The organism is Streptomyces sp. NPDC091271, assembly GCF_044757505.1.
GTDB lineage: Bacteria > Actinomycetota > Actinomycetes > Streptomycetales > Streptomycetaceae > Streptomyces.
Window position 1 is genome coordinate 486,751 of record NZ_JBIVVD010000003.1, and the last position, 106,252, is coordinate 593,002.

At 70.9% G+C, this 106,252-nt stretch carries 80 protein-coding genes, 3 tRNA genes and 4 pseudogenes; 50 read left to right on the plus strand and 37 right to left on the minus strand.

Annotated features, from left to right (window positions below; translation table 11 throughout):
* Nucleotides 1-340, plus strand: a pseudogene (locus tag ACIQM3_RS14025) (hypothetical protein); the annotation flags it as partial.
* A 182-nt stretch (nucleotides 341-522) separates the two neighbouring features.
* On the opposite strand, the gene ACIQM3_RS14030 reads toward ACIQM3_RS14025, so the two are convergent.
* A tRNA-Arg gene (locus tag ACIQM3_RS14030) sits at nucleotides 523-595 on the minus strand.
* A gap of 306 nt (nucleotides 596-901) precedes the next feature.
* Between ACIQM3_RS14030 and ACIQM3_RS14035 the strand changes: the two genes are divergently transcribed.
* From ACIQM3_RS14035 to ACIQM3_RS14065, 7 genes are all read left to right on the plus strand, one after another.
* On the plus strand, nucleotides 902-2,545 hold the full coding sequence (locus tag ACIQM3_RS14035; protein ID WP_401623500.1) for a dynamin family protein: 1,644 nt from the start codon (nucleotides 902-904) through the stop codon (nucleotides 2,543-2,545).
* On the plus strand, nucleotides 2,542-4,521 hold the full coding sequence (locus ACIQM3_RS14040) for a GTPase (RefSeq protein ID WP_401623502.1): 1,980 nt from the start codon (nucleotides 2,542-2,544) through the stop codon (nucleotides 4,519-4,521). The genes ACIQM3_RS14035 and ACIQM3_RS14040 overlap by 4 nt, the downstream gene beginning before the upstream one ends.
* Nucleotides 4,522-4,676: 155 nt before the next feature.
* A complete protein-coding gene (locus tag ACIQM3_RS14045) occupies nucleotides 4,677-5,102 on the plus strand; it encodes a single-stranded DNA-binding protein (RefSeq protein ID WP_401623504.1) in 426 nt (141 codons plus the stop codon).
* A gap of 293 nt (nucleotides 5,103-5,395) precedes the next feature.
* On the plus strand, nucleotides 5,396-6,769 hold the full coding sequence (locus tag ACIQM3_RS14050; protein WP_401624350.1) for a Cys-Gln thioester bond-forming surface protein: 1,374 nt from the start codon (nucleotides 5,396-5,398) through the stop codon (nucleotides 6,767-6,769).
* A 207-nt stretch (nucleotides 6,770-6,976) separates the two neighbouring features.
* On the plus strand, nucleotides 6,977-8,641 hold the full coding sequence (gene ettA / locus ACIQM3_RS14055) for an energy-dependent translational throttle protein EttA (protein WP_104785750.1): 1,665 nt from the start codon (nucleotides 6,977-6,979) through the stop codon (nucleotides 8,639-8,641).
* Nucleotides 8,642-8,646: 5 nt separating this feature from the next.
* Nucleotides 8,647-9,069: a thioesterase family protein gene (locus ACIQM3_RS14060; protein ID WP_362926592.1), complete on the plus strand. Its 423-nt coding sequence runs from the start codon at nucleotides 8,647-8,649 to the stop codon at nucleotides 9,067-9,069.
* Nucleotides 9,066-9,758, plus strand: coding sequence for a hypothetical protein (locus tag ACIQM3_RS14065; RefSeq protein WP_401623506.1), 693 nt, complete (start codon nucleotides 9,066-9,068; stop codon nucleotides 9,756-9,758). The genes ACIQM3_RS14060 and ACIQM3_RS14065 overlap by 4 nt, the downstream gene beginning before the upstream one ends.
* Before the next feature lie 84 nt (nucleotides 9,759-9,842).
* Here ACIQM3_RS14065 and ACIQM3_RS14070 read toward each other — a convergent pair whose 3' ends face one another.
* The 18 genes from ACIQM3_RS14070 to ACIQM3_RS14155 form a co-directional block, all read right to left on the minus strand.
* Nucleotides 9,843-10,799 carry an ATP-binding cassette domain-containing protein gene (locus ACIQM3_RS14070; RefSeq protein ID WP_401623508.1) on the minus strand — a complete coding sequence of 319 codons (957 nt, stop codon included), beginning with the start codon at nucleotides 10,797-10,799 and terminating at the stop codon, nucleotides 9,843-9,845.
* A complete protein-coding gene (locus ACIQM3_RS14075; protein WP_401623510.1) occupies nucleotides 10,796-13,567 on the minus strand; it encodes an ABC transporter permease in 2,772 nt (923 codons plus the stop codon). Before ACIQM3_RS14075 ends, ACIQM3_RS14070 begins: the two co-directional genes overlap by 4 nt.
* Before the next feature lies 1 nt (nucleotide 13,568).
* Nucleotides 13,569-16,898 (minus strand): FtsX-like permease family protein, encoded by a 3,330-nt coding sequence (locus ACIQM3_RS14080; RefSeq protein WP_401623512.1) that lies wholly within the window; start codon nucleotides 16,896-16,898, stop codon nucleotides 13,569-13,571.
* A gap of 149 nt (nucleotides 16,899-17,047) precedes the next feature.
* Nucleotides 17,048-17,452, minus strand: coding sequence for a globin (locus tag ACIQM3_RS14085; RefSeq protein ID WP_401623514.1), 405 nt, complete (start codon nucleotides 17,450-17,452; stop codon nucleotides 17,048-17,050).
* A 73-nt stretch (nucleotides 17,453-17,525) separates the two neighbouring features.
* Complete coding sequence (locus ACIQM3_RS14090) at nucleotides 17,526-18,992, minus strand: FHA domain-containing protein (RefSeq protein WP_401623516.1); 1,467 nt, start codon at nucleotides 18,990-18,992, stop codon at nucleotides 17,526-17,528.
* A 110-nt stretch (nucleotides 18,993-19,102) separates the two neighbouring features.
* Nucleotides 19,103-20,464, minus strand: a complete 1,362-nt coding sequence (locus ACIQM3_RS14095) for a VWA domain-containing protein (protein WP_401623518.1) — start codon at nucleotides 20,462-20,464, stop codon at nucleotides 19,103-19,105.
* A 143-nt stretch (nucleotides 20,465-20,607) separates the two neighbouring features.
* Nucleotides 20,608-21,969, minus strand: coding sequence for a protein phosphatase 2C domain-containing protein (locus ACIQM3_RS14100; RefSeq protein WP_401623520.1), 1,362 nt, complete (start codon nucleotides 21,967-21,969; stop codon nucleotides 20,608-20,610).
* A gap of 2 nt (nucleotides 21,970-21,971) precedes the next feature.
* The gene (locus ACIQM3_RS14105; protein WP_401623522.1) at nucleotides 21,972-24,701 is read right to left on the minus strand and encodes a tetratricopeptide repeat protein; all 2,730 of its coding nucleotides are present in this window, start codon (nucleotides 24,699-24,701) and stop codon (nucleotides 21,972-21,974) included.
* Entirely contained in the window at nucleotides 24,698-26,035 is a 1,338-nt protein-coding gene (locus tag ACIQM3_RS14110) for a hypothetical protein (protein WP_401623524.1), read from the minus strand. The genes ACIQM3_RS14105 and ACIQM3_RS14110 overlap by 4 nt, the downstream gene beginning before the upstream one ends.
* A 47-nt stretch (nucleotides 26,036-26,082) precedes the next feature.
* Nucleotides 26,083-27,123: a glutamate ABC transporter substrate-binding protein gene (locus ACIQM3_RS14115; RefSeq protein WP_401623526.1), complete on the minus strand. Its 1,041-nt coding sequence runs from the start codon at nucleotides 27,121-27,123 to the stop codon at nucleotides 26,083-26,085.
* Between the two features lie 11 nt (nucleotides 27,124-27,134).
* Nucleotides 27,135-28,526 (minus strand): hypothetical protein, encoded by a 1,392-nt coding sequence (locus ACIQM3_RS14120; protein ID WP_401623528.1) that lies wholly within the window; start codon nucleotides 28,524-28,526, stop codon nucleotides 27,135-27,137.
* 293 nt (nucleotides 28,527-28,819) lie between these two features.
* Nucleotides 28,820-29,788, minus strand: a complete 969-nt coding sequence (locus ACIQM3_RS14125) for an N-acetylglucosamine kinase (RefSeq protein ID WP_401623530.1) — start codon at nucleotides 29,786-29,788, stop codon at nucleotides 28,820-28,822.
* Nucleotides 29,779-31,044, minus strand: coding sequence for a 6-phospho-beta-glucosidase (locus tag ACIQM3_RS14130; RefSeq protein ID WP_401623532.1), 1,266 nt, complete (start codon nucleotides 31,042-31,044; stop codon nucleotides 29,779-29,781). Before ACIQM3_RS14130 ends, ACIQM3_RS14125 begins: the two co-directional genes overlap by 10 nt.
* A 5-nt stretch (nucleotides 31,045-31,049) precedes the next feature.
* On the minus strand, nucleotides 31,050-31,949 hold the full coding sequence (locus ACIQM3_RS14135) for a carbohydrate ABC transporter permease (protein WP_362937104.1): 900 nt from the start codon (nucleotides 31,947-31,949) through the stop codon (nucleotides 31,050-31,052).
* 1 nt (nucleotide 31,950) lies between these two features.
* A complete protein-coding gene (locus ACIQM3_RS14140) occupies nucleotides 31,951-32,949 on the minus strand; it encodes a carbohydrate ABC transporter permease (RefSeq protein WP_401623534.1) in 999 nt (332 codons plus the stop codon).
* Nucleotides 32,950-32,960: 11 nt separating this feature from the next.
* Nucleotides 32,961-34,301, minus strand: a complete 1,341-nt coding sequence (locus ACIQM3_RS14145; protein ID WP_401623536.1) for an ABC transporter substrate-binding protein — start codon at nucleotides 34,299-34,301, stop codon at nucleotides 32,961-32,963.
* Nucleotides 34,302-34,442: 141 nt separating this feature from the next.
* Nucleotides 34,443-35,603, minus strand: coding sequence for an ROK family transcriptional regulator (locus ACIQM3_RS14150; RefSeq protein WP_401623538.1), 1,161 nt, complete (start codon nucleotides 35,601-35,603; stop codon nucleotides 34,443-34,445).
* Between the two features lie 147 nt (nucleotides 35,604-35,750).
* Complete coding sequence (locus ACIQM3_RS14155; RefSeq protein ID WP_401623540.1) at nucleotides 35,751-36,815, minus strand: mechanosensitive ion channel family protein; 1,065 nt, start codon at nucleotides 36,813-36,815, stop codon at nucleotides 35,751-35,753.
* A 317-nt stretch (nucleotides 36,816-37,132) separates the two neighbouring features.
* On the opposite strand from ACIQM3_RS14155, the gene ACIQM3_RS14160 reads away from it, so the two are divergent.
* The 7 genes and pseudogenes from ACIQM3_RS14160 to ACIQM3_RS14190 form a co-directional block, all read left to right on the plus strand.
* Nucleotides 37,133-37,669, plus strand: coding sequence for an HNH endonuclease (locus ACIQM3_RS14160; RefSeq protein ID WP_104785722.1), 537 nt, complete (start codon nucleotides 37,133-37,135; stop codon nucleotides 37,667-37,669).
* A gap of 286 nt (nucleotides 37,670-37,955) precedes the next feature.
* Nucleotides 37,956-38,288, plus strand: coding sequence for a hypothetical protein (locus ACIQM3_RS14165; protein WP_401623542.1), 333 nt, complete (start codon nucleotides 37,956-37,958; stop codon nucleotides 38,286-38,288).
* Nucleotides 38,289-40,436: a 4-alpha-glucanotransferase gene (gene malQ, locus ACIQM3_RS14170; RefSeq protein WP_401623544.1), complete on the plus strand. Its 2,148-nt coding sequence runs from the start codon at nucleotides 38,289-38,291 to the stop codon at nucleotides 40,434-40,436.
* 38 nt (nucleotides 40,437-40,474) lie between these two features.
* Nucleotides 40,475-40,687, plus strand: a complete 213-nt coding sequence (locus ACIQM3_RS14175) for a hypothetical protein (RefSeq protein WP_015577166.1) — start codon at nucleotides 40,475-40,477, stop codon at nucleotides 40,685-40,687.
* 76 nt (nucleotides 40,688-40,763) lie between these two features.
* A complete protein-coding gene (locus ACIQM3_RS14180; RefSeq protein ID WP_401623546.1) occupies nucleotides 40,764-41,699 on the plus strand; it encodes a LysR substrate-binding domain-containing protein in 936 nt (311 codons plus the stop codon).
* 59 nt (nucleotides 41,700-41,758) lie between these two features.
* Entirely contained in the window at nucleotides 41,759-42,904 is a 1,146-nt protein-coding gene (gene alc, locus ACIQM3_RS14185; RefSeq protein WP_401623548.1) for an allantoicase, read from the plus strand.
* Between the two features lie 59 nt (nucleotides 42,905-42,963).
* A pseudogene (locus ACIQM3_RS14190) lies at nucleotides 42,964-43,194 on the plus strand (VOC family virulence protein); the annotation flags it as partial.
* 95 nt (nucleotides 43,195-43,289) lie between these two features.
* Here the strand turns inward: ACIQM3_RS14190 and pepN (ACIQM3_RS14195) are convergent.
* Nucleotides 43,290-45,878: an aminopeptidase N gene (pepN, locus tag ACIQM3_RS14195; RefSeq protein ID WP_401623550.1), complete on the minus strand. Its 2,589-nt coding sequence runs from the start codon at nucleotides 45,876-45,878 to the stop codon at nucleotides 43,290-43,292.
* A gap of 113 nt (nucleotides 45,879-45,991) precedes the next feature.
* Here pepN (ACIQM3_RS14195) and ACIQM3_RS14200 point away from each other — a divergent pair, with 113 nt between their 5' ends.
* From ACIQM3_RS14200 to ACIQM3_RS14210, 3 genes are read left to right on the plus strand one after another with little or no spacing between them, the layout of a single operon-like run.
* Nucleotides 45,992-46,492 carry a DUF1203 domain-containing protein gene (locus ACIQM3_RS14200; protein ID WP_401623552.1) on the plus strand — a complete coding sequence of 167 codons (501 nt, stop codon included), beginning with the start codon at nucleotides 45,992-45,994 and terminating at the stop codon, nucleotides 46,490-46,492.
* Nucleotides 46,493-46,539: 47 nt separating this feature from the next.
* Nucleotides 46,540-46,770 (plus strand): ribbon-helix-helix domain-containing protein, encoded by a 231-nt coding sequence (locus ACIQM3_RS14205; RefSeq protein ID WP_401623554.1) that lies wholly within the window; start codon nucleotides 46,540-46,542, stop codon nucleotides 46,768-46,770.
* Nucleotides 46,757-47,104 carry a type II toxin-antitoxin system PemK/MazF family toxin gene (locus ACIQM3_RS14210; protein WP_401623556.1) on the plus strand — a complete coding sequence of 116 codons (348 nt, stop codon included), beginning with the start codon at nucleotides 46,757-46,759 and terminating at the stop codon, nucleotides 47,102-47,104. Before ACIQM3_RS14205 ends, ACIQM3_RS14210 begins: the two co-directional genes overlap by 14 nt.
* 56 nt (nucleotides 47,105-47,160) lie before the next feature.
* Here the strand turns inward: ACIQM3_RS14210 and ACIQM3_RS14215 are convergent, their stop codons facing one another.
* From ACIQM3_RS14215 to pepN (ACIQM3_RS14230), 4 genes are all read right to left on the minus strand, one after another.
* A complete protein-coding gene (locus tag ACIQM3_RS14215) occupies nucleotides 47,161-48,189 on the minus strand; it encodes an aspartate-semialdehyde dehydrogenase (RefSeq protein ID WP_401623558.1) in 1,029 nt (342 codons plus the stop codon).
* 186 nt (nucleotides 48,190-48,375) lie between these two features.
* Nucleotides 48,376-51,684, minus strand: coding sequence for a S8 family serine peptidase (locus tag ACIQM3_RS14220; protein WP_401623560.1), 3,309 nt, complete (start codon nucleotides 51,682-51,684; stop codon nucleotides 48,376-48,378).
* 154 nt (nucleotides 51,685-51,838) lie between these two features.
* Nucleotides 51,839-52,846: a hypothetical protein gene (locus ACIQM3_RS14225; RefSeq protein ID WP_401623562.1), complete on the minus strand. Its 1,008-nt coding sequence runs from the start codon at nucleotides 52,844-52,846 to the stop codon at nucleotides 51,839-51,841.
* 171 nt (nucleotides 52,847-53,017) lie between these two features.
* The gene (gene pepN / locus ACIQM3_RS14230) at nucleotides 53,018-55,630 is read right to left on the minus strand and encodes an aminopeptidase N (RefSeq protein WP_401623564.1); all 2,613 of its coding nucleotides are present in this window, start codon (nucleotides 55,628-55,630) and stop codon (nucleotides 53,018-53,020) included.
* Between the two features lie 134 nt (nucleotides 55,631-55,764).
* On the opposite strand from pepN (ACIQM3_RS14230), the gene ACIQM3_RS14235 reads away from it, so the two are divergent.
* The gene (locus tag ACIQM3_RS14235) at nucleotides 55,765-56,415 is read left to right on the plus strand and encodes a DsbA family protein (RefSeq protein ID WP_401623566.1); all 651 of its coding nucleotides are present in this window, start codon (nucleotides 55,765-55,767) and stop codon (nucleotides 56,413-56,415) included.
* A gap of 41 nt (nucleotides 56,416-56,456) precedes the next feature.
* Here the strand turns inward: ACIQM3_RS14235 and ACIQM3_RS14240 are convergent, their stop codons facing one another.
* On the minus strand, nucleotides 56,457-56,729 hold the full coding sequence (locus tag ACIQM3_RS14240; RefSeq protein ID WP_401623568.1) for a DUF3253 domain-containing protein: 273 nt from the start codon (nucleotides 56,727-56,729) through the stop codon (nucleotides 56,457-56,459).
* Between the two features lie 88 nt (nucleotides 56,730-56,817).
* Here ACIQM3_RS14240 and ACIQM3_RS14245 point away from each other — a divergent pair, with 88 nt between their 5' ends.
* Together ACIQM3_RS14245 and ACIQM3_RS14250 are read left to right on the plus strand one after the other, a co-directional pair.
* Complete coding sequence (locus ACIQM3_RS14245; protein WP_401623570.1) at nucleotides 56,818-58,191, plus strand: MFS transporter; 1,374 nt, start codon at nucleotides 56,818-56,820, stop codon at nucleotides 58,189-58,191.
* Nucleotides 58,181-59,647 (plus strand): annotated as a pseudogene (locus tag ACIQM3_RS14250) (pyridoxal phosphate-dependent decarboxylase family protein); the annotation flags it as partial. The gene ACIQM3_RS14245 and the pseudogene ACIQM3_RS14250, both read left to right, overlap by 11 nt.
* Before the next feature lie 133 nt (nucleotides 59,648-59,780).
* On the opposite strand, the gene ACIQM3_RS14255 reads toward ACIQM3_RS14250, so the two are convergent.
* Entirely contained in the window at nucleotides 59,781-60,422 is a 642-nt protein-coding gene (locus ACIQM3_RS14255) for a superoxide dismutase (protein ID WP_393759367.1), read from the minus strand.
* 97 nt (nucleotides 60,423-60,519) lie between these two features.
* Nucleotides 60,520-61,581 (minus strand): glycerophosphodiester phosphodiesterase family protein, encoded by a 1,062-nt coding sequence (locus ACIQM3_RS14260; protein WP_401623573.1) that lies wholly within the window; start codon nucleotides 61,579-61,581, stop codon nucleotides 60,520-60,522.
* Nucleotides 61,582-61,707: 126 nt separating this feature from the next.
* Here ACIQM3_RS14260 and ACIQM3_RS14265 point away from each other — a divergent pair, with 126 nt between their 5' ends.
* Entirely contained in the window at nucleotides 61,708-62,160 is a 453-nt protein-coding gene (locus ACIQM3_RS14265) for a GNAT family N-acetyltransferase (protein ID WP_401623575.1), read from the plus strand.
* Here ACIQM3_RS14265 and ACIQM3_RS14270 read toward each other — a convergent pair.
* Nucleotides 62,075-63,346, minus strand: coding sequence for an MFS transporter (locus tag ACIQM3_RS14270; protein WP_401623577.1), 1,272 nt, complete (start codon nucleotides 63,344-63,346; stop codon nucleotides 62,075-62,077). The two genes, ACIQM3_RS14265 and ACIQM3_RS14270, sit on opposite strands and share 86 nt — an antisense overlap.
* A 60-nt stretch (nucleotides 63,347-63,406) precedes the next feature.
* Here ACIQM3_RS14270 and ACIQM3_RS14275 point away from each other — a divergent pair, with 60 nt between their 5' ends.
* Nucleotides 63,407-64,372, plus strand: coding sequence for an ArsR/SmtB family transcription factor (locus ACIQM3_RS14275; protein WP_401623579.1), 966 nt, complete (start codon nucleotides 63,407-63,409; stop codon nucleotides 64,370-64,372).
* A gap of 34 nt (nucleotides 64,373-64,406) precedes the next feature.
* Here ACIQM3_RS14275 and ACIQM3_RS14280 read toward each other — a convergent pair whose 3' ends face one another.
* Both ACIQM3_RS14280 and ACIQM3_RS14285 read right to left on the minus strand, forming a co-directional pair.
* Nucleotides 64,407-65,822 (minus strand): amino acid permease, encoded by a 1,416-nt coding sequence (locus ACIQM3_RS14280; RefSeq protein WP_401623581.1) that lies wholly within the window; start codon nucleotides 65,820-65,822, stop codon nucleotides 64,407-64,409.
* A 119-nt stretch (nucleotides 65,823-65,941) separates the two neighbouring features.
* Nucleotides 65,942-67,339 carry an amino acid permease gene (locus ACIQM3_RS14285; protein WP_401623583.1) on the minus strand — a complete coding sequence of 466 codons (1,398 nt, stop codon included), beginning with the start codon at nucleotides 67,337-67,339 and terminating at the stop codon, nucleotides 65,942-65,944.
* 257 nt (nucleotides 67,340-67,596) lie between these two features.
* Between ACIQM3_RS14285 and ACIQM3_RS14290 the strand changes: the two genes are divergently transcribed.
* Nucleotides 67,597-68,190 (plus strand): biotin transporter BioY, encoded by a 594-nt coding sequence (locus tag ACIQM3_RS14290; protein ID WP_033299369.1) that lies wholly within the window; start codon nucleotides 67,597-67,599, stop codon nucleotides 68,188-68,190.
* Nucleotides 68,191-68,201: 11 nt separating this feature from the next.
* On the opposite strand, the gene ACIQM3_RS14295 is transcribed toward ACIQM3_RS14290, so the two are convergent.
* Complete coding sequence (locus ACIQM3_RS14295; RefSeq protein WP_401623585.1) at nucleotides 68,202-69,488, minus strand: FAD-binding oxidoreductase; 1,287 nt, start codon at nucleotides 69,486-69,488, stop codon at nucleotides 68,202-68,204.
* A 90-nt stretch (nucleotides 69,489-69,578) separates the two neighbouring features.
* Nucleotides 69,579-71,024 carry an amino acid permease gene (locus tag ACIQM3_RS14300; protein ID WP_401623587.1) on the minus strand — a complete coding sequence of 482 codons (1,446 nt, stop codon included), beginning with the start codon at nucleotides 71,022-71,024 and terminating at the stop codon, nucleotides 69,579-69,581.
* Nucleotides 71,025-71,273: 249 nt separating this feature from the next.
* Between ACIQM3_RS14300 and ACIQM3_RS14305 the strand changes: the two genes are divergently transcribed.
* Together ACIQM3_RS14305 and ACIQM3_RS14310 are read left to right on the plus strand one after the other, a co-directional pair.
* Nucleotides 71,274-71,762 carry a ribose-5-phosphate isomerase gene (locus ACIQM3_RS14305; RefSeq protein WP_401623588.1) on the plus strand — a complete coding sequence of 163 codons (489 nt, stop codon included), beginning with the start codon at nucleotides 71,274-71,276 and terminating at the stop codon, nucleotides 71,760-71,762.
* 74 nt (nucleotides 71,763-71,836) lie between these two features.
* Nucleotides 71,837-72,658 carry an Fpg/Nei family DNA glycosylase gene (locus ACIQM3_RS14310; protein WP_401623590.1) on the plus strand — a complete coding sequence of 274 codons (822 nt, stop codon included), beginning with the start codon at nucleotides 71,837-71,839 and terminating at the stop codon, nucleotides 72,656-72,658.
* 22 nt (nucleotides 72,659-72,680) lie between these two features.
* Here the strand turns inward: ACIQM3_RS14310 and ACIQM3_RS14315 are convergent, their stop codons facing one another.
* On the minus strand, nucleotides 72,681-73,913 hold the full coding sequence (locus ACIQM3_RS14315) for a GNAT family N-acetyltransferase (RefSeq protein WP_401623592.1): 1,233 nt from the start codon (nucleotides 73,911-73,913) through the stop codon (nucleotides 72,681-72,683).
* A gap of 104 nt (nucleotides 73,914-74,017) precedes the next feature.
* Between ACIQM3_RS14315 and ACIQM3_RS14320 the strand changes: the two genes are divergently transcribed.
* Complete coding sequence (locus ACIQM3_RS14320) at nucleotides 74,018-75,163, plus strand: PP2C family protein-serine/threonine phosphatase (protein WP_401623594.1); 1,146 nt, start codon at nucleotides 74,018-74,020, stop codon at nucleotides 75,161-75,163.
* Nucleotides 75,164-75,333: 170 nt separating this feature from the next.
* Here ACIQM3_RS14320 and ACIQM3_RS14325 read toward each other — a convergent pair whose 3' ends face one another.
* Nucleotides 75,334-76,512: a cation:proton antiporter gene (locus tag ACIQM3_RS14325; protein WP_401623596.1), complete on the minus strand. Its 1,179-nt coding sequence runs from the start codon at nucleotides 76,510-76,512 to the stop codon at nucleotides 75,334-75,336.
* Between the two features lie 151 nt (nucleotides 76,513-76,663).
* Between ACIQM3_RS14325 and ACIQM3_RS14330 the strand changes: the two genes are divergently transcribed.
* Nucleotides 76,664-77,164, plus strand: coding sequence for an HD domain-containing protein (locus ACIQM3_RS14330; RefSeq protein WP_401623598.1), 501 nt, complete (start codon nucleotides 76,664-76,666; stop codon nucleotides 77,162-77,164).
* A 40-nt stretch (nucleotides 77,165-77,204) separates the two neighbouring features.
* Here ACIQM3_RS14330 and ACIQM3_RS14335 read toward each other — a convergent pair whose 3' ends face one another.
* Complete coding sequence (locus ACIQM3_RS14335; protein ID WP_401623600.1) at nucleotides 77,205-78,368, minus strand: acyltransferase family protein; 1,164 nt, start codon at nucleotides 78,366-78,368, stop codon at nucleotides 77,205-77,207.
* A 489-nt stretch (nucleotides 78,369-78,857) separates the two neighbouring features.
* Between ACIQM3_RS14335 and ACIQM3_RS14340 the strand changes: the two genes are divergently transcribed.
* Nucleotides 78,858-79,052 carry a hypothetical protein gene (locus ACIQM3_RS14340; protein ID WP_033299386.1) on the plus strand — a complete coding sequence of 65 codons (195 nt, stop codon included), beginning with the start codon at nucleotides 78,858-78,860 and terminating at the stop codon, nucleotides 79,050-79,052.
* 125 nt (nucleotides 79,053-79,177) lie between these two features.
* A complete protein-coding gene (locus ACIQM3_RS14345; protein WP_401623602.1) occupies nucleotides 79,178-79,525 on the plus strand; it encodes a DUF1330 domain-containing protein in 348 nt (115 codons plus the stop codon).
* Between the two features lie 57 nt (nucleotides 79,526-79,582).
* On the opposite strand, the gene ACIQM3_RS14350 is transcribed toward ACIQM3_RS14345, so the two are convergent.
* A tRNA-Gly gene (locus ACIQM3_RS14350) sits at nucleotides 79,583-79,656 on the minus strand.
* Between the two features lie 177 nt (nucleotides 79,657-79,833).
* Here ACIQM3_RS14350 and ACIQM3_RS14355 point away from each other — a divergent pair.
* From ACIQM3_RS14355 to clpX, 5 genes are all read left to right on the plus strand, one after another.
* Nucleotides 79,834-79,910, plus strand: a tRNA-Pro gene (locus ACIQM3_RS14355).
* Between the two features lie 150 nt (nucleotides 79,911-80,060).
* Entirely contained in the window at nucleotides 80,061-81,467 is a 1,407-nt protein-coding gene (gene tig / locus ACIQM3_RS14360) for a trigger factor (RefSeq protein WP_401623604.1), read from the plus strand.
* Nucleotides 81,468-81,752: 285 nt separating this feature from the next.
* On the plus strand, nucleotides 81,753-82,358 hold the full coding sequence (locus ACIQM3_RS14365; RefSeq protein WP_031091967.1) for an ATP-dependent Clp protease proteolytic subunit: 606 nt from the start codon (nucleotides 81,753-81,755) through the stop codon (nucleotides 82,356-82,358).
* 67 nt (nucleotides 82,359-82,425) lie between these two features.
* Nucleotides 82,426-83,109, plus strand: coding sequence for an ATP-dependent Clp protease proteolytic subunit (locus ACIQM3_RS14370; protein ID WP_031091966.1), 684 nt, complete (start codon nucleotides 82,426-82,428; stop codon nucleotides 83,107-83,109).
* A 156-nt stretch (nucleotides 83,110-83,265) separates the two neighbouring features.
* Nucleotides 83,266-84,564 carry an ATP-dependent Clp protease ATP-binding subunit ClpX gene (clpX, locus tag ACIQM3_RS14375; RefSeq protein WP_103516222.1) on the plus strand — a complete coding sequence of 433 codons (1,299 nt, stop codon included), beginning with the start codon at nucleotides 83,266-83,268 and terminating at the stop codon, nucleotides 84,562-84,564.
* Nucleotides 84,565-85,437: 873 nt separating this feature from the next.
* Here the strand turns inward: clpX and ACIQM3_RS14380 are convergent.
* A complete protein-coding gene (locus ACIQM3_RS14380) occupies nucleotides 85,438-86,445 on the minus strand; it encodes a hypothetical protein (RefSeq protein ID WP_401623607.1) in 1,008 nt (335 codons plus the stop codon).
* 533 nt (nucleotides 86,446-86,978) lie between these two features.
* Between ACIQM3_RS14380 and ACIQM3_RS14385 the strand changes: the two genes are divergently transcribed.
* The 15 genes and pseudogenes from ACIQM3_RS14385 to ACIQM3_RS14455 form a co-directional block, all read left to right on the plus strand.
* Nucleotides 86,979-88,235, plus strand: coding sequence for an RNA-guided endonuclease InsQ/TnpB family protein (locus ACIQM3_RS14385; protein WP_401623608.1), 1,257 nt, complete (start codon nucleotides 86,979-86,981; stop codon nucleotides 88,233-88,235).
* A gap of 35 nt (nucleotides 88,236-88,270) precedes the next feature.
* On the plus strand, nucleotides 88,271-90,889 hold the full coding sequence (locus tag ACIQM3_RS14390) for a valine--tRNA ligase (RefSeq protein ID WP_401623610.1): 2,619 nt from the start codon (nucleotides 88,271-88,273) through the stop codon (nucleotides 90,887-90,889).
* Nucleotides 90,890-91,013: 124 nt separating this feature from the next.
* Nucleotides 91,014-92,537, plus strand: a complete 1,524-nt coding sequence (locus ACIQM3_RS14395) for a bifunctional folylpolyglutamate synthase/dihydrofolate synthase (RefSeq protein ID WP_401623612.1) — start codon at nucleotides 91,014-91,016, stop codon at nucleotides 92,535-92,537.
* A gap of 3 nt (nucleotides 92,538-92,540) precedes the next feature.
* Nucleotides 92,541-92,909, plus strand: a complete 369-nt coding sequence (locus ACIQM3_RS14400) for a DUF4233 domain-containing protein (RefSeq protein ID WP_401623614.1) — start codon at nucleotides 92,541-92,543, stop codon at nucleotides 92,907-92,909.
* 85 nt (nucleotides 92,910-92,994) lie between these two features.
* Nucleotides 92,995-93,408, plus strand: a complete 414-nt coding sequence (ndk, locus tag ACIQM3_RS14405; RefSeq protein WP_014156293.1) for a nucleoside-diphosphate kinase — start codon at nucleotides 92,995-92,997, stop codon at nucleotides 93,406-93,408.
* Nucleotides 93,409-93,701: 293 nt separating this feature from the next.
* Nucleotides 93,702-94,721 carry a rod shape-determining protein gene (locus ACIQM3_RS14410; RefSeq protein ID WP_015577137.1) on the plus strand — a complete coding sequence of 340 codons (1,020 nt, stop codon included), beginning with the start codon at nucleotides 93,702-93,704 and terminating at the stop codon, nucleotides 94,719-94,721.
* Nucleotides 94,722-94,818: 97 nt separating this feature from the next.
* On the plus strand, nucleotides 94,819-95,877 hold the full coding sequence (gene mreC, locus ACIQM3_RS14415) for a rod shape-determining protein MreC (protein ID WP_401623617.1): 1,059 nt from the start codon (nucleotides 94,819-94,821) through the stop codon (nucleotides 95,875-95,877).
* Nucleotides 95,878-95,887: 10 nt separating this feature from the next.
* A complete protein-coding gene (mreD, locus tag ACIQM3_RS14420) occupies nucleotides 95,888-96,550 on the plus strand; it encodes a rod shape-determining protein MreD (protein WP_401623619.1) in 663 nt (220 codons plus the stop codon).
* 64 nt (nucleotides 96,551-96,614) lie between these two features.
* Nucleotides 96,615-98,789, plus strand: coding sequence for a penicillin-binding protein 2 (gene mrdA / locus ACIQM3_RS14425; protein WP_401623621.1), 2,175 nt, complete (start codon nucleotides 96,615-96,617; stop codon nucleotides 98,787-98,789).
* Complete coding sequence (gene rodA, locus ACIQM3_RS14430) at nucleotides 98,789-99,982, plus strand: rod shape-determining protein RodA (protein WP_401623623.1); 1,194 nt, start codon at nucleotides 98,789-98,791, stop codon at nucleotides 99,980-99,982. Before mrdA ends, rodA begins: the two co-directional genes overlap by 1 nt.
* 108 nt (nucleotides 99,983-100,090) lie before the next feature.
* Nucleotides 100,091-101,620, plus strand: coding sequence for a CHAD domain-containing protein (locus tag ACIQM3_RS14435; protein ID WP_401623625.1), 1,530 nt, complete (start codon nucleotides 100,091-100,093; stop codon nucleotides 101,618-101,620).
* A 50-nt stretch (nucleotides 101,621-101,670) separates the two neighbouring features.
* Entirely contained in the window at nucleotides 101,671-103,596 is a 1,926-nt protein-coding gene (locus ACIQM3_RS14440; protein ID WP_401623627.1) for a TIGR03960 family B12-binding radical SAM protein, read from the plus strand.
* Between the two features lie 180 nt (nucleotides 103,597-103,776).
* Nucleotides 103,777-104,910, plus strand: a complete 1,134-nt coding sequence (locus ACIQM3_RS14445) for a hypothetical protein (RefSeq protein WP_401623629.1) — start codon at nucleotides 103,777-103,779, stop codon at nucleotides 104,908-104,910.
* A gap of 122 nt (nucleotides 104,911-105,032) precedes the next feature.
* A complete protein-coding gene (locus tag ACIQM3_RS14450) occupies nucleotides 105,033-105,812 on the plus strand; it encodes a TIGR03936 family radical SAM-associated protein (protein WP_401623631.1) in 780 nt (259 codons plus the stop codon).
* A 229-nt stretch (nucleotides 105,813-106,041) separates the two neighbouring features.
* Nucleotides 106,042-106,252: pseudogene (locus ACIQM3_RS14455) on the plus strand (hypothetical protein); the annotation flags it as partial.

Genomic DNA, 106,252 nt, shown 5'->3' on the forward strand with positions numbered 1-106,252 from the left:
CTCGAACGCCGAGATCAACTCGATCGGTGAGGACACGGGTACGTGCCCGCCGGTGCAGAAGTCCGGTGAGGCGTCGGGTACGCCGAAGGACCCGGGCACGAAGTGCACGGACCAGGTCGATTACGCGGGCGACTCGCGCTCGAACGCCGAGATCAACTCGATCGGTGAGGACACGGGTACGTGCCCGCCGGTGCAGAAGTCCGGTGAGGCGTCGGGTACGCCGAAGGACCCGGGTACGAAGTGCACGGACCAGGTCGATTACGCGGGCGACTCGCGCTCGAACGCCGAGATCAACTCGATCGGTGAGGACACGGGCACCTGCCCGCCGGTGCAGAAGTAATCGCTGAGCGCCCCTGCCCCCCACCCCTGCCCGGTGACAGCCGGACAGCGCCGGACCGGCCCTCGCAACCGCCCGAGGGCCGGTCCGGCGCTTACGTTGCTGCTACGCACCGCTCGGTATCGTGCCTCTGCCCAGCGAAGAGGCCCTCCGGGGTGGAGGGCCTCACAGTGGTGCGCGTTATGCGCCCCCGGCAGGACTCGAACCTGCGGCCAAGCGCTTAGAAGGCGCCTGCTCTATCCACTGAGCTACGGGGGCCGGGTGTCCCGGAGGGCGCGGTTCAAGCCATCCGTGACCTTGCGGGGACAAGGATAGGGCTCAGATCACCTCGTCCCGGTTGCTTCACCTGCGTGGCACGATGTGGAGGTTCGGTGAAGCGAACCGATAATCGCAGGTGGGTGCGATTCGTGCATCGCTTTTGACGCCTCGCGCCCCGGGTGTTGTGCACTCGTTATGCCTGCGCCCCACTCGTCCCCTCTGTCCCCCAGGGTGGATCCGCCGCGCAGAGGGGCCTATACGCTTCAAAAAGGCGTCAAAATTGGGCATTCTTCACATGTGGTAACCATGGATGTACGGCCCCAGCTCATCGACGCACTTTCCGCCCTGCGCGACCGTGTCGCTGCCGTGCGTCTTCCACTTCCCCTGCCGGGGGCCCCGCGCGCCCGGCAGACGCGGACCGAACTGCTCGCCCAGCTCGACGACTACCTCGTACCCCGTCTCAAGGATCCCGAGGCACCCCTGCTCGCGGTGATCGGCGGATCCACCGGAGCCGGCAAGTCCACGCTCGTGAACTCGCTGGTGGGGTGCCGGGTCAGTGAGGCCGGTGTCCTGCGCCCGACCACGCGCACCCCCGTACTCGTCTGCCACCCGGACGACCACCACTGGTTCGCCGGGGTGCGGGTGCTGCCACAGCTGACCAGGGTGTGGCTGCCGCCGGGGCAGATCCCGGACCCGGACGGGCTCGACCACCTAGGGGGCGAGGGGGACCGGGACGACACCGTGCTGCGTGTCGAGACCGCGGCGACCCTGCCCCGGGGGCTGGCGCTCCTTGACGCCCCGGACATCGACTCCCTCGTCGTCCGGAACCGTGTCCTGGCCGCCGAGCTCATCTGCGCCGCCGACGTGTGGGTCATGGTGACCACCGCGTCCCGGTACGCGGACGCCGTGCCGTGGCATCTGCTGCGCACCGCCAAGGAGTACGACGCCTCCCTGGTCACCGTCCTGGACCGGGTGCCGCACCAGGTGATCGCCGAGGTGTCCCGGCAGTACGCCGCCCTGCTCACCCGGGCCGGCCTCGGTGATGTGCCCCGCTTCACCATCCCGGAGCTCCCCGAGTCCGCGGGCGGCGGCAGCGGGTTGCTGCCCACCACCGCGGTCGCCCCCCTGCGTGCCTGGCTCACGCACCGGGCACAGGACCCGGCGGCCCGTCAGCAGGCCGTGGGACGCACGGCGTCCGGGGTCATCGACTCGCTCAACGTGCGGATGCCCGAGCTGGCCGGCGCCGTCGCCGCGCAGTACGCCGCGGCCGTACGGCTGACCGGTGTGGTCGAGGAGGCGTACGGGAAGGAGCTGTCGCGCGTGCGACGGAGGCTCCGCGACGGCGCGGTGCTCGCCGGCGGCGCCCGCACCCGGTGGCGCGGATATCCGCTCTACAGCACCGCGGGGGAGCTGCTGGACGCACTCGTGGAGAGCCTGATCGCTCTGCTCCAGTGCGCCGTGGCGGCCTCCGACGAACAGATCCGCGCGGTCTGGCAGCGGGAGCCCGCCGCCGGGATCTTCCGGTTCGAGGACGCCGGCCGGGAGGCCGGCGGATGGGGGCCCGCCGAGGACATCCAGGGCCGGATCGCCATGGCCGTACGGCGCTGGCGGCGCGTCCTGGAGGAGCTGGCCGAGGAGGAGGCGCGGCTGCTCGAACGCAATGCCGCGCCCGACGCCGAGACGGTGGCCGCGCTGCTGGCCGCCGCCCTTCTCGGCGGCCGCCGCGCCAGGGGCGCCGGGGAGCAGCTCGCCGAACGGATCGGCGCCCAGGGGGCGCTGCGCCTCCGCGACAAGGGCGGGGCGCTGCTCACCGACTGCCTGGGCCAGGTCATGCACGGCGAGCGCGACCGGCGGCTCGCCCCGCTGGACGCGCTCGACGTCGCCCCAGAGCCGCAGGCCGAGCTCATCGCCGCGCTGTCCGTACTGCAGAAGGAGAGGTGGCAGCGATGACTGCCGTCACTGACCAGGGCCGGGACCACGGACAGGGACCGGAGCACGAGGGCGCGGAGAACGCCGGGCGGGACGACGGCAGGCGCTGGGACGACGGGCTCATCGCGCGGCGTGCCGCTGAGGCCGCGCAGGAGAGCGCGGAGGCCGAGCGGACTCCCCCGGACGACGAACCGGGACCCCAGGTCGAGGCGTACGGGCTGCCCGGCAGCCCGCTGCGGCCACGGCTGGACGCACTGCGCGAACTGGTCGGGCTCTCCCGCGCCCGGCTCGACGGGGACACCCTCGCCGAGGCGGGCCGGGTGCTCGACGAGGCGTCGGCGCGCCAACGGCTCTCCTCCAGGCACACGGTCGTCGCCGTCGCGGGGGCCACCGGCAGCGGTAAGTCCACGCTCTTCAACGCGCTCGCGGGCGTCCAGATCTCCGACACGGGGCTGCGCCGGCCGACGACCTCGGCCCCGATCGCCTGCAGCTGGACCGACGGCGCCGCCGGACTGCTCGACCGGCTGGCCATCCCCGGGCGGCTCCGGCGCAGGCCGGTGCAGGGCGGCACGGCGACCGACGAGGCGCTGCAGGGGCTCGTTCTCGTTGACCTGCCCGACCACGACTCGGCGGCGACCGGCCACCGTGAGCAGGTGGACCGGGTGCTGGCCCTGGTCGACGCGGTGATCTGGGTCGTCGACCCGGAGAAGTACGCCGACGCGGCCCTGCACGAACGCTATCTGCGGCCCCTCGCCGGGCACGCCGAGATCTCCTTCGTCGTGCTCAACCAGATCGACCGGCTGTCCGGCGAGGCCGCCGACCTGGTCCTGGACGACCTGCGCCGGCTGCTCGACGAGGACGGCATGGCGGTGGGGGAGCACGGAGAGCCGGGTGCCACCGTCATGTCCCTGTCCGCGCTCACCGGGGCCGGGGTGGGCGACCTGCGCGAGGTGCTCGGCAGGTTCGTCCAGGACCGTACGGCGGCGGCGCGCAGGCTCTCCGCCGACGTGGACGCGGCCGCCGCGCGGCTCCGGCCGGTGTACGTCGCCGAGGGGCGGCCGGGGCTCGGCGAGCGGGCCCGGGAGGATTTCACCGACCGGCTCTCGGAGGCCGTCGGCGCGGCGGCGGCGGGCCAGGCGGCGGAGCGCGAGTGGCGGAGGAACGCCGGGCGGGCCTGCGGGACGCCCTGGCTGCGGCTGTGGCGCTGGTACGAGTCCACCCGGCAGCTGGGCGGCGGTCTGGACCTGATGGCACAGGCTCTCGCACCGCCGGAGGAGGAGCTCACCGCCCGGCAGCGCGTGGAGCAGGCCGTACGGAAGCTGGCGGACGACGCGGTGGACGGACTGCCCACGCCGTGGGCGCAGGCCGTGCGCGAGACGGCGGTGAACGGGGCGAAGGGGCTGCCGGAGGCGCTGGACGAGCTGTCGCGGAACGCGCAGGCGGGAGCCGGTGGCCGGGGCCGCGGGGGCAACGCGGACACGGGGTCCGCTCCCGTGGGCCCGGGTGAGCAGGGCGCGGGCGGGGCGACCACGGCGGCGGGGCAGCGGAAGCGCGGCTCAGGTGCCGCCGGTTCCGGTTCTGGTTCCGTTTCCGTGGGCAGGGCCGGCGCGCCGGGCGGCCGCGTCGCCAGGCCGCCCCGCCCGGCATGGTGGCCCGCGGCGGTGCTCGCGCAGGCCTCGATGACGCTGCTCCAGATCTTCGGCGGACTGTGGCTGCTCGGCCAGATCGTGGGCGTGCTCGAACCCGGCCTGCTCACCCCGGCCCTGCTGATGCTGGCCGGAGTGGTCGGCGGGCCGCTCGTCGAGTGGTCGTGCGCGGCGGCGGCGAAGGGACCCGCGCGCCGGTACGGCCAGGAGGCGGAACGGCGGCTCCGCGAGGCCGCCGCCGGGTGCGGCAGGGTCAGGGTCCTCGACCCGGTCGCGGCGGAACTGGCACGGTACCGCGAGGTGCGGGAGCGATATGTGGCGGTGACGGAGTTGTCCACAACCGGCGGGTAATCCACAGGCATCGGCGGGATTCCCGTTTTCCGTCCAGCATGGTTCGCAGCGGATCAGACAGACGCACCGGATCGCACGTCATCGCACCGCATCGGTGCAGGGCGGACAGCGGGCCGGAAAGCGGACGGAATGCGGCAGGAATCGGGGGACCTGAAATGAACGAGACGTCGGTGACGCTGGTGGGAAACGCCGCGACAGCGGTGGACTTCCGGGAGACGGCCACGGGGCCCACGGCGCGATTCCGGTTGGCGGTGACGCCCCGGCGGTGGGACCGGGAGAAGCAGACCTGGACGGACGGCCGCACCAGCTTCTACACGGTGTGGGCGCGGCGGACGCTCGCGGCGAATCTGTCCGGCTCGGTCTCGGTCGGAGAGCCGCTCGTCGTGCACGGCCGCCTGAAGGTGCGCGAGGAGGAGCGGGACGGGGTGTGGAAGACCTCCGTGGACATCGAGGCCGTGGCGGTGGGGCACGACCTGACCAGAGGGACGGCGGCGTTCCGGCGAGTCGCCAGAGCCGACCCCGCGCTGACGACGCCTACGCATCGTCAGAAACCGGCCACGGAAATGGCATCGGTGTCCTGAAGAGGAGGGGGCGCGCCGAACAGGGCTATAACGATTACGAGTCGGAATGCTTATCTGACGGCATGACGGGCATTCCCGTTCGCTCGGCTCCTTACGATTCCCCCGTACTCATGCGGCACTTGAGTTTGCTGGCGGGGCACCTCCCACACGCACACCACGCGTGAAGGCCTCGCCCGGAGGGGAATTCTGTGATTTCTGTGTCTTCAGCCTTCACTTCGTCGTCCACGGCGGCGACGGAGGGCTCCCCAGCGGGCCGGAGCAAGGGCCGCGGTCTCGTCAGGGCAGCCGCCGCGATGCTGGCCACCGGGCTGGTCGCCGCGGGAACGATCGTCGGAGCGACGGCCGCCACGGCCGCGCCTGCGGACGATTCGGGCCAGCACCAGGGTGGTGCGGTCGCCGTACTGGACGGTCTGAAGACCTACGGCACCGCCCAGCTCAACACCGGTGAGGGCAAGAAGCCCCAGGAGCTGCCCGCCGGTCTGTTCGAGATGAAGGTCGACGGCGGCGGCACGATTCAGACCTACTGCATCGACTTCCACACGCCCACCAAGGACGGCGCGAAGTACCTGGAGACCCCCTGGGACCAGTCTTCGCTCGGCGCCAACGCGGAAGCCGGCAAGGTGCGCTGGATCCTGCAGCACTCCTACCCGCAGGTCAACGACTTCGCGGCGCTCGCCGAGAAGGCTGGTACCGGCCCGCTCGACGAGAAGACCGCCGCCGCCGGCACCCAGGTCGCCATCTGGCGCTTCTCGGACAAGGCCGACGTGACGGCCGAGGACGCGAATGCCGAGAAGCTCGCCGACTGGCTGGAGGCGAACGCCGAGAACGTCGCGGAGCCCAAGGCGTCCGTGGGGCTTTCTCCGGCCGCGGTCTCCGGCAAGGCCGGTGAGACGCTGGGTCCGATCACCGTCCACACCGACGCCGGCCAGGTCGCGGTGGCACCGCCCGCCGACGCCGCCGCCAGCGGGGTACAGGTCACCGACAAGGCCGGCAAGCCCGTCACCGAGGCCGCCGACGGATCCGACCTCTACTTCTCCGTCCCCGACGACGCCACCGACGGCTCCGCCTCGCTGACCGTCCAGGCCACCACGTCCGTGCCTGTCGGCCGGGTCTTCGCCGGACTCATCAAGAGCCAGACCATGATCCTCGCCGGCTCCAGCGAGTCGACCGTCTCGGCGACGGCGACCGCCACCTGGGCCGAGAAGGGTGCCGTCCCGGCGGTGACCGCGCAGAAGAACTGCGCCAAGGGCGGCGTCGACATCACCGCGAGCAACACCGGTGACGAGGCGTTCATCTTCGAGCTGGCCGGTACCGAACACACCATCCCGGCCGGTGAGACCCGCACGGTGACCGTCCCGGTCGGCGAGGACGAGGCCTACGACTTCACGATCACCGGCCCTGGCGGCTTCAGCAAGAACTTCAAGGGCGTCCTGGACTGCGAGACCGCCGGCACCCCCGCCCCGGGTGACGACACCACGACCCAGACCGGTTCCGAGCCGACGCCCGCGCCCGCCGCGAGCGCCCCGGGCACCGAGGGTGACCTCGCCGCGACCGGCGGTTCCAGCGCCACCCCCGTCATCGCGGGTGTCGCCATCGCCCTCGTCGTCCTCGGTGGCGGCGCGGTCTTCCTGCTCCGCCGGAAGAAGCCGCGGACCAGCGGTGAGTGACTGAGCACAGGCGCAGCGGGAATGCGCCGGTGAAGGGCCTGGTACGGACCTCCGTACCAGGCCCTTCGTGTTTCCCGGGCCCCTCGGGGCGGGCCGCCCCGAGGGGCCCGTCCCGTACCGGTGACCGGACGGGTTTCCGTCCGGGTGCGGACGTCAGGCAAGATGGGTGTATCTGCCCACACCTCTATTGCTGCCGGACGGTTTCTCTTGGCTGAGTACATCTACACCATGCGCAAGACGCGCAAGGCGCACGGCGACAAGGTGATTCTCGATGACGTCAACCTGAACTTCCTGCCCGGCGCGAAGATCGGTGTCGTGGGACCCAACGGTGCCGGTAAGTCCACGGTGCTGAAGATCATGGCCGGCCTGGAGCAGCCGTCCAACGGTGACGCCTTCCTGTCGCCCGGATTCAGCGTCGGCATCCTCATGCAGGAGCCGAAGCTCGACGAGAACAAGTCCGTCCTGGAGAACGTCCAGGACGGCGCCGCCGAGATCATGGGCAAGCTCAAGCGCTTCAACGAGGTCGCCGAGCTCATGGCGACGGACTACTCCGACGCGCTCATGGACGAGATGGGCAAGCTCCAGGAGGACCTGGACCACGCCAACGCCTGGGACCTCGACGCCCAGCTGGAGCAGGCCATGGACGCCCTGGGCTGCCCGCCCGGCGACTGGCCCGTCAACAACCTCTCCGGCGGCGAGAAGCGCCGTGTGGCGCTCTGCAAGCTCCTCATCGAGGCCCCGGACCTGCTCCTCCTCGACGAGCCCACCAACCACCTCGACGCCGAGTCGGTGAACTGGCTGGAGCAGCACCTCTCGAAGTACGCGGGCGCCGTCGTCGCCGTGACGCACGACCGGTACTTCCTGAACAACGTCGCCGAGTGGATCCTCGAGCTCGACCGCGGCCGCGCCCTGCCCTACGAGGGCAACTACTCCACGTACCTCGACAAGAAGGCCACCCGCCTCAAGGTCGAGGGCCGCAAGGACGAGAAGCGCGCCAAGCGGCTCAAGGAAGAGCTGGAGTGGGTCCGCTCCAACGCCAAGGGCCGGCAGACCAAGTCCAAGGCACGCCTCGCCCGTTACGAGGAGATGGCGGCCGAGGCGGACAAGATGCGGAAGCTGGACTTCGAGGAGATCCAGATCCCGCCGGGCCCGCGGCTCGGTTCCATCGTCGTCGAGGTCGAGAACCTCTCGAAGGCCTTCGGCGACAAGGTCCTCATCGACGACCTGTCCTTCACGCTCCCGCGCAACGGCATCGTCGGCGTCATCGGCCCGAACGGCGCGGGCAAGACCACGCTGTTCAAGATGATCCAGGGCCTGGAGACGCCGGACTCCGGCGCCATCAAGGTCGGCGACACGGTCAAGATCTCGTACGTCGACCAGTCCCGCGCCAACATCGACCCGAAGAAGACCCTCTGGGCCGTCGTGTCGGACGAGCTGGACTACATCAACGTCGGCCAGGTCGAGATGCCCTCGCGGGCGTACGTCTCCGCCTTCGGCTTCAAGGGCCCGGACCAGCAGAAGCCGGCCGGTGTCCTCTCCGGTGGTGAGCGCAACCGCCTGAACCTGGCGCTGACGCTCAAGGAGGGCGGCAACCTGCTGCTCCTCGACGAGCCCACCAACGACCTCGACGTCGAGACCCTGTCCTCGCTCGAGAACGCGCTGCTGGAGTTCCCCGGAGCAGCGGTGGTCATCTCCCACGACCGCTGGTTCCTGGACCGCGTCGCCACGCACATCCTGGCGTACGAGGGCGACTCCAAGTGGTACTGGTTCGAGGGCAACTTCGAGTCGTACGAGAAGAACAAGGTCGAGCGTCTCGGCGCGGACGCGGCCCGCCCGCACCGTGCCACCTACAAGAAGCTCACGCGAGGCTGATCGACTTGGCCCGTCACATCTACAGCTGCCCGCTGCGCTGGTCGGACATGGATGCCTTCGGCCACGTGAACAACGTGGTCTTCCTCCGCTATCTGGAGGAGGCGCGCATCGACTTCATGTTCCGGCTGGCGCCGGGGGACGGCTCGCCGTCCTTCGCCGGCGGGTCCGTCGTGGCCCGGCACGAGATCGACTACGTGCGCCCGCTGGTCCACCGGCACGCCCCGGTGACCATCGAGTCCTGGGTCACGAAGATCACCGCGGCGTCGCTGACGATCGCCTACGAGGTCAAGGACCCCGAGCAGGTGTACGTACGGGCGTCGACGGTCGTCGTGCCGTACAACCTGGCGGAGGAGCGGCCCCGGCGGATCACCGCCGAGGAGAAGCTCTTCCTGCAGGAGTACCTCGACCAGGAGCCCGCCGTCGCATGACAGTGCCTGTGCGGTCGGCGCGGTTCGCCGACGTGAGGGAGGCGGCCGATCTCGCCGCCTTCCTCGGCCGGCTCCTGCACTACGACCGGGCCGCCGCCGTCCGTCTCCAGGCGGGCGGCGGCGCGCTGGCCGTCTTCGGCCGGCCGCCGTCGTTCGAGGTCCTCGCGATCCGGACGGCCCGGCTGTCCGGCAGCCACGACTTCGACGTCACGGTCTCGGCCGGTGAGCTCCTCGAAGCGCTCGCCACGGAGGGGGCCGGCGAAGCGGTCTGTCCGCTGCCCGCGCCCGTCACCGGGCCGCCGTGGGCGGGGCTGCTGCCGCCGCGAAGCGGCTGGCAGGAGCGCCCAGGGCTGCCGGACCCCGTCGACCTGCGCGCCCGGCTCACCGACGCCGTGGCCGAGTTCCGGTCCCGTGACGCGGCGCTGCCCGAGGACCGGCGCACGCGGGCCGAACGCGACCTGATCGGCCACGACATCTGGTCCCGGACGGTCGGGGACACGGAGCTCCCGCTGCGCGCCGTCCACGCCGCCCAGTCCCTCGGCTTCCTCCGCCCGGCGCCCGATTTCCCCGTCGCGCTGTTCACGGCGGGATCCTGGCTGCGGCTGCGCACACCCTTCGGCTCGATCGCCCTGCGCGGTGCGGGCGGTGGCGGCCTCGGGGCGCTCGCCGTGACGGTCGGAACGGCCTGACCCGGACGGCCTGACCCGGACGGCTTGACCTGGACGGCCTGACCTGGACGGCTTGTTCCGACGGCCTGATCCGAACCCGGGCACCTACTCCTTCGGCGCGTCCGGCCACACCCCGATGTGGTCCTGCTCCAGCTCCAGCATCACCCGGTGCTCCATCCCCAGGGCCTCCGTGTAGTCGGCCGGCAGCTGCAGCCGCCCCGCCCGGTCGAGCATCGCGTACTCCCGCGCCACCTGGGACTCCTGCCCCGTCGCCGCGTCCACCTCGGTGCGCCGCAGCACCTCGGACGACGTACGGCCGTCGCGGATCGCGACCGTACGGCGCACCTCGCTCGCCACCGCCTGGTCGTGGGTGACGATGACGATCGTCGTGCCGAGCTCTTCGTTGGCACGCCGGAACGCGGCGAACACCTGCTCGCCGGTCGCGGAGTCCAGCTCACCGGTCGGCTCGTCGGCGAGCAGCACCGACGGATTGTTGGCCAGGGCCACGGCGATCGCCACCCGCTGCTGCTGGCCGCCGGACATCTGGGCGGGGCGGCGGTCGCGGCAGTCCGCGACCTCCAGCATCTCCAGCAACGACTCGGCCCGCGCGGCCCGTTCGCGGTTCCGGCCGCCGCCACGCAGCTGCATGGGGAGCGTGATGTTCTGTGCGGCGGTCAGGTACGACAGCAGATTGCGGGAGGTCTGCTGCCAGACGAACCCGACGACGTCGCGGCGGTAGCGCAGCCGCTCCTTCTGCCCCATCGTCAGCAGGTCGCAGCCCGCGACCTTCGCCGACCCGGCCGTGGGGACGTCCAGGCCCGCGAGGATGTTCATCAGGGTCGACTTCCCGCTGCCCGAGGCGCCGACCAGAGCCATCAACTCGCCTTCGGTGACCAGCAGATCGAGCCCCTGGAGCGCCTGCACCTCCACACCGTCCGTGGAGAAGATGCGCACCAGCCGGTCGCAGGCGATCAGGGCGTCGTGCCCGTACGAAGGCCGGTCACGGCGCGCCGCGGCCCGTCGTTCGAGTTCCGCCAGGGTGGTCTCTGTCGACGATGTCACCGGGTGTCTCCTGCCCTGAGTTCCTTGATCGATCCACGACGGCTCGCCCACCACGCCTGGACGCCGGCCACGGCTGCGGCGAGGACGACCACCCCGGCCGCCGGGAGTGCCAGCGACAGGAGGTCGGCCCGCAGCGATGCGGTGTGAGGCGTCGAGGGGGCGCCGCCGGCCAGTGCCAGCGCGCCCAGATCGACGCCCGGTGCCAGCAGGGCGATGGTCGCCCAGCCGACGAGGAGCCCGCCGAACGCGGCCAGCAGCGCCTGCGGCATCGCCTCGGACGCGAGCAGCCGTCTCCCCTGCCGCGTCGTGAGCCCCATGGTGCGCAGCCGGGCCAGGAGCGTGGTGCGCTCCGGGGCGGTCTGCAGCAGGGAGAGACCTACGGCGAGCAGCGCGTATCCGGCGCCCGCCACGACCGCGGCCCCGTAGATCCGTTCGGCGCCCGACTGCATCGGGGTGTCCACGAACCTCTCGCGCTCCGCCGACCGCAGCCGCACCCCGAACTCCGGCCCCTCGACGCGCGCTGCGGCCGTCAGCCGGCGTCCGTCGAGCGAGGAACCGCTGACCAGCAGGGTCGTGGGATCCGGCTGGGCGAGCCCCTTCGCGTCGACGATCAGGAACTCGGAGTCGCTCACGGCGGAGGTGCGCGTCAGCACCCCGGTGACCCGGACCCGGATGTCTCCCGCCTGCGACCGGATGGTGTGCGGCCGCTCACCGAGCCGCTCGCCGAGGGCGGGCGAGACGAGCGCGGGAAGCACCTTGTCCTGCCCCTCCGGTCCTTCCAGCTTGGCCACGGGGAAGGCCGGCAGCCCGGTCCCGCGCGCCAGTCGCGCGTACGACTCCGGATCGACGCCCATCAGCGTCGCGCGCTTCGTGTCCGACCTGACGTCCAGGCCGGCCGCCAGCGGGGTCCCGTACTCGATGCGTACGGGGGTGACGTCCTCGACGCCGTCCACCGCCCGCACCTCGCGGACGAAGCCTTCGGAGAGCGGGGAGAGCCCGCCCTCCGCGCTGATCCTGGCGTCCGCGCCGACGGCCCGCAGCGACGCCTCGTCACGGGCGTCCGCGACCCCCGCGAGCACCGAGCCGCCGAACGCGGCGGTGGTCAGCGCGATCAGCAGGGCCAGCAGGGGCAGCGTGCCGCTCGACGAGGCCCTGCCCGCGCGGGCCAGCGACAGGAAGCCGACCGCTCCGCGCAGCCGCGCCACGGGGCGGGCCGCGAGGCGCAGCGGCAGCGGATACAGCCGCACGAGTACGAGCGCGGCGATCAGCCCCACCAGGACGGGCGCGGCACTGACCAGAAGATCGGCGCCCGAGCCCGTCGACGTGCCACGGCGGCGCAGCGCGGCGACGGCGCCGACCGCCAGGACGAGCAGGGTCAGTTCGGCCACCGTACGACGCCGGGTGGGCCTGGCGTCCACCATGTCGTCGCGGGCGCCGTGCAGCAGCGGCCTGCGGTGGTTCAGGGCCGTACGGAGTGGCAGCGCCAGGCAGACGAGCACCGCGACGGCGGCCGCACCCGCCGCGGCGGGCAGCAACCGGGCCTCGCGGACGAGGAGGACGGCCAGCAGCAGCCCGAGAGCGGCAGCGGGCAGCACGGCCACCGCCGTCTCGGCGAGCAGCCGCCCGCCGATGCCCCGCAGTGAGCCGCCGCGGGAGCGCAGCAGGGCCAGCTCGTGGTGACGGCGCGCGCCGATCAGCGCGCCCGTCATCAGCAGGACGACCGCGGCCACCGCGCCGATCCCCACGGCGGCCACCGTGACCACGGGGCCGATGGCGGCGCGCATCGCCGTGTACGCGTCGAGGATCGCGTCCAGGTCCGTGGTGAGCGTCGTGACGGGTCCCACCAGGGCACGCAGCTTCAGCAGCGCCGGACCGTTCTCCAGCCCTGCGACAGCGTCCCGAAGCCGGGGCACGTCGGCCGCGGTGAGCCCGGAGGGGTCCGGGGCGAGACGCCAGTACAGCTCCGGCTCGCCCATCGTGTCGAGCAGCGCCGGCCCGGTGCCGGACGCCATGAGCAGCGTCCCCGTCCAGTAGAGGACCGGCGTCGGGGAGCCCGGGTCCTGCGCCAGGGACGGGGCGCGGTAGAGGGGATCGACCGACCAGTAGCCGCTCTCCGGGTGCAGCGGGGTCACGATGCCCGTGACACGTACGGTCAGCGGCTTCCCGCCCTGGGTGGGCACCGTCAGCGTGGAGCCCGGCTTCATCCTCAGCTCTCTCGCGGTCTCCTCGGTGACGGCCGCCTCCACCTCACCGGCGGCGGCGGTCACCTCGCCGTGGGAGGCGGGCCAGCGCCCGGCGGCCAGCTCGCTGTGCTCGCCGAGCGCCGACGGGACGGCGTAGTGGAGCTGGGGAGGCATCGCGTCGGGACGGGGCAGCCAGGCCTCCTCCGCGACGATCGGCTTCGTGGTGTGCACCCCGTAGGAGGAGAGCGGCAGGTCGGCCCGCACGGGGTCGGGAAGCGTCTTCACCAGCGCGCGGTCGATCCCGGCCAGGGACTCCTCCCGCATGGCCTGCTCCCGCACAGGACGCGGCGCGGCGAGCGAGGGCGGCGGAGTGACCACTTCGAGCACACTCTGCCCGGGCGCCGCCGTCGTGACGTCATGGCGCAGCGCTTTCGTCTCGTACACGTCCACGGAACGCGGGAACGCGGCGGCGAGGAAGGCGGTCAGGAACACCAGGACCGCGAGGGCGGCGGAGATACCGGGGGCGGTGCGCAGCCGCGTACGCACCCAGGGGGCGCAGGCGGCCGGGATCTTGGCGGCGTTCATGTCAGTTGTCCCCCTGGTGGCGCAGCGACACCGCGGGATCGGCGCGGCGCAGTGTGATCGCGGCGACGGTCAGCAGCGGCACCGCGGCGACCGAGGCGAGCAGGACCGCGACCTGTCCGGCCGGCAGCAGCACCAGTGCGTCCGGCACGGGCCTCGCGGCCTGCCCGGTCAGCACGACGAGCGGTACGACGGCCCTGGTGAGCACCGCCCCGAGGGCGAGCCCGATCAGCAGGGCGAGGGCGATCAGGACGCCCTGTTCGGCGGCCGCGGTCCGGGCCAGCCGGCGACGGGGCGCGCCCAGCGCGCGCAACACGGCGAATTCGGCGGCCCGTTCACGCTGCGAGCCCACGAGGCCGACGGCGAATCCGACCGCCGCCAGCGCGGCCGCCACCACGGCGACGGCCAGCAGCGCGGACTGCGGTCCCGCCCCCAGCGGGTCGTCCGCCAGCTCCTGCGCCACCTCGTCACGCACCCGCACCTGCGCCGGATCGGTGCCGGGCAGCGCGCGCAGCTCCGCCGCCACCTTCGGGCCGTCGCCGGGTGCGGCGCTCAGCCACCACTCGGTGGGCGCCAGGGTGGCACCCGCCCGGTGGGCGAGCACCTCCGACACCGCCTTCAGGTCCAGCAGCAGGCCCCCGCCCGGCTTCGCGGACGACTCCTCCGAGGCGTCCTCGGGCGCACCGGCAAACGCCCCGGGGCCGGTGGTCGGGAGCTGCCGCACCGACTTCACCAGCTTCACCCGGACCGTGTTGCCCGCCAGCGTGAGGTCGATCTCCTGGCCCGGCTTCGCCCCCGCGTACGTCAGATACGCATCGGTGGCCACCGCCTTCAGCACGGGGGCCGCGGGGCGGGCCGCGGTGATCCGGAGGGTGCCGACCGCGGCGCCGCTGCCCCAGAACGAGTCGTCCGGCAGGGTGGCTCCGGTGCCGTACCGGAACGACGGGGTGGCGCCCGAGCCGGCCACCTCCTGAACCGCCTCGCCGGGGCGGGTCTCGCTCCCTTCGGACACCGTCGTCCCGGCCGTCCAACGCACTCCTTCAGCAGCCGGCGCCGGCTCCTCATGCCCGTCCGTCGTGCGGGCCCGGAGCCTCGCCACGTCGACCAGCCGCTTCTCGGGGCGCACGGCGGGGACCTCCCCGTCCAGCTCGAAGCCGGTCACCGCCAGCTCACCGGCGGCGGACACGGGGAACGACACACTGTGCGCGCGGCCGTCGACGGCCACGGTCCCCGCCCCTATCCGGTACCCGACGCCGTAACGGTCCTCCAGCAGCACGCTCACCAGCGCCGTCGAGGAGGACGGGGACCTCCCGCCGGGCGCCGAGGTGTCACGGATCCGCAGATCGAACAGCACCCGCTCGCTGCCCTCGGGCAGGACCACCCCGGCCCGCGCGGTCCTCGGCGGCGCGATCGCGTCGAACAGCTCCTGCGCAGACGCACCGGACAGGTCCTCGCGCATCAGCATCCGCTCGTCCGCGTGCGCGGTGTCCAGGGCGAGGACTTCGGCGGTCCGGCCGCCGGAGAGATCGGCCGTCGTACGGAAGGCCGGAGCCGCCTCCCGAACGCCCGGAAGATCCGTGTAGGCGGCGGCCTTCGCCGGGTCGCCGGACAGCGCACCCACCATGCGCACCGACGCGCCCGACCTGAAGTCCGCCTGGTCACCCTGCGAACGGTCCCAGGACGCGCTCTGACCGATGGCCAGCATGCCCATCGCCACCGACAGGACCAGCAGCAGCACCGGGCCCGCGCCCCGGAGCGGCCGGCGGCTGAACTGCCAGCCCGCCAGCGCCGCGGACAGCCCCCGCCCGCCCGCCGCACGCCGCTCCGCGAGCCGGGCCGCGGGCGGCAGCAGACGCAGAGTCAGGACGGTGCCCGCGAGCAGGGCCAGCGCGGGGGCGGCGACCAGCAGCGGATCGATACCCAGGTCGCCCTCCCGGTCGCCGCTGAGCGCACCGCTTCCGGACGCCCCGGTCTGCCGGTCCAGCTGCCAGTACGCCACCCCGGCGATCAGCAGCAGCCCGATGTCGGCGCCCGCCCGCACCGGCGTGGGCAGCGTCGCGGCCCGGGCGCCACGACGGCCCCCTCCCGCCGCGAGGGCGGGCGCGACCACGGCGAGCGCGCACGCCAGCGCGACGGCGCCCGCCACCAGCCAGACCGTGCCGTCCACCCCGCCGTCGAGCCGCACCCCGATCCTGCCGAGCTCGCTGCGGGCGGCGAGCAGCCGGGTCAGCGGGCCGGCGAGCAGCGGCGCGACGACCGCGGCGGGCACCGCGAGCAGCAGTGCCTCGATCGCGGCCAGTGAGGCGATCCGGCCCCTGGACCCGCCCCGGGCCCGCAGCAGTTCGGTCTCGCCGCCTCGCTCGCTGCTCAGCAGCCTGGCCACGAGCAGCAGGGCGTACCCGGCGAGCAGGACCAGCTGCACGGCGACGATCATGATCGTGGAGCGGGACACCAGCAGCGCCCGGTCGATCTGGCCGATCACGGTCGGCAGCGAGGTCCGCACCATGGCACCGTCCCCGAGGACCGGGGAGGCGGACAGCGCCCTGGGCCCGTCCGTCGACGCCCGGCGCAGTGCCTCGGTCCGGCCGGTGGTCACCGCCCGGAAGTCGGCGGCGGCCAGCCAGGAGACCGGCCCGGCGCTGACCCGGCCGGAAGCCAGCACGGCGGGGTCGGCCAGCAGGGGGCCGTACGTGGTGAAGACGATCTTGCGGGCGCCGCGCCCGCCGAGCGGGTCCAGCTGCCAGTACGGGTCGTCCAGGTCGGACGCCTCGTACAGGCCGGTGATCTCGACCGGCAGCGACGTCTCCTTCAGCCGATCGGTGAGGGTGAGGCGGGAACCCGGCTTCAGCTTCAGCGCCTCGGCTGCGGCACGGGGCAGCGCGACCTGTACGCGTTCCTTCGCACCACCCGCCCCGGCGTCCGGCAGGCGCCCCGCGGTGAGTCGGATCCGGCTGCGGTCGAGCGAGGCGAGATGCGTCAGATCGGGCTGGTCGCGCCGCGCGGCGGGCGCCTGGAGACCGTCCGGCAGTGCGTACGCCCCCGAACTCTCCAGCTTCCGCACGGTCACCGGCAGCCCGTCGAAGGTGTCGCGGGCCGCCCGGCGCACCGCGGCGTCGGCCTCGCCCCGCTCCTCGCGGTCCACATCGGCGGAGACGAGGAGCGAGGCCTGCGCGGCGGAACGGTGGGTGAGCGTGTGCCGCAGAGCGGCGTCGCCTATGGAACCCGAGAACGCGGTGAGCGCGGCCAGCACACAGGTGGTGAGCAGCACGGCCAGGACTGCGGCGGCGAGCAGGAGCCGGTGCGCGCGCACCCGCAGAAGGACGAACCCCGTCACCTGATCCCCCGAACCCTCAGCAGCCGCACGCCCCCCGGCGTGTACCGGATGCTTTCAGAGTGCACGGGCTCCTGGAAACCGCTTGCGGGTGCACCTTGATGCGATCGTGACCGTTATGCGGCTCTGGAGTACCGGATTCCGCACATGGCTCAGCCGGCGGTATTGATCATCGACGCGGCCGCGTAGGTGAGGTACTCCCACAACTGCCGCTCCTGCTCAGGGGGGAGGCCCAGCTCGTCGAGGGCCACCCGCATGTGGCCGAGCCAGGCGTCGTGCGCCGCCCGGTCCACCTGGAACGGGGCGTGCCGCATCCGCAGCCGGGGGTGCCCCCGGTCGTCGCTGTAGGTGCGCGGTCCGCCCCAGTACTGCATGAGGAACAGGGTGAACCGTTCCTCGGCGGGGCCCAGATCCGCCTCCGGATACATCGGTCGCAGCAGCGGGTCGTCCGCGACGCCCTGGTAGAAGCGGTGGACCAGGCGCCGGAAGGTCTCCTCGCCGCCGACCTGCTCGTAGAAGGTCTGCTCCTGAAGCGTGTCGCGCGGAATCTCTGTCACCCGTCCATCGTCGCAGACACAGCGGCCGAGGTCAGGAGTCCTAGGACTCCTGACCCCGGCCGGCTCCGGCGGTTCAGTCGCGGCGGACCGTGATCGTGGTCCAGGCCCCCACGTGCACCTGGTCACCGTCCTGGAGCGGGACGGGGACATAGGGCTGGATCGGTTCCTCGGCGCCGTTGAGCGTGGTGCCGTTGGTGGAGTTCTGGTCGACCACGGCCCAGGTGCCGTCCGGCTGCTGCACCAGCACGGCGTGCTGGTGCGAGACGCCCGGGTCCTCCGGCGGCACGGCGAGATCGATGTCGGGGGACTCACCGGTGCTGTGCCGGCGGCGGCCGATGGTGATCTGGTTGCCGGTGAGCGGAAGGTGTTGCTCCGGGGAGTACGCGGGCAGGTTGAGCCCGGTCGCCTCGGGGCCGCTGCGCTGCATCATCGCCAGGAAGTAGTCACGGTCCGGGCCGATGACGGCCTTCCAGCTGACCGTCCCCTGGTCCAGGCCGCCCTGGGCGGGACCCTGACCGGGGAACTGCTGCTGCGGGGGGTGAGGCGCACGAGGTGCCTGCGGTGTCTGCGGGCCCTGCTGGAAGGCCTGCGGGTGCTGCTGCTGCGAGGGCGGCGGCAGCATCCAGTCGTCGTCGCCACCGGGCTGCGGCGCCTGCGGCCGCTGAGGCGCGGGCGGCGCGGACTGCTGCTGGAACGACGGCGGGGGAGGCGGCCCCTGCCGCTGCGGCTCGAACGGTGACGGCGGGCCACCCTGCTGACCGGGCCCCTGCGGGCCCTGGCCCTGCTGACCGCCGTGCTGCCCGGGACCCTGCTGTCCGGGGACCTGCTGGCCCGGCCGGCCCTGGGGATCGAACGGCGAAGGGGGACTCTGCGGCTCGAACGGCGAAGGAGAGCCCTGCTGGCCGGGACCCCGCGAGCCCGGGCCCTGGGAGCCGGGACCCTGCGAGCCGGGACCCTGCGAGCCGGGACCCTGCGGCCCGGGACCCTGCGGCCCCTGCGACTCGAACGGGGACGGCGACTGCTGCTGGAACGACGGCGGAGGCGGCGGCCCCTGCTGGAAGGAGGGCGGGGGCGGCGGCGGACCGGGGCGGCTGCCCTGGTCGGGCGAGAGCGGTTCGGCCGGCCGGTTCACCTGCGAAGGCCGGGAGCCCTGGTATTCGAAGGGGTCCCGCTGCTGCTGCGGCGGGCCCTGCTGTGCCTGGAAGCCGGGCGGCAGATTCAGGCCCGGCGCCGGGCCACCCGCGCCGCCCTGCGGGGCCAGCGGGGTGTACGACGTCGCCGTGTTCGTGAGGAAGTTCCAGCGGCACTCCTCGCAGTACGGCGCCATCGCCTCACGCGGGGTGCGGCACTGCGGGCAGAGCTCGGCCTGTGCGGTCGGCTCCCCGGTGCCGGGCACCGGGGGATAGCCGTAACCGGGTGCGGGCGGCGGGGGAGGCGGCGGGACCGCGCCCGTGGGCGCGCCCGTCCCGGCCATGCGGTGTCCGCAGACCTCGCACCAGTCCTCGGAACCCGACTGGTGTCCGTTCGGGCAGGTCGGCATGTCGGCGCTTCCCCCTCTCCTCGTCCGGCCCGGAGGCCGCCATGCTGTTCGGTGCACCGTCCGGTCGGCCGGGGCGGCTCTCCGTACGGTCGGTTCATGTCGTCCGTGCGCTATTTCTTGACGCGAACTGTCTTGGTCGAGCGCGTTTCGAGTGTCATCTCGTCCGCTTCCGCGACCCTCGCTTTCAGTCGCACAGTACCGGTCGCCGCGTCGACGACGTCGACCACCTTCGAAAGCAGTTTCGCAGTATCCGCGTTTCCGGAGCCCGACGCGAGCTGCACCGCCCGGCCCAGTTTGGCTGTCGCGCCGTCGAAGTCACCCGATTTACGGGCATCAAGTCCCTGCTGGATGACTTGTGCCAGTTCCGCCTGGCCTGTGTAGTGCGCCACCTGGGGGTTGATCGAGGTGGACGCGACCATGTCGTCCGTCCACACGGCTCGTACGAGCCCCTGGGAAAGGGTCTGCGGGGCGCCGCCGCCGGACGGTGGCGGCAGGATCAGCGAGACCCGGGCCGCCAGCATCTCCTGGCCGATCCCGGCCTCCGGGACCCTGACGCACACGTGGTAGTCCCGGGACTCGTCGCCCCAGGAACCGGTCGGGTAGTCGCCGGCGCGGGGCCCCGCCTCGGTGCGGCGGCCGCTCAGATCGGCGACCGTGGGAGCCACCTGCTTGACGAAAACGATCTCCACACCGACGGGCGTCCAGAGCCGCAGCGCCACGTCCGCGACCTCCTTGCCCATCGCGTTCTCCATCATCTGTGTGAAGTCCGCGGCCAGCCCCGCAGGATCAGCGACGATGTCCGCCGTGCCGAGCAGGGCGGAGGCGATCGCTGTGACCTCTTTCACCTCCCAGTCGGTGCCGACACCCCTCGCGTCGCACGTGAACCGGCCCGCACAGGAGTCCAGAGCGGCCCGCAGATCCTCCGGGGACTCGTGCTCGTTGCGTCCGTCGGTGAGGAGGATCCCGTGCCGGATGTCCACCTCGGCGGCCCCGAGCAGCCGGTCGGCCAGTCGCAGCCAGGTCCCGATCGCGGTGCCGCCGCCCGCGCTCAGCCGGCGCAGGGACTCCTTCGCCTGGGCCTTGGTCCCCGGGTCGGCCATCGCCAGCTGCCCGTTGCCCGGGTACACGTCCGTGGCCACGTGCGTCCCCGCGACCACGGCGAACCGCGTGCCGTCACGCAGGGTTTCGATGGCCGCCGCCGTCGCGTCGCGGGCGTTGCGCATCTTCGTCGGCGGGTAGTCCATCGAGCCCGAACAGTCGACCATGAGCACCACGGCGGCGTCCGGCGCCTGCCCCGGGAGGCGCCCCGGTGCCGGAACACCGTCGGCCAGCGGCACACCGCCGGTCGTTCCCCCGCCCGTGGAGGTCACGGTGACGATCGCGTTGACTTCGCGGCCGCCCTCGGGCAGGTATTCGTTCTGGTACACCTCGACGGAGAACTGCGGCACGCCGGACTTGGAGAAGTTGGCCATCTGATCGGCTCCTCGATGCTCCACATGTGTCGGAAGAAGACAGGTGGGCGGACAGAGTTCAGGGCGTAGGACGCGGGCACGGGACGAGAGGGGCGCGGGGACAGGGCGGAACGCCGGCCGGCAGCCGGCGGACCGCGAGCGGCTCAGGCCGATCCTGCCCCCGGCGCCGCCACGGCGAACGGCAGCAGCGCCACTGTTACGTTGTCGTGGCCCCCGCCGTCGAGGGCATGACCGACCAGCACCTGTGCGCCGTGCAGAGGCCGTTCGTAGGCGTCGGCCGGTACGGCCGCGGCCATCTCCGCCGCCGCCTCCGCGTAGTTCCACAGGCCGTCGGTGCACACCACCACCAGGCCGGGCCGGTCGGGCTTGAACGACGCGGTGTGCGGCTCCAGTTCGTACGCGTCGGCGCCGAGCCAGCCCGTGATGGCGTGGGCGCGCTCGTCGGCGTACGCCTCCGCCTCGTTCATCAGGCCGGTCGCCACCATCTGCGCCGCCCAGGAGTCGTCCTCCGTGAGCCGGGCCGGCGGGTGGGAGCGGTCCTCGGGGACCCAGTAGACACGGCTGTCGCCGACCCAGCCAACCACCAGCAGACCGCCCGCCATGATCGCGCCGACCAGGGTGCAGGCCGGGGCGTTCTGATGGCGGTGCTGATCGTGCTCCATCGCCTGACCGGAGTCCTGGGCCAGGGCGTTGACGGCCTCGGACGCGGCCAGGATCGCCTCGTGCATCGCCTGCTGCGCGTGTGTACCGCGCGGCAGCGACTCCAGCAGCGACTCGTTGGCGGCGCTCGCCGCCGCGGCCGATGCCTCGTCGGGGCGGCTCGCCGACGAGACGCCGTCGCACACGATGGCGACAACGGCCGGTGAACCGTCCGGCAGCGCGGTGGAGGACACCGCGAACGCGTCCTCGTTGCGGTGGTGGCGCAGACCCCGGTCGCTGACCGCGGCCACCGAGCCGAGCTCCTGCTCCATGTGGTCGCGCTCGCGGGGCTGGGCGTGGCCGCAGTTCTCGCAGTAGCCGTCGGTGTCCACCCGGCCCGAGCGGCAGGCCACACAGACCTTGGCACCGGACGCCACCCCACCGGCGGTGGCGTGCTCCGCGGTACGGGGATCGGGGGCGGCCAGTTCGAAGTCGCCTGCGGCGTCGGCCCGGGCGGTCCCCTCCGGGGCGTCCGGCTCGTCGTAGCGGACCGCCGCCCCCTCCGCGGCGGGCAGGGGCTTGCCGCCCGAGTCCACACCCGGGAGATCGGCCGGGCGGTGCGTGGGCGCCGGCAGGTCGGAGCTGTCCGTCTCGGAGGCGGAGGGCCATTCCACCGGGCCGCCGCCCGCAGGCGCACCCGCACCCTGGCCGGGCACCGTGATGGCGACCGTCGGACGGTCGGCGGGCGGCGCCGGCACGGCCGAGAGGTCGTACCCGCACGCCCCGCAGAACAGGTCGCCCTGCTCCAGCGGTTCCTCGCAGCTGGGGCACCCCGGCAAGGAGGCCTGCTGGTGGCTCTGTGACATCTTCACACCCAGGTCCGGGGGCGGAAACGGTTGGCCCGCTCCACCAGTTCGATCCTCTCGTCGCCCCGCTGCGCGAGCCGGGCGAGCATCCGGTACGAGCGTTCGAGGCCGAACCTGAGGCCCCGCTCGTCCAGCTCGCTGCCGAGCACCGCCCTCGGGCCCGCGGCTGCGGGGGAGGGCTGAGCCGACGGCTGAGCCGTGGGACTACCGGAGAGTACCCAGTCGAGCGCCGTGCCGAGTACCTCGGTCGACAACTGTTCACGTCTCACCGCGTCCAGGCCGTAGCCCTGCAGCGCGGTCACCTGGTCCGCGGCGGCCGACAGATCGTTGATCAGCGGCTCGTACGGGGCCCGTTCACGGAGCCGGGCCCGCACCGCGGCGACCCGGGCCGCCGTGTAGTGGATCGACGACTCGGGCACGGACTCCAGGGTGCGCACAGCGGCGGGCCGGTCGCCTGCGGCCATCTGCACCCGGGCCAGGCCGAACGCCGAGCTGACGAAGCTCGGGTCCGTCGCCCACACCAGGCGGTAGTACTCCGCGGCGTTGTCCAGCTGCCCCAGCACCTCCGCGCAGACACCCAGCGCGAGCTTCGGCGCGGGCTCGCCCGGGAAGGCGTCGTAGACCGCGTCGAAGGACAGCGCGGCGTTCTCGTTGTCACCGGTCACCAGCGAGGTGATCCCGCGGTACCAGACCACCCGCCAGTCGTCCTCGTGCTGGGCCTCCACGGCCGTCAGCGCCCGCACCGCGGAGTCGAGTTCGCTCATCTCCAGGCGGGCGCGGAGCTCCCGCAGCCGCGTCTCGAGCGAGGCGGCGGGCACCGAGTGCAGGGCGGAGATCAGCTCGGCGGGCGCCGACGCCATCACCCCGGCGAGGAAACCGGCGTTGGGGTCGTTCGGGTCGACCCGGGGCACGGGAAGGGCCAGCGAGGTCGCCCGCGCGTCGAACGCCGCGAGCCGGGGCCCCGCACCCGGGTACACGACAGGGAGCGCCCCCGGCCCCCGGACCGGCGAACGAGGCGCCGGAACAGCCGCCTGAGGCTGCGGATACGCCACCGCGCCGCCCCGGACATGGGTGTCGGGCGCGTACAGCGGAGCGGCGCCGGGCGGCGCGCCCTGCGGTGCGGGGGCGACCGCGGGGGCGGCCGTCAGCGACGGGGCGGGGAGCGTGGCCGCGGGGACGGCCGCAGCCGCCCGTCGGCGACCGAAGCGCCCCGCGCCACCGGACGGGCCCGTCCGGGCGCCGAGCCGCGACACGTCACCGCGCAGCTCCGCGAACAACGCCGTGTCCGTCACGCGCATTTCCGTACCGAACAGGGTCGAGAGCGCCGGGCGCGGACGCCCCGTCTGCAGGGCGACCACCTCCCGCAGCACACCCGTCAGCTGCTCCGCCATCTCCGCGGCCGAGGAGAACCGGCGGGCCGGATCCGGGTCCGTGGCCCGCACGAGGAGCCGGTAGAACGACTCGTACCTCCGGAACACGTCGATGTTGTCCGGGTCGGGAAGCGAGTCCACGAAGACGTTCGTGTACCCCTGGAAGTCGAAGGTCAGCACCGCGAGGGTCCGCGCGACCGTGTAGAGGTCGGAGGCGACGGACGGGCCGACCTCGGCCACCTCGGGCGCCTGGTAGCCGACGGTGCCGTAGATGGCGGACTCGTCGTCGTCCATCCTGCGCACCGCGCCCATGTCGATGAGCTTGAGCTGGTCCTCGGTCTGGATCGCGTTGTCGACCTTGAAGTCGCAGTACAGCACGTTGCGGCTGTGCAGGTGGCCGAGCGCCTCCAGCGCCTCGATGCCGTACGCGCAGGCCTGCTCCACCGGCAGCGGGTCCCGCTTGCCGACCGGTGTGCGGCGCTCGTTGGCGATCTCCTTGAGCGACTTCCCGCCGACGTACTCCATGACGATGTAGCCGTCCAGCGAACCGGTGCGCTGGTCCAGGTGTTCCACGAAGTTGTAGATGCGGACGATGTTGGAGTGCTCGATCTCCGCGAGGAAGCGCCGCTCGGAGATGGCCGCCGCCATGGCGTCCTGGTCCCCGGTGTCCAGCAGGCCCTTGAGGACCACCCAGCGGTCGGAGACCGCCCTGTCCACCGCGAGATAGACCCAGCCGAGCCCGCCGTGCGCCAGGCAGCCCGCCACCTCGTACTGCCCGTGCACGATGTCGCCGCCGCGCAGCTTGGGCACGAAGGAGTACGGGTGACCGCACTTGGTGCAGAACCCTTCGGTACGGCCTGGCCGCTCCCCACGGGACCGGCCCACCGGTGCACCGCAGTCGGAGCGCGAGCAGAATCGCTTCCGCTCGGGGACCTCGGGATTCTCCATCACCGCCGTGTGCGGGTCGGGCCGCGGCACGTCGGGCACGAGCACCAGGCCCGCGCCCAGCCTGCCGCGCCCGGAGGAGGAACCCGTCGAGACGCCCGAGGAACGCACCGACACCGAGCGGGACGTGGAGCTTCCCGACAGGGAACGGGAGAGCCGCCCGGAGACCGAGCGCCGGGAGGTCGACGAGCGGGACGAGGACCGCGCGGACGCCTGCGAACCGGTCCGCTGCGAGGTGCTGCTGCTTCCCCGGCCGCCCGCCGCCCTGCCGCCGCCCGCGATGCCGGTGGGCGGTGAACTCACCATGCCCGTCGGCGACACGACCGGCGCGAGGCCACAGGTGTCGCAGTACAGCTCGCCGCCGCCCATGTCCTCGTAGCTGCCCTCGCACGTCGGGCGCTGGCACTCCGTACTCATGATGTCTCCCCCTGTCCGTCGTACTCGCCCGGACGGCGCGGTGTCAGCAGTTCGGTGGCGGCCCGCTGGTAGCGCAGCACCGCCTGTTCGGCGACGCGCAGATCGCACGGGGCGCTCCACAGCATCCGGCGGGCCGCGTCGTACCGCTCGATGAGGAGCGGGTCCTCGGCCAGACCGTGCCGGGCCACCTTCGCCTTGTACGCGTCGAGCCTGCCGCGCAGCTCCGCACGGACCGCGAGCGGCGCCGTCACGGACGTCAGCGAGTCCCGGGCGCGCAGCAGCTCGTCCTCGGCCTCCCGCTCCAGCGAGTCCAGCAGCGGCGACAGCCGGTTCCACTGGGCGTGCCTGCGGTATTCGGAAGCGGCGGCCAGCCGTTCCTGCAGAGCGGTCGGCGGGCCGCTGACGGCGGGCACCTCGGAGGCGGCGATCTTCGCCAGCACCTCGCCGCGCGCGGACCGGGCCTCCGAGAGCGTGCGGTCCGCGCGGGACAGGACGTCGCGCAGCTGGACCAGGCGCTGTTCGGCGTCCTGCCGGACCGCGAGGACCGCCTCGATCTCCCGCCGTACGTCCTCCAGGGCGCGGGCCGCCCGGTCGTAGCGTGTGGTGTCGGGACGTCCTCCGCCGGGCGCGGCACTGCCGGGGCCCGGCATCCAGAACGCCAGCGGATCGGAGATCACCTCCACCCGCAGGGTGGTCAGCTCCTGGGTGATCGACTCCAGGTCGTCCCCGGCGGGATGCTCCCCGGGGCGCACCCCTACGGAGTGCGCCAGCGAACGCGTACGGCGCAGCTCCGCGGCGAGCAGGTCTATCCGGGCGGGCAGCGCCGACCACACGGAGTCCGCGGCGACGACCATGTCGAGGGAACGGGCGTACAGGTCGTTCATCCGGGCGACCAGCTCCTCCAGCGTGAACCGCTCGGAGAGTCGGGCCGGCCCGCCGCCGGAGGGCCCCGGGCTGACCGCTCCCGGGTTCGCGACGGTCACGCTGTCACCGCGCAGGATGTCGGTGAGGGCCGCCAGATCGTCCTTGCTGGGGTAGCGGCGCCCGGCCCGGATCTCCCGCGCCCTGGCGAGCGCCCCCGCGTAGGCGTCGAAGTACCCCCACAGCAGCGTGATCGACTGCTCGGTCGTGGCCCAGCGTCCCTTGGTGACGCCGGTCAGATCGGCGCCCTCCAGGAGCCGGCGGCCGGCGTGGTCCTGCAGGGCGAGGAGCGAGGTCTCGATGGCCTCGTGCTCCGCACCGAGCCGGGCCAGCGCACGGTCCGCCTCGTCCCGGTCCATGACCGGGCCGGGGGGCCTCCCCGCGAAACCGGGGAAGGATCCCGCCACGCCCATCGATCACCTCTCCGTTCCGGCCGCCGGACCCCAGGGCCCGGACAGGTTCAGTTGCTGCGGTACTTGGGTGCAGGGGGGCCCTTGATGCCGGGCAGCCCCTCCGCCAGCCAGGTCCGGTACGACGTCATCCAGGGGCTGGCCGCACCGCCCTGGCGGTACTCGGCCAGCACCTGGTTGACCCGGGCCACCAGGTCGTCGGCGCCCAGCTTCGCGGCCACGCCGTAGTACTCGGTGGTGAACGGCTTGTCGCCCTTGAGTTCCACCGCGGGGTCCTGGGCCGCCTGGCCGGCCGCCAGGGCGTTGTCCGTGACCACCGCGTCGACCTCACCGAGCTGCAACCGCACCAGGCAGTCGAGCTGGTTGGGGACGGTCAGCTGGTCCTCGTCCAGCTCGGTGTCGTCGTGCACGTCCTCGAAGACCGCGCCGAAGGACTTCTCGTTCAGCGCGTCGTACGCCGTCGAGCCCTCCGCCGTGCAGACCCGCTTGCCCTTGAGCGACTCGTCGTAGCCGGTGATCGTCGACTTCTTGGGCGCCAGGACCTGCTGGCCCGCCTGGAAGTAGGCCGTGGAGAACGCGACCTGTCCGGCGCGCTTGCAGTTGATCGTCATCGTGCGTACAACGACGTCCACCTTGTCGTTCTCCAGCGCGGAGATGCGCTGGTTGGTGGGGATGGCACGGAAGATCACCGCGTCGCGGTCGCCGAGGATGTTCTCCGCGATGGCCCGCACCAGGTCGATGTCGAAGCCTTCGAGCGTGCCGGACTCGGCCTCCGGGTTCCGGTAGCCCCACCGGAAGCTGTTCTGGTCGACACCGGCTATCAGCTTGCCGCGCTTCCTGATCTTCTCGATGCTCGGGCCGTCGGCGCTCGACGCCGGCAGGCTCGCCTCCGGGTCCTTGCACTCCTCGGCCTTCGCGGGCACCGCGGAGGTGGCGCCCTGCCCCGTGTGCAGCCCGCCCAGCGTCCCCTCGCCGTGCGCCAGCGGCAGCAGGGTGAGCGAGGCCGTGACGGCACAGGCCACCGCCATGCCCGTCACACCGCCCCAGCCACGCAGTCTGCCGCGTGCGGCCCAGCCCTTCGGCCTGGTCATCGGTCGTCCCCTCACCGGTACTCCGAGAGCCTGCGGTTGACCCCGACTATCGCGGCGACCGCACCCAGCAGGGCGAGGACGGCGGCCCCGGCCGGCAGCCCGCCCAGTGCCCCACGGCCGTCCTCGGCCGCCGCGTCGAACTGGTCCTGTTCATGGGCGAGGGCCGTCTTCAGCGCGTCGTCGACCTTCTCGAAGGACTCACCCGTGGAGTTCTTCGGGTCGATGATCTGCAGCAGCGCGCTGTCGTAATCGCCCTGGTCGTCCGTCGCCCTGGCCTTCTTGTGGCGGTCCTGCCACTCGGACACACTGTTGATGGCGGCCTCCACCGGCTCACTCCCCCCGGAGTCGTCGCCGGCGAGCTTCTCCGCGCTCTCGAGCTGTGTGCCGAGTGCCTTCATACCCGTGCTGTAGTCGGTCTCGTACTTGTCCTGCGTGCCGTCCGGGGTCAGGACCGCGCCCCGGGCGACCAGCGTGAGGTTCTCGTTGGCCCGTGCCTTCAGCGAGTTGATCCTGGCCTTGTTGAGAACGTCGAGTGACTGCTGCCCGTTCACCATCGCGCTATGCAGTTCCGCCCTGGCCACCGTGTGTCCCACGGCCAGCCACAGAAGCACCACCGTGGCCGCGGCCGTCGCCGCGAGCAGCCCGTGGTTGAAGACGCGGTTCGTCCTGCGGTAGTTGCGCCGCTGCATCCACACCAGCGCGGCCAGCGCCACGATCCCGGCGGCCAGCGAGAGGAAGGGCCACCGCCGCGCGTCGGCCGAGTCGGTGGAGAGCCGGCCGGTCTCCGCCGCGTACAGCCGCTCGGCCGCCGGGAGGATCTCGTTCGTCATCTTCTGGTTGGCGTACCGGAGATAGGCGCCGCCGAGCGGCAGCCCCTGCCGGTTGTTGGCCCGGGCCCGCTCGATCAGCCCCGTGTACTCGGGAAGCAGCTCGCCCAGCGTGGTGATCTCCCGGTGCGACGAGGTCGAGGCATCGGTGCTCGCCGCGGCCTTCACCAGCAGCCGGGAGGCCTCCTTGATGTCCGCGTCGTACTGCGCGAGCACGTCCTTGGGCTCCTGCGCCCCCGCCAGGAAGCCGCTCGCGGCCATCGTGTCCGCGTCGGCCAGCGAACGGTAGATGCTCGCGGCGGCCGCGCTCAGCGGCTGACTGCGTGTCACCACGTCGTCGGCGGACGAGGCCCGACCGGAGATCTCCGTGACGGTCACCGCGCCGAACACCACGACCAGCAGGGCCAGTACGGCGCCGAAGATCTGCAGCCTGCCCGGCTCGGTCGTCGCCGCGGCGCGCAGCCGGTCGACGGCCACGGACGGGGCACCACGGCGCTGCGCGGGTACGGTCACGGGCGCGGACGGCGCATCCGGCTCGGGCTCCCGCAGTGCGGCCCCGCTCGGCGGGTATGTCACTTGACCTCCCCCTCGGTCATGACGACGGCCCGGGCCCCCCGGCCGATCGGGGGACGACTCGTCCTGGCCAGAAGTATGGCCCCAGGGGCCGCGGTCCACCAGGAATGCCCGGATCCCGCCCCCGCCCCGTATTCGATCAGGACGAGCGCGAGCGATCAAGGCAATCGGCCGGTCGGGCCCCTGAGCAGACTGATCTCCCCACCATGAACACGTTCGGGACAGCAGATCGGTTCCCGTACGCGAAGGGCGCCCCGCGCGGCACAGCCACGGGACGCCCGACGCCTCCGGCCCTCTCAGGCGTACTGCGTCCGCAGTCTGTCGTACGCCGCGGGGGCGGCCCGCGTGTGGTCCAGACCCAGCAGCCCGGCGCCCAGCACCGGCGGAGCGGAGACGACCCGGACCACCGCCTTCGGGGCTCGCACGGCGAGGAGTTCACCGATCCGGTCGTCCAGAGCGGGGTGGCGGGCCGCCAGCACGCTGCCGCCCAGCACCACCGGCACCTCTTCCTCCAGCAGGCCGAGCCGGGCCAGCGACACGGTGGCCATCGCCACCACCTCGTCGCCGAGCCGGTCCACGAGGTCGCGTGCGATCCGGTCGCCGGCCGCACCGGTGGAGAACAGCACCGGTGTCAGCTCGTGCCGCCGTGCGTAAGGGATGTGCCCCAGGTGCAGTGCCTCGATCAGGGCGTACATCGAGTCGAGCCCGAAGTGCCCGGGCAGGGCCCGCGCCAGCTCGGTCGGCTCGCCGCGGCCGTCCTCGGCCCTCGCCGCGAACCACAGCGCCTCCTCGGCCAGCCCCGAACCGCCTCCCCAGTCACCGGATATCCGGCCGATCGCGGGGAAGCGGGCGGTCGCTCCGTCCGGCCGCATGCCGACGCAGTTGATCCCCGCACCGCACACCACGGCAACGCCGCAGGGCTCGTCGACCCCCGCGCGCAGTATCGCGAAGGTGTCGTTGCGCACCTCCACGGTGCCGCCCCAGCCGCGGCCTTGCAGTGCCTCGGCCAACTCCGCCTCCTCGACCGGGAGATCGGCGTTGGCGAGACAGGCCGACACATGGTCGACGCCGTCCGCCCCCGCCTGCGCGAGGGCGGACCGGACAGCCTCCGCCAGTCCGTCGACGGCCGTGCCGATCCCGACGACCGGCGGCTGGAAGCCACCCCCACGCCCGGTGCCGAGGACGGTCCCGTCGGCGCCGATCACGGCCACGTCGGTCTTGCTGTTGCCCGCGTCGATCGCGAGCACATGTGCGGTCAGGCCCACGCCAGGTGCTCCCGGTTGTGCGCGATCAGCTTGTCGGTGAGCGCCTCGGCATACTCGAACTGGCCGGTCAGCGGGTGGGCCATCAGCGCCTTGAACACCCGGTCGCGGCCGCCGCGCAGCGCGGCGTCCAGGGCCAGGTCCTCGTACGCGGTGACATGCCCGATCAGCCCGGCGTACAGCGGGTTCAGGGAGGGCACCGCGAGCGGTGTCGCGCCCGTGCCGTCGATCCGGGCCTGGACCTCGATCACCGCGTCGTCCGGCAGGAACGGCAGCGTCCCCTTGTTGTACGTGTTGACCACCTGCACCGCGGAGCCGCCCCCGCCGAGCAGCGCGGACGCCAGGTCGACGGCCGCCTCCGAATAGAAGGCACCGCCCCGCTTGCCCAGCAGCGCGGGCTTCTCGTCCAGGGCCGGGTCGCCGTACATCGCCAGGAGCTCCTTCTCCATCGCGGCGACCTCGGCCGCGCGGGACGGCTTCGTGCCGAGCTCCCGTACGACCTCGTCGTGCGCGTAGAAGTACCTGAGGTAGTACGACGGGACCACGCCGAGGCGGTCGACGATCTGCCGGGGCATGCGCAGGTCGCCGGCGATCGCGTCACCGTGTTCCGCGAGGAGCTTCGGCAGGACGTCCTCGCCGTCCGGGCCGCCCAGGCGCACCCCGAGCTCCCACGTCAGGTGGTTGAGCCCCACATGGTCGAGGTGGATCTCGCCCGGCGTCACGTCGAGCAGCGCGGCGAACTTCCGCTGGAAGCCGATCGCCACGTTGCACAGGCCGACGGCCTTGTGCCCGGCCTGGAGCAGGGCCCGGGTGACGATCCCGACCGGGTTGGTGAAGTCGATGATCCAGGCGTCGGGGTTGGCGCGGCGTACCCGCTCGGCGATGTCGAGGACGACCGGGACGGTGCGCAGCGCCTTGGCGAGACCGCCCGCCCCGGTGGTCTCCTGCCCGACGCAGCCGCATTCGAGCGGCCACGTCTCGTCCTGGTTGCGGGCGGCCTGTCCGCCGACGCGGAGCTGGAGCAGCACCGCGTCAGCACCGGCGACCCCGGCGTCCAGGTCGGAGGTGGTGACGATCCGCCCCGGGTGGCCCTGCTTCGCGAAGATCCGCCGCGCCAGGCCGCCGACCAGCTCCAGCCGGTCGGCCGCCGGGTCGACGAGCACGAGCTCCTCGACCGGCAGGGTGTCCCGCAGCCGCGCGAAACCGTCGATCAGTTCGGGGGTGTAGGTGGACCCGCCGCCAACTACTGCGAGCTTCATGCTTCTCAGCCCTTTACTCCGGTGAGGGTGACGCCTTCGACGAAGGCCTTCTGTGCGAAGAAGAACACGATGATGACCGGCGCCATGACGAGCAGGGTCGCGGCCATCGTCAGGTTCCAGTTGACCGCGTGGGCGCTCTTGAAGGACTCCAGGCCGTAGCTCAGGGTCCAGGCGCCCGGGTTCTGCGCGGCGTAGATCTGCGGTCCGAAGTAGTCGTTCCAGCAGTAGAAGAACTGGAAGAGCGCGATGGCCGCGATGCCCGGCTTGGCCATCGGTACGACGATCTTGAGCAGCGTGCGGAACTCACCGCATCCGTCGACCTTCGCCGACTCGATGTACTCCTGCGGAATGGTGAGCAGGAACTGCCGCAGCAGGAAGATCGAGTAGGCGTCGCCGAACGCCATGGGGATGATCAGTGGCCACAGCGAGCCCGACAGGTGGAACTGCTGCGCCCACACCAGGTACATCGGGATGATGATGACCTGCGGCGGAAGCATCATCGTGGAGATGACGAGGATCATCGCCGTACGCCGGCCGCGGAAGCGGAACTTGGCCAGCGCGTAGGCGACCGGCACGGACGAACACACCGTGAACACCGTGCCCACGAGCGCGTACATCAGCGAGTTGCGCCACCAGCCGAGGAAGCCCGGGGTGTGGAAGACCGTCGAGTAGTTCGACCAGTTCCAGGAGTCGGGCCACAGATCGCCGCTCATCGCCTGGTCGTCGCTCATCACCGAGGTGAGGAGGACGAAGACGAACGGCAGGACGAAGAACAGGGCGAGCGCGACGGCCACGGAGTGGACCGCGATCCAGTTCAGGACGCGCTTACGGCGGTGCCGGGCGGCGTCGGGGCCGCTCGGACGGCTCGCGACGGCGGTGTCCGGCCTGGTCAGGGTGGTGGTCATTTCAGTCCTCCGCCGGGATGAGGCCGACGCTCTTGCGCATCAGCAGAAGGGTGACGGCCATGGCGATGGCGAAGAGCACGAGTGAGAGGACGCACGCGGCGCCTGTGTTGAAGTTCTGGAAGCCCATCGAGTAGACGAGCTGCGGCACCGTCAGGGTGGAGTGGTCCGGGTAGCCGGGCTGGATCACGGTGCCGGGGCCGATGGAGACGCCGGAGGCGAGCTTCCCCGCGACGAGGGCCTGCGTGTAGTACTGCATCGTCTGCACGACCCCCGTGACGACGGCGAACAGCACGATCGGCGTGATGGCGGGCCAGGTGACGTAGCGGAACTTGGTCCAGGATCCGGCGCCGTCCAGGTCGGCGGCCTCGTACTGCTCCTTCGGCACGTCCAGCAGCGAGGCCATGAAGATGACCATCAGGTCGCCGATGCCCCACAGCGAGAGCAGCACCAGCGAAGGCTTCGACCAGTTCGGGTCGTTGAACCAGCTCGGGCCGTGCAGGCCGATCCACGAGAGGACCTCGTTGACCGGTCCGGTGGACGGGTTGAGCAGGAAGACGAAGGCGACGGTGGCCGCGACCGGCGGTGCCAGGTACGGGATGTAGAAGGCCGTGCGGAACAGCCCGACCCCCGTCTTGATCTTCGTGATCAGCAGGCCGATACCGAGACCGAACACCACACGCAGCGCGACCATCACCACGACCAGCCACAGCGTGTTCCACAGGGCCGGACCGAACAGCGGCATCTGCTCCAGCACGTACTTCCAGTTGCGCAGCCCGACGTAGGTGGGCGCCTTGATCTGGTTGTAGTGCATGAACGAGAAGTAGACGGTCGCGATCAGCGGATAGCCGAAGAAGACCGAGAAGCCGACCAGCCAGGGCGAGAGGAACCCAAGGGTGCGCAGCCGCTCGCGGTTCCGCTTGCGCCGCAGAGGGGAGTTGCGGGGGGCCGGTTGGGTCCCCTGTCCGGCGGACTTCGCCGGGGTGGAGAGGGAAAGTGCCATGACTCGGCTCCTCAGTTTTCCGACTGGAGGTTGTCGGCGTCGATCTGCTCGTCGAGTTCCTTCAGGGCGCCGTGCAGGTCCTTGGTCCTGCCTGCTTCGACGGACTGCGAGAAGTCCATGAACGAGGTGATGTACTGACCGCCGTTGTTGGAGGGCGGGACTGCCTGGCTGTGCGGGTTCTGCGCGATCTTGATGAAGGCACGGAAGGCCGGGTCGGCGTCCAGGTCGGGCGACTTGAGCGCGTCGAAGGTGGACGGCACGTTGTGGATCGCGTTGGCGAAGTGGACGACCGCCTCGGTGTCGGTCGTCAGGTACTTCACCAGCTCCCACGCCGCGTTCTGGTGCCGGCTGCTGTGCGCGATGCCGGCGACGGTGCCCGTCAGATAGCCGCGCCCGTAGGTGTCGGCCTGGTCGTCGGGGACCGGCAGAGGGGCGACCCCCCAGTCGAACTCCGCCTTCGCCTCGTCGAGCATCAGGCCGCGCCACTCGCCGTCCAGGTGCATGGCGAGCTTGCCGGTCAGGAAGCCGTTCTGGGACGACATCTCGTCACCGAAGGTGGCGCGCAGCCGCTCCAGGGTGTTGTAGCCGCCCTGCGCGTCGGAGATCCCGCGCATGGTGGTGAAGAACTGCTCGGTCCTGGGCTCGTCGGCGAGCTTCGCCTTGCCCTGGCCGTCGAAGTACTGCGGGCCCCACTGCGCGAACATCCGGTCGGGGGAGTTCTGGTAGAGCTGGAAGTTCGGCATGAAGCCGGCGCGCTCGAGCGAGCCGTCCTTCTTCTTCCGCGTCAGCTTGGCCGCGTCGGCCTTCATCTCGGACATGGTGCGAGGAGGCCGGCTGATGCCCGCCTCCTCGAAGGCGTCCTTGTTGTAGTACATGCCGAACGCGTCGGCGAGCAGGGGCGTCGCGCACTGGACGCCCTCGTACCGCGTGTAGTCCAGCAAGGTCTTCGGGAAGACCTTCGCCTTGTCGATGCCGCTCTTCTTCATGAAGGGGTCGAGATCCGCCCACATGCCGGAGGAGCAGTACTGGCCGACGTTGTTGGTGGTGAACGAGGTGACGACGTCGGGTGCGTCGCCACCGCCGGCCCGCAGCGCCTGGTTGATCGTCTCGTCGCTGACGTTGCCGGTGGAGACGACGTCGATGTTGGGGTGCAGCTTCTCGAACCGGGCGATGTTCTCGTTGATCGCCTTGACCTCGCCGGGCGCCGACCAGCCGTGCCAGAACTTCAGCGTGACCGGCTTCGTGGGGTCGTCTGTGTTGCTGCCGGTGCTCGGATTCGCGCAGCCGGTCAGCAGCAGGGCCGCTGCGCCGAGCGCCAGGGGCACGCGGGTACGAATGCGCCGTAGCGCCATGGCGGACTTCCTTCGCGGGGGAGGGGGACGGGCGGTGAAGCGTGGAGGTACGGCCCGGAACCGCGGCGCGCGGTGGCTCACCGGGCATGGGGGTGCCGTACGGACCACCGGGTACGGGCGGTACGGCGGATCTTCGGGAGGTCAGGCGGTGTCGAAGGTGCTGTCGCGCGCCTGGGCGAGGGCGGTGCGCAGTGCGCCGGTCAGTATCGGGTCGCCCTCGATGTCGCTGATCCGGAGCAGCGGCCTGGGCAGTGCCAGTCCGGTCATTTCGGCCTCGACCCGTTTGCGCAGGTCCTCCCCGCCGGCCTGCGCCACGGAGCCGGAGAGCACGACCAGCTCCGGATCGACCACGGCGACCACGGAGGCGAGGCCGGTGGCGAGCCTGCGGGCGACCTCGGCGGACACGGCCTCGTCGGTGAGGGCTTCGGCCAGCGGCCTGCCTCCGGCCAGGTCGCGTACGGCGGGGGAGGAGACCTGGCTCTGGAAGCCGCCCCCCGCGTCGGGTCCCGCCCAGTCGGCCGCGCCGCCCCGGGCGAGCGGGGCGCCGGGCAGCGGCATGTAGCCGATCTCTCCCGCGCCGCCGGTGGCGCCGCGCAGGAGGGTGCCGCCCAGCACGATCGCGGCGCCGACGCCCTCGTCGACCCAGGCGAGCACGAAGTGGTCGTTGTCCTGCGCGGCGCCCTCGTACTGTTCGGCGACGGCGGCGAGGTTCACGTCGTTCTCGATGACGACCGGCCTGCCGACCACCTCGGCGAGGTCGGCGAGCAGGGTGCGCGAGTGCCAGCCGGGCAGATGGGGCGCGTAGCGGAGCTGCCCGGTGTGCGGGTCGATCGCGCCGGGAGTGCCCACCACCACGGCGGCGAGGTCGTCATGACCGAGACCGGTCGGACGCAGGGCCCCGTCCACCGCCTCGGCGACGAGCTGGGCGGTGCGGTGCCGTACGTCCTCCGCGACCGCCTCGGCCTCCACACGGCAGGAGCCGACCACCGTGCCGGTGATGTCGGCGACCACGGCGTCGATGCCGGTGGGCCCGACGGAGAGCGCCGCGACGTGGGCGGAGGCCGGGTCGATCTCGTAGAGCACGGCGTTCGGTCCGGGGCGTCCGCTCTGGCTGCCCGTCGAGCGGACCAGGCCCGCCTCCTCCAGACGCGCCAGCAGCTGCGAGGCGGTGGGCTTGGAGAGCCCGGTCAGCTCGCCGATGCGGGTGCGGGTGAGGGGGCCCTGGGTGACGAGGAGATCGAGCGCGGCCCGGTCGTTCATGGCACGCAGAACGCTGGGGGTGCCTGGTGTGGTTCCGGCCATGAGCGACGCGCCTGCCTCTGTTAGGAAACTTTCCTATCGGTGAGAGGAAGGTATGGCGGCGTCACCGGGGCGTCAATGGGAAGCGCCCCCGAGGCAACCAAAGCGTTACCTGCGGGGGCGCTGTGCGCACCGGTCGTCCGGCGCCGGCTACTTCGTGAGGTTGGCGGGCGGTATCGGGGTCGCCGCCAGCGACTGCGGCGACGTCGCCGACGCGTACGCCGAGGGGGCCGCCACCGCCGCCGTCGGGTCGGCGGCGGCCTCCCCGTCCGTCTGGAGGGGGATGGTGCCGATCATCATGATCCCGGCGGCGTCCAGCGCCTGCTTGATGCGCCAGCGCAGCTCGCGCTCGACGCCCAGCGACTTGCCGGGCATGGTCTTCGCCGTGACCCGCAGGGTCATCGAGTCGAGCAGCACCGCGTCCAGGCCGAGCACCTCCACCGGGCCCCACAGCCGCTCCGACCAGGGTTCTTCCTTGGTCATGGTCTCGCCGGCGCCGGCGATCGCCTTGCGGACCGACTCCAGGTCCTCCGTCGGGCGGACCGTGACGTCGATACCGGCGGTGGACCAGCCCTGGCTGAGGTTGCCGATCCGCTTCACCTCGCCGTTGCGCACGTACCAGATCTCGCCGTTGTCCCCCCGCAGCTTGGTGACCCGCAGGCCGACCTCGATCACCTCACCGGAGGCGACACCCGCGTCGATCTGGTCCCCGACGCCGTACTGGTCCTCCAGGATCATGAAGACGCCGGAGAGGAAGTCGGTGACGAGGTTGCGCGCGCCGAAGCCCAGTGCCACCCCGGCGACCCCCGCGGAGGCGAGCAGGGGGGCCAGGTTGATCTGGAAGGCGCCCAGGATCATCAGGGCCGCGGTGCCGAGGATCAGGAACGACGTCACCGAGCGGAGCACGGAGCCGATGGCCTCGGAGCGCTGGCGGCGGCGTTCGGCGTTGACCAGCAGGCCGCCGAGGGCCGTGCCCTCCACCGCCTGGGCGCTGCGGTTCATCCGGTCGATGAGGTTGGTCAGGGCGCGCCGGATCAGGTAGCGCAGCACGATCGCGATGGCCGCGATGAGGATGATCCGGAGGCCGGTGTTCAGCCAGGTGGACCAGTTCTCCTCGACCCAGCCTGCGGCGTTCCCGGCCCGCTCGGCGGCTTCGTCCAGCGAGCCCGCGGCCCCGGGGGACGGAGCCACGGCCAGGAGGGCGGACAGGGACACGACGGGGACCTCCAAATGGGGCGACAGCAGACCAACCACACTAACGAAGGCGGGGGGCCGGTTCGTTGCCGTCGGGGAGGGAGAGACACGTCTCACCCGGGGTCACGGGGGGTGTGGCCGATGCCACAGGGGGGCCGGCGGCCCCGTTCAAACACCTGTTCCGGTGTATCCGGGGCGTGCGTACGGCGGGCGGTGAGAAAAATCCCTCCGGCCCGTTACCCGCACGTGGTGGCGCTCGGACCAGGCATGAGGAGAGACTGAGATCGGATCGTCCCGGCGCGAGCCACGCGTCGCCGGCGTACAAGGAGGCATCCACCGTGCCGCACGTCCTGGTTCTCAACGCTTCGTACGAGCCGCTCGGCGTCGTACCTCTCCGCCGCGCGCTCGTCCTCGTCCTCGAGAACAAGGCCATCTGCCTCGAGGAGTCCGGCGCCTTCATGCACAGTGCCACCCGTGCCGTGCCGGCGCCCAGCGTGGTCCGCCTCAAGCGGTTCGTGCGGGTCCCGTACCGGGGGCCCGTCCCGCTCACACGCCGGGCGCTCTTCGCGAGGGACGGCGGCCGCTGCATGTACTGCGGGGCCGCCGCGACCAGCGTCGACCACGTCATCCCGCGCAGCCGCGGCGGGCAGCACGCCTGGGACAACGTGGTGGCGGCCTGCCGCCGCTGCAACCACGTCAAGGCGGACCGCCACCTGCCGGAGCTCGGCTGGCGGCTGCGCCACCAGCCGGCGCCGCCCAGCGGTCTCGCCTGGCGGATCATCGGCACCGGGCACCGGGACCCGCGCTGGCTGCCCTATCTGCAGCCCTTCGGCGCGGACGACGTGATGGCCCGGATCGACGGCGTTTCCGCCTGAGGAACCGGGCCATCGACGTGTCGGAGGCCGCCGCGTCACCCGGCCGGGTGACGCGGCGACGGCCCGGCGGGCGGGCGCGGGCCGGGAACGGGGTCCGGGGCGCTCCTGCCGCGGGGGAGACGCCGCCGAGTGGCTGAAAACGGCCCATACCTGACGCGCCGGGGAACGAAGTGTGACCCACGGCACGTTGGAATCGTTGTCATAACGCGTATGTCACGTCCACGTCTGCTCCCGCGCCCGCTGGGTAGGTCTGCTGTGTCCTGTTGTCCACGGCCAGGAGGCCAACATGCCCGCTTCTGCGCAGCTTCTGCTCTCCGCCCTTTCCAAACAGGTGCCTAGCCCCATGGGTTCCGATCCGCTGGCGGGTAAGAAGTCCCCGACCTTCACCGCCCCTCCGATGATCAGTGAGCTGCCGCTCGCCGATGTCTCCCACCTGATCGGTGAACCCGCGTCCGCCGACAGCGCCCCGCTCCTCAGCGAACCCCCGCTCACCAGCGAGCCTCCGCTCGCCGACGCCACACCCCTCACGAGCGAGCCACCGCTCGCCGCCGTCGCCCCTCTGACCAGCGAGCCGACAGCACCCGGCACCGCAGGGGGCATGGAGTCCCCAGGAGTCTGAATGGGCTTGTCCCGGCTCGCCGCACTGCACGGCGTCGCCACCTCCTTCTCCCCGTCCGCGGATGTCACGGTGTCCGTCCCCGACGACACGGTCACGGCCGTGCTCGCCGCCCTGGGCGTCGACGCCGACACTCCCGCGGAGGTACGGAGATCACTCACCGCAGCCGAATCGGCGGCGGCCTCCCGACTGCTCCCGCCGACGGTGGTGGCCTGGTCGGGAGAGCCGCTGCCGGCCGCGCTCACCGCGCTGCCGCCCGGCGCGCTCCTGACGGTCGACCCCGAACCGGGCGCCACCGACGCGAGGTCGCCCCTGCGCATGAGGGTGCTCCCCGCTCCCGCCCCCGACGCGAACACGCCGACGACGCCCTCCTGGTGGACCGAACCGCCCCTGGGCGTGCACCGGCTGGCCGTCCGTACGGCGGACCACCGCTACGCAACCGCCACGCTCGTCGTCGCTCCGGACCGCGTACCCCAGCCGTCCGCCGGTACGCACGGATTCCTCGTCCAGCTCTACTCGATGCTGTCCGCCCGTTCCTGGGGCATGGGCGACCTCTCGGACCTGGCCGACCTAGCCGCCTGGGCGGGGCGAACCCTGGGGAGCGGCTTCGTCCAGGTCAACCCGCTGCACGCCGCCGTACCGGGCAGCCCGACCGACCCCTCCCCGTACCGCCCCTCCTCCCGCCGCTTCCCCGACCCCGTCCATCTGCACATCGAGTCGATCCCGGAGTACGGCCACGTCGCCGAGCCCGGCAGGGCGGCCCTGGACGATCTGCGCCAGGAGGCCGCGGCCCTCCGCGAGGCCGTGCTCAACAAGGGTGCCCTGATCGACCGGGACGCCGTCTGGGCGCTCAAGAGGCAGGCCCTGGAGATCGTCCACGAGGTCCCCCTGACCCCCGGCCGCCGCGCCGCCTACTGCGACTTCCTCGCCGGGCAGGGGCAGGCCCTGGAGGACCACGCCCTGTGGTGCGCCCTGGCCGAGGTGCACGGCCCCCTGTGGCGTGCCTGGCCCGAAGGGCTGCGGGACCCCCGCTCCCCGCAGAGCACCCGCGCGCGCGCCGAGCTGCTGGACCGGGTCGACTTCCACTGCCGGCTCGCCTGGCTCACCGACACCCAGCTCGCCACGGCCCAGAGCGCCGCGCGGGAGTCCGGGATGGCCGTCGGGATCGTCCACGACCTCGCCGTCGGCGTCCACCCCGACGGCGCCGACACCTGGGCCCAGCAGGACGCCTTCGCGCGGGGCATGTCCGTCGGCGCGCCCCCTGACGCCTTCAACGCCCACGGCCAGGACTGGGGGCTGCCCCCCTGGCGCCCCGACGCCCTCGCGGCGTCCGGCTACGCCCCCTACCGCGACCTCCTGCGCGGCCTCCTCGCCCACGCAGGAGCGCTGCGCATCGACCACGTCATGGGCCTCTTCCGGCTCTGGTGGGTGCCCGAGGGGCGCCCGCCCACCGAGGGCGCCTACGTCAGCCAGGACGCCGAGGCGATGCTCGCCGTCCTCGTCCTGGAGGCGCACCGGGCCGGTGCCGTCGTCATAGGGGAGGACCTCGGCACCGTCGAGCCCGGCGTACGCGAGGCGCTCGCCCGGCGCGGGGTGCTCGGCACCTCCGTGCTCTGGTTCGAGCGCGACTGGGACGGCACGGGGCGCCCGCTGGCGCCCGAGAAGTGGCGCGAGGACTGCGTGGCCACGGCGACCACCCACGATCTGCCGTCCACCGCCGCCCGCCTGACCGGCGATCATGTGACGCTCCGCCACCGGCTGGGGCTGCTCACCCGGAGCCTGGAGCAGGAGCTGGCCGAGGACGCCGCCGACACCGCCGAGTGGCTGGCCTACCTGGCCCGGCTCCGGCTGCTGCCCGAGGGCGACGGCGACGAGGAGGCGGCCGTCCGCGCCGTCCACCGCTTCCTGCGGCGCACCCCCGCCCGGATGGCCGGGGTCTGGCTCCCGGACACCGTGGGCGACCGCCGGCCGCAGAACCTCCCCGGGACCTGGGACCAGTACCCGAACTGGCGCCTGCCCATCGCCGACGCGGAAGGCCACCCCGTCACGCTGGAGGAGATCACCGCCTCGCCCCGGCTGCACCGGCTCATGGCCGTCCTGACGGATGGCCACGAGTCCCGTACGGCACCCCCGGGCGCGCGCCCCTCGTAGGCGTTCGCTACGTTTGCACCGTGGACAAGAAGAACGCTATGCGCGCCGGCGCCGTCGCGGCCGGTACGACGCTGATGATGCTGCTCATGTCGTCCCCGGCGCTCGCGCTGACCCGCGACGACGGTGACGACCCGGGCCCGGGGCTGAACGTGCTGGAGACCCTCGGCCTCTACGTCGCGCTCCCGATCGTCCTGTTCCTGGTGATCGCGGGACTCGTCATGGTCCTCGACAAGTCCAAGAAGCAGGCCTAGCTCTTCCGAGCGGCGCCGCCGGTACGACGTACCGCGCGGCGCATCGGCATGTCCGGGCGAGGGGTAGGTTTCGGCCATGACCGAGTGGGACGTCAAGAAGCTCCGCATCCTGCGCACCCTGCGCGACAGGGGCACGGTCACCGCCACGGCCGAAGCACTCCTCATGACCCCGTCGGCCGTCTCGCAGCAGCTCACCAACCTCTCCAGGCAGCTCGGCGTACCGCTGCTGGAGGCGCAGGGCCGCCGCGTCCGGCTCACCGACGCCGCCCATCTCGTGCTGCGCCACGCCGAGGCCGTCTTCGCCCAGCTGGAGCGGGCCGATGCCGAGCTGACCGGCTATCTGCGGGGAGAGGCGGGCCAGGTGCGGGTCGGTGCCTTCTCGACCGCCGTTCCCGCCCTCGTCGTACCGGCCGTGCGGTCGCTGGAGGCCGGGGGACGGCCCGGGCCCCAGGTGCGCGTGCGGGAGGCGGAGGCGGCTCAGGCCTACGAGCTGCTGTCGGCCGGCGAGGTGGACCTGGCGCTCTCCCTGGCGGCACACGCCCCGACGGCCCGGGACCCCCGCTTCACCCTGCTGCCGCTCCTCGCCGACCCGCTGGACGTGGCGCTGCCCGCCGGCCACCGCCTCGCGGGGGTGCCCGCCCTGGGGCTGGCGGACCTCTCCCGGGAGGCCTGGATCTTCGGCGGGTCCGGCCCGTGGTCGGAGATCACCACGGCGGCGTGCGAGGCCGCGGGTTTCGTCCCCGAGCAGGCCCACAGCGCCGCCGGCTGGACGGCGATCCTCGCCATGGTCCGGGCGGGGATGGGGGTCGCCCTGGTCCCCCGGATGGTGTCGGCCTCCGACCGGCCGCGCGACGGCGTGGTGATGCGGGTCCTGGAGGAGGACCGGCCGTACCGCCATGTCGTCGCGGCGGTGCGGCAGGGGGCGGAGCGCGGTCCGGCGGTCGCACGGGTGCTGGGGGCGCTCCAGCGGGCGGCGGAGCAGGTCGTTCAACAGAACGTTCAGCAGAACTGAAAGAACCGTACGAAAACTTTCGATGGACCTGATCGGTGTCGCGGCAGCACAGTAGGCACATGCCCACCGACAAGATCCAGACGGAGCCCCATTCCACCGACCCGCACGCCAACGACGCGGCCCCCTACGGCGGCGGTGATCCCTACGCCGACTACCGGGCCGGCGACTTCCCCTTCACCGAGCTGGTCGACCTCGCGGACCGCCGTCTCGGCGCGGGAGTGATCGCGGCCAACGACGAGTTCTTCGCCGAGCGCGAGAACCTCCTGATCCGCGAACCCGCCGTCTTCGACCCCGAGCGCTTCGGCCACAAGGGCAAGATCATGGACGGCTGGGAGACCCGCCGTCGCCGTGGCGCGGACGGGGACCACCCCTTCCCCGCACCCGAGGATCACGACTGGGCGATCGTCCGGCTGGGCACCCCCGGAATCATCCGCGGCATCGTCGTCGACACCGCCCACTTCCGCGGCAACTACCCGCAGCGCGTCTCCGTCCAGGCGACGGCCCTGGAAGGTGCCCCCGGGCCGGAGGAGCTCCTCGCCGACGACGTGAAGTGGGAGGAGCTCGTCCCGCCGACCCCCGTACGCGGCCACGCCGCCAACGGCTTCGAGGTCACCGGCGGCCGCCGCTACACCCACCTGCGGATCTGTCAGCACCCCGACGGCGGCATCGCCCGCCTCCGCGTCCACGGCGAGGTCGTCCCCGACCCGGCCTGGCTCGCGGCGCTGGGCACGATCGACCTGATCTCGATCCTCAACGGCGGCATGTACGAGGACGCCTCGGACCGCTTCTACTCCTCGCCGGCGCAGATCATCCTGCCCGGCACCTCCCGCAAGATGGACGACGGCTGGGAGAACCGCCGCCGCCGGGTCCGCGACACGAACGACTGGGTGCGCTTCCGGCTGCCCGCCCAGGGCGCGGTGCGCGCCGTCGAGATCGACACCGCCTACCTCAAGGGGAACGCGGCCGGCTGGATCGGCCTCCAGGGCCGCGACGGTGAGAGCGGCGAGTGGTTCGAGATCCTCCCGCGCACCCGGCTCCAGCCCGACACCCTGCACCGCTTCGTCCTCGACACCGAGGCCGTGGTCACCCACGTACGCCTGGACGCCTACCCCGACGGGGGCGTGGCCAGGATGCGCCTCCACGGCTCGCCGACGGAGGCGGGGGCGGCCGAACTGGCCCGCCGCTACGAGCAGTCCAGGGGCTGATACCCCCGGACGCCCACAACTCCCGCCCGGCGGACGGCTGCGCACTCGGCGCCCGTCCGCCGGGCGGTTCTCAGCCGGTCCGGGTGGACGAGTGGCGCTCCGGCAAGGTCCCGTTCCCCTCGGGGTACGGGTCAGCCCGACCACCATCATCGATCTGCTCGGCGGTCCCCGCGGTCACCGTGCCCGACGGCCCGGGGGAGCGGTTCGGCGCCCGGGGCCGGGCGCAGTCGGTCTACGTACAGGACCCGGACGGCAACACCGTCGAGCTGCGCTGGTATCCGCAGGACGCGCAGGAGCACCGGGCGAACCGCTCACATAGCGGGGTGACCGGGGTACGGAAGGGGGCGCCTCCCGGCGGAGACGCCCCCTCACCGTGCGGCTTCCGCTACGCGGTGGCCGCCGCCGCGTCCGCGGCCTGGGCCTTCAGCGCACGCTCCACGCCCGCGCGCGACTCCGACATCAGCCGGCGCAGTGCGGCACTCGGCCGCACCGAGTCCAGCCAGGCGTCCGTCGCGTCCAGGGTCTCCTGCGAGACCTGGAGGGCCGGGTAGAGGCCGACCGCGATCTGCTGGGCCATCTCGTGGCTGCGCGAGTCCCAGACGTCCTTGACCGCCGTGAAGTACCGCTCGGTGTACGGAGCGAGCAGCTCACGCTGGTCGGTCTGCACGAAGCCGCCGATGACCGACTCCTGCAAGGAGTTCGGCAGCTTGTCCGACTCGACGACCGACGCCCACGCCTCGGCCTTGGCGTCCTCGGAGGGCTGGGCCGCGCGTGCGGACGCCGCGTGTCGCTCGCCCGCGGCCGTCTTGTCGCGCTCGTACTCGGCGGCGATCTCCTCCTCGTCGATGAGTCCCGTCGCGGCGAGGCGCTGCACGAACGCCCAGCGCAGCTCCGTGTCGACGGCCAGGCCCTCGATCTCCTGGGTGCCGTCCAGCAGCGACTGCAGCACGTCCAGGTGGAGCGGGCTGCGCGCCGTCGCGGCGAAGGCACGGGCCCACGCCAGCTGGTGGTCACTGGCCGGCTCCGCCGCGCGCAGGTGCGCGAGCGTCGCCTCGGTCCACTGGTTCAGACCCGCCTCGCGCCACTCAGGGGCGGCATAGAGGTCCAGGGCCAGCTTCACCTGACGGTGCAGCGACTGCACGACGCCGATGTCCGTCTCCTTGCTGATCCCGGAGAGGACCAGTGTCAGGTAGTCGCGCGTCGCCAGCTCGCCGTCGCGCGTCATGTCCCAGGCCGAGGCCCAGCTCAGGGCGCGGGGCAGGGACTCGGCGAAGTCGCCGAGGTGTGCGGTGACGACCCGCAGCGACTCCTCGTCGAGGCGGACCTTCGCGTACGACAGGTCGTCGTCGTTGAGCAGCACGACCGCCGGGCGCGCCGTGCCGGCCGGGAACGGCACGGTGGTGCGCTCCCCGTCGACGTCCAGCTCGATCCGGTCCGTGCGGACCAGCTTCCCGGCAGCGGCCCCGGTCCCGTCGAAGGAGTAGCAGCCGATAGCGATCCGGTGCGGGCGCAGCGTCGGCTCGCCCTTCGCCCCGGCGGGGAGCGCGGGGGCCTCCTGCAGCACGGTGAACGAGGTGACGTGTCCGTTCTCGTCGGTCTCGATCTCCGGGCGCAGGATGTTGATGCCGGCCGTCTCCAGCCACGCCTTCGACCAGGTCCTCAGGTCGCGGCCGGAGGTCTCCTCCAGGGCGCCCAGCAGGTCGGACAGACGCGTGTTCCCGAACGCGTGCGCCTTGAAGTAGGCCTGCACGCCCTTGAAGAACGCGTCCTTGCCGACGTACGCCACGAGCTGCTTCAGGACCGAGGCGCCCTTCGCGTACGTGATCCCGTCGAAGTTCACCAGGACGTCGTCGAGGTCCTGGATGTCCGCCATGATCGGGTGCGTCGACGGCAGCTGGTCCTGCCGGTACGCCCATGTCTTCATGGAGTTGGCGAACGTGGTCCAGGAGTGCGGCCACTTCGAGCCCTCGGCGTCCGCCTGGCACGCGATGGAGGTGTACGTGGCGAACGACTCGTTCAGCCAGAGGTCGTTCCACCACTCCATGGTGACCAGGTCGCCGAACCACATGTGGGCCAGCTCGTGGAGGATGGTCTCGGCGCGCGTCTCGTAGGCCGCGTCCGTGACCTTCGAACGGAACACGTACTGGTCGCGGATGGTGACCGCGCCCGCGTTCTCCATCGCCCCGGCGTTGAACTCGGGGACGAACAGCTGGTCGTACTTGGCGAAGGGGTACGCGTAGTCGAACTTCTCCTGGAACCACTCGAAGCCCTGCCGCGTGACCGCGAAGATCTCGTCCGCGTCGAGGTACTCGGCGAGCGACGGCCGGCAGTAGATGCCGAGCGGCACGGACTGCCCGTCCTTCTCGTAGCTGCTGTGCACCGCGTGGTACGGGCCCGCGATCAGGGCCGTGATGTACGTGGAGATGCGCGGCGTCGGCTCGAAGGACCAGACGTCGCCCTCGGGTTCCGGGGTCGGCGAGTTGGAGATCACGGTCCAGCCGGACGGCGCCTTCACGGTGAACCGGAAGGTGGCCTTCAGGTCGGGCTGCTCGAAGCTCGCGAACACCCGGCGGGCGTCCGGGACCTCGAACTGGGTGTAGAGGTAGGCCTGCTCGTCGACCGGGTCGACGAACCGGTGCAGCCCCTCGCCGGTGTTCGTGTACGAGCAGTCGGCGACGACCTTCAACTCGTTGGCGCCGGCCCGGAGGTGCTTCAGCGTGATCCGGGAGTCCCGGAAGACGGCGGCGATGTCCAGGTCCTTGCCGTTCAGCACGATGTCGTGCACCGCGGGGGCGACCAGATCGATGAAGGTCTCCGCACCGGCTTCGGCGGAGTCGAAGCGCACGGTGGTGACGGACCGGTAGGTGCCGCCCTCCTGTGCGCCGGAGAGGTCGAGATCGATCTCGTACGCGTCCACGGTCAGCAGGCGCGCCCGCTCCTGTGCCTCTTCGCGGGTCAGATTCGTGCCAGGCACGCGGTCATCTCCTTGATATGCGACGTTTCCGGCCATCCTTCCACGTGGGGCGGGCACAGCGCGATGTCCGTTTTCCGCCGGACCGGTGGAGCCGATCGGGCCACCCTCGGATCATGACCACTTACGAGGCACGGCCCATCGGGCCGGACGCTCTGAAAGAGCTGCGCACGACCGACGACGCCGGACGTCCCTGCGTCCCGTACACGGCGACGGAGGGCGGCGATCCCCTCCGCTGCTGCCTGCGCGGAGCCGAGCCCGGGGAGAGGATCGCCCTCGTGTCGTACGCGCCGCTCCGGCGCTGGGCGGCTCAGACCTGGGCGCGCCCGGGGGCGTACGACGAGCAGGGCCCGGTCTTCATCCACGCCGAGGAGTGCGAGGGCCCGGCGGCGGACCGGGCCGGCTATCCGTTCTCACGGGCCGGCGCGCTCCGGACCGTCCGGCGCTACGACGCGGACGGGCACATCGTGGGCGGCCGGCTCCTGGAGATCCCGGCCGACGAGGAGCGGGGCTTCGACGAGGCGCTGGCGGAGGCATTCGCCGACGCCCACGTGGCGCTGGTGCATGTGCGGGCCGTGGAGTACGGGTGCTTCCACTTCGAGGTGCGACGAGGCTGACACCCTCGGGTAGCCAGTATGTTCCTACTCACGGCAGCATGGAGGGTATGAAGATCAGTGTGAGCTTGCCGCAGGAGGATGTCGCCTTCGTCGACGAGTACGCCGCGAAGACCGAGGCGGACTCCCGGTCGGCCGTGATACACGCCGCGATCGAGGCCCTGCGCGCCTCCAACCTGGAGGCCGACTATGAGGCCGCTTTTGCGGAGTGGGACGGGAGCGAGGACGCCGCCTTCTGGGACAGGTTCTCCGGGGACGGGCTGACCGATGAAGCGCGGTGACATCTACCTGGTCGAGTACGAATCTGTCCGAGGCAGTGAGGCCAAAAAGGCGCGGCCCTCGGTGATCGTCTCGAACGACGGCGCCAACGCGGTGGTGGACCGGACCGGGCGTGGCGTGGTCACGGTCGTGCCGCTGACCTCCAACACCACGCGGGTCTACCCCTTCCAGGTGTTGCTGCAGGCGGACGAATCAGGCCTGCCCAAGAACTCCAAGGTGCAGTGCGAGCAGGTACGCGCGATGACGCAGGAGCGGTTCCTGAAGCGCGTCGGGACAGTCCCGCGTCAGCGCATGAGCGACATCGACGCCGCACTGAGGCGCCACCTCGCGCTCTGAGGCATGCGAAAGGGCGGCTCCCGGGCATCGGGGGCCGCCCTTTCGTGGTGAGGGAGTCAGCCCTTGAGCTCCGCCGCCACCAGCTCCGCGATCTGGACGGCGTTGAGCGCGGCGCCCTTGCGCAGGTTGTCGTTGGAGACGAACAGCGCGAGGCCGTGCTCGACGGTCTCGTCGACGCGGATACGGCCCACGTAGGAGGCGTCCTTGCCGGCCGCCTGGAGCGGGGTCGGGATCTCGGAGAGCTCGACGCCCTCGGCGTCCTTCAGCAGCTCGTAGGCGCGCTCGACGCTGATCGGACGGGCGAAACGGGCGTTGATCTGGAGGGAGTGGCCGGAGAAGACCGGAACCCGGACGCAGGTGCCGGACACCTTGAGCTCCGGGATCTCCAGGATCTTGCGGGACTCGTTGCGGAGCTTCTGCTCCTCGTCGGTCTCGAAGGACCCGTCGTCCACGATCGAGCCGGCCAGCGGCAGCACGTTGAAGGCGATCGGGCGCTTGTAGACAGCCGGCTCGGGGAAGTCGACCGCGTCGCCGTCGTGCGTCAGCTTGTCCGCGTCCGCGACGACCTTGGACGCCTGGCCGTGCAGCTCCGCCACACCGGCGACACCGGAGCCGGACACCGCCTGGTAGGTCGCCACGGTCAGCGCGTCGAGCTGCGCCTCCTGGTGCAGGGGGCGCAGCACGGGCATGGCGGCCATCGTGGTGCAGTTCGGGTTGGCGATGATGCCCTTGGGGCGGTTCCTGATCGCGTGCGCGTTGACCTCGGAGACGACCAGCGGGACCTCGGGGTCCTTGCGCCAGGCGGAGGAGTTGTCGATCACGACGGCACCCTGGGAGGCGACCTTCTCGGCCAGCGCCTTCGAGGTCGCGCCGCCCGCGGAGAAGAGCACGATGTCGAGCCCGGTGTAGTCCGCGGTGGAGGCGTCCTCGACCGTGATGTCGGTGCCCTCGTAAGCGATGGTGGAGCCCGCGGAACGCGCGGAGGCGAAGAGCCGCAGCTCGGCGACGGGGAACTTCCGCTCGGCCAGGATCCTGCGCATGACTGTGCCGACCTGACCGGTGGCGCCGACGATTCCGACCTTCACTGGAACTCCCTCACGGATGTGCGAACGGGCACGGTTGCCGGTCCATGATGCTTATGTCCATGGCCCCCATGTCCAATCCATTGTCCGGCAGGCGGACAGGCCGCGCACAGCGGTGTGGGGCGGGTGCCCTTGCGAGCCCCCGCCCCACAGTGTTCCGGTGTCGTGCGGATCACACCGCCGCTACGGCTACGGCGTGACCTTCTCGATCACGACGCTGCCCGTGCCCGCCGCGGTGCCGCGGGCGTTCACCAGCTGGACCTCGCCGAAGAACTGCCGGCCCTCGGGAGCCGCTCCGGCGACCACGACCTCGGCCCCGACCTGGGCGGACGCGCCGTTGGCCAGGTTCACGGTCTTGGACTCGTCGACCTTGATCTCTCCGAGCGACGGTGCGTAGTACACGTCGCGGTAGTCGTACTCGGTGGTCCCGGCCGGGACCGAGTAGCCGTCGATGACGACGGTGTACGTGCCGGCCGCCGGGTTCACCAGGCTGACCGACTCCTCCGAGCCCGCCGTGGTCGAGGCACCGACCTCGGTGGCGCCCTTGTACACGTACAGGTCGATGTCGGCGTTGGCGTCCGACGTGTTGCCGATGGCGACGTCCAGCTTCTCGACGCCCTCACCGATGGTGACCGTCTTGGTGTACTCGCCGCCGGTGGAGATCGACGGGCGCTCGACGTCGGCCGAGCCCAGCGAGCCGCCCTTCAGGGAGCCCTCCAGGTCGCCCGCGTTGTTGGTGACCGTCCAGTCCACCGCGGTCGGGGTGCCGATCTTCGCCTCGGGGATGGTCTGCACCGCCGGGTCGAAGGAGGCGCCGAGCAGCGAGACATCCAGCTTGTACGGGTTGTCCAGCAGCGGCGACGTGCGGCGGGACTCGACCTCGATCTCCCAGACGCCGGGCTGCGGGTCCTTGTAGGAGCGCGTGTCCGGGCGGCAGGTGTTCGTCGGGTTCTCGTAGTTCGGGTAGCAGAAGACCGTGGAGCTGTCCTCCACCGCGACCCCGTACGGGTGGATGGAGATGAACCGCGTCTGGCTGCCCGAGCGCAGCGCGCTCAGCGCGACCTCGAGGGTCTCGGCGCCCTCGGGGACGTTCAGGAAGTACGACGTGGTGCCGTTGCGCTGCACCGAGCCGGTCGTCGAGAACGCGTAACCCGGCTTCACGAGGTCCTTGGCGACGACCACCGTGGAGAGGATCTGCTGGTCCACGCCGATGGTCTTCGCGTCGTCCACCACCAGGATCCCGCTGTGGACGCCCGCCGTGCGGGGCTTCGCCTGGACCTTGACGGTCACGGGCTTGCCGAGCGGAAGCGAGACGGTGCTCGAACCGGTCAGCGAGAAGGTGCCGTCGTTGTTCTTCCAGGACAGCGTGTGCTTCACGGCCTTGTCCGGACCCGTGGTGCGGGTGACGGTGACGTCGTACGACTTCTTCTGGCCGGCCTTCAGGCCGCCCTCACGGTCGTACAGGCCGGTGCCGAAGCCCGGGGTCTTCAGCGCGAAGTCGATCGCGGTGTCGACCGGGGCCTTCACGGTGTACTCGTGCGCCGCGGCGCCCTTCTTCTCGATCTGCTTCCAGGCACCGACGATGTTGATCAGACCGGAGCCCTGGGCGTGCGCGGGCACGTCCTTGATGTGGGTGGCGGTGCTGGTCAGCGCGGTCCGCAGGTCGGCCGGGGGCAGCTCGATGTGCTTCTGCTTCGCGGCGGACAGCAGCAGCGCCGTGGCGCCGGCGGCCTGCGGCGAGGACATCGAGGTGCCCTGCAGCATGGAGTAACCGGCGGGCAGGGAGTAGCCCGCCTCCTTGACCGGACCGCCGGGGATCCAGGTCTGGGTGGTGTTGATGGACGCGCCGGGGGCCGTCAGGATCGGCGCGAAGCCGCCGTCCTCACGCGGACCGCGCGAGGAGAAGGGCAGCATGTCGTACTTCTTGGCGACGTTCGAGCCGTAGTTGGCTGCCCAGGTCTCCTTGGAGATGGACGCGCCGACCGAGATGACGTGGTCGGCGAGGCCGGGGTCACCGATGGTGTTGACGCCCGGGCCGTCGTTGCCGGCCGAGATGACCAGCTGGACGCCGTAGATGTCGATGAGCCGCTTGTAGAGCTCGGCGCGGGCGTTGTTGCCGTCGTTGAGGGGCGGCAGGCCGCCGATCGACATGTTGACGACGTCGACGCCGCGGTTGACGACGAGGTCGATCATGCCCTCGGTCAGCGCGATGTTGGTGCAGCCGCCGGACCAGGTGCAGGCGCGTGAGGAGACGATCTTGGCGCCGGGCGCCGCGCCGTTCATCTCGCCGCCGAACAGGCCGTTGGCCGCGGTGATGCCCGCGACGTGCGTGCCGTGCTCGCTCTCGATGACGCCGATGTTGACGTAGTCGGCCGTGTTGCCCGCCGCGTCGACGACGACGTCCTGGCGGGTCTCGACGACGAACGGGATGCGCTCGACGACGTCGGTCCGCGGGTCGTCCGTACCGAAGTAGGAGACCTGGTGCTTGTCCTTGTACGGCTTCAGGACGGTGTCGTCGCCGAAGTCCGCGTTGCCGTTCAGGTCGACCCGCGTGGTGCCGGTGACCGGGTCGTACAGCACGCCCCACGCGTCGGTGGTGTCACCGTCGCGGTTGAGGTCGCCCGCCATGTCGCCGCCACGGGTGGCGGACTCCTTGAAGACGCTGAAGGCGTACGAGCCCTTCGGCGCGGAGTACGTCGTGCCGCCGTTGGTGAACGTCGGGCCGGTCACCGTCTGGTTCATCCGCAGCCAGGTGCCGTCGCCGTCGCTGACGGGGTCGGTGGCCGTCACCCAGTCGACGATCTTGCGCTCGCCGGTGGTGGTCTTCTGCAGCGCGGGGTGGCCGAGGTCGACACCGGAGTCCAGGACACCGATGGTGATCCCGCGGCCGTCGGCCTTCGGGTGCTGCTCTACGAAGTCGACCGCGCCCGTCTCGAAGGACGGGTTGTACGGGTTCTTCGCCGGGGTCTTCCTGTTCGGCGCCGCGTAACTGCCCGTGGCCTTCTGCTGCTTCGCCCCGGCGGCCCGGTCGCCCGTGGGCGTCGGGTCGTCCAGCTTGATCTCCTGCTTGAGATCGATGCCGTGGACGGACGACAGCTTCTGCGCCGCCTTGATGGTGGCCTCGGCGGTCGCGGTCGGCACGGTCGCCCGGACGTATCCGAGCTTGTCGTACGTCTGCCCCAGCACGGACCCCTTGACGGCGTCCAGCTGGTCGGCGACCTGCTCGGTCGCACCGGGGGTGGTGGCGACCATCATCGTGATGTTCTTCTCGCCCTCGGCCTCGGCCTTCGCCAGCACATCGGCGTCGGCCTCGCCCAGCTTGTCGCCCTTCGTGCTCGCGGCGGCCGGCTTCACGGGGGAAGCCACCGGGTCGTCGGCGGCGAAGACCGGGGCGGCGCCGGAGGCGGCCAGTGCGGCCGCCAGACCGGCTGCGGCCGCGATGCGTGCCGCGCGTCTCGCCCCGGGTATGGAGCTGGGGGATTCCTTGGTCATCAGCATCCCTGTTTTGTGAAAGAAAGAGAGAGTCCGGAATTCGGTACCCGATGACCGCTCAGCCTTTCGTAAATGACAGGGGTTTGTGGAGAGTTGGCGGGGACGAGAAAGTGACATGGCGTAGATCCGCCACCGGAGCCATTGCGCCACCGTCCCCTGCTCACCGGGGCAGGACCACCACGTAGGCGGCCGGTTCACGGTCCTCGGCCGCCATCATCGCCGTACGCAGCACCACCGACAGCTGCTCCGCCGAGTCACGCAGCTGCTTCGGGGTCACCCGTACCACCGTCACCCCGAGCCGCTCCAGGTGCTCCCGCTCCGCGGCGAAGGCGACATGCTCCTCCCGGGGCGAGCGGGTGCCCAGTTCGAGCGCGACCGCCTGCTCCGGCCAGTACGCGTCCACCCCTCCCAGGAAGCCGCCGCCCGGCAGGGACAGCTCCACGTTCCACAGCGGCTGGGGCAGACGGTGGGCGCGCACCATCTCGTACAGCCGGCCCTCCGCCATCGCCCGGCCCTCGACGAGCAGCGCGTCCACGGCGTCCACCACGTGCGCGCGGCCCAGGAGCTTGGCGTCGCTCAGCTCCCGTACGACGGACGCCGGCTCGCAGTGCCCGCCACGCACCGCCTCCGTCAGGATCCGTCGCACCGTCGAGGCGTCCGCGAGCGAGGCCACCGCGTCGGCGAGCGCCCGCTCCACCGGGGCCAGCGGCACTCCGAGCCGGCGCTGCGGCCGGGGCGGGACGGCGGCCCTGGTGACCTGGACGAAGCGGGTGGAGCGCAGCCGCCTGGTGCGCGGCACCAGCACGTCGATCCGGTGCAGCGCGATCACCGGGGGAGCCGACGTGAAGCCGTACAGGGCCAGCGCCGCCAGGCCCGTGACCATGGCCTCGCCGTAGCCGGGCCCCGACCGGTCCGGCACGGTCCGCCGGGCGCCCGCCGGGGGCCGCCCGGCGTACAGGAGCGCGCCGCGCACCCGGTCGTCGTTCGTGGGCGGCCCCGGGTGCAGGAGGTACACGCCGGGGAGCAGCTGCTGCCACGGGCCGCCGGGCAGGCAGTGGGCCGCGGTCTGCGCGGCGGTCACGCCCTGGGAGCGCAGCTGCGCGGCGGACTGCACGCGGTGGGTGACTTCGTGGACGGGGCGAGGGGAGAGAGGGGTGTTCCGGTTCATGCCGGGGAGGTTCCCGCAGCCTCGCGCTGCCATAACCCGTGTTACACGTCCGTCGACATCCCAGGACAACGCCGTCCTAAAGTACGGCAGTTCGAATGCCGAAAAGAGCGGTCGCGACGGGGATTGTGCGGCGCACGCCCCACACGCGTGTGCGGGGCGTGCGCCGGAACCTCACGCCGCCGCGTCGCGTTCCTGACCCCGCAGCGCCCGTGCCAGATCGTCGCGCGCCTCCAGGACCAGCCGCCGGAGCGCCGGTGCCGCGTCCGGGTGCGAGGTCAGCCACGCGTCCGTCGCGGTGAGGGTCGCCGGGTCGTCCTGCAGCCCGGGGAACAGGCCCTTGACCACGTCCATGCCGATCTGGATGGAACGCTCGGCCCAGACCCGCTCGATCGCCTCGAAGTACGAGGCCGTGTACGGCGCCAGCAGCTCCCGCTGCGACGGCTGCCCGAAGCCCGCGATCGTCGCGCCGACGAGAGCGTTGGACAGCTTGTCCGACTCCACGACCGTCGCCCACGCCTGCGCCTTGACCGCCGCCGAGGGGCGGGAGGCCAGGCACCGCACGTGGTGCCGCTTGCCGGACGCCGTGTCGTCCCGGGCGAGTTCGGCGTCCACGGCGGCCTCGTCGGCCTTGCCGTGCGAGGCCAGCGAGGACAGGAACGCCCACCGCAGCTCCTGGTCGACGTCCAGGCCGTCGATCACGGCCGAGCCGTCGAGCAGTTCGCCGAGCAGCTGGAAGTCCGCGTCCGACGCGGCGACGGCGGAGAAGAACCGCGCCCACGTCAGCTGGTGCTCGCTGCCGGGCTCCGCGCGCCGCAGCTCCGCCAGCGCCCCCTCGGCCAGCGCCCGGCCGCCCTCCTCGCGCCAGGCCGGCGCGGCGTAGTGCACCAGCGCCGACTGTGCCCAGGCGTGCAGCATCTGGAGGACACCGATGTCGCTCTCCCGGCCGGCGTGCGCCAGCACCAGGGCGACGAAGTCCCGTGCCGGAAGCAGCGCGTCCCGCGTCAGGTTCCACAGCGCGGACCAGCACAGCGCCCGCGCCAGGGGGTCGGTGATGTCACCGAGGTGCTCGCGCAGGGTCGCCAGGGACCCCTCGTCGAAGCGGACCTTGCAGTACGTGAGGTCGTCGTCGTTGACCAGGACCAGATCGGGCTTCTCGCTCCCGGCCAGCTCCGCGACCACGGTCCGCTCGCCGGCGACATCGGTCTCCGCACGGGCGTACCGCACCAGCGCGCCCTCCGGGGAGAGCCGGTACAGGCCCACCGCGACCCGGTGCGGCCGCAGCTCCGGGTGGGAGGCGGCGGCCTCCTGGGTCACGGAGAGCTCCGCGATCCGGCCTTCCCCGTCGTACGTCACGGTCGGCGTCAGGACGTTGACCCCCGCCGTCTGCAGCCACGCGCGCGACCAGGCACTCATGTCGCGCCCGGATGTCTCGGCCAGCACCGAGAGCAGGTCGCCGAGCTGCGTGTTGCCGTACGCGTGCTGCTTGAAGTAGCGGCGCGCCCCCTCCAGGAAGGCGTCCCGTCCGACATAGGCCACGAGCTGCTTGAGCACCGAGGCGCCCTTGGCGTACGTGATGCCGTCGAAGTTCAGCTTGGCGTCCTCCAGGTCACGGATGTCGGCCGTGATCGGGTGCGTGGACGGCAGCTGGTCGGCCCGGTAGGCCCACGCCTTGCGGTTGTTGGCGAAGGTGGTCCAGCCGTTGGCGAAGCGGGTCGCCTCCACCATCGAGAACGTCCCCATGAAGTCGGCGAAGGACTCCTTCAGCCACAGGTCGTCCCACCACTGCATGGTGACCAGGTCGCCGAACCACATGTGCGCCATCTCGTGCAGGATGACGTTGGCGCGGCGCTCGTAGGAGGCCGAGGTGACCTTTCCGCGGTAGATGTACTCCTCGCGGAAGGTGACGAGGCCCGGGTTCTCCATCGCGCCTAGGTTGTACTCCGGCACGAACGCCTGGTCGTACTTCCCGAAGGGGTACGGGTAGTCGAAGTTGTCGTGGAAGAAGTCCAGGCCCTGCTTGGTGATCAGGAAGACGTCGTCGGCGTCGAAGTAGCGCGCGAGACCCTTGCGGCACATCGCGCCGAGCGGGATGTCCAGCTTCGAACCGTCGTCGAACGTACGGGTGTAGAGGTCGCTCACGTAGTGGTACGGCCCCGCGACGACCACCGTGATGTACGTCGAGATCGGCAGCGTCTCCGCGAACCGGTGGACCTCGCCCTCCTGCGAGCCCTCGTGCGAGCCCTCCTGCGACTCCTCCGCCCCGTTGCTCCAGACCCGCCAGCCCTCGGGCGCCGTCACCTCGAAGCGGTAGGGCGCCTTGAGGTCGGGCTGCTCGAAGTTGGCGAAGACACGCCGCGCGTCGGCCGGCTCGTACTGCGTGTAGAGGTAGACCTCGCCGTCCTCCGGGTCGACGAAGCGGTGCATGCCCTCGCCGGTCCGGCTGTACGCGCACCGCGCGTCGACCACCAGGACGTTCTCGCCCTCGGCGAGGTCCTCCAGAGCGATACGGACGCCGTCGAAGACGGCCGCGGGGTCGAGGTCCTTGCCGTTCAGGCTCACCGCGTCCACGGACGGGGCGATCAGATCGGCGAAGGTCGAGGCCCCCGCACGGCCGGCGCGGAAGCGGATCGTGGTCTGCGAGCGGAAGGTGCGCGGGCCGGCATCGTCGCCCCCGTCGGGCTCACCGACGGCGGAGCGGAGGTCGAGGGCGACCTCGTAACCGTCGACGGTCAGCAGCTCGGCCCTCTCGCGGGCCTCGTCGCGGGACAGGTTCTCACCGGGCACGGAGCACTCCTTTGTGTCTCGATCGAAGACCTTTGATCCTCCCATGCGGCCTCCGGCGCCCGCGCGCGGGAATGGCGCGAGGGCCCCGTGGTGTTCCGGCTCACAGGTGCAGAACCGACCTCATGAGGAGAGACATGCCCGAGAACAGCACGGCCACCGGCAAGGTCCCGGCCGATTTCTGGTTCGACCCGCTCTGCCCCTGGGCCTGGATGACCTCCCGCTGGATGCTGGAGGTCGAGAAGGTCCGCGACGTCGAGGTGCGCTGGCACGTGATGAGCCTGGCCGTGCTCAACGAGCCCCGGCTCGACGAGCTGCCCGAGGAGTACCAGGACATGATGCGCACCCAGGCCTGGGCGCCGGTCCGCGTCGTCGTCGCCGCCCAGCAGAAGCACGGCGACGAGATCGTCGGCCCGCTGTACACGGCCCTCGGCACCCGCATCCACAACAACGGCGAGGGCCCCACCCGTGAGGCGATCGCGGGCGCGCTCGCGGACGTCGGCCTGCCGGCCGAGCTCCTCGAGTACGCCGACTCCGACGCGTACGACAAGGAGCTGCGCGCCTCCCACCAGGAGGGCATCGACAAGGTCGGCCAGGACGTCGGCACCCCGGTCATCGCCGTGCCCGGCGCCGACGGTGAGCAGATCGCCTTCTTCGGCCCGGTCGTCACCCCCGCCCCGAAGGGCGAGGAGGCCGCGAAGCTCTGGGACGGCACGCTGCTGGTGGCCTCGATCCCCGGCTTCTACGAGATCAAGCGGACCCGTACGCAGGGCCCGGTCTTCGACTGACCTCGTCTGCCGGTGCGGGTCCCAGGCCCGTACCGGACGGGTCAGCCGACGCGGCGGATACGGATCGGACCGCGGGCCTCCTCAGGCCGGACGGGGCGGCCGCCCTGGGTGATCTCCACCTCACCGGCCGTGACCAGCCGCCGGGCCGCCCGGCGGGCCGGCTCCATGAGCGCGCGCCAGCCGTCGCCGTCCCCTTCGTACACCGCTCGCGCGGCATCGGAGGGGCAGATCGTCGCGGTCGGTCCACGGCGCTCCAGCAGCTCCAGGATGGCTCGCTCCAAGCGCCGGTCCGTCCGCCGTCCGCTGTCCGTCACCCTGCCAGTCTCGCACCGGCGGCGGAGGGGAGCAGGACGTGGCCCCCGGGTATTGCCGACCGCGTGAACCGTCGTTCATGATCTGCCCATGCCAGCTGCCGGTTCGGATCGCCACGCGGCCACACCCCTGCCGCGCACCGTGCGGATCGGTTACGGGCTCGGGTCCCTGTGCACCGGCACCTTCGCCACTGTGCCGGGCCTGATCCTGCTCTACTACCTCACCAACGTCCTCGCCGTGCCCGCCGCCGTCGCCGGCGCCGCCGTCTTCCTGCCCAAGGCCTGGGACGTCCTGATCAATCCACTGGTCGGCGCGGTCTCCGACCGCAGCCGGCTGCGCGGGGGGCCGCGCAGGCCGTTCCTGCTGACCGGCGCCTGCACCCTGCCGCCGCTCTTCGCGCTGATCTTCGCCGCGCCGCCGCTGCGGGGCGCCCCGGCGGCCGGTTACGTCGCGGTCCTGTTCCTGCTCGCCGCCACCGCGTACGCCGTCTTCCAGGTGCCGTACGTGACCATGCCCGCCGAGATGACCGAGGACCCGCACGAACGCGGCCGCGTCCTCGGCTGGCGCGTGGGGTTCCTCGGCGTCGCCATCCTGCTCTCCGGGGCGCTGGCCCCCGCGATCGCGCACGCCGACGGCGACACCCCGGAGAGCTACCGGCTGATGGGCGTCGGCGTCGCCGTGCTGCTCGCCGTCGGCATGTTCGGGGCGTGGGCGGCCACCCGCCGCGCCCCGGCGGTCGCCCGGAGCGAGGCCGAGCCCACCCTCCGGGCCCAGCTCGCCGCCGCCCGCTCCAGCACCCCCTTCCTGCACCTGGCCGGGATGTGGACGCTGCAGGCGCTAGCGATCGGCGTGATGCTCGCCGGCGTCCAGTACTTCGCGACGTACACCCTCGGCTCGCCGGGCGCGATCACCCCGCTGTTCGCCTGTCTGATCGGCCCACTGGTCCTCTTCATGCCGCTGTGGAACCGGCTGGCCCGCCGCAAGGGCGTGACGTACGCCCAGTGGTGCGCGTCGCTGCTCTACACGGCGGGCGCGGTGCTCCTCGCCTTCACCGGTGTCGTGGGCCCCGCCGTCGGCTACGCGGCGGTCGTCCTCGTCGGGATCGCCTACGCCGGGCTGCAGTTGCTGCCCCTGACGATGCTGGCGGACACCCTGGCCGCGGACGCCGTCACCACCGGCAGACGCAGGGCGGCGACCTTCACCGGACTGTGGACGGCGGCCGAGACCCTCGCCTTCGCCCTGGGCGCGGGGGTGTTCGCCCTCGTCCTGACAGTCACCGGCTTCCGCTCCTCCGACGCCGCGCACCAGGTGGACCAGCCGGAAGCGGCGCTGACCGGGATCACCGCCGGAATGAGCGTGCTGCCCGCCGTGCTCGCCGCCGCCGGCCTCCTGCTGCTGCACCGCTACGGCGCGGCCCCCGCCGCGTCCCGCCCCCTCCAGGAAGAGCCCGCCCGTGCCGACTGATCCCGCCCTGCCCGACGGCCGCTCCGCGGCCGAGGTGCTCGCCGAGCTGCGCGCCCTGCGCCGGGCGGACGCGCCCACCCGTGGGGGCCGCACCTTCGCCTACGTCTACGACGCGGGTCTCGACGGCCTCGACGAGCTGGCCGCCGAGGCGTACACCGCGTTCGCGACGGTCAACGGGCTCGACCCCACCGTCTTCCCGAGCGTGGCCCGGCTGGAGAACGACGTCGTCGGCGCGGTCACCGCCCTGCTCGGCGCCCCCGGCGCGCAGGGGACGTTCACGAGCGGCGGCACGGAAAGCATCCTGCTCGCCGTCAAGACCGCCCGCGACCACGCCCGGACGGTACGGGGGATCACCGAGCCCCAGCTGCTGCTGCCGTCCACCGCCCACGCCGCCTTCCACAAGGCCGCCGCCTACCTGGGCCTGGAACCGGTCGTCGTACCCGTCGACCCCGTCACCTTCCGCGCCGACGCGACCGCCATGGCCGCCGCCCTGACCGACCGCACCGCGCTGGTGGTCGCCTCCGCGCCCTCGTACGCCCACGGGGTCGTCGACCCGGTCGCCGGGATCGCCGCGGCGGCCGCCGCACGCGGGGTGCTCTGCCACGTCGACGCCTGCATCGGCGGCTGGATCCTGCCCTACCTGCGGCGTGCCGGGCGCGAGGTGGAACCCTTCGACCTCTCCGTGCCCGGCGTCACCTCCCTCTCGGTCGACCTGCACAAGTACGCGTACGCCGACAAGGGCGCCTCCGTGGTCCTCTACCGCGATGCCGAGCTCCGCCGCCACCAGTACTTCGCGCACGCCGGCTGGCCCGGCTACCCGGTGGTCAACCCGACCGTGCAGGGCACCAAGTCCGGCGGACTCCTGGCCCAGGCCTGGGCCGTCCTCCAGTACGTGGGCGAGGAGGGCTACACCGCGCTGGCGGGCCGGGTCGCCGAGGCGTCGGACCGGCTGCTCGCGGGGCTGCGGGCGAGCGAGGGCGTGCGGGTGCTCGGCGAACCCGCCGCCGGGCTCGTCGCGTTCACCGTCGCCCGGGACGGCGCCGGCACCCCGGACCTCAGCCTGCTCCTCCATCTCGCCGACGAGATGCGCGAGCTCGGCTGGTACCTCCAGCCGCAGCTCTCCTTCGACGGTCTCCCGCCCAACCTCCACCTCACCCTCACCCCGGCGACGGTCGGCCAGGTCGACGCCCTGCTCGAAGACCTCGGGGCCGCCCTGGCGAAGGCCCGCGCCCTGGAACCGGTGACGGTGGACCCCGCTCTCGCCGACCTCGCGGCCGGGCTGGACCCGCGGACGCTCGGACCGGACGAGGTCGCGGCCGTGCTCGCCTTCGCCGGCCTCGGCGAGGGCGTGGGACTGCCCGGCCGGATGGCCCCCGTACTCGTCCTGCTGGACGCGCTGCCGGGACCCCTCAAGGAGCGGCTGCTCTCCGAGTTCATGGGTTCCGTCTTCCGGATCCGAGAGCCTCCCGCGCCCGGCATGGGAGAACCCCCGCGAGTCACGTCCTCGCGGGGGTTCTCCGTTGATCCGCCTGCCGGGTGAAGGTTGAGAAGACGATCACGAGGCAGGACGCTCGGGTCGCTCCGTCAGGTCAGGGAGCGAGCAGCAGCACGTCCGCGCGCTCCTTGGCGGCGGCGTAGCGCTTCGCCACGTCCTGCCAGTTGACGACGCGCCACATGGCCTCGATGAAATCCACCTTCTGGTTCTTGTACTGCAGGTAGAAGGCGTGCTCCCAGGCGTCGAACACCAGGATCGGCACCGAGCCCTGACCGACGTTGCCCTGGTGGTCGTAGACCTGCTCGACGATCAGCTTGCCGCTGACCGGCTCGTAGGCGAGGACGCCCCAGCCGGAGCCCTGCGTGGTGGCCGCGGCCTTCGTCAGCTGGGACTTGAAGCCGGCGTACGAACCGAAGGAGTCCGCGATCGCGTCGGCCAGGTCACCCACACCGTCCGCCGCGAGAGGCTCGCCACCGCCGTCGCCGGTCATGTTGTGCCAGTAGATCGAGTGCAGGATGTGGCCGGAGAGGTGGAAGGCGAGGTTCTTCTGGAGGCCGTTGATCGCACCCCAGGCCTCCTTGTCGCGGGCCTCTTCCAGCTGCTCCAGGGTGTCGTTCGCACCCTTGACGTACGCGGCGTGGTGCTTGTCGTGATGGAGCTCGATGATCTGCGGATTGATGACCGGTTCGAGCGCCGCGTAGTCGTACGGGAGTTCCGGAAGCGTGTACGTGGCCATGGGTTCGAACCCTCCAACTGCTACCTGGTGGTTATTGCAAGTCCTTCGCAATTGCAGGCTAGCAGGAGGAGGGCCCGAAGGTGATCAACCGTTCGTCCTAGGACCGGAGGGCGTCGCGGGCGATCGCCGCCAGATCGGGGAAGTCCGTCACGACGGCGTCCACGCCCCGGCCGAAGTGGAAGGCGTACTCGGCGAACGCGTCACCGAAGTCGTTCGGCGCGGTGCCCTTCCGGTACTCGGCCGGGAGGTACTGGTTCTCGGCGCGGAAGGTGTAGGCCCCGACCTTCAGCCCGGCGGCGTGCGCGTCCTCCAGCAGGGTGAGCGGAGGGACCAGCGAGGACTTGTCAGGGCCGATCCACCCGGCGTACGAGGCGATCTCGCGCAGCCCCGCCGGCGTCCTCATCTCCTCGTACGTCACCGGGTGGCCGTACGGTCCGCCGCTCGTCCCCAGCGCCTGCCACAGCGGGAGACCGAGGCGCGCGGCGGCCACCTCGCGGAGGCTGGACGGCTCGAAGGACTGGACGACGCAGTCGCGTGCGGTCAGCCGGTTGCGGCGGACGAGCCTGATGAGTTCCGGCTCCAGGGGCAGGCCGACCGAGCGGAAGTACGTCGGGTGCTTCGTCTCCGGGAAGACCGCGATCCGGCGGCCGTGCTCCTTCGACAGGGCGCGGGCCAGGTCGACGACCTCCTGGAAGGTCATGATCCGCTCGCGGCCGTCGAAGACGGTGTTGCGGTTACGGACCAGGGGGAGCCGCTCCACCGCACGCAGCGTCCTCAGCTCGGCGAGGGTGAAGTCCTCGGTGAACCAGCCGGTGACGGCGCGCCCGTCCACCGTCTTCGTGGTGCGGCGGCCGGCGAACTCGGGGTGCCGGGCCACGTCCGTGGTGCCGGAGATCTCGTTCTCGTGACGCACCACCAGGACGTGGTCCTTCGTGGGGACCAGGTCGGGCTCGATCCAGTCGGCCCCGGCCCGCACCGCGAAGGTGTAGGCGGAGGCGGTGTGTTCGGGCCGCCATCCGGCGGCGCCCCGGTGGCCGATGACGAGCGGCCCTCTCCGGCCCCCATGCGGTTCGGAGGCGACGGCGGGGGCCGCCGTGGCGGCGGAGACGGCGGCTGTGGCCAGAAGGATCGAGCGGCGGCGCGGGTGCTGGAAAGCCATGCGGGCTCCTCGGTAGGCGCGGAGCAACCACCGAAGCCACACGGGGTTACGCCAGGGCGGACGGAACCTTGCTGCCTCATGTACGGCCACGCGTACGGTACTCGGCAGCCGGCACAGGAGGAAGGCATGGAGCTACGACCGGGGCGGCCCGGGGAAGCCGCGGCGCTGACAGAGCTGGCCCTGCGGTCCAAGGCCCACTGGGGTTACGACGAGGCGTTCATGGCGGCCTGCCGCGACGAACTGACGGTCCGCCCCGGCGACACGGCCGGCGGTCGCGCTGTGGTCGCGGAGGAGGACGGCCGCCTGCTGGGCTTCACCACCCTGGCCGGGGAACCGCCCGAGGGCGCACTCGCGATGATGTTCGTCGAGCCGGACACCATCGGCCGGGGCGTGGGCCGGCTCCTGTTCGAGCACACCATGACGCAGGCCCGCCGGCTGGGCTTCGTACGGCTCACCATCGACGCCGACCTGAACGCCGAGCCCTTCTACACGGCTATGGGCGCGGTGCGGATCGGCGCCACCCCTTCCGGCTCGATCCCGGGGCGCGAACTGCCGCTGCTGGAGCTCGCTCTCGGATGACGGTCACGTGGGGCGGCGCGGCCTGTACGCGGTCCCGCCGCAGCCCCGGCGCCAGGGCCAGCGTCACCATGAGGGAGGCCGCCGCCATCACGGTGATCGCCGTCGCGGGGGAGGACCGCTGGGCGAGGGCGCCCGCGAGCGCGGCCGCCACGCCCTGCATGGCGAGCATTCCGGAGGAGTGCAGACCTAGGGCCTGGCCCGTCATCGCGTCCGGAGTCAGCGCCATCAGGCGCTCCTGGAACACCAGGCTCGCGGAGAAGGCGGTGGAGGCGACCGCCGCGAGGACCAGGGCCAGGGGCAGCGCCGGGTGCAGCGCGAACAGCAGATAGGGCGCGGCCAGCAGCAGGAGCAGCGGTGTGCCCAGCCGTCCGCGCCACCGCGCGGGCACGAAGCGGCCCGTCACCGTGTCCCCGACCAGCATCCCCAGCGCCGCACAGGCGAAGAGCAGCCCCGCCCGGTCCGGCCGGTAGGGCACGAAGAGTGATTCGCAGCCGACGACCAGCCCGTTGGGCAGCCAGAGCGAGAGGTACACACGCCGTCGGGGGGCCGAGGACCACAGCAGCGCGTTGGTCCGCCAGGTCTCGCCCACCGAGGGCCGGCCGGCCGCCCGGGGCGGGCGGCGCGCCAGGCCGAACCAGGCAGCCGCGGCGCCGGCCACGTACAGGCCGGCCGAGACGAGGAGCGTGCCGCGCGGGGACAGCACGGCGACCAGGACGCCGCCGGCCGCGTACCCGCAGATCTGCATGGTGCCGGAGCACATGTTGAGCACCGAACGCCCCAGCAGGAAGGTGTTTTTGGGGAGCACCTCGTTGAGCAGTCCGTACCGCACCCCGCCGGTCACCGCCGCGACGACCCCCTCGCCCAGGACGACGGCGAACATCAGCGGCAGCGGCAGCCCGGGTACGGCCAGGACGGCGGTCCCGACGCCGAAGGCGAGCGCCGCGCCGCTCAGCGCTCCACGCGGCGGGAGCCGGTCGGCCGCCGACATCAGCAGGGTCGCGCCGATCAGCTGGGCGAGTGAGGCACCGAACATGGAGAGCGCGGAGAGCAGCGGCGACCCGGTCGTGGTGAACACGAGGACACCCAGGGCCAGTCCGCTCGTCGTCGAGGCGGCACCCTGCAGTGCGCTCGTCGCGAAGAGGGGCCCGAACTGCGGCACACGGAACACGTCCCGGTAGGTGAGCATGCCGGGAAGTCTCGGCCGGGGTTCCGCACAGCCGTTACTGTTTCGCGAGGAGGCGAAACCATGGGCTGGTGGCAGGTCAACGCGGACACCCTGGCCGCCGGGCGCTTCGTCGTGTCGGAACTGGCCGAGGCCACCGCGACCCTCCAGTTCCTGGAGAGCGGAGTGGCCACGAACCCGGCCGAACGCGCCTGGTCCGACACCCATCGGCCCGCCTACCGGGAGCGGCTGGCCGAGGACCCGGTCACGGCGGAGCTCGTACGGACCGGGCTCGGCGGCCACTGGATCGCGGACTTCCTCACCCCCACACCCACCGGCGGGACCACGTTCGCCCAGGATCTGGCCCTGGTGCGCGAGACCTCCCCGGAGGAGGCCCGCGCCGACCTGGAGGTGTCCCGGGGCGGCCCGCTCCCGGCGGTCCTCCACCGGGAGGACCTGCCGCGGAGCGCTGCCGACCTGCTGGAATGGGTATGGGAGCGGATCGTGCTCCCGGACTGGCCGCGCCGCCGACGGATCGTCGAGGCGGACGTGGTGGCGCGCGCGGGGCAGCTCAGCCAGGGCGGCTGGGCGGCCGCGCTGGACACGCTGAACCCCGGCATGCGCTGGCTGGGCGGCAGCCGCCTCCAGGTCAACCCGCGCGACTACCCGCCCCGTGAACTCGACGGCGTACAGCTGGTGTTCGTCCCCGTCACACCACGCCAGGGCTGGGTCTCCTGGGACGCCGCCGCACGGCGGTACGCGGTCGTGTACGCCTGCTCCGGAACGCTGTCGGACGCGGACCGGCCCGCCGTCCCCGACAGCCTCGGCCGGCTGCTGGGGCCCGCGCGGGCCGGTGTGCTCGTGCTGCTCGACCGGCCCAGGAGCACCACGGAACTGGTGGCGCTGACCGGCCAGGGGCTGGGATCGGTCGGCCGCCACCTGAAGGTGCTGCTGGACGCGGGCCTGGCGGGGCGCCGCAGGTCGGGCCGCTCGGTGCTCTACTTCCGCACGGAGGCGGGCGAGGTGCTCCTGCGGGCCGGGGCGATCTGAGGCGCGTCGCGGGCAGCGGTGGGCCGAACCGCGGTCAGCTCCCGGCCGGCGCGCGGCGCTCCGCCCGCTTCTGCCGCACGAGGCCGATCACGATCAGCACCGCGGTGAGCGCGCCGGTCGCCAGCAGCTGGTCGCGTGTGTCGGGCTGGCGCAGCATCAGGACGAAGATGCCGGCCATGGCCACCAGCGCCACGATCGTCAGGCCCGGGAAGAGCCACATCCGGACGACGAGCCGCTCCAGGGCCTCGCGCTCCGTCCGCTTGCGCAAAATCAGCTGGGAGACGGCGATGAAGATCCAGACGACCAGGATCACGGCGCCGATCATGTTGAGGAGCCACGGGAAGACGTCCTCGGGGCGCCAGTAGCTGAGCAGCACGCAGAGGAAGCCGAAGACCGACGAGGCGAGCACGGCGTTGCGCGGGACGCCCGAGGAGATTTTGCCGAGCACCTTCGGGCCCTGGCCGCGGGCGACCAGGGAGCAGGCCATGCGCGACGAGCCGTAGATGTTGGCGTTCATCGCGGAGAGCAGGGCGACCAGGATGACCACGTTCATGATCTCCGCGGCGCCGCTGATGCCGAGGTGGTCGAGCATCGCGTAGAACGGGCCGACCTCGGCGACCGTGGGGTCGTCCCACGGCACGAGGGTCACGATGACCGCCATCGAGCCGATGTAGAAGACCGCGATGCGCCACATCGCCGTACGCACCGCCTTCGCGACGCCCCGCACCGGGTTCTCGGACTCGGCGGCGGCGATGGTGACGGTCTCCAGGCCGCCGTACGCGAAGACGGAGGCGAGCAGGCCGATGATGAGGCCCTCCGAGCCGTGCGGCATGAAGCCGCCGTCCCCGGTGAGGTTCGAGGTGCCGGGGGAGTCCGTGCCGGGCAGCACGCCCAGGATCGCGAGGATGCCCAGCACGAGGAAGAGCGTGATCGCGATGACCTTGAGCGCGGCGAACCAGAACTCGAACTCGCCGAAGTTCTTCACGGCGGCGAGATTCGTGCCGAGGAAGATCACCATGAACAGGGCGACCCAGGCCCACTCCGGCGTACCGGGCAGCCAGCCCGTGACGATCTGCGCGGCGCCGATGCCCTCCAGTCCGACGGCGACACAGAGCAGCACCCAGAACGACCATCCGGCGGTGAAGCCCGCCCACGGCCCGATCGCCCGTTCCGCGTGGACGGAGAAGGAGCCGGACGCGGGGTTGGCCGCGGACATCTCTCCGAGCATCCGCATCACGAACATGACCAGCAGTCCGGAGATGCCGTACGCGATGACGATCGAGGGGCCGGCCGCGGCGATGCCCGCGCCCGAGCCGACGAACAGCCCGGCCCCGATCACACCGCCGAGGGCGATCATCGACAGATGGCGCTGCTTGAGGCCGTGGGTGAGCGCGGAGTCGGCGGTGGGGGCGGCGGCGTCCGTGGGGGGCGGCGCGGAGGTCCGGGACATGGACAGGCTCTGTTCACTGGTCGGGACAGGGGACGGCCCACAGTCTGGCCACGAGCTCCGGCCACGGGGAACCGTTGTCCGCTATACGGTCACCGGGCTCACACAAGGTGTCCACCCGCCTACACCTTCGTGCGCAGCTCCCGCACCGCCGCCACGAGCAGCACCAGTGCGGTGGCCCCGGCCGACCACAGCACCTGCGGGCGGGCCGCGTCGTCGGTGAGCATCAGCAGCAGGACGGCCAGCAGACCGGCCAGGGTCACCCACGTCAGGTAGGGGAAGCACCACATCCGCAACGCCAGGGCGTCCGGCGCCTCCCGTTCGAGCCGGCGCCGCAGCCGCAGCTGCGAGGCGGCGATCAGGCCCCAGACGAACAGCAGGACCGCCCCGACGGAGTTGAGCATGTAGAGGAAGACGGTGTCGGGCCATTCGAGATTGAGCAGCACGGAGACGAAGCCGAAGGCCACCGAGGCCAGCACCGCCCGACGGGGCACCCCGCCCCCGCCGCCCTGCCCGCCGGACACCTTCAGCAGCCCGCGCGGCGCCTCGCCGCGCTCGGCCAGCGAGAAGATCATCCGGGACGAGCCGTACAGATTGGCGTTGAGCGCCGAGAGCAGCGCCACGAACACCACGATGTTCATGATCTGCCCGGCCGACGGCACCCCGACGGAGTCCAGGACCTTCACGTACGGGCTGAGCCCGGCCCGCTGCGCGGTCCACGGCAGCACGGTCACGATCACCAGCATCGAACCGACGTAGAAGAAGAGGATGCGGACCACCGCGCTGCGCACCGCGCGCCCCACGGCGCGGGCCGGATCGTCGGTCTCGGCCGCCGCGATCGTCACGACCTCCAGGCCGCCGAAGGCGAAGACCACCGTCAGCACACCGGAGACCACGCCGTCCCAGCCGTTCGGCAGGAAGCCGCCCTGGCCGGTCAGGTTGGTCAGACCCACCGGATCCGTGTCCGGAAGGACGCCGAAGACGGCCAGCAGGCCGAGGACCAGGAAGGCCACGATCGCGGCCACCTTCAGGGCGGCGAACCAGAACTCGAACTCGCCGAAGTTCTTCACCGCTGTCAGGTTGGCCACGGTGAACACCACCATGAACAGCAGCACCCAGAGCCACTGGTCCACCGCGGGCACCCAGGCATGGGCGATCTGTGCGGCCGCCGTCGCCTCCACGGCGAGCACCACCACCAGCATGAACCAGTAGAGCCAGCCCACACTGAAGCCGGCCCACCGGCCCAGCGCGCGCTCCGCGTGGACGGAGAAGGAACCCGACGCGGGCATCGCGGCCGACATCTCGCCGAGCATCCGCATCACCAGCATCGCCAGCACGCCCGCGATCAGATACGAGACGACGACGGCGGGCCCCGCGACCGCGATCCCGGCGCCCGACCCGACGAAGAGACCGGCGCCGATCACCCCGCCCAGACCGAGCATCGTCAGATGCCGTTGCTTCAGGCCGTGGGCCAGGGGTTCGGACCGTACGGGGGAGTGCGTGGGGGGCGCGTCGTGCATGAGCTGCGGATCACTCTCGGATCATTTATGGGGAACCTACAGTCTCACGGGACGGCACCCCTTCCCGAACTGAGTGCCGGGCACACCCCCACCTCCGTGACCAGCATCACGCCGAGGGGTCATTGCGTCACGCTCTTTGTGTGAACCCGACTAACCCCTCAACCGCCGCTTTGTGGGCGGCTGATGGTGATCCGGGGATGTGCCGTCGGCTAACGTCGGCTCCAGTCCTGCCTGCCGACCTCACCCGCGGAGTCCCGATGAGTACTGCTGCCGCCCCCGTCCGTTCCGGAGCGGTCCTCGCCGACCTGCTGCCCGCAGCCCGGCACCGCTACGCCGTGGACACGGCGCTGGTCGTCGGTGGCGCCGCCCTCACCGGCATCGCGGCCCAGATCGCCGTGCCCGTCCCCGGCTCCCCGGTCCCCGTCACCGGCCAGACCTTCGCCGCACTGCTCATCGGCACCGCGCTCGGCGCCCGCCGCGGCTTCCTCTCCCTCGCCCTGTACGCGCTCGTCGGCATGGCCGGCATGCCGTGGTTCTCCGAGGGGACCTCGGGACCGGGCGGCGCCTCGTTCGGCTACGTCCTCGGCATGCTGCTCGCCGCGACGGTCGTCGGCGGCCTGGCCCGCCGGGGCGGTGACCGGTCCGTCCTGCGCACCGCGGGCACCATGGCGGTCGGCTCCCTGATCATCTACGCGGTCGGCGTTCCCTACCTGGCGCTCTCCACCGGCATGTCGATGAGCGCCGCGGTCGCGGCCGGCCTCGTGCCGTTCCTGATCGGCGACGCGCTCAAGGCCGCACTGGCCATGGGCGCGCTCCCCGCCTCCTGGAAGCTCATCGGGCGCCGAGGCTGAGCCGAAAGACCTCAGTAGGCACCACCGAAGAGGCTCGCCGGGTCGTATCGCGACACCAGACCGGCGAGCCTCTCGCGTGTCCGGGGCCCGTGCACTCCCCGGTACGTCTCCGCGCGGTCCCCGCCGCCGAAGGCGAAGTTCAGCGCACGGCCCAGGGCGTACGGCGCCGTCTCCCCGGCCACCCGCGCGTACAGCGCCCGCACCGCCTTCACGTCCGTACCGTCCAGCGGTGACAGCAGCCGCAGCAGGAAGCCCGCGTCCCGGTGCGGCACCGCGCTGTCGTGGGCGGGCCGCTCGGCCAGGGCGCCGCCCAGGTGGTTGAGCTGGACCACCGTCATCATCGGGGCCTTCGGCCCGGTCAGCTCCAGCACCCGCCCGGCCGTCCCGGCGTCCAGGTCGCGCAGCATCACTCCCTCGCCGTGGTAGGCGTGCGGGAACGGCGGATCGCTGTGGATGGTGTGGCTCTCGGTGTACGGCAACTCCCGCAGCGAGTCGGAGAGCGCCGGCCCGACCGCCCGCAGCGGCGCCACCAGGGCCTCGCCTTCCGCTGCCGTGCCGGTGTACGCGACCCGCACCGAGATCACGTACCGCCCCCGCAGTGCTTCCGGCAGCTGCGGCACGTCGGGGTAGCACGTCGCCGCCAGCGAGGAGGTGCACGTCTCCGGCACGGTCCGCGTCCACTCCAGGTAGCGCCGCAGCACATCCGGTGCCGCGTCCCCGTCGAAGGCCAGCGAGCCGCCGTACAGCCGCTCCACGGCCACCAGGCCGATCTCCAGCCCCGTCACGACGCCCAGCCGGTGCCCGCCGCCCCGCAGCCCCCAGAAGAGCTCCGGTTCGGTGTCCGGGGTGACGTGGCGCGGCACACCGTCGCCGGTCACCACGTCGAGCGAGCGGACGTGGTCGGCGGCGTAGCCGAACTCCCGGGCCAGAATGCCCAGCCCGCCGCCCAGCGTGTACGAGACCGCGCCCACGCCCGGCGACGAGCCGTTCAGCGGGGCGAGTCCGTGCGGGGCGGCCGCGGCGACGACCGCGCCCCAGGTGGTGCCCGCCCCGATGCGCGCGGTGCGGCGCCCGGGATCGACCTCGACGCCGTCCATCCGGTGGGTACGGACCAGCAGCCCGCCCTCGACCGGGCCCGGCAGTCCGTGCCCGGTCGCGTGGACGGCGACGGACAGGCCGCGCGTGGCGGCGTCGCGCACCGCGGCCAGGACGTCGGCGGCGTCCGAAGCCTCCACCAGGAGATCGGGGCGGATGGCGAAGGCGGTCTGGAAACTCTCGATCGCGGGGGTCGCGGTCATGACGAAGGCTCTCCGTTCGCTCGCGGGATCGCGGGGCGAGGGAGAGCCTTCCGGGTATACCTGACATCCGCCGTCAGGTATGGGTGCCGATCACTCGACCGGCGCGGCCGCCTTCGCCTTCCGGCTGCGGGCGTCGCGCACCAGCGAGATCCCCACGACCAGGGCCGCGACCAGCAGCGAGAGCAGCACCTGCTCGCGCCCGGCGTCGTCGGTCAGCATGTAGACGAGGACGAAGGAGATCATCGCGATCGTCGCCCAGGTCAGATACGGGAAGAGCCACATCCGTACGACGAGCTTCTCGGGCGACTCGCGCAGGATGATGCCGCGCATCCGCAGCTGGGTGAAGCAGATCACCAGCCACACGAACAGGGCGACCGCTCCGGAGGAGTTCAGCAGGAACGCGAAGACCGTGTCGGGCCACTGGTAGTTGAAGAACACGGCGACGAAGCCGAACACCACGGACGACAGGATCGCCGCCTGCGGCACGCCCCGCTTGTTCACCCTGGCGAACGCCTTGGGCGCGTCCCCCCGCTGTCCCAGCGAGAAGGCCATGCGCGAGGCCGTGTAGAGGCCGGAGTTGAGACAGGACAGCACGGCGGTCAGCACGATGACGTTCATGACCTGGCCGGCGTGCGGGATTCCGATGACGTTCAGCGCGGCGACGTACGAACCGTCCTTGACGATCGACGCGTCGTTCCACGGCAGCAGCGTGAGGACGATGAAGATCGACCCCAGGTAGAAGATGGCGATACGCCAGATCACGCTGTTGGTGGCCTTGGAGACGGCGCGGCGCGGGTCCTCGGACTCACCGGCCGCCAGCGTCACGATCTCGCTGCCCATGAAGGAGAAGACGACCATCAGCACACCCGTGAGGATGGCGCCCGGCCCCTCGGGGAAGAACCCGCCGGTGTCCGTGAGGTGGGCGAGGCCCGGCCCCGGGCTGTCCGAACCCGGCAGGACGCCGAAGACGGCGAGCAGGCCGACGACGACGAAGGCGCCGATCGCCACGACCTTGATCCCGGCGAACCAGAACTCGAACTCGCCGTACGAGCCGACGGAGACCAGGTTGGTCGCCGTCAGCACCACCATGACGATCAGGGCCCACGCCCACTGCGGTACGCCGGGGACCCAGCCCTCCAGGATCTTGGCACCCGCCGTGGCCTCGACGGCGAGCACCACGACCCAGAAGAACCAGTACAGCCAGCCGATGGAGAAGCCGGCCCAGCGGCCCAGGGCCTGGTCGGCGTAGGCGGAGAAGGAACCCGAGCTCGGCCGGGCGACGGCCATCTCGCCGAGCATCCGCATGACGAAGACGACCATCAGGCCGACCAGCGCGTACGACAGGAGAATGGCGGGTCCCGCGGCGGCGATGCCGGCCCCGGAGCCGACGAAGAGGCCCGCTCCGATCACGCCGCCGATGGCGATCATCGAGAGATGACGGTTCTTGAGGCCGGCCTGGAGGCCGTCCGGGGAACCCGGCTTACCCGGCTCGCCGGGCTGTTGGCCCGGTCCAGCCAGCGTCGTCTGCGACGTCATGGATCGAATCCTTACGTTTTCTGATCACGTGTGTCGGGTGTTGCCTTCGGCGGGGGTGGTGCGAAGGCAAGGCCACGCATTCAAGCCCGACCGGCACCGAGATCGGAACCCCCTAGTCCGTTTCCTTGACCCGATCGTTGCCCGTGTGGCTTTGCGCACAGCCCCGGTATGAACCGGACCCGTGGAAAGCCCGGTGGGTCCCGACCCCGCTGACGATTACCCCGCCCCGTCCGTGCCACACTTCGCTCCATGCGCGTGTACCTCGGCTCCGACCATGCCGGCTTCGAATTGAAGAACCACCTCGTCGAGTGGCTCACCGCCCACGGCCACGAGGCCCTCGACTGCGGTCCTCACATCTACGACGCCCAGGACGACTACCCGCCGTTCTGCCTCCGTGCCGCCGAGCGGACGGCCGCGGACAAGGACAGCCTCGGAATCGTCATCGGCGGCTCCGGCAACGGCGAGCAGATCGCAGCGAACAAGGTCAAGGGCGTCCGTGCCGCGCTCGCCTGGAGCGAGCAGACCGCCGCGCTCGGCCGTGAGCACAACGACGCCAACGTGGTGGCCATCGGCGGCCGGATGCACACGGTGGAGGAGTCCACCAAGTTCGTCGAGATCTTCCTGGCCACCCCGTACTCGGGTGAGGAGCGCCACACGCGCCGCATCGAGATGCTCTCGGCGTACGAGAACACCGGCGAGCTCCCCCCGATCCCGGCCCACCACCCGCAGCAGGGCTGAACAGCCCCGCACCCGCTTCCCCTGTGCCGCCGGGCCCGTACCCGGCGGCACAGGCGCGTCACCAGGAGAACGCCGTGCCCGAGGGGCATACGATCCACCGCCTCGCCGCGGACCACCACGAGCGGTTCGCGGGCCGCCCGGTGCGCGTGAGCAGCCCCCAGGGCAAGTTCTCCGACAGCGCGGCCCTGCTGGACGGCCGGACCCTCACCGGCGTCGACGCGCACGGCAAGCACCTCTTCCTCGGCTTCGAGGGATCGGTCTGGGTCCACATCCACCTCGGCCTCTTCGGCAAGCTCGGCTTCGGCGCGGCTCCGGCGCCGCCGCCCACCGACACGGTCCGGCTGCGCCTGCTCAACGAGGCCCACCACGCCGATCTGCGCGGCCCCACCACGTGCGCCCTGATCACGGGCCCCGAGAAGCGCGCGATACACGACCGGCTCGGCCCGGACCCGCTGCGTGCCGACGAGGACGGCGAGCGGGCCTGGCAGCGGATCTCCCGCAGCCGCGTCACGGTCGCAGCCCTGCTGATGGACCAGAAGGTCGTCGCGGGCGTCGGCAACGTCTACCGCGCCGAGGTCCTCTTCCGGCACGGCATCGACCCGTACCGCCCGGGGAAGGACCTCACGCGCGGTGAGTGGGACGCGGTCTGGACCGACCTCGGCGCCCTGATGCGCGAGGGTGTGCGGAACAACCGCATCGACACGGTCCGCCCCGAGCATCTGCCGGAGGCGATGGGCAGGCCCCCGCGGGTCGACGACCACGGCGGCGAGGTGTACGTCTACCGCCGCGCCAGGCAGGCCTGCCACATCTGCGGCACCGAGGTCCGTACGGCGGACCTGGCGGCCCGCAACCTCTTCTGGTGCCCGGTCTGCCAGCCGTCGGTGTCGGGCCGGTAGGCAGGCCGGAGACCGCCCGGGCTCAGAATCCGTGCGGGCACCACGGCTGCACGTCCGAGGAGAACGCCAGGGCTGCCTCCGCCAGCGCGCCCACCCGTAGTTCCCGCACCTGCCCGGCCGCCGCAAGCGTCGTCAGCGACTCGCCGCCCAGATAGGCGGCCCCCAACTGATTCACCGAGAGAGCCAGTTCGGGCTCGTCGTCCGTCCGCCGGCAGGTGGCCGCGCCCTTCGCGTCGGCGGTCAGGCGCCAACGCCCCGCGTTCCAGGAGCAGAAGGTGTCCTCCACCTCCAGCACCACGTCGACGGGGGCCCGGTAGCGCCGAGCCTCCAGCGCCGCACCCAGCTCGACCAGCCGCACGTACAGCCCGTCCCGCTGCCGGACCTCGCAGCGCCGGACGTCGGAGACCAGCCGGAGCACGGCGTCGTCCGCGGGCCGGTTGTGGCACTCGACCACCGTCGTCAGGTCGATCCCGAACAGGAAGCGCCACAACGCCGCGTACGAGGCGGGGTCCAGCGCCGCCAGGTCACGCACCGCCACCGTGCCCCGGGGGCCGGCGTCGTCCCAGGCGGGCCGCAGATGGAACGTCGCGTACCCCGTCACCTCGCCGTCCCGCTCCGCGAGCACGCACTGCAGCGGGGAGCCACCCTTCCGGGCGCTCTCCGGGTCGTTCACGGGTACCCGCTCCCAGCCGGGGCGGCGCAGCGGAGTGCCGGGCCGGGCCGCGGCCAGCTGCGCGTACACCGCCTCGCAGGCGTCGAGAGCCTGTGCCGGGGACGACCGGCGTACCCGCACCTCGTCCGTGCCCGGGGGCAGCATGAGGGAGACCCGGGAGGTGTCGATCCGCAGGCTCGTCTCGGCGGTGGCCGCGCTGTAGCCGAACCGGCCGTAGATGCCGGGCTCCGACGCCAGCAGCACCGCGAGCGGCTCGCCCCACGAGCGGACGTCGTCCAGCTGGCGCCGCATCATCGCCGTCAGCAGCCCCTGCCTGCGGTGCGTGGAGGAGACGCTCACCATCGTGACCCCAGCGGCCGGCACCGCCTCCCCGCCGGGCACGGTCACCCGGAAGCTGTACGAACCGGCTGTCCCCACGCAGTCCGCGCCGTCCCAGTGGGCGAGCGCACGCTGCGGCTCGGCCAGGGCGGTGTACATCTCGCGGCTCTCGGGCGAGAAGGGGACCCCGCCGAAAGCCAACTCGAGACTGCCGAACCAGGCATCCGATTCCGCCGCCGACAGCACCCGCAATTCCGTAGTCATGACCCCTGCTTACCAGGGCCGCGAGGCCTGGGCGAACCAGTTTCGAACACATTGTCACCGGGGCCCCCTGCACCGGAGGCCGTCGGGTGGATAAGGTCCCGGCAATGGCCCGTCGCAGAGGAGCAGACACCTACCCCGCCCGGTGGCGAAGATCAGCGCACCGGGCGCGCATCGCGCTGCGCAGGTCCGGAGTCGACTACTTCCGCGGGGACGGCTCCGACTGGATAGCCCTGGCCGGTCTGCTGATCATGATTCCGGTGATCACCGGCACCACGCTGATCAACCCGGTCTGGTGCTCACCGACCGCCCTGGCACTCCCGATCGTCGCGGGCGGTCTGCTGCTGCGGCCTGCCAGCCTGCTGAGTCTCTACGCGACCGCCGCCGCGGCCCTGATCGTGGAGTCCGTCGCCCTCGGCCCCTATGCGGAGGGGCCCGCCCGGGTCACACCGGGCACCGTCCTGGTCGTCGCGGCCTGCGGCTTCTTCGGGCTCGTCCTCGCCCAGTTCCGGGCCAGGGTCGGGGTGCCGTGGCGACGCGGCGGCACGATGCTCTTCGACCTGCGCGAGCGGATCCGGGTCCAGAGCGCCCTGCCGCGGCTCCCCGAGGGCTGGCACCGCGAGATGGCACTCCGCCCGGCGGGGGGCCAGTCCTTCTCCGGCGACTTCGTCGTCGCCGCCCGTACCAACGGCGGCCGCACCCTGGAGGTCGTGCTGACCGATGTCTCCGGCAAGGGCATGGACGCGGGTTCCCGCGCCCTGCTGCTGTCCGGTGCCTTCGGCGGCCTCCTCGGCTCCCTGCCCCCGCACGGCTTCCTCCCCGCGGCCAACGGCTATCTGCTGCGCCAGGACTGGGACGAGGGCTTCGCCACCTCCATCCATCTCGTCCTGGACCTGGACTCCGGTGACTACGAGCTCCTCTCGGCCGGGCACCCTCCGGCGCTTCAGCTGCACGCGGGCAGCGGCCGGTGGGAGGAGAAGGCCGCGGAGGGCCCGCTGCTCGGTGTGTACGACGGTGCGCAGTTCGACGCGGTGAAGGGCTCGCTGGCGCCCGGGGACGTCCTGATGCTCTTCACGGACGGCCTGGTGGAGGCCTCCGACCGGGACATCGCCGAGGGCATCGACCGGCTGACCGGTGAGGCCGACCGCTACGTCGCCACGGGCTTCGAGGGTGCGGCCTGGCATCTGATCGAGGCCTGCGCGAAGGACGTCAACGACGACCGTGCGCTCCTGCTTCTGTCCCGTCGGACCTGAACCCTACGGAACCGGTCGAAACCGTACGGGCGTCAAGCTGAGTGTTCGGCTGTCACCCGAACGTGAAGTCTTCCTGGGTGCGTCATCCGGATACGTCATTCCCGGGACGTCGTCCGGGAGCGCCGTCCCGGGTGCGGAGACACGGACCCCGCACCCGGGGGGTGCGCACGTCAGACCGGTACCGCCTCTTTCTCGGCCTCCTGGTCCCGTGCACGTCCTCCGGGAAGGATCCGGGCGAGCCAGTGCGAACGGCCGGCCGCCAGCGGCGACAGGACCGCGAGCAGGAGCACGTACCCGGCGATGAACGGGGAGAGCCGTTCGTCCAGGCCCGCGCCCGCCGCCATCGTGGCGAGGATCAACGCGAACTCACCTCGCGCCAGCAGGGTGGTGGAGATGTTCGCCGTGGCCTTCGGCCCGAAGGCGTAGATCCTCGCCGTGGCCATCCCCGCGAAGACGTTCATCGCCACGGTCACCGCGACAGCCGCCAGCACCGGCCACACCACGCTCGGCAGGTCGCCGGGGTTGATGGACAGCCCGAAGGCGAAGAAGAAGATCGCGCCGAACGCGTCCCGCAGCGGGTGCACCAGCTTCAGGATGCGGGGACCCGAGGTGGTGCTGCCCAGCATCAGGCCGACCATGAACGCGCCGATCGCGTCGGCCACCCCGAACCACTCCGAGATCCCGGCGACGAAGACGGCGACTCCGAGGAAGGAGATGACGAGGAGTTCGTCGTCCTTGGTGTTCATCAGCTTGCCGATGAGCTTCGTGCCGAACCGGGCCACCAGGGCGAGCAGCAGCAGGAAACCGAACGCCTTGCCGCCGTCGAGCACCGCCGCGCCGAGACTGTCCGCGCCGGACAGGATCGGCTGCAGGGCGGCCAGGTAGAGGGCGAGGAAGACGTCCTCGACGACGATGATGCCGAGGATCGGCCGCGTCTCCGGACTGCCGATCCGGCCGAGGTCCACCAGGACCTTCGTGACGATGGCCGACGAGGAGATGCCGAGCACGCCCGCGAGGACCAGCGCTTCAGAGGTACCCCAGCCCAGCGCGAAGCCGAAACCGAGCCCCGCGCCGACGTTCAGGGCGAGATAGGTGCCGCCGGCGAGCGCCATCTTGCGCCCGCCCTTCTTCAGGTCGTCGAGGTGGAACTCGAGGCCGAGGTAGAAGAGCAGCAGCACGAGACCGAGCGCGGAGAGCATCTCCAGGTCGTGCGGGTCGTCGAGCAGGACGACCCCGGGTGTGTGCGGGCCGAGGAGGATCCCGGCCAGGATGAACAGAGGGATGGTCGGCAGCCCGATACGGCCGCCGACGCGGGCGAGGACGGCGGCGGCGAGGAACGCGCCCCCCATGGCGATGAGCGTGTCTGCGTGTCCGATGAGCCCGTCTCCTTCGTTGGGTCAAGAGTGCGTCAAGAAATCGTCAGTAATTAGTTTACCGAACGATTTGGAGTGCATCGGAGGGCCCTTCGGAATGCCGGGGTGTCCGTCGTAGAGTCGGCCCATGCCGATCCCGTGTCTGACCCTGTCCCAGGTGGAAGCGATCGCCCGCGAGGCTCATCGCTCGCAGACCGACAAGGCGGGGCGGCCGTACGTGGAGCATCTGGCCGCGGTGGCCGAGGGCGTACGGATCCGGGGTGGCAGCGAGGAGCAGATCGCCGCCGCCTGGCTGCACGACGCGGTCGAGGACGGCGTGCTCTCCCGGCAGTGGCTGGACGAGGCCCCGCTTCCCCTGCGGGTAAAGGAAATGGTCCTCGCCGTCACCAAGCGGGACGGCGAGGACCTCTTCACGTACACCGGGCGGATTCTCGCCACGCCCGGAGCGCTGCTGATCAAGGAGTCGGATCTGGCGCACAACGCTGACCCGGACCGGCTCGCGGTCCTGGAGCCGGCGACCCGTACCCGGCTGAGCGAGAAATATGCGCAGGTGCGCGGCTTGTTGGGGCTCGGCGGGGGTGTCACCCCCGCCGAACAGCGGGATCAAGCCAACCCGGCGGCCGGCTGACGGGACCGGCCCCCGGTGGGAGGGGCTGATCCGGACAGGCTCAGCGCTTGGCGGGGCTCTTTCGGAACGCCCAGTTCATGTCCGGCTCGGTCGCGAAGCGGAGCGCGCGCCGGACCGGCGGGGTGCACAGCGCGGTCACGGCGACGGCGGCGACGAGGGAGACGACGACGAGTCCCACGGGCCCCGAGAGCCACTCGTAGCGGTCGAACAGGCCGTAGTAACCGGCGCCCTTGATCAGGAAGCCGTGCAGCAGGTAGCCGCAGATCGTCCCGGCGCCCAGCACGGTGAACCACATGTGGCGGCGGGGGACCCAGGCGAGGAACGAGATCGTGAGCAGCAGCGCGCATCCGAACATCGCCAGGGTCATCACGGGTCCAGTCCACCACTGGAAGTCCATCTCCTGGGCGCTGTTGCTGCGGTAGAACCAGCCGAGCTGCATGTGCGGCGCCACCCAGTAGGCGAAGGCCAGGGCCCCGGCGAGCAGGGGAAGGGACAGCAGGCGCACCTCACGCCGCCGGACCAGCTGGAAGTGCTCGGGCTTCATCAGCAGGCCGAGCACGAAGAACGGCAGAAGCTGGCAGACGCGCTGCAGGTCCAGATCGTCGCCGATGCCGGGCGAGACCGAGGCGAGCGCCGCGATCAGGAGGGCGACCGGGAGCGGGTGACGCAGCGATTGCCAAATCGGTGTGGTGACCCGCCAGATGAACAGGGCGATCAGGAACCAGGTGAGGAAGAAGGGGTCGAGCAGCGTGATGGACGCGTCGTGCTCACCGCCGGCGTAGCGCTTGAAGAGCGAGTACGCGGTCTCGAAGAGCACATAGGGCACCACGACTCCGGTGACGAGGCGCTTCACCTTGGGCGCGCTCATGTTGAACGACCGTGAGAAGTATCCGGAGACGAGGATGAACGCCGGCATGTGGAACATGTACACGACCATGTACAGCGCCCGAGCGGCGCGGCTGCCGTCCATGACCGGCTCCCACGAGTGGGCCACGGCCACGAGCACGATCGCGAGGTACTTCACATTGTCGAAGTACGCGTCACGGCTCTTGGCCGGTGCGGGTGCCTCGGTGCGGGCAGGAGAGGCCTTGGCGGCCGAGGAGGGGGCCCCCGGGGCCGTCAGGATCTGCTCATGTCTCGGCTCCGACTCCCGGCTCTTCGGGGTGATCGGGGCCCTCTGAATTTCGCTCGGAGCTTTGGACATCTCATGCACCTTAGACCCGTCGATCGGTAAGCGTAAAACTCCCAAGAGATATCGCGTGTTCCCTGTCTGTCGAATGCGAAACCACCGACAACCGCCCGTTACGTGCTGATTCATCCCTCTTAAATGGGGCATATCGGCGGCTGATTGGCGAGAGTGAATTTCGTCGCACGAACTCCTGGCAAATCACTGTGAATGAAGTGTGGGGATATGGAAACGATCACATCGGCCAGTATTCGAACTTCCTTGCGCACAGCGGGCGCACAGCTTCTCGGTGTGCCCCCTCTCCGCCCCTGCGGGGCGCCGCGTGCGCCGGATCGCGCGAGGGCGCACCCGGTTGCACGCGGGCGCGAGGATGGCGCGATCCGGTCATCTCTCTTCATCACCCGGCAGCAGTCACAGGGGAGTTGGTGGCACGATGGTCGCGACGGAGGTGTGCTGGCCGCACGCCGCCGGGCCGGCAAGGCGGACCGACCAAGGGTGTGATCAGTCGTGGCCATTTCACTGTCTGTGGTGCTTCTGCTGGGGATCGTCCTGGTGGTGTTCATCCGTGGCGGATCCATCAAGGGGGGGCCGGCGATCGTCGCCGTGCTCTTCGGCTTCTTCCTGGCCTCGACGGGCATGGCGCCGTCGATCAACAGATTCATGAACTCGATAGCCGACACGATCAACCAGATCAGCTTCTGACGCCTGCGCGCGTCGTGGCGCGTGTGTGCGCGAGTCCGTCCCGGCGGCGGGGCCGGCTGTGCGCCCGTGCAGGCGCGCCGCGCGGCACGGGGGCGAAGAGTCCCCCGCCGACCGAAGGGACAGACATGCCCGCCTACGCCATAGCCCACCTGCGCGAGGCCGCACCACACCCGGAGATCGCCGAGTACATCGAACGGATCCCCGCCACCTTCGAGGGGTACGGCGGGCGCTTCCTCGTGCACGCCACGCCGCACGAGACGAAGGAGGGTGACTGGCCCGGTCACGTCGTGGTGATCGGATTTCCCGGGATCGCCGAGGCCCGTGCCTGGTGGGATTCGCCCGCCTACAAGGAGATCGCGCCGCTGCGCTCACGGCACATCGAGGGCGACATCATCCTGGTCGAGGGCGTTCCCGAGGGCTACGACCCGACACCCGCCGCGAAGGCGATGCGCGAGGCCCTGGCCGGCGAGTAGTGCGCAACGGAGAAGGGCCGACCCCGAGGATCTCTCCTCGGGGTCGGCCCTTTCGTATGGAGCGGGCGACGGGAATCGAACCCGCGTAGCTAGTTTGGAAGACTAGGGCTCTACCATTGAGCTACGCCCGCAAGCACCGCGACGCCGGTCCGGAAGGCCCGGCGGAACTCGGTACGGGAAGCATCGTAGCGGGTCGGAGAAGGTGCGCGCACACCCGTATCGGCGTGGCCCCCGTGACGGACCGGGGGGCGCCTGCGCGAAGCGGCCTGCGCGGCGTCGTTCTGCATGTACCCTACGTGTCGCACCGACGGGGTGTGGCGCAGCTTGGTAGCGCGTCCGCTTTGGGAGCGGAAGGTCGTCGGTTCGAATCCGGCCACCCCGACCACCAGCAAGATCGCATTGTGGGAGTCCTCCCCCTTGCCGTTACTATGCAAATTGCGTGCCCGTGTGTCTGATGTACCGGGCTCGATCCGCGAAGCCGCCTCTCGGCGGCCCAGCAGAACCCCAAGAAGTCAGCCACCAAGGAGACCGAACCGTGAAGAGCGCCGTGGAGACCCTGAACCCGACTCGGGTTCGGCTCAGCATCGAGGTGCCCTTCGAGGAGCTCAAGGACAGCCTCGACGCGGCGTACAAGAAGATCAACCAGCAGGTCACGGTGAAGGGCTTCCGTAAGGGCAAGATCCCCAACCGCGTCATCGACCAGCGGTTCGGCCGTGGTGCTGTGCTGGAGGAGGCCGTCAACGACGCCCTTCCGAAGTTCTACACCGAGGCTGTCAACGAGGGTGAGCTCAACGTTCTGGGCCAGCCCGAAGTCGACATCACCGAACTCAAGGACGGCGAGCTGCTGGCCTTCACCGCCGAGGTGGATGTCCGTCCCGAGATCGAGATTCCGGACTACTCCGGCATCGAGGTCACCGTGGACGCACTCGAAGTCAGCGACGAGGACGTCGACAAGGCCGTGGAGCAGCTCCGTGAGCGCTTCGCCTCGACCAACCCGGTCGAGCGCGCCGCAGCCGAGGGCGACGTCGTCACGATCGACCTCGAGGCCAAGGTCGACGGAGAGGTCCTCGAGGACGGCGTGGCCGCCGGTGTCTCGTACACCATCGGCTCCGGCGAGCTCCTCGAAGGCATCGACGAGGCCGTGACCGGCCTGGAGGCCGGTGGCGAGGCCACCTTCACCTCCGAGCTGAAGGGCGGCTCCGCCGAGGGCAAGGAGGCGGAGGTCACCGTCAAGGTCACCGCCGTCGCCTCCCGCGAACTGCCTGAGCTGGACGACGACTTCGCGCAGATGGCGAGCGAGTTCGACACGCTCGCCGAGCTCCGCGAGGACAGCCGCAAGCGCCTCGAGAGCACCAAGCAGTACGACCAGGCCACCCAGGCCCAGGAGCGCGTCCTCGAGGAGCTGCTGAAGCTGGCCGAGGTCCCGATCCCCGAGAAGCTTCTCGCGGACGAGGTCCAGACCCGCAAGCACAACCTGGAGCACCACCAGCTCGGCCAGATGGGTCTCGACCTGGAGAAGTACCTCGAGATCCAGGGCAAGACCCTGGAGGAGTTCGAGAACGAGACCTCCGAGCAGGCCGTCAAGGGCATCAAGACCCAGTTCATCCTTGACGAGCTCGTCAACAAGGAGAAGCTGAACGTCAACCAGGAGGAGCTCACCGAGCACCTCATGCGGCGCGCGCAGTCCTCCGGCATGAGCCCCGACCAGTTCGCCCAGGCCGTCGTCGAAGGCGGCCAGGTGCCGATGCTCGTCGGCGAGGTCGCCCGCGGCAAGGCGCTCGCCGTCGTGGTCGAGGCCGCCAAGGTCACCGACACCAACGGTGAGGTCGTCGAGCTCGAAGACGATGAGGACGCGGCGGACGAGGCCACCGAGACGGTCGAGGCCGCCGAGGAGACCACCGAGTCGGCCGACGAGAAGAAGGACGAGAAGAACGAGGCCTGAGCCCCGCTCCGATCGTTGATCTGATCCGCACGACGGGCCCCGGACGTATCAGTCCGGGGCCCGTCGTCGTATCGGCCCCGCGCCCCGGGGACCGCCCGGGAACCCTTGTGCGGACTGCTTACCTTGCGCTCCCAGCGAACAGTTGGGGAAGCGGGATGGCGTTGTCCCACCTGCGCGTTAGGGTCCATGAAGAGGAAGGGTCGGGTAGTCCCGGCCCACCCGGTACGAAGACGCTGAGACGGCCGGAGCCGTCAGAGACGAGCAGGTGGATACGTGACGAATCTGATGCCCTACGCCGCCGGAGAGCCGTCCCTCGGTGGAGGCCTCGGTGACCAGGTCTACAGCCGACTGCTCGGCGAGCGCATCATCTTCCTCGGTCAGCAGGTCGACGATGACATCGCCAACAAGATCACCGCACAGCTTCTGCTCCTTGCCGCGGAACCCGACAAGGACATCTACCTCTACATCAACAGCCCCGGCGGTTCGGTGACGGCCGGCATGGCGGTCTACGACACCATGCAGTACATCCCGAACGACGTGGTCACCATCGGTATGGGCATGGCGGCCTCCATGGGCCAGTTCCTGCTCACCGGTGGCACGGCGGGCAAGCGCTTCGCGCTCCCGAACACCGACATCCTCATGCACCAGGGTTCGGCCGGCATCGGCGGTACCGCCTCGGACATCAAGATCCAGGCGCAGTACCTGCTCCGTACGAAGACGCGGATGGCCGAGATCACCGCGCACCACTCCGGTCAGACCGTGGAGACGATCATCCGCGACGGCGACCGCGACCGCTGGTACACCGCCGAGGAGGCCAAGGACTACGGCCTCATCGACGAGATCATCTCGGTCGCGTCGGGCATCCCGGGCGGCGGCGGCACCGGAGCCTGATCCGGGCGTGCACCACCCCGCACCCTCTCGTACGCCGAGACCTCCAGCCCACATGAACGCCACCAGGATGGTGAACACCCACATGAACAACTTCTCCGGCGCCTCCGCGAGCGGCCTCTACACCGGCCCGCAGGTGGACAACCGCTACGTCGTCCCGCGCTTCGTGGAGCGCACCTCGCAGGGTGTGCGTGAGTACGACCCGTACGCGAAGCTCTTCGAGGAGCGCGTGATCTTCCTCGGTGTGCAGATCGACGACGCCTCGGCCAACGACGTCATGGCGCAGCTGCTGTGCCTGGAGTCGATGGACCCGGACCGCGACATCTCGATCTACATCAACAGCCCCGGCGGCTCGTTCACCGCGCTCACCGCGATCTACGACACGATGCAGTTCGTGAAGCCGGACATCCAGACGGTCTGCATGGGCCAGGCGGCCTCCGCCGCCGCCGTCCTGCTGGCCGCGGGCACCCCGGGCAAGCGCATGGCGCTCCCGCACGCCCGTGTGCTGATCCACCAGCCGTCCTCGCAGACCGGCCGTGAGCAGCTCTCCGACCTGGAGATCGCGGCCAACGAGATCCTGCGGATGCGCACCCAGCTCGAGGAGATGCTGGCGAAGCACTCCACCACCCCGCTGGAGAAGATCAGCGAGGACATCGAGCGCGACAAGATCCTTACCGCGGACGACGCACTCGCGTACGGTCTGGTGGACCAGATTGTCTCCACCCGTAAGACCACAGCAGGCGCGTCCGTCTGACGTCGGTCTTTCCCCTTGGCACATTCCACCCGCACGGCCCCGGCCGTGTGAACAGTGCCAAGGGGGGCCCGAACGGGGGGCCAGGCAAGGTACCGTCGGATAGAGGCACCAGGAGCCGCTGAACCAGGCTGCTCCCAGGCGAAGGGGAAGCACCTCGTGGCACGCATCGGTGATGGCGGCGACCTGCTCAAGTGCTCGTTCTGCGGAAAGAGCCAGAAGCAGGTGAAGAAGCTCATCGCGGGACCCGGTGTGTACATCTGCGACGAGTGCATCGATCTCTGCAACGAGATCATCGAGGAGGAGCTCGCAGAGACCTCCGAGGTGCGGTGGGAGGAGCTCCCCAAGCCGCGCGAGATCTACGAGTTCCTCGAGGGGTACGTCGTCGGGCAGGAGCCCGCGAAGAAGGCCCTCTCGGTCGCTGTGTACAACCACTACAAGCGGGTCCAGGCCGGGGAGAACGGCGGCGGCGCGAATCGTGACGACGCGATCGAGCTCGCCAAGTCCAACATCCTGCTGCTGGGCCCCACGGGCTCGGGCAAGACGCTCCTCGCGCAGACGCTGGCCCGCATGCTCAACGTCCCGTTCGCCATCGCGGACGCGACGGCGCTGACGGAGGCCGGCTATGTCGGTGAGGACGTCGAGAACATCCTGCTGAAGCTGATCCAGGCCGCTGACTACGACGTCAAGAAGGCCGAGACCGGCATCATCTACATCGACGAGATCGACAAGGTCGCCCGCAAGAGCGAGAACCCGTCGATCACGCGCGACGTATCCGGCGAGGGCGTCCAGCAGGCCCTGCTGAAGATCCTGGAGGGCACCACCGCCTCCGTACCGCCGCAGGGCGGACGGAAGCACCCGCACCAGGAGTTCATCCAGATCGACACGACGAACGTGCTGTTCATCGTGGGCGGCGCCTTCTCGGGCCTGGAGAAGATCATCGAGTCGCGGGCCGGCGCGAAGGGCATCGGCTTCGGGGCCACGATCCGCTCCAAGCTGGAGATCCAGGCGAGCGACCAGTTCCAGGAGGTCATGCCGGAGGACCTGGTGAAGTTCGGGATGATCCCCGAGTTCATCGGCCGTCTCCCCGTGCTGACCTCGGTCCACAACCTGGACCGCGAGGCACTGCTCCAGATCCTGGTCGAGCCGCGCAACGCGCTGGTGAAGCAGTACCAGCGTCTGTTCGAACTCGACGGTGTCGAGCTGGACTTCGAGCGCGAGGCCCTCGAAGCGATCGCCGACCAGGCGATCCTGCGCCAGACGGGCGCGCGCGGTCTGCGCGCCATCATGGAAGAGGTCCTCCAGTCCGTGATGTACGAGGTCCCGTCCCGCAAGGACGTGGCCCGCGTGGTCATCACCCCGGACGTCGTCCGGAACAACGTCAACCCGACGCTGGTCCCGCGCGAACCGCGCACGATCGGCAAGAACGACGGCGGCCGCCACGAGAAGTCCGCGTAGCGGCAGCGCACCACAGACGCCGAAGGGGCGCCCGGCCGGTGGCTGGGCGCCCCTCCGGCGTCTGTGGCTGTTAGGCACCATGCCGGGGTGCGTCACGTGGGTGCTACGTGCGGACCGCAGAATTCCTACGAGGCCGATCAAGGCCATGTTCGCGCCAAAGTCTCACGGTGAGGGCAGGATCGAGCCGATGTGCAACTTGGTGCTGGATTTGCGTTGAATGGCTAAGTAATCTCGACGCAAAGAGTTTCGAGTTCGATCCAGTTATAGATCTGAGGAATTCACATGAGTCTTCTTGGCATTCGGCGAGCGGCTGTAGCTGTCAGTGTGATCGCGGCGAGCATTTCTATCCCGGTAGCCACTGCGAGTGTGGCCAATGCCAGCCCGCAGAGATGTGAAATATCTCTGCACAATAACGGGTATGTTGTTGGGGCTAAATCGAAGGCTGCCTGCGCTAATGCGAGCGCAGCCACCGGGTTTAATCCTGGGGCTATTGCTAAGAGAGCGCTGTGTAAGCAGCAGTTGCTGGCTTTGGGAGTCAAAGATTCTGAGGCCTACGATGCCTGTTACTCCTACTAGTAGCTGCGAAAGATTGATGTTGCAAGTGACGTAGCCGCCTTGCGTCCCGGCTGGAGTGTGTCACCGAGGTGGGGGCAGGACTGCTCACGCTGCGGGTGGTGTTCCCTGTGACCGTGACCTTGCTCCAAGGGGCACGAGTCAGCAACGATTAATGGGGCGGCCATCGGGTGATTGTGACGGCAAAGCAATTGGATGGCTTCCCCGCTGTCATGCACGATCGGCAAAAACGAGGGTGCGGAATGCAACGCCGAAGGGGCGCCCGGCCACCGGCCGGGCGCCCCTTCGTGCTGTGCGGGATCAGACCTTGGTACGGGAGGTGTTGTAGAGCTTGGCAGCCAGAGCCGCCGTCTCGTCCTGCGTCATCGACTTGTTGGTCATGGCGCCACCGATGTCGAAGCCGATCACCACGCCGACGGTGCTGTAATCGGCCCAGATGCAGACCGGCATGGTCATCTCCTTGGGGCCCTTCGCCGGAGTGCCGTCGGCATCGTCGTTGACGATCTTGACGTCCTGGCACTTCATCAGGGCGTCCTTGAAGCTGGCCGGCTTGACGCTCTTGGGGTTGCCGACCAGCGACCCCTTGGCGTCTTCGTCCATCGCCGCTTCCCTCTCGGCGTTCTTGAACGACCCGTCGATGACCTTCTCGGGGTCCTCGATCTCACCCCAGATGCCCTGGAGCATGAGCATCTTCGTGGTGAGCGGGTTCTTCTCAAGGTCGCCGCTCACGTACTGGGCGCCGACCTCGTTCGGGTTCTTGACCCCCAGGGCCTCGGCCTCGGTCTTGTCCTTGCCGGTCATCGCGGCGCCCGGCTTCGCCTTGGAGGAGTCCTGTTTGTAGTCGCCCACCGAAGCGGCCGGCGTGAGCTTGTACCCCTTGGTGGAGTCCGCCACATCGCCGCTGCCGCCGCCCGCTGTCAGGAAGTACACCCCGCCCGCGACGACCGCCAGCGCCACCACGGCCGCGCCGATGATCAGGCCCGTCTTCTTCTTCGGCGCACCCGGCTGCGGCGGCATGCCGGGGTACGCCTGCTGCCCGCCGTACGGCGGGGTGGGCGGCTGCTGGCCGTACGGGCCGGGCTGCTGTGGGTAGCCGTAGCCCGGCTGAGGCGGCTGCTGCTGCGGCGGGACACCCTGGGGTGCCTGCTGCGGGTAGCCGTAGCCGGGCTGGCCCTGCGGAGGACCCTGCGGCGGGGGGCCGCCGTACGGGCCGGGCTGCTGCCCGTACGGGCCCGGCTGCTGGCCGTACGGTCCGGGCTGGCCCTGCGGCGGCTGCCCGCCGTACGGGCCCGGCTGGTTGTAGCTCATCTGCGGTGTCCCCTGTTCGTGATGCTTACGCGTTCCGAACATCCTGACGGACGGCCTGCAGGCGTGGGGCACCGGGAGGCACACCGTTACGGAACAAACCGGTCCCGGCGTGATCTGGGGAGGGACTCCGCAGCTTTGGCCCGGGAGGACGCGAAGTATAAGGGTGTTCAGAAGCGCGCATCCCACAGGTAAATGCGGATGTGTCCAGGCTGTTCTTGGCGGAGTTTGAGCGGGCGGAGGTGCCCTTGAGGGAGCTGAGCCCACGATTCTATAGAGGGCGATCTATAGGGTTATTGCACGATAGGGCGCTTTGGCGCGCTTGTCGGTGAACGCGACGGTTTGGTTTCGGAGTCCGCACAGACGGACCGCCTGACTGCACCGCAGTGCCGAAGATTTCAGAGGTCAGCGGTCCACGTCAGCAGTCAGGACGAAGAACAAGGTGCACGGAGGAGTGAACGATCGCACGCTCCAACAAAGGTTCGAGTTCAGTTCCTGTTGCGGTGGCATAGGCCAACTGCACTAGCGTGACCCGTGTGAAGGTCGTCGTGCAGGTGCAACTGACGCCGGATGCCGCGCAGGCGACAGCCATCGGTGCGACCCTGCGCACGGTCAACGACCGGGCCAACTGGGTTTCCGCTGTGGCGTTCGAGTGCGGTGTGCTGCGTGAGTATGAACTGCGCAAGCACACCTACGCTGAACTGAAGGCGGCCGGTCTCGGTGCGCAGGCAGCTCAGCACACGATCAAGAAGGTGTGTGACGCCTATACCTCCCTGCGGGCCAACATTCGGGCAGGAAACCTGGGCAAGCCCGGATCGAAGCGCCGACTCAAGGCGGAGTCAAAACCGATCGTCTTCCGTCCGCAGTCCGCGCACCCGTTTGACGACCGGTGTCTGTCCTGGCAGTACGACGCACAGACCGTCAGCCTTTGGACCACGGCGGGGCGGATCAAGAACGTTCGCTTCGCCTGCTCCGCCGACGCACTCAAGACACTTCGCGAGTACCGCAGAGGCGAATCGGATCTCATCGAACGCGACGGCGTGTTCTATCTGATCGCCGTGTGCGAGGTACCCGAGGCCCCGGTCAACGAGAACCCGTCCGGGTTCATCGGCGTGGACCTCGGCATCGTCAACATCGCGACCACCTCAACCGGCTACCGTGCCGCCGGGCGTGGGGTGAACCGGCACCGCAAGCGGCAGCTCGAACTGCGCCGCAAGCTCCAGGCCAAGGGCACCAAGTCCGCCAAACGTCTGTTGAAGCAGCGTGCCCGCAAGGAAGCGCGGCACGCCGCGAACATCAACCACATCATCTCGAAGAAGATCGTCAACACCGCTGAACGCACCGGCCGCGGCATCGCCCTCGAAGACCTCACGGGCATCCGCGACCGGGTACGGCTCCGCAAGGACCAGCGGACACCACTGCACTCATGGAGCTTTCATCAGCTCGGCTCCTTCATCGAATACAAGGCACGCCGGGCCGGGGTGCCGCTGGTGTACGTGGATCCGGCGTACACCAGCCGGCAATGCTCCGCATGCGGGTACACCGACCGGAAGAACCGAATCAATCAAGCAACGTTCGCGTGCCGCGCCTGCGGCGTCACCATGCATGCGGACGACAATGCGTCCCACAACATCGACCGCAAGGGCGAAGCCGTGTGGGCAGCGGGGCGTGAGTCACGCGTCCCAGCCACCCCACAGGGTGGCCCGACGGAGGAGACAACCCAGCAGCCAGCCGGGCTCTACCTCCAAACCCGGTCCTTGCAGGACCGGGTCGAGTTGACTGCACGACTGTGACGGCCCCAATTTCCGTTCGGTCTAAACTGTGGTGCGTGACCGAGAACGCAGCGCAGCAGCCAGCCAGCACCCCCGAACTGCCGACCCAGTACGCGCCGGCCGATGTAGAGGGGCCGCTGTACGAGCGCTGGGTAGAACGCGGTTACTTCACGGCCGACGCGAAGAGCGACAAGCCCGCGTACACCGTCGTCATCCCCCCGCCGAACGTCACCGGCAGCCTCCACCTGGGCCACGCCTTCGAACACACGCTGATCGACGCCCTCACCCGCCGCAAGCGCATGCAGGGATACGAGACGCTGTGGCAGCCCGGCATGGACCACGCCGGCATCGCCACCCAGAACGTCGTCGAGCGCGAACTCGCCAAGGACGGCAAGTCCCGCCACGACCTGGGCCGCGAGGCGTTCGTCGAGCGCGTCTGGCAGTGGAAGGAAGAGTCCGGCGGTCAGATCTCCGGCCAGATGCGCCGCCTCGGCGACGGCGTCGCCTGGGACCGCGAGCGCTTCACCATGGACGAGGGCCTGTCCACGGCCGTCCAGACCATCTTCAAGCGGATGTACGACGACGGCCTCATCTACCGCGCCGAGCGCATCATCAACTGGTGCCCGCGCTGTCTGACGGCCATCTCCGACATCGAGGTGGACTACCAGGACGACGACGGCGAGCTCGTCTCCATGAAGTACGGCGACGGTGACGACACCATCGTCGTCGCCACCACCCGCGCAGAGACGATGCTCGGTGACACCGCCGTCGCCGTCCACCCCGACGACGAGCGCTACGCCCGCCTCATCGGCAAGCAGATCAGGCTGCCGCTCACGAACCGCACCATCCCGGTCGTCGCGGACACCCACGTCGACCCCGAGTTCGGCACCGGCGCCGTCAAGGTCACCCCCGCGCACGACCCGAACGACTTCGCCATCGGCCGGCGCCACGACCTGGAGACCATCCAGGTCCTCGACGAGCGCGGCATCATCATCACCCCCGGCCCCTTCCAGGGCCTGGACCGCTTCGAGGCCCGGTCCGCGATCGTCGCCGCCCTGCGCGCCGACGGCCGGATCGTCGCCGAGAAGCGCCCGTACGTCCACTCCGTCGGCCACTGCTCCCGCTGCAAGACGACGCTGGAGCCGCGCCTGTCGATGCAGTGGTGGGTCAAGGTCGAGACGCTCGCCAAGACGGCGGGCGACGCCGTCCGCGACGGCCGCGTCAACATCCACCCCGCCGACCTGACCCCGCGCTACTTCGACTGGGTCGACAACCTCAACGACTGGTGCATCTCGCGCCAGCTGTGGTGGGGCCACCGCATCCCCGTCTGGCACGGCCCGGACGGCGAGATGGTCTGCGTCGGCCCGAACGACGAGGCGCCCACCGGCGAGGGCTGGCACCAGGACACCGACGTCCTCGACACCTGGTTCTCCTCCGGACTGTGGCCGTTCTCCACCATGGGCTGGCCGGAGCAGACCGAGTCGCTGGAGAAGTTCTATCCGAACTCCGTCCTGGTCACCGGCTACGACCTGATGTTCTTCTGGGTCGCCAGGATGATGATGTTCGGCCTGTACGCCATGGGCGACGTCCCGTTCCGCACCATCGCCTTCCACGGCATGGTCCGCGACGAGACCGGCAAGAAGATGTCGAAGTCCAAGGGCAACGTCGTCAACCCGCTGGACTGGATGGACAAGTACGGCTCCGACGCCGTCCGCTTCACCCTGGCCCGCGGTGCCAACCCCGGCGTCGACGTCCCGATCGGCGAGGACTGGGTCCAGGGCTCCCGCAACTTCGCCAACAAGATCTGGAACGCCACCCGCTTCGCGCTGATGAACGGCGCGACGGTCGAGGGCGCACTGCCGGCCCCCGAGCAGATGACCGCCACCGACCGCTGGATCCTCTCCCGGCTCAACACGGTCGTCGCCCAGGTCGACGCGCTCTACGACGACTACCAGTTCGCCAAGCTGTCCGACGCCCTGTTCCACTTCGCGTGGGACGAGGTCTTCGACTGGTACGTCGAGCTGTCCAAGACGACGTTCTTCGCCGAGGGCGAGCAGGCCAAGGTCTCCGCGCGCGTCCTGGGCGAGGTCCTCGACGTCACCCTGCGTCTGCTGCACCCGGTCGTCCCCTTCGTCACCGAGACGCTCTGGACGACCCTCACCGGCGGCGAGTCCCTCGTCGTCGCCGACTGGCCGAACGACTCCGGTTTCCGCGACCAGGAGGCCGAGCAGGAGATCGAGCTCGTCCAGCAGGTCGTCACCGAGGTCCGCAGGTTCCGCTCCGACCAAGGCCTCCAGCCCGGCCAGAGGGTTCCCGCCGCGCTCACCCTGGACGGCACCGCCCTGGCGCCCCACGAGGCCGCCATCCGGCAGCTGCTGCGCCTCCAGCCGGCCGGCGACGGCTTCCACGCCACCGCCTCGCTCCCCGTCGCCGGTGCCACGGTCGCCCTCGACCTCTCCGGCACCATCGACGTCGCCGCCGAGCGCAAGCGCCTCACCAAGGACCTGGAGGCCGCCAAGAAGGAGATCGTCCAGGCGAACGCCAAGCTCGGCAACGAGGCGTTCCTCGCCAAGGCACCCGACAACGTCGTGGACAAGATCCGTGGCCGGCTGAGCAAGGCCGAGGCCGACATCGAGAGGATCGACGCCCAGCTGGCGAACCTGCCGCAGGGCTGATGATCTGAAGCCGGAGCCCCCGAGCCCCCGACCGACCGGGAGCGCGGGGGCTCCGCCGTGCCCGGAGGAGAGCGCGGCAGCGGGCGCTGCGCGCGATGTCCGTGGCCATCCGTAGACTGGCCCTGTGAGTGAGCCCCGCCCTTCAGACCGGCACGACGCGTCCGACCCCGACGACGCCTTCGCGGAGATCGTCGACGAAGAGACCCAGCGCGACCCCGACCTGGCGGTGATCGAGGCCGGGAGCCGGACGCTGCGCACCCAGTCGGGTCCGCCGCAGGGCGAGGCGGTCCCCGACCGCCCCGCCGATCCCGAGACCGACCGGGCGCTGCGCGAGGTGGAGCAGGAGCTCTCCGGACGCTGGGGCGAGACCAAGCTCGAGCCCTCGGTGACCCGTATCGCGGCCCTGATGGACGTGCTGGGCGAGCCCCAGCGCGCCTACCCCTCGATCCACATCACGGGGACCAACGGCAAGACGAGCACGGCCCGCATGATCGAGGCCCTGCTGAGCGCCTTCGAGCTCCGCACCGGCCGCTACACCTCCCCGCACGTCCAGTCGATCACCGAGCGCATCAGCCTGGACGGCGCCCCGATCGACCCGGAACGCTTCATCGAGACGTACAACGACATCAAGCCGTACGTCGAGATGGTCGACGCCCAGCAGCCGTACCGGCTCTCGTTCTTCGAGGTGCTGACCGGCATGGCGTACGCGGCTTTCGCCGACGCGCCGGTCGATGTCGCGGTCGTCGAGGTCGGTATGGGCGGCACCTGGGACGCGACGAACGTCATCGACGCCTCGGTCGCCGTCGTCACCCCCATCTCGCTCGACCACACCGACCGCCTCGGCACCACCCCCGCGGAGATCGCGGGTGAGAAGGCCGGCGTCATCAAGCAGGACGCGACGGTGGTCCTGGCCCAGCAGCCGGTCGACGCCGCGCAGGTCATGCTGAAGAAGGCCGTCGAGGTGGACGCCACGGTCGCCCGCGAGGGCATGGAGTTCGGCATCGTCTCCCGCGAGATCGCGGTCGGCGGCCAGCTGCTGACCCTGCGGGGCCTGGGCGGCGAGTACGACAACATCTTCCTGCCGCTCTACGGGGCGCACCAGGCGCACAACGCGGCGGTGGCGCTCGCCGCCGTCGAGGCGTTCTTCGGCATCGGCGCGGAGCAGGCCCGCAGCCTCGACGTCGAAGCGGTCCGCAAGGCCTTCCTCTCGGTGCTCTCGCCGGGCCGCCTGGAGGTCGTCCGGTCCAGCCCCACCGTCGTCCTGGACGCGGCGCACAACCCGGCAGGCGCACTCGCCGCCGCCGAGGGGGTCTCCGAGGCGTTCAGCTTCTCCCGGCTGATCGGGGTCGTGGGCGCGAGCGACGGCAAGGACGTGCGGGGGCTCCTCGAGGCCTTCGAGCCGATCTTCGCCGAGATCGTCGTCACCCAGAACTCCAGCCCGCGCGCCATGGACGCGGACGCCCTGGCCGCTGTTGCCGTCGAGGTCTTCGGCCACGAGCGCGTCCAGGTCGAACCCCGCCTCGACGACGCGCTGGAGGCGGCGATCACCCTCGCCGAGGAAGAAGCCGAATACGCGGGCGCCGGAGTCCTGGTGACCGGATCCGTGATCACGGTCGGCGAGGCCCGGCTGCTCCTGGGAAGGCGCTGACCTGTGCGTACGCTCTGCGCATCGACGCTGATCGGTGAATTCTTCGTCATCGGCTTCGCCGGACTCGTGGCGATGAAGTCCGACGACATGTCCATGGCCATGGTCTGGACGGTCTGCGGCATCGGCATGCTGCTGTCCGTCCTGCTCTGCGGTGTGATCACCCGTCCCGGTGGTGTGCAGATGGGCTGGGCGCTCCAGATCTTGCTGGTGCTGAGCGGCTTCTTCGTCCCGATGATGTTCATCCTCGGGGTGATCTTCGGTGCTCTCTGGTGGGCCTCGGTGCATTACGGCCGCAGGATCGACGAGGCCAAGGCGCGATGGGCCGCCCAGGCCGAGGCGCAGGAGAGCGCGGAGGCTCCGGCCCAAGGATGACGCAGAGTAAGCCCGGCCGTAGGGCCGTTCGAGTACCCCTGTAATCTCGCCCTCACCCGCACCGGAAGTCTGCAAGGAGCCGTACATGACTCAGCGCACCCTCGTCCTTCTCAAGCCCGACGCCGTGCGGCGTGGGCTGATCGGCGAGATCGTCGGCCGCATCGAACGCAAGGCCGGCTGGACGATCACCGCGCTGGAGTTGCGCACGCTCGACCAGGAGACCCTGGAGCAGCACTACGGCGAGCACAAGGGCCGTCCGTTCTACGAGCCGCTCGTCGAGTTCATGGCGTCCGGCCCCGTCGTCGCTCTGGTGGCCGAAGGCGAGCGGGTGATCGAGGGCGTCCGCGCCCTGGCCGGCCCCACCGACCCGATCGCCGCCGCGCCCGGCTCGATCCGTGGTGACTTCGGCACGATCACCCGGGAGAACCTCATCCACGCCTCGGACTCCGAGGAGTCCGCAGAGCGAGAACTCAAGCTCTTCTTTCCCGGCCTTTCCTGACTTCGGCTCCGCCAATCAGCGCTCATGACCTGGGGCGACCGAAGTAATTCGGTCGCCCTTCGGCATAGGGTCACGTATCGCGGGAACGCATCCCCCCGACGTATCGTCACCATGGGTGGAACGGGTAGCCGTTCCGCTCGCCATGGCGAAGGACCCTCGCGCTGTGTCCGTGCATACGGCACTACGATGGAAGCTTCCACGCCCGCAGCGCCAACCCTCGCCTACCTAAAACAAGCCATTCTTCGCTTCTTGGGAAGGCCCGACGCATCCTCATGGGGAACAAGGGGAACTCAATGTCGTTCATCGGCCGTGACATGGCTATCGACCTCGGGACTGCCAACACGCTGGTGTACGTCAGGGGGCGCGGCATCGTTCTGAACGAGCCGTCCGTCGTGGCCATCAACACCAACACCGGCGGAATCCTGGCGGTCGGCTCCGAGGCAAAGAAGATGATCGGCCGCACACCGGGCAACATCGTTGCCGTGCGGCCCCTGAAGGACGGCGTGATCGCCGACTTCGAGATCACGGAGCGCATGCTCCGCTACTTCATCCTCAAGATCCACAAGCGCCGCTACCTGGCCCGCCCGCGGGTCGTCGTCTGTGTGCCCTCCGGCATCACAGGGGTCGAGCGACGCGCCGTCATCGAGGCGTCGACGCAGGCCGGCGCGCGCCAGGTGCACATCATCGAGGAGCCCATGGCCGCGGCCATCGGCTCCGGGCTGCCGGTCCACGAGGCCACCGGCAACATGGTCGTCGACATCGGTGGCGGCACCACCGAGGTCGCCGTGATCTCGCTCGGCGGAATCGTCACTGCCCAGTCCATCCGGGTCGCCGGGGACGAGCTGGACAACGCGATCATCCAGCACGTCAAGAAGGAGTACTCCCTCCTCCTCGGTGAGCGGACCGCCGAACAGATCAAGATCACGATCGGTTCGGCCTTCGAGATGGAGAAGGACGAGCACACCGAGATCCGCGGACGCGACCTGGTCTCGGGCCTGCCCAAGACCGTCGTCATCTCCGCGACCGAGGTCCGCAAGGCCATCGAGGAACCGGTCAACGCGATCGTCGACGCCGTGAAGACGACGCTCGACAAGTGCCCGCCGGAGCTCTCGGGCGACGTCATGGACCGCGGGATCGTCCTCACCGGCGGCGGTGCGCTCCTGCGCGGACTCGACGAGCGGCTCCGCCACGAGACGGGCATGCCGATCCACATCGCCGAGGACCCGCTGGACTCCGTGGCTCTCGGATCCGGCAAGTGCGTCGAGGAGTTCGAGGCACTCCAGCAGGTGCTGGACGCCCAGCCCCGACGTTAGAACACGATGTTCCGCCGTACGGGCACTGCCGCCCCGTACGGCGGAACGTTGGTATACAGGCACGAACATTCCGACGAGGAAGGCACGGCCGCCGCACGTGAGGGACACACGAGAGAGCCGGCTGCTCCTGGTGCTGCTGATCGCCATCGCATTCGCCCTGATCACGGTGGATATCCGCGGTGGCGAGGCATCGCCGGTGGACGGAGCACGGCAGGCAGCCGCCACGGTCTTCGGTCCGGTCGAGAACGGCGTCTCGGCGGCGGTGGACCCGGTGGGCAACGCCATCGGCGCCGTACGGGACTCCGGTGACCGGCACGACCGGATCGCGGCCCTGGAGCACGAGAACGCCGCGCTGAAGACGAAGCTCGGCAGCGACGACCGCAACACCAGCAAGGTCCGCCAGCTAGACAGCATGCTGAAGACCGCCGGGGCCGGCCAGTACGGCATCAAGGCCGCCCAGGTCATCGCCATAGGAGCGGCCCAGGGCTTCTCCTGGACCATCACCATCGACGCCGGCGCGAACGACGGCATCGCGCGCGACATGACCGTACTCAACGGCGAAGGGCTCGTCGGCCGGGTCACCACCGTCGGCCCGAACACCGCGACCGTCCTGCTGGCCAACGACCCCGACTTCACCGTCGGCACCCGGATGGAGAAGACCGACGAGCTCGGCTTCGCCACCGGACAGGGATCCCGGCCGCTGTCGGTCCAGTTCCTCAACGGCAAGGCCGACGTCAAGAAGGGTGACCGGCTGGTCACCTTCGGGTCCAGCAAGGACAAGCCCTTCGTCCCCGGCGTGCCGGTCGGCGAGGTGGTCCGCGTCGACCCGTCCGGCGGAGACCTCACCCGGACCGTCTTCGTCCGCCCGTACGTCGGCTTCACCAAGCTCGACGTCGTGGGCATCGTCGTCCAGGCGCCTCGCGAGGACCCCCGCGACATGGTCCTGCCGAAGCAGCCCAAGAAGCCGGAGAAGCCCAAGCCCACCCCGACCGTCACCGTCACCGTCCAGCCGAACGGCGACCTCGTCGACGGCAGCGGAAAGGTCGTCGGGAACGTCAACGAGAAACCCGACGCCTCCGCCTCCCCGGGTGCCTCCCCGGACGCCTCCGGCGACACCGGCACGGCCGCCGGTGACGCGGCGGACGACCAGGAATAGAGCTGACCTCATGCGCTTGAACAGAATCCTGCTCGCCGTCGCCCTGGTCGTCGTCGCCCTCGTCATCCAGGTCTCCGTCCTCGCCCGGCTCCAGCTGCCCGGAGCCACCCCCGACCTGCTGCTCCTCGTGGTCCTCGGACTCGCCTTCGTGTACGGACCGGTCAGCGGAGCCCTCATCGGCTTCGGCGCGGGTCTCCTCGCGGACCTGGCACCGCCCGCCGACCATGCCGCCGGGCGCTACGCCCTGGTGCTCTGTGTCATCGGCTACCTCGCCGGAATGGCCCGCCCGGAGAAGGGCCAGCTCAAGTCGGCGTTCGCCCCGATGGCCTTCGTCGTCGCCGCGGCGCTCGGATCGACCCTGCTGTACGCCGGTGTCGGCGCGCTCGTCGGTGACACGGCGGCCCGTCATGTGGGCCTGGGCAGCCTGCTGTTCACCGCCGTGGTGTACGACCTGCTCCTGGCACCGTTCACCGTTCCGCTGATCATGGCGCTCGCCAGACGCACCGAGAACGACCCGGTCGCCGACAGTTCCGGCAGCGGTGACGTCGCCGCCGGCTGGCTGGCCACCGGCACCGGGCTGCGGATCGGCAGCCAGCGGGGCGGGATGCGCCTGCGGGCTGCCCGCAGCCGCGCCGCACGCGCAGGAAGGATCAAGGGGGTCAAGCGCCTGTGAGGCTGTCTTCTTCCGGGGGCGACCCCCGTACCCCCTGCCGACCCACCAGCACCGGGGGCACCTCGTGAGCAACATCCCGGAGACGGGCCGGACCCAGCGGGTCCAGATCCGCCTCGTCGTCATCCAGGTCCTCGTCTTCTCGCTGCTCCTGACGCTCGGGGGCCGGCTCTGGTACCTCCAGATCCGCAACGGGCAGGAGTACACCGACGAGGCCAAGAACAACCACGTCCAGCAGGTCGTGCAGCCCGCCGTCCGCGGAGCCATCCTCGACGCCCGCGGTGTGCCCCTCGCCGACAACGAGACCCGCCTCGTGGTCTCCGCGAGCCGCACCGAGCTCATGAAGATGAAGGACGACGGCGTCGGTGTCCTCACCCGGCTGGCCGACGTCCTCGACATGAAGCCCAAGGACGTCCAGGACAAGGTCCGGCTCTGCGACGCCAAGACCCCGCAGCCCTGCTGGAACGGCTCGCCCTACCAGCCGATCCCGGTCACCGACGAGGCCACCACCCAGCAGGCCCTCACGATCCGTGAGCGCGCCGAGGACTTCCCCGGCATCACGGCCGAGCCCACCGCCGTGCGCCGCTACGCCGCACCCGGCAAGGCCAACACCGCCCAGGTCCTCGGCTACCTCTCGCCCGTCACCGACGAAGAGGTCACCAAGGCGCAGGACTCCGACTCGCCCTACCTCCGCTCCGACCAGGTCGGCCGCTCCGGCCTGGAGCGCACGTACGACAAGGAGCTGCGCGGCAAGGCCGGCGTCACCCGCTACGAGGTCGACAACCTCGGCCGTGTCATCGGGCAGGCGCAGAACGACGAGGCGGAGCCCGGTTCCAGCGTCGTCACGTCCATCGACGCCCGGGTCCAGGCCGTCGCCGAGTACGAGCTCAACAAGGCGATGGAGACGGCCCGCAAGGAGATGGACCGCAACACCAACGAGCTGTACAAGGCCGACTCCGGCGCCGTCGTCGTCATGGAGGCCAAGACCGGGCGCATCGTGTCCATGGCCTCCCTGCCGACGTACGACCCCAACGCCTGGATCGGCGGCATCTCCGCCAAGGACTACGCCAAGCTCACCGGCAAGAAGTCGAACTTCCCGCTGCTGAACCGCGCCATCCAGGGCACGGCCGCACCCGGCTCGATCTTCAAGGTCATCTCGTCGACCGCCGCCGTCAACGCCGGATACGACTTCGACGGCAACTACCCCTGCCCGAGCTCGTACTCCATCGGCGGCCAGGTCTTCAAGAACTTCGAGTCCCAGGGCTACGGCAGCATCAGCCTCGGGCGCGCCCTCGAGGTCTCCTGCGACACCGTCTACTACGGCCTGGCGCACAAGGAATGGGCGAAGGACGGCGGCAACAAGCCGAAGAAGGACCCGGCGGACTGGTTCTACAAGACCGCCCACCAGTTCGGGCTCGGCAAGGAGACCGGCATCGACCTCCCCAACGAGGTCGCCGGCCGCGTTCCCGACCGCCAGTGGAAGCAGGACTTCTACGACGCCAACAAGGCGGCCTGGTGCAAGCAGGGCAAGAAGAACGGCACGTACGTCGAGAAGATCGCGTACGAAGGGTGCATCGAGGGCAACAAGATGCGCGCCGGTGACTCCGTCAACTACTCGATCGGCCAGGGTGACACGCTCGTCACCCCGATCCAGATGGCGACGATCTACTCCGCGATCTCCAACGGCGGCACCCTGTACGACCCGACCGTCGGCAAGGCCGTCGTCAGCGGCGACGGCAAGGACGTCCAGGAGATCGCGCCCCAGGCCCACGGCAAGCTGCCCTTCAAGGGAGACACGCGCGACAAGATAGACAAAGCCCTCGCGGGAGTCGCGACCGTGGGCAGCGCCGCCTGGCGATTCGGCGGATGGCCCCAGGACAAGATCCCGATGCACGCCAAGACGGGCACGGCCGAGGTCTACGGCAAGCAGACGACCTCCTGGTTCGCCACGTACACCAAGGACTACTCGATCGTCATGACGATCTCCCAGGGTGGTACGGGCTCCGGAGCGTCCGGCCCCGCCGTGCGCAACATCTACAACGCGCTCTACGGGCTCGACGCGAGCGGCAAGCAGGACCTCAAGAAGGCGCTGCTGCCCGCGCCCCAGAAGACCCTGCCCAAGATCAAGCCGGACGGCCAGATCGAGTCGCCCAAGATCAAGCCGTACACCCCCGCGCCCGTCGACGACGGGACGCAGGCGCTCGCGGGCGCCCTGCCCGCGACCGTGGGGAGGCGGGACTGATGGCAGGTTTCTCCGTCTCGCGCTACGCCCCCGAGGAACGCTCCGTCTGGGTCAAGCTCACCGCCCGCGACTCCGTCGTGCGGCGGCTGGACTGGCCCCTGCTCGGATCGGCACTCGCGCTGTCCTTCGTCGGCTCGCTGCTGGTCTGGTCGGCGACCCGTAACCGTGAGTCCCTCACGCACGGCGATCCCTACTACTTCCTCTTCCGGCACGCGCTCAACACCGGCATCGGCCTCGCGCTGATGATCGGCACCCTCTGGCTCGGGCACCGCACCCTGCGGGGGGCGGTGCCGGTCCTCTACGGGCTGTCGGTCCTGCTCGTCCTCGCGGTTCTCACCCCGCTGGGCGCGACCGTCAACGGCGCGCACGCGTGGATCCTGCTTCCCGGCGGCTTCTCCCTCCAGCCCTCCGAGTTCACCAAGATCACGATCATCCTGGGCATGGCGATGCTGCTCGCCGCCCGGGTCGACGCGGGCGACCAGCTGCACCCCGACCACCGGACCGTCGCCAAGGCCCTCGGCCTGGCGCTGGTCCCGATGGCCGTCGTCATGCTGATGCCCGACCTCGGCTCCGTGATGGTCATGGCCGTCATCGTGCTCGGCGTGCTCCTCGCCTCCGGCGCGTCCAACCGCTGGGTCTTCGGGCTCCTCGGCGCGGGCACGGCGGGGGCGGTGGCCGTCTGGCAGCTCGGCGTCCTGGACGACTACCAGATCGCCCGCTTCGCGGCCTTCGCCAACCCGGCGCTCGACCCGGCCGGCGTCGGCTACAACACCAACCAGGCCCGCATCGCGATCGGCTCCGGCGGACTCACCGGCACCGGGCTTTTCAACGGCTCCCAGACGACGGGTCAGTTCGTCCCCGAGCAGCAGACCGACTTCGTCTTCACCGTCGCGGGCGAGGAGCTCGGCTTCCTCGGAGCCGGACTGATCATCGTCCTGCTCGGCGTCGTCCTGTGGCGGGCCTGCCGTATCGCCCGGGGGACGACCGAGCTGTACGGGACGATCGTGGCCGCCGGCATCATCGCCTGGTTCGCCTTCCAGTCCTTCGAGAACATCGGCATGACACTCGGGATCATGCCGGTGGCCGGACTTCCGCTGCCGTTCGTGTCCTACGGGGGCTCGTCGATGTTCGCCGTCTGGGTGGCCGTCGGACTGCTTCAGTCGATCAAGGTGCAACGGCCGATGTCGGCCTGAGCGCTCAGGCCGTCCCGCACAGGCCGTCCCGCACAGGCCGTCCGGCTCAGGCCGGACGGCCTCGGCTCCGTTCTGCATATCCGGGGGCATCGCGGATAGGTTCGTCATATGGCGGACTCGAAGCGTGAGATCGAGCGAAAGTACGAAGCGACTCCCGAGACCAAACTGCCCGACCTGACCCGTGCGGCCGGGGTCTCCACGGTTGTCCACCGGGGCCTCAGCGAGCTGGACGCCGTCTACTACGACACCGAGGACTTCCGGCTGGCCTCGGACTCCCTCACGCTGCGCCGCAGAACGGGAGGGGACGACGCCGGGTGGCACCTCAAGCTCCCCGTCTCCGCCGACGTCCGTGACGAGATCAGGGCCCCCCTCACCGACACCCTGCCGCCCGCCCTCGGCGAGCTGCTCCGCTCCCGGGTGCGGAACACGCCGGTGACCCCCGTCGTCCGGATTTTCTCCGCCCGGGACGTCCACCACCTCCTCGACGAGGGCGGAGCCCTGCTCGCCGAGCTGAGCATCGACGAGGTCCTCGCGGAGCGGCTCACCGAGGAGGGGCACGGCACCACGTCGGCGTGGACCGAGCTGGAGGTCGAGCTGGCCGACGGCGTCGACCCCGCCGTCCTCGACGCCGTCGAGCGGCGGCTGCGCAAGGCCGGTGTCCGGCCCTCGGCCGCGCCGTCCAAGCTGGCCAGGGCGCTGGCCGAGACCGCTCCCGGGAAGCCGCGGCCGGCGAAGACGAAGGAGCGTTCCCCGCGCACCGCGGGCGACCATGTCCTCGCCTACGTACGCCGCCAGGTCACGGCCCTCGTCGAGCTCGACCCCGCCGTACGCCGCGACCTGCCCGACAGCGTGCACCGCATGCGGGTCGCCACCCGCAGGCTGCGCAGCGCCTTCAGGACGTACCGCAAGGTGCTCGACCGGAACGTCACCGATCCGCTCCGCGCCGAGCTGAAGTGGCTCGCCGCCGAGCTCGGGGTCGACCGCGACCAGGAAGTCCTCGGTGAACGGCTCCGCTCCCATGCCGCCGCACTGCCCGACACCCTCCTCCTCGGCCCCGTGAGCGCCCGGCTGACGCTCACCTCCGTCGCCAGGCGCACCGGTTCACGCCGACGGGTCGCCTCCGTGCTCGACTCGGAGCGCTACCTTGCCCTGCTGGACTCCCTGGACGCTCTCCTCGCCGACCCGCCCCTGCTCCCCGCAGCCGCGCGGCCGCCGCGGGACGCCCTGCCCCGCGCCGTGCTCAAGGACTACGAACGCCTCGCCACCCGCGTCGAGCACGCCCTGGACCAGCAGCCCGGCGCGGAACGCGACGTGGCCATGCACGAGGCGCGAAAGGCCGCCAAGCGCGTCCGGTACGCCGCCGAGGCCGCCAGGCCGGCGCTGGGCAAACCGGCCAAGAAGTTCGCCAAACGGATGAAGTCCGTGCAGTCGGTCCTCGGAGACCACCAGGACAGCGTCGTATCCCGGGACGCCCTGCGCACCCTGGCGGTGCAGGCCCACGGCGCGGGGGAGTCCGCGTTCACCTGGGGCCTCCTCTACGGGCATGAGGAGGCCGCGGCGGCGGCACGGGAACGCGAGCTGCCCGAGGTCTGGGCCCGGGCGTCACGGCCGGAGCTTCGCGCGGCGTTGAAAGGCTGAGCACCGGGTTACGCTTGGTGGTCACCCCTGCCAGCTACGAAGGTCCTCAGATGTCTGCCGAGTCGGTCTTCCCACAGCTCGAAGCTCTGCTCCCGCATGTGCAGAAGCCCATTCAGTACGTCGGCGGTGAGCTGAACTCCACCGTCAAACCGTGGGACGAGTGCGACGTCCGCTGGGCACTCATGTACCCGGACGCCTACGAGGTCGGACTCCCCAACCAGGGCGTCATGATCCTCTACGAGGTGCTCAACGAGCGCGAGGGCGTCCTCGCCGAGCGCACGTACAGCGTGTGGCCCGACCTCGAGGAGCTGATGCGCGAGCACAAGGTGCCCCAGTTCACCGTGGACAGCCACCGCCCCGTCGGCGCCTTCGACGTGTTCGGTCTCAGCTTCTCCACCGAGCTCGGCTACACCAACATGCTCACGGCCCTCGATCTCGCGGGCATCCCGCTGGAGTCCAAGGACCGCACCGTCGACCACCCGATCGTGCTGGCGGGCGGCCACGCCGCGTTCAACCCCGAGCCGATCGCGGACTTCATCGACTGCGCGGTCATCGGCGACGGCGAGCAGGCCGTCCTGGAGATCACCGAGATCATCCGCGCCTGGAAGGCCGAGGGCCGGCCCGGTGGCCGCGAGGAGGTGCTGTTCCGTCTCGCGAGGACGGGCGGCGTCTACGTCCCCGGCTTCTACGACGTCGAATACCTCCCCGACGGCCGCATCGGCCGCGTCGTGCCCAACAAGTCCGGCGTGCCGTGGCGGGTGTCCAAGCACACCGTCATGGACCTCGACGAATGGCCGTACCCCAAGCAGCCGCTCGTCCCCCTCGCCGAGACCGTCCACGAGCGGATGTCCGTGGAGATCTTCCGCGGCTGCACCCGCGGCTGCCGTTTCTGCCAGGCCGGCATGATCACGCGTCCCGTGCGGGAGCGAAGCATCACCGGCATCGGCGAGATGGTGGAGAAGGGGCTCAAGGCCACCGGCTTCGAGGAGGTCGGCCTCCTGTCGCTCTCCTCCGCGGACCACACCGAGATCGGTGACATCGCCAAGGGCCTCGCCGACCGCTACACCGACGACAAGATCGGCCTCTCGCTGCCCTCCACCCGCGTCGACGCGTTCAACGTGGACCTGGCCAACGAGCTGACCCGCAACGGCCGCAGGTCCGGCCTCACCTTCGCCCCCGAGGGCGGCTCCGAGCGCATGCGCAAGGTCATCAACAAGATGGTCTCGGAGGAGGACCTGATCCGTACGGTCGCCACCGCGTACGGCAACGGCTGGCGCCAGGTGAAGCTGTACTTCATGTGCGGCCTGCCCACCGAGACCGACGAGGACGTCCTGCAGATCGGTGACATGGCGGTCAACGTGATCGCCAAGGGCCGTGAGGTCTCCGGGCAGAACGACATCCGCTGCACCGTCTCCATCGGCGGTTTCGTGCCCAAGCCGCACACCCCCTTCCAGTGGGCCCCGCAGCTCAGCGCCGAGGACACCGACGCCCGGCTGAAGAAGCTCCGGGACAAGATCCGCGACGACAAGAAGTACGGCCGTTCCATCGGTTTCCGCTACCACGACGGCAAGCCCGGCATCGTCGAGGGCCTGCTCTCCCGCGGTGACCGCCGGGTGGGCTCCGTCATCCGCGAGGTCTACGAGTCCGGCGGCCGCTTCGACGGCTGGCGCGAGCACTTCAGCTACGACCTGTGGATGAGGAGCGCGGAGAAGGCGCTCCCCGCCTTCGGCGTCGACGTCGACTGGTACACCACCCGCGAGCGGACGTACGAGGAGGTCCTGCCCTGGGACCACCTGGACTCCGGTCTCGACAAGGACTGGCTCTGGGAGGACTGGCAGGACTCCCTCGACGAGACCGAGGTCGAGGACTGCCGCTGGACGCCGTGCTTCGACTGCGGCGTGTGCCCGCAGCTCGACCTGGACATCCAGATCGGCCCCACCGGGAAGAAGCTCCTGCCGCTCACAGTGGTGAAGTAACACCGCGCCCTCGTACGGGTGACAGCCGTTCCCGCCCCGCCTGGCCCCTGCCCGGCGGGGCGGACCGCTGTCAGGGCGGTGTGCTCCCCTCCCGGACCGCCCGTCGTGCTCCGGGAGGCGGCGTAACGGAGTTTTTCCCCGCCGGGAAACCCCTGGGAGGGTCTTCGCGTCCCTGACGGTATGGACCTCGACAAGCGCCGCACGCCCACGCCGCACGAAGGCGGAGAAGGCTGTCTGACGACCGTCGTCAGGATTCCCGTCAGGATCGTGGTGCTCGTCCTGGTCCTGCCGGTCCGGATGCTCTGGGACCTTCTCGTCGCGGGAGGCCGTCTCGCGGAACGGGTGCTGCTGCGCCCCCTCGGACGGGCGCTGGAGTGGCTGTACGACCAGATGCTCGTCCCGGCCGGGAGAGCGCTCGCCTGGCTGACCGTGGCCGTTCTCGTATGGCCCTGGGTAGGCCTGTGGCGTTACGTCGTCGTCCCGGTCGTCCGGTACGGGGTCGTCGTCCCGCTGGTGTGGCTCTACGGAGCCGTGCTCACCCCGGCCGGACACGGCCTGCGGTGGGTGTACGCCAAGCTGCTCGTCCCGGCGGTCACCGGACTCGTCACCTTCCTCCTGGTGTGGCCCGCCGTCGGCGTGTGGCGGTACGTCCTGAAGCCGCTCGGCATCGCGGCCGACCGGCTCGTGGTCCACCTGGTCGTGCTGCCGCTCGTGTGGGTCCACCGGCATGTGCTGACCCCGGTGGGACACGGCATCGCGTGGACGCTCCTGATGGCCGGAAAAGGGATCGCCGCCACCGGCCGGGGGCTGTGGACCGCCGTCGTATGGCTGGTCATGACCCTGGTCGTGCTGCCGCTCGCGTGGGTGTACCGCCGGGTCCTGGCGCCGGTGGGCCGGGAGATCGCGGCGGCCTTCGGTGTCGCCTGGCGGATCGCCGGGTTCATCTCCCGCGCCGTCGGCCGCGCCCTGGCCTGGCTGGCGTGGCACTTGGTCGGTGCGCCGGTGACCTGGGTCTACCGCGCGGTGTGCACACCGGTGGGGCACTTCCTGCGCGACGTGGCCTGGGCGCCCGTCAAGCGGGTCGCGCTGGAGGCGGGACGGGCGGCCCGCGGCGCACTCGCCTCGGCCCGGGAGACCCTCCGCGCGGCCCGCAGGGACGCGTGGCGCGCACTGGTGGGACCACCGCAGGTCACGGACGCGCGGGAACTCGATGGGTCCGCTGCGCGTACCCTGGGTAGGACAACGACTGTCCCCAGCGCGGCGCCCGCACCCGAGATCTCCCTGCTTGCCGACGAAACCGTCAAGCGGGGGTGAGCCGGAGCGGCACCCCGGGGCACCCTGTACTTCGTGGGCGGCACGCCACCGCGGCCGCCCCGCACCGAGGAGAAGAACCACTGGGCAAGCGACAGCCCGAAGGCCCGCCGCCCGCACCGGCGGTGCAGCGCATCCGACTGCGCTACACCAAGCGGGGCCGCCTCCGGTTCACCAGTCACAGAGACTTCCAGCGTGCCTTCGAGCGGGCGCTGCGCCGCTCCGAGGTGCCGATGGCCTACTCGGCCGGCTTCACCCCGCACCCGAAGGTGTCGTACGCCAACGCCGCCCCCACGGGGACGGGCAGCGAGGCCGAATTCCTGGAGATCGCCCTCACCGAGGCACGGGATCCGGACACTCTGCGCAAGCTGCTCGACGCGTCGATGCCCGACGGCCTCGACGTCATCGACGCGGTGGAGGCCCGTACCTCGGGCCTCGCGGACCGGCTGACCGCCTCCGTATGGGAGATGCGGCTGGACGGGGTCACCGTCCAGGACGCCGAAAAGGCCGTCGCCGCCTTCCTGGGCGCGGAGACCGTGGAGGTCCAGCGCCGTGCGAAGAACGGCATGCGGACCTTCGACGCCCGTGCCGCGGTCGCCGGTCTGGAGGCCCTTGATCCACAGCCTGATAGGTCCGGGGACAGGCCTTGTGCGATACTGCGCCTGGTAGTGCGGCACGTGACACCTGCCGTGCGACCCGACGACGTCCTGTCCGGTCTCCGAGCTGTGGCCGACCTGGCGCCGCCGGTCCCCGCAGCGGTGACCAGGCTGGCGCAGGGGCTCTTCGACGAGGAGTCCGGCACGGTGACCGACCCGCTCGCGCCTGACCGCGAGGCAGCCCCGGCCGTTCCCACGGCCGATCCGGCAGCCGCCGCGACGGCGCCGGAAGGTGCAGGTTCCGCGTAAGGCGGTCGTTGTAGCGCAGCCCTTGGACTCGGGAGCCACCTGGGTCGGGCCGCGCACCGCCCCATAAGACTTTCGCCAGGCCGTGCGTAACGCGTACGGAACCGGCGAGCCAGACATCAGTTCCCGTGCGGCGCCCGCGCCCCGGACGGCGGTATCGCGCACATCGCGCGAATCGCGTCGGACCGGAACAAGGCGTGGCGCCCGGGAGCGCGACGGGAGAACCGCCCGCATGCACGAGCCGAACGAACCCGGTAACACCGGAAACTCCGTAAACACGGAGGACAACAACGCCCCCGGGGACAAGCTGCCGCCGCGCCGCAGGCGCCGCGCGGCGTCCCGCCCCGCCGGCCCGCCGTCGGGCGCGCCGGGCGCGTCCGCCGCCGAGGACGTCACGTCGGCCACACCGGCCGCCTCCGTTGAGCAGGCCGAGCCGGCCGAGG

What these genes read in the sequence shown, in the direction of transcription:
- ACIQM3_RS14285 (WP_401623583.1), bottom strand. Translation starts at nt 67,339, where the DNA reads ATGCACGACGCGCCCCCCACGCACTCCCCCGTACGGTCCGAACCCCTG.
- ACIQM3_RS14365 (WP_031091967.1), top strand. Translation starts at nt 81,753, where the DNA reads ATGCCCTACGCCGCCGGAGAGCCGTCCCTCGGTGGAGGCCTCGGTGAC.
- ACIQM3_RS14290 (WP_033299369.1), top strand. Translation starts at nt 67,597, where the DNA reads ATGAGTACTGCTGCCGCCCCCGTCCGTTCCGGAGCGGTCCTCGCCGAC.
- ndk (WP_014156293.1), top strand. Translation starts at nt 92,995, where the DNA reads ATGACTCAGCGCACCCTCGTCCTTCTCAAGCCCGACGCCGTGCGGCGT.
- ACIQM3_RS14325 (WP_401623596.1), bottom strand. Translation starts at nt 76,512, where the DNA reads ATGGGGGGCGCGTTCCTCGCCGCCGCCGTCCTCGCCCGCGTCGGCGGC.
- alc (WP_401623548.1), top strand. Translation starts at nt 41,759, where the DNA reads ATGCCCACCGACAAGATCCAGACGGAGCCCCATTCCACCGACCCGCAC.
- ACIQM3_RS14180 (WP_401623546.1), top strand. Translation starts at nt 40,764, where the DNA reads ATGACCGAGTGGGACGTCAAGAAGCTCCGCATCCTGCGCACCCTGCGC.
- ACIQM3_RS14100 (WP_401623520.1), bottom strand. Translation starts at nt 21,969, where the DNA reads ATGTCACAGAGCCACCAGCAGGCCTCCTTGCCGGGGTGCCCCAGCTGC.
- ACIQM3_RS14130 (WP_401623532.1), bottom strand. Translation starts at nt 31,044, where the DNA reads ATGAAGCTCGCAGTAGTTGGCGGCGGGTCCACCTACACCCCCGAACTG.
- ACIQM3_RS14225 (WP_401623562.1), bottom strand. Translation starts at nt 52,846, where the DNA reads ATGAACCGGAACACCCCTCTCTCCCCTCGCCCCGTCCACGAAGTCACC.
- ACIQM3_RS14255 (WP_393759367.1), bottom strand. Translation starts at nt 60,422, where the DNA reads ATGGCCACGTACACGCTTCCGGAACTCCCGTACGACTACGCGGCGCTC.
- ACIQM3_RS14330 (WP_401623598.1), top strand. Translation starts at nt 76,664, where the DNA reads ATGCCGATCCCGTGTCTGACCCTGTCCCAGGTGGAAGCGATCGCCCGC.
- ACIQM3_RS14110 (WP_401623524.1), bottom strand. Translation starts at nt 26,035, where the DNA reads ATGGGCGTGGCGGGATCCTTCCCCGGTTTCGCGGGGAGGCCCCCCGGC.
- ACIQM3_RS14345 (WP_401623602.1), top strand. Translation starts at nt 79,178, where the DNA reads ATGCCCGCCTACGCCATAGCCCACCTGCGCGAGGCCGCACCACACCCG.
- ACIQM3_RS14200 (WP_401623552.1), top strand. Translation starts at nt 45,992, where the DNA reads ATGACCACTTACGAGGCACGGCCCATCGGGCCGGACGCTCTGAAAGAG.
- ACIQM3_RS14270 (WP_401623577.1), bottom strand. Translation starts at nt 63,346, where the DNA reads ATGCTCACCTACCGGGACGTGTTCCGTGTGCCGCAGTTCGGGCCCCTC.
- ACIQM3_RS14165 (WP_401623542.1), top strand. Translation starts at nt 37,956, where the DNA reads ATGCCCGCTTCTGCGCAGCTTCTGCTCTCCGCCCTTTCCAAACAGGTG.
- ACIQM3_RS14300 (WP_401623587.1), bottom strand. Translation starts at nt 71,024, where the DNA reads ATGACGTCGCAGACGACGCTGGCTGGACCGGGCCAACAGCCCGGCGAG.
- ACIQM3_RS14435 (WP_401623625.1), top strand. Translation starts at nt 100,091, where the DNA reads ATGGCGGACTCGAAGCGTGAGATCGAGCGAAAGTACGAAGCGACTCCC.
- ACIQM3_RS14040 (WP_401623502.1), top strand. Translation starts at nt 2,542, where the DNA reads ATGACTGCCGTCACTGACCAGGGCCGGGACCACGGACAGGGACCGGAG.
- ACIQM3_RS14145 (WP_401623536.1), bottom strand. Translation starts at nt 34,301, where the DNA reads ATGGCGCTACGGCGCATTCGTACCCGCGTGCCCCTGGCGCTCGGCGCA.
- ACIQM3_RS14175 (WP_015577166.1), top strand. Translation starts at nt 40,475, where the DNA reads ATGCGCGCCGGCGCCGTCGCGGCCGGTACGACGCTGATGATGCTGCTC.
- ACIQM3_RS14210 (WP_401623556.1), top strand. Translation starts at nt 46,757, where the DNA reads ATGAAGCGCGGTGACATCTACCTGGTCGAGTACGAATCTGTCCGAGGC.
- ACIQM3_RS14220 (WP_401623560.1), bottom strand. Translation starts at nt 51,684, where the DNA reads ATGCTGATGACCAAGGAATCCCCCAGCTCCATACCCGGGGCGAGACGC.
- mreD (WP_401623619.1), top strand. Translation starts at nt 95,888, where the DNA reads ATGCGCTTGAACAGAATCCTGCTCGCCGTCGCCCTGGTCGTCGTCGCC.
- ACIQM3_RS14105 (WP_401623522.1), bottom strand. Translation starts at nt 24,701, where the DNA reads ATGAGTACGGAGTGCCAGCGCCCGACGTGCGAGGGCAGCTACGAGGAC.
- ACIQM3_RS14235 (WP_401623566.1), top strand. Translation starts at nt 55,765, where the DNA reads ATGCCCGAGAACAGCACGGCCACCGGCAAGGTCCCGGCCGATTTCTGG.
- ACIQM3_RS14150 (WP_401623538.1), bottom strand. Translation starts at nt 35,603, where the DNA reads ATGGCCGGAACCACACCAGGCACCCCCAGCGTTCTGCGTGCCATGAAC.
- ACIQM3_RS14320 (WP_401623594.1), top strand. Translation starts at nt 74,018, where the DNA reads ATGGCCCGTCGCAGAGGAGCAGACACCTACCCCGCCCGGTGGCGAAGA.
- ACIQM3_RS14065 (WP_401623506.1), top strand. Translation starts at nt 9,066, where the DNA reads ATGACAGTGCCTGTGCGGTCGGCGCGGTTCGCCGACGTGAGGGAGGCG.
- ACIQM3_RS14440 (WP_401623627.1), top strand. Translation starts at nt 101,671, where the DNA reads ATGTCTGCCGAGTCGGTCTTCCCACAGCTCGAAGCTCTGCTCCCGCAT.
- ACIQM3_RS14410 (WP_015577137.1), top strand. Translation starts at nt 93,702, where the DNA reads ATGTCGTTCATCGGCCGTGACATGGCTATCGACCTCGGGACTGCCAAC.
- ACIQM3_RS14115 (WP_401623526.1), bottom strand. Translation starts at nt 27,123, where the DNA reads ATGACCAGGCCGAAGGGCTGGGCCGCACGCGGCAGACTGCGTGGCTGG.
- ACIQM3_RS14135 (WP_362937104.1), bottom strand. Translation starts at nt 31,949, where the DNA reads ATGACCACCACCCTGACCAGGCCGGACACCGCCGTCGCGAGCCGTCCG.
- ACIQM3_RS14140 (WP_401623534.1), bottom strand. Translation starts at nt 32,949, where the DNA reads ATGGCACTTTCCCTCTCCACCCCGGCGAAGTCCGCCGGACAGGGGACC.
- ACIQM3_RS14380 (WP_401623607.1), bottom strand. Translation starts at nt 86,445, where the DNA reads ATGAGCTACAACCAGCCGGGCCCGTACGGCGGGCAGCCGCCGCAGGGC.
- ACIQM3_RS14050 (WP_401624350.1), top strand. Translation starts at nt 5,396, where the DNA reads ATGCTGGCCACCGGGCTGGTCGCCGCGGGAACGATCGTCGGAGCGACG.
- rodA (WP_401623623.1), top strand. Translation starts at nt 98,789, where the DNA reads ATGGCAGGTTTCTCCGTCTCGCGCTACGCCCCCGAGGAACGCTCCGTC.
- ACIQM3_RS14245 (WP_401623570.1), top strand. Translation starts at nt 56,818, where the DNA reads ATGCCAGCTGCCGGTTCGGATCGCCACGCGGCCACACCCCTGCCGCGC.
- malQ (WP_401623544.1), top strand. Translation starts at nt 38,289, where the DNA reads ATGGGCTTGTCCCGGCTCGCCGCACTGCACGGCGTCGCCACCTCCTTC.
- ACIQM3_RS14295 (WP_401623585.1), bottom strand. Translation starts at nt 69,488, where the DNA reads ATGACCGCGACCCCCGCGATCGAGAGTTTCCAGACCGCCTTCGCCATC.
- ACIQM3_RS14370 (WP_031091966.1), top strand. Translation starts at nt 82,426, where the DNA reads ATGGTGAACACCCACATGAACAACTTCTCCGGCGCCTCCGCGAGCGGC.
- ACIQM3_RS14035 (WP_401623500.1), top strand. Translation starts at nt 902, where the DNA reads ATGGATGTACGGCCCCAGCTCATCGACGCACTTTCCGCCCTGCGCGAC.
- ACIQM3_RS14090 (WP_401623516.1), bottom strand. Translation starts at nt 18,992, where the DNA reads ATGCCGACCTGCCCGAACGGACACCAGTCGGGTTCCGAGGACTGGTGC.
- ACIQM3_RS14445 (WP_401623629.1), top strand. Translation starts at nt 103,777, where the DNA reads ATGGACCTCGACAAGCGCCGCACGCCCACGCCGCACGAAGGCGGAGAA.
- ACIQM3_RS14305 (WP_401623588.1), top strand. Translation starts at nt 71,274, where the DNA reads ATGCGCGTGTACCTCGGCTCCGACCATGCCGGCTTCGAATTGAAGAAC.
- ACIQM3_RS14265 (WP_401623575.1), top strand. Translation starts at nt 61,708, where the DNA reads ATGGAGCTACGACCGGGGCGGCCCGGGGAAGCCGCGGCGCTGACAGAG.
- ACIQM3_RS14335 (WP_401623600.1), bottom strand. Translation starts at nt 78,368, where the DNA reads ATGTCCAAAGCTCCGAGCGAAATTCAGAGGGCCCCGATCACCCCGAAG.
- ACIQM3_RS14205 (WP_401623554.1), top strand. Translation starts at nt 46,540, where the DNA reads ATGAAGATCAGTGTGAGCTTGCCGCAGGAGGATGTCGCCTTCGTCGAC.
- ACIQM3_RS14280 (WP_401623581.1), bottom strand. Translation starts at nt 65,822, where the DNA reads ATGTCCCGGACCTCCGCGCCGCCCCCCACGGACGCCGCCGCCCCCACC.
- ACIQM3_RS14075 (WP_401623510.1), bottom strand. Translation starts at nt 13,567, where the DNA reads ATGAACGCCGCCAAGATCCCGGCCGCCTGCGCCCCCTGGGTGCGTACG.
- ACIQM3_RS14315 (WP_401623592.1), bottom strand. Translation starts at nt 73,913, where the DNA reads ATGACTACGGAATTGCGGGTGCTGTCGGCGGCGGAATCGGATGCCTGG.
- ACIQM3_RS14045 (WP_401623504.1), top strand. Translation starts at nt 4,677, where the DNA reads ATGAACGAGACGTCGGTGACGCTGGTGGGAAACGCCGCGACAGCGGTG.
- ACIQM3_RS14260 (WP_401623573.1), bottom strand. Translation starts at nt 61,581, where the DNA reads ATGGCTTTCCAGCACCCGCGCCGCCGCTCGATCCTTCTGGCCACAGCC.
- ACIQM3_RS14095 (WP_401623518.1), bottom strand. Translation starts at nt 20,464, where the DNA reads ATGGCCAACTTCTCCAAGTCCGGCGTGCCGCAGTTCTCCGTCGAGGTG.
- ACIQM3_RS14275 (WP_401623579.1), top strand. Translation starts at nt 63,407, where the DNA reads ATGGGCTGGTGGCAGGTCAACGCGGACACCCTGGCCGCCGGGCGCTTC.